This window comes from Candidatus Polarisedimenticolia bacterium (assembly GCA_036001465.1).
Lineage (GTDB): Bacteria > Acidobacteriota > Polarisedimenticolia > Gp22-AA2 > Gp22-AA2 > Gp22-AA3.
On the sequence record DASYUH010000032.1, the window covers coordinates 57,442 to 172,784 of the forward strand.

The window sequence follows — 115,343 nt, forward strand, 5'->3', positions numbered from 1 at the left end:
GCCGCCCGCTCGGAGTTCCGATCGCCGTCCTGGCGTGGATCTTGGCCGGCGCCGCGGCCGCCGACGCGGGGGAGTCCGCCCGCCTCTTCGATCCCCGGCGGCCGCCCGAGCGCGAGCTTCTGACCGACATCGCGGACGGATTCACCCTGGCCGCGGTCGGCGACTGCATCATCTCCCGCCCGGTCTCGCCGATGATGGAGAGTGACCGCGGGCTGGCCGCCGTCGTCCGGATCCTGCGCGACGCCTCCGCGACCTTCGGCAATTTCGAGGGCTCGGCCATCGACATCCGGGGGTTCAAGGGATACCCGTACGGGGCGGTCGACGACTGGGCCCTGGTCTCGACGCCGGAGGTGGCCTCGGACCTCAAGAAGCTGGGGTTCGATCTCCTGTCGCGCGCCAACAATCACGCGCTCGACTGGGGCATCGAGGGGATGCGGGAGACCACCCGGCACCTCGACGAGGCCGGCCTGGTGCACGCGGGGACCGGCGAGAGCCGCGCCCTGGCGCGCGCCCCGCGCTACCTCGAGACGGGGCAGGGGCGGATTGGTCTCGTGTCGATGGCCTCGAGCTACACGCCGATGAGCGATGCGCTGCCGCCCGGCGGCCAGGCGCCGGGCCGGCCGGGGGTCAACGCGCTCCGGACCACGCGGCTCAACGTCGTGACGGCCGGGATGATGCAGGCCCTGGCGGCGATCAAGGAGGGGATGGAGTCGCCGCGCCGCGAGTGCGGGCCGCCGCGCGGCGAACGCGCGGCGGGGGGAGCGGAGGGGGCGGCGAACCCGGCCGCGCCGCCCCGCGAGCTCGATCTCTTCGATGCTCGCTTCGTCGTCGGGGAGCGCCCCGGCGTGCGCCACCAGGTGGATCCGATCGACCGCGAGGAGAATCTCAAGAGCATCCGGCAGGGGAAGCAGCATTCCGACTTCCTCATCGCAACGATCCACGCCCACGAGGAGGGGGCCGGGTGCGCCGAGCCCGGCGATTTCCTGCCGGACCTCGCCCACGCCGCCATCGACGCCGGGGCCGATGCCTTCATCGGCCACGGCGTGCACGCGCTCGGACCGATCGAGATCTACAAGCGCAGGCCGATCTTCTACGGCCTCGCCAACTTCTTCTGGAGCGACATGCAGGAGCCGATGCCGGCGAACCTCTATGAGCGGAGCCGCGTTCTCCTGACGACCGCGTTCGGCGATCCGGCCCGGGCGACCGATGCCGACCTCACCGCCCTTCTGAATGCCGCGGGATTCGATGACGAGCTGGTCTTCCAGACCGTGATCGCCGTCAGCCGCTTCGAGAAGGGGGAGCTGGCCGAAGTGCGGCTCCACCCGGTCGATCTGGGGTACGGCATGCGTCTCACGAAGAGCGGCGTCCCGCGCCTCGCTTCCCCCGCGGCCGGCCGCGCCATCCTCGAGCGCCTGCAGCGTCTCTCCCGCCCGTACGGCACCACCATCGTCATCGAGCACGACGTCGGGATCATCCGCCCGCGCTGAGCGTCGGGCGCCGGGGCCCCCGCGGCCGGCCCGCGGCGCGGCGGATTGACCCTGCGGGGATTGCCCCCCTAAGATGGGCGGCGCCGTGGACGCCTCTCCCCAGGCCCCTCAACAGCTTGAAGCCACTCCCGCGCCTTCATACTGGCTGACGCGCTTCGTCCTCCTGCGCCTCCTGGGGCTCGTCTACTTCTTCGCCTTCCTGTCCCTGGCCACCCAGGTGCTGCCGCTCCTCGGGAGTCACGGGCTCCTCCCGGTCCCGCTCTTTCTCGATCGCGCCGGGAAGCATTTCGGCTCCCCCATGGAGGGCTTCCTGCAGCTTCCCAGCCTGTTCTGGATCGACGGGTCGGACGCGACCCTGGCGGCCGCGGCGTGGGCGGGGGTCGTCCTGTCGCTCCTGCTCCTCCTTGGCTTCGCCAACTCGATCCTGCTGCTGGTGCTGTGGGCGATTTACATGTCGTTCGTGCACATCGGGCAGGACTGGTACGGCTACGGTTGGGAGATCCAGCTCCTCGAGACCGGGTTTTTGGCGGCCTTCCTGGTCCCCCTGGTCGACCCGCGGCCGTTTCCGCGCCGGCCGACGCCGACGCCGATCATCTGGCTGTTCCGCTGGCTGGCCTTCCGGATCATGCTCGGAGCCGGGCTCATCAAGATCCGCGGCGATGCCTGCTGGCGTGACCTGACCTGCCTGATCTACCACTACGAGACCCAGCCGATCCCGAACCCGCTGAGCCCCTACCTGCATTTCATGCCGCGGTGGTTCCACAAGGGGGGCGCCCTCTTCAATCACTTCTGCGAGCTCGTCCTCCCCTGGTTCTCGTTCGCCCCGCGCTCGGCGCGCCACCTCGCGGGGACGCTGATGATCGCCTTCCAGGTGATCCTGATCCTGAGCGGCAACCTGTCGTTCCTCAACTACCTGACCATCGTGCCGATGATCGCCTGCCTGGACGACTCGCTCCTCGGGCGGGTCCTGCCGCGCCGCTTGGTCGCCCGCGCCCGGGCCGCCTCCGAGGGGGCCGAGGAGTCCCGGGCGCAGCGAATCGCCGCGTGGGTGATGGTCGCCCTGGTGGCGCTCCTGAGCTACTACCCCGTCCGCAACCTGATGTCCAGCCGGCAGGCGATGAACACCTCCTTCAACCGCCTCCAGCTGGTGAACACCTACGGCGCCTTCGGCAGCGTCGGCAAGCAGCGCCACGAGATCGTCTTCGAGGGGACCACCGATTCGGCGCCGGGGGACGGCACCGTGTGGCGGGAGTACGAATTCTGGTGCAAGCCGGGGGACACATTGCGGCGGCCGTGCGTCATCGCCCCCTACCAGCCGCGCCTCGACTGGCAGATCTGGTTTGCCGCGATGTCCAGCCCGGAGCGCTATCCCTGGACGCTCCACCTGATCTGGAAGCTCCTGCACAACGACCGGGGAACCCTGAGCCTCCTGGCGAACGATCCTTTCCCCGATGCGCCGCCACGCTATATCCGCGCCCAGTACTACCGCTACGAGTTCGCGCCCCTCGGCGACCCCGGCGGGGCCTGGTGGAAGCGCACTCTCGTCGGCACCTGGATCCCCCCGCTGTCCGCCGACGACCCGCGGCTCCTGCGCTTCCTCGCCGCCTACGGCTGGCTCCCAGCGGACCAGCCCCGGTAGAAGCTCCGCCCCGCGGCCACGCTCCGTCGCTCGATCGACACGGATCGTGCCCGGACGGACACGCCCAGCCTTCCGGTCCTCCGCGGCAACCGGAGTCTTCCGGGCATTTCCCCGCTGGCACCGGGATTGCCTTCCTTCCGGTGTCCACCGAGGAGGAGACGCGCATGCTCAAGACGCTTCTGAAGACCCTGATTCTCCTGGCGCTCATCTGGAACGTGCTGGTCCCGGCGCTGGCGCAGGAGACCGACCGCCCCGGGACCGGCGAGTTGCTCTGGAAGAGCCCAGGCGGGCTCGTCAGCCTGCCGGTGCTCGACATCGCCGTCGATCTGGAGGTGACCGGCATCCTGGTCCACGGGACCGTGACGCAGTCGTTCAGGAACCCCACCTCGGAAGTCATCGAGTGCCTGTACGTCTTCCCGCTCCCGGAGCGGGCGGCGGTGAGCCACATGGAGATGCGCATCGGGCCGCGGCGCATCGTGTCGGTCATCAAGGAGCGGGAGGAGGCCAGGAAGACCTACGACAAGGCTCGCCAGGAAGGGCGGAAGGCGGCCCTGCTCGACCAGGAGCGGCCGAACCTGTTCACCACGTCGGCAGCAGGCATCAACCCGGGAGAGACGGTCGAGGTCAGGCTCGAATACCTGGAGGAGGCTTCCTACGACGATGGGACATTCGGCCTGTCGTTCCCGCTGACGTTCACGCCCCGGTTCTCGACCGGGGGGGCGGCGGACGGCGCCCGCGTGACCTCCCCGTGCGTCCGCCGGGGCTCTGCGAGCCTTCCGCGGGCCCGGATCGTCGTCCGCCTGGACGCCGGCGTCCAGCTCCGGAAGGTCGAAAGCGAATCGCACGCTCTCGAGACCTGGTGGGACGGCGGCGTCCTGGTGGCGAAGCCGTCGGGAGAGACGGTCGCGGCCGACCGTGACTTTCTCCTGAGCTGGAGGCCGTTTCTCGGCCCGGCGCCGCTCGCGGCCCTGTTCACGGAGGACCGGGAGGACGGGAAATACATGCTGATGATGCTCCTGCCTCCCGTCGAGGGCATGGGCGCCGGGCGCGGGCTGCCGACCGAGACCCTGTTCGTGCTCGACGTGTCCGGGTCGATGGACGGCCCCTCCATCCAGCAGGCGCGGACCGCCCTCCTGGCGGCGCTCGATCGACTGCGTCCCGGCGACACGTTCGACATCCTGACGTTCAACCAGGACGTGCGCGAGTTCCGTCCGGCGTTCGTGCCCGCGGGCGGGCCCGATCTCGAGGAGGCGCGGCGCTTCGTGCGGGACCTGAGGGCGGACGGCGGCACCCGGATCGACGTCGCCCTGGATCGTGCCCTGGCGAAGCTCGGGACGCCCCTCGACGACCGGGTGCAACGTCTGATCTTCCTGACCGACGGCGCGGTGGACAACGAGGACGCCATCCTGCGCGACGTGCGCGCCCGCCTCGGCCAGGCCCGCCTGCACGCGCTCGGGATCGGCTCGGCCCCGAACCGCTACCTGATGCGCAAGATGGCGGCCGAGGGGCGCGGGACGTGCGAGTTCATCTCCAGCTCCGCCTCCGCGGAAAACCGGGTCGAGGCGTTCCTGGCGCGCCTCGACCGGCCGGTGATGACCGGCCTCACGCTCGAGTGGGACGGGGTCGAGTCTCCCGACGCCTACCCCTCCCCCCTGCCCGACCTGCATGCCGGCGAGCCGCTCTATGTCTCGGCCCGGATCGGCGGCGGTGGGTCGGTGCGCCGGGTGACCCTCCACGGGCGGACTCTCGAGGGTCCCGTGTCCTTCGATCTGCGGGCGGAAGATGCCGGCACGGGGGATGGCGTGGCCACCCGCTGGGCCCGCGCCCGGGTCGAGTCGCTCATGGACACTCTCCACGAGAACGCCGATCCGGAGTCGGTGCGCCGGGCAGTCATCGGCGTGTCAATTCCGTTCGGCATCGTGACGCGCTACACCAGCCTGGTGGCGGTGGAGGAGTTTCCCACCGTGACCGGAGACACGGTTCCGGTCCGGGTCGCGTCGGCCCTCCCTTTCGGCTCGACCCCCGCGGGTGAGCTGCCGCAGGGAGGGACGGATGAACCGTTCCTGCTTATGGCCGGCCTGCTGCTGGTCCTTTTCGGAAGTCTCTTTTTCATCGGCGCCCGGAGGCCGGCGTGATCGCGCCGGACGGGCGTCCGGACGGGCGGTGACATGACGCGCCGCGCGGGGCTCGTTCTGACGGCGCTGCTGCTTCTCGTTCCCGGGGGGCTGCTTCTCGGACGGCGCGGCTATCTCGAAGCCAAGGCGGCCATCGCCTCGTGCCTGATCGATCGGGCCCTCGAGGCTCATCTCCGGGACGGCCGGCCGCACCGGCCGTGGCCCTGGGCCGACATGCACCCGATCGCCGTAATGGAGGTGGAGCGTCTGGGCGTGCGGCGCGCCGTTCTCCGGGGAGCGACCGGGGAATCCCTGGCGTTCGGGGCCGGCCACGTGGACGGCACGGCATCACCGAACGCCCACGGTCATTCGGTCCTCGCAGGCCATCGCGATCGGGGGTTTGCTTTTCTCAGGGACCTGCGGCCGGGGGACGGGCTCCGCCTGCGCACGTCGGACGGTGTCCGGGACTACCTCGTCGACGGCATCCGGGTCGTCACCGCGACCGACGTCACGGTGATGGCGGAAACGCCCGAGGACCGGCTGACGCTTGTGACCTGCTACCCGTTCGGGGGCCTCCTGCGGTCACGCCTGCGCTACGTCGTGACCGCCGCGGCCGCTCACGGTCCGACGGCGATGGTCGTGAACGCGTCCGGCACCGGCTCTGCGCTGTCCAGGTAGCCCCGGATGCGATAGGTGGCCGGAGCCGGGACCTGCTGGCCGGAATTGCTGGTCTGGTGCCACTCGAAACTGTAGGTCACCGTCTCCGCCGGCCGCACGGTTCTCTGGGTCAGGACGAAGAAGCAGATGGCATGCTGGAGGTCGTCGTATACCACGGCACCCGACGCGTCCATCACGGCGAAGAACGCCTCGCAGCTCGACGGAAAGTTCAGGGTCACGGGACTGGCACTCTGGTTCGTGAGCCGGAGCGTGATCAACACTCGTTCCCCGGGAACGTAGTCCGGCTTGTTCGTTTGAGCCACGGTGACCAGCGCGGGAGCCTGCTGGGTGAGCGAGATCGTCGTGAAGGCGTCCGGCACCGGCTCCTGGCTGACCAGGAAACCCCGGATCAGGTAGTTCGCCGGGGCCGGGACCGCCGCCCCTGAATCGTCGACCTGGTTCCAGCCGAAACGATAGATGACTGTCTCGTTCGGCTGGATGGTTCTCTGGGTGATGATGCCCGGGCATCCGACGTGCTGTCGGAAGTCGTAGACGATGGCCCCGGCGTCGTCTGCCACGGTGAAGAAGGCTTCGCATCCCGACGAAAAGTGAAGGGTCAACGGGTCGGCTCCCCGGTTCGTCAGGGAGAGGACGATCTGGACCTGCTCACCCCTTCCATACGTCGCCTTGTCGGTCTGAATTGCGGTCTCCAGGGGCAGATTCTGGTAGCTGACGGTGACCGAGTCGACCGGCGAGATATTCCCCGCGTGGTCGAATGACCGGGCCTCGATCAGGTTGGGACCGAGGTCCAGCCCGACCGACAGGCTCCATGGAGACGTCCCGGTGGCCACGACCCACGGCCCGCCGTTGACGCGAACTTCCGCCCGCCGGACGCCGCTCCCCGTGTCGTAAGCGGCGCCCCGGACAATGATCGGCACCGTCGTGAACACGGCACCGTGCGGCGGCGAGGTGATCACGACGGTCGGCGGAACCGTGTCGAACTCGGAGCCGGGGAGGATCATCAAGGGATATCGATCGGAGTTGTTGTCGGGACCGATCACGTACGGCGTGTCCCCGAAGCCGTCCGGCGCGGAGCACTGGTCCTGATTCGGACCGCCGCACTGGTCGACGCCCTGGTAGTTCGTCCAGTAGTTCCCGCCGTCCGGGTAACCGTGATCCCAGGCGTTCGGTCCGCCCCGCTGATCGATCGCCTGCAGGGAGTTGTTCAGGATGTTGTTGTGATGGACCAGGGTCGAAGAGGAGCCGTCGAGGTTGATCCCGACCAGGTTCCCCGCCAGGGTGTTGCCTCTCACGAGGACCCTCGCGGCCCCGAGCACGTCGAGCCCCGATCCCTGCGCGTTGAAGGACGAGACGCTGTCCTCGACCGCGATGTCGCTGCCCGAAAAGATCCGGATGCCGTGCGTGTTGTTCGTCGCCGTGGTCCCCTCGATCCGGCCATTCGACACGAATTGGAGGTGGACGCCGTAGTGGCCGCCATGGACCTTGACGCCGCGGATGACAAAGTGGGCGCTCGTGCCGGTGATCGAGATCCCGGCCCCTGACGGGGGACCCGCGATGTCCCAGTACGCGATGAGGTACGGATTCTCCGGGGTCCCCGTGCCCCGAATCACGCCGTTCGCCACGGTGAAGTCTCCATTCCCGTTGATGACGATCGGAAGGTGGGGACGAAGCGCCGGCGGGCAGGCGAAGGGCGAGGCTTCGATCTCGGCGTCCCGCAAGCCGACCTGTCCCGGGCCGTCCAGATCGTAAGTGCCGACCTGCGAGGGGGTGACCCAGCGCACCAGGAACCATGAAGCCTGGCCGCGGGAGGGGACGGCCGTATAGAGGAGCGCGGTGGGCGCATAGTCGTTCGCCAGGCATTGGGCGGTCGCGGCGCTGAAATCCCCGCGCGTCCCGAGGAGCGTGCCGAGATCTCCGCGCACGACGTCGTACCCGGTCGCGTTGGCGACAGGGGTCCATTCCAGTCCAAGCTCCTCCACCATGACCTCCAGGGGCGCCAAGGGGGAGGGGGACCCGACGGACATCCGCGTCACGAACACATCCGAACCGCCGGCGTTGCCGGCCTGCACCGGGACGACGGCCGGGAAATCCAGCGACGTGGTCATCCCCGTCACGAACGCGTCGCCGGAATCGTTCACGGCGATGTCGGCGCAGCAGTTTTCGTCCCCGCTTCCGCCCAGGTACGTGGAGAAGAGGAACGCGGATCCGGCGGGGTTCAGGACGGTGACGAAGGCGTCCGAAGCTCCCGCATTCGTCGCTTGCAGGGCATTGGCGACCGGGAAGTCGGTCGCGATCGTGTCGCCCGTCACGAGGATATTGCCGGCTGCATCGAGCGCCACTCCCTGCGCGCGGTCGACGCCGGTCCCGCCGAGAAACGTGGAGAACAGAAGCCCCGATCCGGCGGAGTTGAACCGGGCGACGAAGCCTTCGTTGGCGGAGCCGCGGATTGGATCGACCGGAGTCACGACTGGAAAGTCGTCGGAGCCGGTCTCCCCCACCACGACGGCGCTGCCACCCTGGTCGACGGCGATCCCGTTCCCGGAATCCCAGCTTCCTCCTCCGAGGTAGGTGGAATACACGAGGCTGCTTCCCGTCGAAGCGAGCTTCGTCAGAAAGGCGTCCTCGAACCCTCCGAGGCTCGACCGGAAGGCGCCGGCGAGCGGGAAGTTGGATGAAGTCGTGCTCCCCGTGACGTAGACGTTCCCGGACGGATCGAGGGCCACCCCGTTCGCCACATCATCCCCGGCCCCCCCGAGGTAGGTCGAATAGAGCAGGGCGGTGCCGGAGGTATTCAATCGCGTGACGAAGGCATCGTGAGATCCACCGCCGTAATTCACCTGGTAGGGGCTGACCCTTGGAAAGTCGGCCGAGTTCGTCAATCCGGCAACCACGGCGTTCCCCTGGCCGTCGAGGACGATGTCCCGGCCGTCCTCGTCGGTGCCGGTCCCGCCCAGAAACGTGGAGAAGGCCAGGGCCGACCCATCGGGTGTGATCCGCGCCACGAAGGCGTCACCGCCCCGGAAGGGCTGGAGCGTATTGACAACCGGGAAATTCGCGGAATAGGTCGCCCCGGTCACCCAGGCGCCTCCGCCCGCGTCCACCTCGATGGCCCTGCCTCGATCGAGGCTGCTCCCCCCGAGGTACGTGGAATAGGCCAGGGCGCCTGTGGGATCGAGCTTCACGATGAAGACGTCGTTCGTCCCACCTCCATACACTGGCTGGCGCGCATTCGCCACGGGGAAATTGGTCGAGTTCGTCTGGCCGGTGACGTAGGCGCTGCCCTCGGAATCGACGGCGATCCCGAAGGCGGTGTCGTAGCCGCTTCCGCCCAGATACGTCGAATAGATCATCGCCGGGTCGATGACCAGCGGACGGCCCCGGTCGTACTCTCCGACCTCGAAGCCCACCCGCCCGCGGCGCCCCAGGACGTAACGCCCGGCCACCGTGCGACGCCCGCCGTCCGCGTCCTGATACAGGACGGGAGCCCGCAGCACGACCTCGCCGGCAGCCGTCGCCAGGACGAGGCTTCCCGTCTGGTCCAGGTGGAGGCGATCCATTCCCTTGAAGGCCATGCGAATCGCCCCCGGATCGGTCCCCGGAGCAATCTCGAAGTCGAATTCCAGCTCGTCTCGCTCGCCGTGGAAGACCAGGTCGACGCCGGGATACACTTCGCGGTAGCGCACGCGGCCGTAGCCGGGAACATGTGTCGTCCAGGTCCGCGGATCGTTGCCGATCAGGTAGTGGCTCTCGCCGGGCAGACGATCGAGGCCGGTGACGGCGCGAGCCTGGCTGGCCCCGAGGAGCCGCATCCGGACGGCGGCCTCCGGCCTGCCCGCCGGCGCCAGGACGAGCTCATCCCCCGCCAGAAACAGGGTGTGGCGGCGGCCGCGCGACAGGAAACGGACCTCCCGGTCCGTCTGCCCCCGGTTGGCCTCGAACCTCAGAGGCAGGCGGCCGAACTCTTCTCCCCGGAGGGGAGCGATTGCGACCATCGTCATGGAAAGGGCGAGAACCAGTCGGCGGGCACAGTTGGTCATCTTGACCCCCCTGCGGCGAGATTGTCGAATCCGGAAGGCGATTGAGCGTCGGGCGAAAATTACTCCGATCCGATTCGCCAGGCAACCCCGGAATACGTTTTCGTCATCGCCCGGCGCACGCCGCCCGCCGAGGTTGCAAAGACCCCCCTCCAACCTATATTCCCCAAGGGATTTGACCCTCGACGGGCGGAGCATGCACAGGCTCAGGCACGAGTCCCGGGGTATTCGACCCTTTCGCCGGCTGTCCCGCATCGGGGCGGCCGCGGCCGTTCTTCTACTGTCCTTCGCCCCGGCGCGCGCCGAAGAGCCGGTGCGGAACGCGGACCGGCCCTCCGGCCGCGGTGGCAGCCTGTCGGGATCCGTCGAGGTCGGGCCCGAGCTGTCCTCCAGGAAGATGCGCTTCAATCTCTACACGGACTTCGTGCAGCCCGCGGTGGCGGCCGGTCAGCCGACCCGCGAAGAAGAGCTTCAGAACGTCGTGATCTATCTCGAGTCGACCCCTGCCGGCGTGGCGGTGCCGTCCCCTCCCGCTTCGCCGCTCAGGATGCGACAGGAGAACTCGACGTTCCTGCCGCACGTCCTGGCCGTGCAGCGGGGCTCGATTGTGGAGTTTCCCAACTCCGACCCGATCTTCCACAACGTCTTCTCCCTGTCGAAGGCGGCCTCGTTCGACCTGGGACGCTATCCCCGGGGGGAGGCGAAGGGGGTCCGCTTCGACAAGCCGGGCCTGGTCAAGGTGTTCTGCCACATTCACTCCGACATGAGCGCCGTCATCATGGTGCTGGACCATCCGTTCTTCGCCACGCCCGATTCTCACGGCCGCTTCCAGATCGACGGCATCCCGTCCGGCACGTACCGGGCGGTCGGCTGGCACGAGCGGGCCCGGCCGCAGGTCCACGACGTCCGGATTGAATCGGGGCAGCCGGCGGTGGTCCACTTCAGGATTCCGCTCACGGGGCCGCTTTCCGGTGAGTGAGGATTTCCGCGTGACGTCGAGGTGGCGGGCCGCCAGCCTGGGAACCAAGCTCGTCCTGTTTACCACCGCGCTGACGGCCGTTTCGGTGCTTGCCGCCTTCCTGACGCTCAGCGTCCAGATTCGCAGGAACACCCGGGAGCTCCTGGCGGCGACGCTGGCCCACCACCAGCGGATGCTCCTGAGCCTGGAGGAGAAGGACCTCGAGCAGCTGGTCCGGACCTCCACGCTGATGACCGACAACCCCACGCTGCGGGCGGCCATGGAGACCTATCGCCTGGAGGCCGCCCCCGGGACACACACGCGTCCCGATCTGCTGGGAACCGTGGAGACCGAGGCGGCCAAGATCGCAGCGGGGCTGGCGCGCGATCTGCTCATCGTCACCGACCATGAGGGCCGCGTGCTCGCCAGCGGCGGCCGGCGCGGCTTCGGGCTCCATGCCGGGACGTCGCTCGGATCCTGGCCGGTCGTGCGCCGGGCCTTGGCCCAGGACGCCCCCGTCGGACCGCAGAATTTCGCGGTCATGCGCTTCGACGACCGGTACTTCCAGGTCGGCTGCGTGCCGATCGTCCTGCAGGGTTACATCATCGGAACCCTGTCGGTGGGGGACCTGCTCGACCGGGACTACGTCGCGCGACTGCACCGCGCCTTCGACAGCCAGATCGTCGTGATCGCCGCCGGCCGCATCCTGGGATCGACGTTCGACGCCGCGCTCCCGGCCGGCTCCAGGCTCGAGCTGCCTGCACCCGCCGGGACGGACGCGCCGGGCCCGCCCCCGGTCGTCCCGATCGGAGGTGAGGACTTCGTCGCGGCGCCGCTGTCGCTTGGGTCGGATCAGGGCGGGCGGCCGGTCTCGGTCGTCCTGCTGCACTCCTTGACCGGCGCCCTGGCACCGGCGAACCGGGCCCTCCTCTGGACGCTCCTCTCCTGCGGTTCGATCGCCGTCCTCCTGGCGGGGGTGGCCGCGTCGGCGACGTCGCGCTCGGTCCTCCGGCCGCTCCAGGGTTTCGTGGCGTTCATGCGCACCGTCGCCGAGACGGGCGACCACGGCCATCGCTTCGAGAGCGCGCAGGCCGGCGTCGAGGTGCGCGTTCTGAGCGACACCTACAATCACCTCATGGAATCGCTGCAGCAGCACGAACAGAAGATCCTGCAGCGCGCCAAGGAGGACCTCGAGCGCGTCGAGAGGCTGAAAGAGACCGAAAAGCTGGCGGCGCTCGGACGGATGCTCAGCGGCGCGGCGCACGAGATCAACAACCCGCTCACCGGCGTCGTCGGCAACATCGAGATGCTCATGGAGGTCGAGACGATCAGCGACTCCGTGCGCAAGCGCCTGGCGACGGTGCGCGCCGAGGGGCGGCGCATCGTCGCCCTGGTGAGGAACCTGCTCCAGGTGGCGCACCGCGACACCGGCGAGCGCCTGACCGTGGACGTCAACCAGATCGTGCGCGACACGGTGGCGCTGCGGCAGAGGGACTTCGAGAAGTCGCGCATCGGGCTCACGCTCGACCTCGCCCCGGAGCCGGTGAACCTGTGCGCCAGCGACCTCGAGCTGCAGCAGGTCTTCCTGAACATCGTGAGCAACGCCTACGACGCGCTTCTGGGCCTGACGCCGGCGAGGACGCTGACGATCAGCACCCGCAACTCCCCCGGGGGGGCGACCATCGTGTTCTCGGACGACGGCCCGGGGCTGCAGGATCCGGCGCGGGTCTTCGAGCATTTCTACACGACCAAGCCGGTCGGCAAGGGGACCGGCCTGGGCCTGAGCATCTCGCACGCCATCGTGCAGAGCCACGGCGGAACCATCGCGGCCGACAACCAGCCCCGGGGGGGCGCCCGCTTCACCATCGTTCTGCCGCGGACGGCCGGAAAGAACGTCGAGGCCGCGCCGCAGGTCCGTCCGGTCACGGTCGCGTCCGCCGGGCGCTCCCTGCCGGCGGCCATTCTGGTCGTGGATGACGAGCCCGCCGTCCTGGAGCTGCAGATGGCGATTCTCGATTCGGTGGGGGCCCGCGCGGTGGGGGCGCGGACCGGGACCGAAGCGGTCGATCATCTCAAGCGACAGGATTTCGACCTGATCGTGTCCGATCTCAACATCCCGGGGGAGATCGGCGGCAAGGAGCTGTATCGCTGGGCGGCGAGCCACCGGAAGTCCGGCACGCACGGGTTCCTGTTCGTCACCGGCGACACGGTGGGCGAGGCGGGATTTCTCGAGGAGATCCGCTCCCGTTGCCTCCTGAAGCCGTTTTCGATGGAAGAGTACCTCACCACATTGCGGGAGGCCTGGCATGAGCTTCAGACAGCCGCATGATGGCCCGCGGGTGAGTCCGCGGTCGTGCCGCGCCGCGTCCCGGCGCCGGGCGCTGCGCGGCCTCCTCGCCGCCGTCTTCTTCCTGATCCCTGCAGGGCCGATCTGCGCCGAGGACAAGGTTCTGGTCCAGGGCCTGTTCGAGGCCGAGGTCTGGAAGACCGACGACGCGTCATTCCTGTTGAGCAAGAACGAAGGAGAGACCGCTCCCGCCGGACGCCTGCGGCTGTGGACCATCGGGGAGTTCCGCCCCCGGCTCCAGGGATTCGCGCTCGGCAGGCTGGAGGAGGGACGTGGGAGCTACGAGGAGGACGGCGAATCGGTCCTCGATCTGGCGGTGGTGCGCTACACGTTCGAGGCCCCGCGGCGGCTCATCATCGAGGGGGGGAAGATCCTGACGCCGATCGGCAACTTCGCGCGGCGGTACCTGTCATCCACCAATCCGCTCATCGGCTATCCGGACAGCTACGACGTGGCCTACCCCTACGGGATCCAGGTGAGCGGCCAGGTGTCGCGCCTGGACTACCGGGTGGCGGCGATCGACCGCCCGATGGTGAACGACGCGTACACTCCGAAGCCGGGCTCCGCCGTGCGCCCCGCCCTGGCCCTGGGGGTGACGCCCGTGACCGGCCTGCGGATCGGCGTCTACTCCACCCGGGGGCCCTACCTGGGCCCCGACATCGAGGAGGACCTGCCGGCCGGAACGACGTGGAAGGACTTCGGGCAGATGATCACGGGCGCCGACCTGCAGTTCAGCCGCGGGCACTTCGAGCTGAACGCCGACTACGCCGCCTCAACTTACGAGGCGCCGACGAGCGCGTTCAAGTCCCGCGGGCGGGCCTACTTCGTGGAGCCGAAGTTCACCTTCTCGCCCCGCTTCTTCACCGCGATGCGCGTCGAGAAGAACGACTACCCATACATCATGCCGCTCTTCGGCGGACTCTGGATCGTGAACAACTCGGAGCTGTTCGACGTGGAAGCCGGCGCCGGCTATCGCATCGGCCCCGGCGCCATCCTGAAGGTCGCCTACCGCCGGGACTACTGGAACGTCCCCGAAGCGAGCAAGTCCTTCTTCTCGAACGGCTACTCCGTGTCGGCGCAGCTGACCTACAGCTTCAGCGTCAATTCCTGGCTGGAGCGCCCCCGCTGAGCTCTGGACTCGATACCCTGGCAGGCCCCTAGCGCGTTTACTTTCCATAGTGGCGCTCAGAGTGTGGAAACGACCATCACCAGCTCGACGGCTGCCCGGGCCGTGTGGTCCAGTTATCAAGCCTCAAGCCAGCCCCAAACTCACACTGCAGCCGGGTTTGGTAGGCGACATCCCCCCGCGCCGCGTTCGCGGATGAACAATTGACCGTGACCAACTCCTGCCCGTGAACGGGTCTCTTCTCCACACTCTCGGCGCCACTATGTATACTCTCCCTGTCGGGAGGGTCCCGCGCATGAAACCCGAAGAGTCGGCCGGCGGCGCCCGCATCGCCATGCCGTGCCCCGCCTGCGGCGGCCCGACCGAGTTCCGCAAGTGCAAGGAGGTCTGCACGAAGTGCGGCGCCCTCGTGCAGAATTGCAGCGGCGACTGAAGGCCGCGACGTGACGGGAGGTCCATGGGCCGCTTTCTGACGCACTGGCTGAGCACCGCGCTGGCCCTGTTCGTGTGCTCGAGAATCCTGCCGGGTGTGCACGTCGATTCGATGTCCACCCTGGCGGTGGCGGCCCTCGTCCTGGGGTTCATCAACGCCGTCGTCCGACCGATTCTCCTGTTCCTGACCCTGCCGATCACCATCCTCTCGCTCGGCCTGTTCTACTTCGTGATCAACGGCTTCGCCTTCGCCCTGGCGGCCTACATCGTTCCGGGGTTCGGGGTCGATTCGATCGGCTGGGCGATCCTGGGTTCCCTCGTGGTGAGCCTGATCTCGTGGTTCGTGGGGGCGTTCGGGCCCAAGCGGGATCTCCAGCGCCACCCGGGGGTCTAGGACCTTGGCCACGAGGCTCGAGGCGCTCCTGGCGCGCCCGGGGCCGGTCCTCCTCGACGGCGCGGTCGGCACCGAGCTGTCGCGGCGCGGCCTCGACACCACCCTCCCCCTCTGGTCGGCCCGCGCCCTCCTGTCCGACCGCGGGCTCGAGACCCTGGCGCTGATTCACCGGGAGTACGCGCGCGCCGGCGCCGAGATCCTGGTGACGAACACCTTCCGCACGACGCTCCGCGCCCTGGATCGGGCCGGTGCTCCCGGCGAGTGGCAGGCCGCCAACCGGCGCGCGGTCGAGTGCGCCCGGGCCGGGGCGGCCGCCGGGTCGGGGCGCGCCTGCCTGGTGGCCGGCGGTCTCGCGCCGCTCGAGGACTGCTACCGGCCCGACCTGGTGCCGCCGCAGGCGGAGTGCCTGGCCGAGCACCGCCGGCAGGCCGAATGCCTCGCGGGGCTCGGCGTCGACCTCCTCTTCATCGAGACGATGAACTGCGGCCGGGAGGCCGAGGCCGCGCTCCAGGCGGCCCGTGGCACCGGCCTCGATATGCTGCTCAGTCTCTGCCCGCGCGCGCCGATGCAACTGCTCTCCGGCGAGCCCCTGGCCGACGCGGTGCCGCGCCTCGTCGAACTCGGCGGGTCGCAGCTGCGCGGCATTCTGATCAACTGCGCCACGCCCGAGGCGATGGACGCAATCTACCCGGCGTTCGCCCGGATGGCGCCTGCCCTACCTCATGGGCTCTATGCCCACCTCGGCGAGCCGGACGACGTCACGGGCTGGCGGCTGCCGGATCATCACGAGCCCGAGGCGTACGCTTCCTGGATGGAGCGCCGTCTGGCGGAAGGGGCCCGCCTGGCCGGCGGATGCTGCGGCACGGGCCCCGGCCACATCGAGGCGCTGGCGGCGATGATCGCGGGACGGGGCTAGGGGCCTGAGCGGGCATCCGGCCGGGCTTCCGGATCCTCGTCTTTAGATCGCCCGCCGCAGGAGACGGGTCGCCAGGAGACCGGATCCCAGGGCGAACATCCCGAGTATGCCGCAGGGCACGAGGACGTCGCGCAGCCCCCCGCCCCAGGAGATCAGCTCGTGCAGGCCGCGCATGGCCCAGGCGGTCGGGAAGGCGAACCCCGCCAGGCGCAGCCAGTCGGGGACGACCTCGGCGGGCCACCAGCAGCCGCCGAGCGCCGACATGATAAGGACCAGCACGATCCCCATGCCGGAGGCCGCCTCGGACGACTTGAACCAGGACCCGGACAGGAGCCCCATCGCCGCGGCGGTCAGGACGAACAGGCCGAGGATCGCCGCGAGCCCCGCCGGGGAACGACCCCAGTCGATCTTGAACAGGGCGAAACCGATGAGGAGGAACACCCCCACCTGGACCGAGGCGACCGCCGCGCGCCCGAGCGCCTTCCCGGCGATGATCTCGCCGCGCGTCAAGGGGGAGGTGGCGAGCCGGCGGAGGATCCCCTTCTTCCTTTCGGTGACGAGCAGCCCCGCGCCGTAGGTCATGGTCGAGATCAGGACGAACATCACGAGGTTCCCAGGCAGGGATTGGTAGTAGCCGGTGGGGATGGCGCGCTCGACGGCCCACGACGACCGCACGCGCACCTTGTCCTCGGCGGGCGGCATCGGGCCGAGCGCCTCCCCCGCCAGCAGCCGGACGATGGCGCGGTGCAGGGCGACCTCCGCCGCGATCGTCCCTTCGGCGTTGGCCCTCTCCCCTTCCTTCAGGTCGAGAGTGACCTTCTGCCGCGCCGCGATCGAGCCCGCGAATCCCGCGGGAATGGTGACCGAGCGAGCCGGGGCGTCTTTCCCGGTGGGAACCGGGCCGCCCGACGGGACGACGGTCACCTCGAAGTTCTCGGCGCGCAGGAGCTCGACCAGGCGATCGGCGAGGGCCGAAGACTCCTCCTCGACCACCTGGAGCCCGATGCGCGTGGGGGTCGAGCGGGAGATCGACCCGAACATGTACACCCACAGGACCGGCGCGATGAAGATCCAGAAGATCGAGCTGCGATCCCTAAGAGTCAGGCGCAGGTCCTGCCGGGCGAGCGTCAGGGCCCTCACAGGGCGCCTCGCAGGTGGCGGCGCCTGAGGGCGATGACGCCGGCCAGGGTCAGGGCCAGCCCGATGATCAGGAGAATCGAGAGCTCACCCCGAATCTTGTCCCACCCGCCACCGGCCGCCAGATCGCGCAGAACCCCGTGCGACCAGTACGTGAGCGTGAGACGGGAGATCCCCTGCATCCAGGACGGGACGACCTGCGGCGGGAAGAACGTCCCTCCGAGGAGCGACATCAGCATGACCAGGACGCCGCCGAAGGCGTCCCCCTGCCGCTCGGTGCGCACCAGCGAGAACACCAGCGCCGCGAAGCCGGTCGCCGCCAGCACGATGACCGCCGTGGCGGCGGCGAGCGGGGCCACGGGACCCCAGCGCACGCCGAAGGCCCAGCGCCCCACCAGAAGCAGGAGGACCGTGGCGATTGCGACCACCGCGGCCACCGAGACGATTTTGGCGACGAGGACCTTGACCGCGCCGAGGGGTGCTACGAGCTGGCGCCGCAGCGTCCCGATCTCCCCTTCCCTCAGCAGGTCCCGCATCTGGGTGTTGGCGGTGAACAGCAGGCCCATGATCATCACGCCGGGGAACATCCAGATCATGAAGTTCGGCCGGCCCTTGCCGGCCTCCTTCGCGGTCTCCCGCTCGCCGGCCTTGACCTCGATGAGCGGCGGGATCAGAAAGGCGTCGATCCCCCGGACGCGCCCGTAGAGCTCCGTGACCAGGGCGGCGATCGCCTGCGGGTCGTTCCAGCCACGGCCTTCGAACAACTCCGCGATCTGCGCCCCGCGGCCGTCCAGGAGCCGGGCGCCGATCGAGATGTAGAGGGCCGCGACCTCGATCCCCTGCTGGGCGATCACCGGCATGATCGACGCGGCCGGGTTCTTCACCACTTCCAGCTCGACGTCCCTCCCGTCGAGCAGGTCGGCGCTGAAATTCTTCGGGATCAGGATCAGCGCCGCCATCTCTTCTTCGCGCAGGAGCCTCAAGCCCTCCCCGCGATCCTTGGCCTGCCGGATCTCCATGCGCCCCGCCGCCTCCGGGTTCTGCTGCGCGTTCCCCAGGGCGCGTCCGATCGGCCCCTCGTCCTGATTCACCACCACGAGGTGCAGCACGGGGGTCCGCTGGCTGTCACCGCGGCCGCCGAAGGCGAGCGCCATCATCCCCGCTATGACGAGCGGAATGGCCAGGTTCAGGAGCAGCTTGGACGGGTCGACGAGCCGCCGCCTCAGGTCCTTCCGGACGAGCGTGGCCAGGGTGCCCATGCGGAGAACCCCCGTCTCTAGTCGCGCAGCTCGCGGCCGGTCAGCTTGAGGAAGACCGATTGCAGATTAGGCTCCTGGACGCGCAGGTCGTCCAGCTTCAGCCCGCTGCCGAACAGCTCGCGCACCAGCACGGAGCAGGCGTCCGGGTCGCGCGCGGCGAACGAGGCGCTGTCGCCGTCGGCGCTCAGGAAGGAAACCCCCGGACAGCGGGCCGCCAGCGCCCTCAGCCCGTCGCCGTCGATCGATCCCCGGACGCGCACCACCGGGCCCTCACCCACCAGGCGCCGCAGCTCGGCGACCGTCCCGGCGGCCAGGACTCGGCCGTGGTCGATGATCGCCAGCCGCTCGCAGATCTGCTCCGCCTCCTCGAGGTAATGGGAGGTGTACAGCACGGCCCGCCCGCTTTGGGCCTGGTCGCGCACCACGTCCAGGATGCGCAGCCGCGCCTGCGGATCGATCCCGACCGTCGGCTCGTCGAGGAGCAGGAGGTCGGGCGAGTGCACCAGGCCGGCGGCGAGATTCAGCCGGCGCTTCAGCCCGCCGGAATAGGTCTTGACGCGCGCCTTCGCCCGGTCGGCGAGACCGACCTGGTCGAGGGACCGGCCCACCGCATCCTCGAGCCCGGCGCCCGACAGTCCGTACAGCCGGCCCCAGAAGCGCAGGTTCTCGGCCGCTGTCAGCTCCTCGTAGAGCGCGATGTCCTGGGGCACCACCCCCATCCGGGCGCGGGCCCTGCCGGAGCCGCCCGAGGCATCCTGCCCGAAGATGAGCGCCTGGCCCGAGGCCGGCGGGAGGATCCCCGAGACGATCGAGATCGTCGTGGTCTTGCCGGCGCCGTTCGGCCCGAGCAGCCCGAAGATCTCCCCCGGTCGCACGTCGAACGACACGCCGTCGACGGCCACGGTTTTCCCGTAGGCGTAGCGGATGTCGGCGACCCGCAGCGCCACCCCGCGCGACTCCTGAGGCGTCGTCATCGTCCCGTCCTTGTCCTTGGTCGTGTCCGCAGTCCGGCTGAGGGGGCGGACGTTACCACGCGCCCTCGGGAGCGTCAACGTGGCGCGGCCCCAAAGGTTCCATGCCGGCTCACCCGGTCCAGGCGAAGCGGAGCTTGAGCGCCACCTGGTCGTTCACCGGACCGATGTCGAGGCGCCCCTCGCCGGGCGGGTGGGTCCAGTTGCGGTTCCACACGAAGAACAGGTCGCTGCCGGGGCGCAGCGTGTAGCGCAGGCGGGCATTCATCCCGAGCTGGCGCGATTCGGAATCGTACTGGAAGAAGCCGAAGAGGACGAGGCGCGGCGAGAAGGCGTAGATGTTTTCCATCTGCAGCAGCCGCTGGACGAAGTCGCCCTGGGGCAGGCGGCCGAAGTCGTTCTGTAGATCGAGTTTCTGGTACAGGCGCCCCCGGAAGACGTCCCAGTTCACGAACGTCTCGATCTGCGTGAGGCGCCCGGCGTAGAAGCCGCCGAGCCAGACGGTGCTTCCGAGGCGCCATCTGCGGTTCTGCGCCGATTGCGCCTCGAAGCGGTAACGCGTGAAATGGTAGTCCCCCGGCGGGATGACGATCCCCCCGGCGACATCGAACGGAGCGGTCAGGGACTCGAAGGTGGGGACCCAGTTGGCCTCCAGGTGCTCGCCGGACTCCGTCTCGATGTTGAACGGGGCCGTGAACAGCCGCCGGCTCTCGGTGCGGCCGCCCAGGTCGTCCACCTGGGTGTACCGGGTCTCGAAGAACGCCTGCCGGATGAAGGCGAGCGGGCCGTCGCGTTTCGGGCGTGGCTGGACAGCGCTCCAGAAGTCGTACCAGCGCGTCCCCGGCCGGGGCAGGAACCCGAGGGCGGGGTCGAGCGCCTCGCCGAACTCCGAGAACCGGGCGTAGGCGTTCCACAGGTCGTTCGGGAAGTCGACCTTCACCCCCCAGCCGTCGCGGCGCCCGGCCGCGAGATCGCCGCTCGAGCGCGCCGCCCAGGCGCCGACGGTCATCTTCTTGTCCCCCCGGATGCGCGCGGTGTGCCAGGTGACGTCGGCCCCCGCCAGGGTGTTGCTCCGGAGCCCTTCGGGATCGCCGTGGGTGACGATCGTCCCGATCCGGAGGCTGTCGCCGACGTCGTACGTGACGCGGGCCGCCGCCAGGTTCGTCCGGGGCGCCTGGTTGGAGCTGCCGGTCTCGATGTCGAGCGCCGCGACCCCCAGGCGGCCGGCGTGTCCGAGGATCTTGGCTCCCCAGTCGATCGGCACCGTCTCCCTATCGATCAGGCCGATGCGCCGCGAGTAGAACGGCAGGAACTCCTCGCTCAGGCCGAGCCCGAAGTTGAACAGGCTCGACCCCTCCAGGAAGAAGGAGCGCTTCTCCGGGAAGAACAGGTCAAAGCGCGTCAGGTTGATCTGGCGCGTGTCGACCTCGGTCTCCGCGAAGTCGGTGTTGGCCGTGAGCACGCCCGTGAGCTGCGGGGTCAGGCTGTAGGACAGGTCGAGCCCGCCCCGGCCCACACGGTTCAGGGTGTCCTCGTCCGGCGCCCGTTCGTAGCGGGCGAGCCCGTACGGCGTGATCGTCAGGCCGTGCCCCTGGTCCAGGTCGGCGACGCCGGACAATCGGCCGGCGCTCGTCAGGTCGAGGAAATCGCTGTCGCGGCTCAGCCCCGACCAGTGATAGAGGATCCGATCGCGCGCCACGCCGCGCAGGAGGTTCATGCCCCATTCGGGGAGGCCCTTCTTGAAATGCAGAGTCCGGGAGGGGATGCGGACCTCCGCCGTCCAGCCGTCCGCGTCCACCCGCGTCCGGGCCTCCCAGATGCCGTCCCAGTCGATCGACCACAGCCCGGGCCCCGGGATCAGGCCGTCGCTGATCCCCCCCGAGGCGCGCACGTCGAAGAAGTACGCGGTGCGGCGGTCGCCGTAGGTGTCGAAGGCGATGGAGACGAAGTCCTCGCCTAACGGGTCGTCCACGTCGCGGCGCATCGAGTGCAGGGCGATCAGCGCCGGCTCCGGATCGAAGCACCGGAACCCCAGATAGAGATCCTCGGCGTCCCGAAGCAGGAGAATTTCGGTCCGGTAGCGGGTCGGCTCGCCGGGGTGCGGCGAGTGCTGGGTCAGGTCGGCGATGACGCCGGCGCGCGTCCAGTCCGGCTCGTCGAGCCGGCCGTCGATCCGGATCGGGCCCTCCGTCCGCACCGCCTCGACCCGCGGGCGCTCGACGTCCGGGGCGCCCAGGACCACGCCGCGAGGGCAGAGCGCCAGGAGGAGGAGAGCCCGGATCGTTCTCGTCAGCGGGATCGGCGCCTCCGGACTCGCGGGGCCAGGATCGCCTTCTCCCCCTTGGTCAGGAGGCGCGAGGCGCCGGTTGTGCGGTCATGGGACACCAGGACCGCCTCCGCCTCGGCCGCCAGGCCGCCGCTTCGCGTGACGAGGGTCTCCTTCGTCCGGATGCTCGACCGGCCGACGCGCTCGACCCGGCAGCTGGCGACGACCTCGCCGTCCTCCTGGCGCAGCGGCCGCCGGAAGTCGATCGCCACGCGCGCCACCACATAGTCGAACTCCCCGTCCCGCCGCGCGAAGAGCCGCCGGACCATCTCGTCGCGCGCCTCCTCGAGGTAGTTGAGGAACACGGCGTTGTTGACGTGGCCGTAGGCGTCCATGTCGCGCCAGCGGATCGGGATGCGCTTCCGGTGGACCCGGCTCACTCGGTCTCCAGCCTCGCCGTCCCGGGAGCCTCCGTCGACAGGCCGCGTGCCGCCTCCTCGGCTCGCGCGAAGAAGCGCAGGAAGTTCTCCCCCAGGACGCCGCGGACGACCTCCTCCGAATGGCCGCGCCGCAGGAGCTCGGCGGTGAGGGCCGGCAGCTTCGAGACGTCGTCCAGCCCCTCGGGAGGGTCCTCGATGCCGTCGAAGTCGCTGCCCAGGCCGACGGCCTGCGGGCCGGCCACCTCGATGACGTGCTCGATGTGATCGACGGCCCGCGTCCACGACGTCCGGTGCTTCGGGAGGGCGTCGAACAGCTTGCTGATCGCCTCGTCGCGCGCCTTCGGGTCGGCCTGCAGGTCCTTCTTGATCTTCAGGTAGGAGTCCATGACCGCCGCGCGATCGGCCTTCGACTGGTCGACCACCTTCTGGTCGAGGAAGTACGACCCGATGTTGATCATCACGACGCCCCCGCCTTTGGCGATCCTCCTGATCTGGTCGTCGGTCAGGTTGCGCGGGATGTCGCTCAGGACCCGGCACGAGGAGTGGGAGGCGAACACCGGGGCGCGCGAGGTCTCGAGCACGTCGTCGATCGTCTCGTCCGACACGTGGGAGACGTCCACCAGCATCCCGATCCGGTTCATCTCGCGCACCACCTGCCGCCCGAACTCGCTGAGTCCGTGGTGGACCTGATACTCGGCCGGGTTGAAGTCGGGCAGGTAGAACCTCCCGGAGGAGTCGGCCCAGTGGTTCGTGTTGGTGTGCGTCAGAGTCATGTAGCGCACGCCCAGCCCCTGGAACTGGCGCAGCGCTCCGAGCGAGTCCTCGATGGCGTGCCCCCCTTCGATGCCCATCAGGACGGCGATGCGGCCGGCCTTCTTGGCCGCGCGGATGTCGGCGACCGAAGCGGCCAGGACCATCTCCCGCGGGTGCGCTGAGACCACGCGCCGCGTCAGGTCGATGAGCTCGAGCGCCTCGCGCGCCGCCCCGCCCGTCTCGGCGAAGCGCGCCGGGACGTAGATGGCGAAGAACGGGGCCGTGAGCCCCCCTTCCAGGGCCCGCGGGATGTCGAAATGCGGCGTCGCCCCGCGCTCGCCCACATCGGCCCACTTCTTCTCGAGCGTGTACGGCGCGTCCACGTGGGTGTCCACCACGATGGCGCGGGCGTGCAGGCGCCGGGCAGCGGCTTCCCTGTTGCCGGCCGCCGCGGCCCCTTCCGCGCCTCGAGCCGCGGCGCCCCGCACGCCGCCGACCGCGGTGTCGATTGCCAGGACAGCGAACAGGGTTCCCACGCCTGCGAGCCAGCGTCTCATTTTTCCTCCTCCGGGATCGGGGGATTCTCGCACACCTGCGTGCTACCATCCCTCCCATCCCGCGATCCGGCGTGGTTTCACCCGCTGCTCCCGGAGGGGGACGGCCATGGACTTCGACCTGACGCCCGAGCTTTTGGCCCTGCAGGAGAGGGCCCGCCGCTTCACCGAGGACGAGCTGGTCCCGCACGAGATGACCGTCGAGGAGACCGAGGCGCTCCCCGACGACGTGTCGGAGCGCCTGCGGCGCCTGTCGATCGAGCTCGGGCTGTGGGCCATGAACGTGCCGAAGGAGATGGGCGGCCTCGGGTCGTCGGTCCTGGAGCAGGTGATCGTCCAGGAGCAGGCGGGGCGCGCCACCAACGATCTCTGGGGGTACGTGGGCGGGCCGTACAACGCGCTCCTGCGCTGCAACGAGCCGCAGCGCAGGAAGTACCTCGACCCGGCGGTCCGCGGCACGGCCGCCGCGGTGGCCTACGCCATCACCGAGCCGGGGGGCGGTTCCGACACCTCCGGCCTCCGGACCACCGCCGTCAGGAACGGCGGGCGGTGGGTGATCAACGGCGAGAAGTGGTTCGTCACCAGCGGCGAGCGGGCGCCGGCGGTGATCGTCCACTGCGTCACCGGTCCGGACGAGCAGACGCTGTTCCTGGTGGATCGCGGCACGCCCGGGATGCGCATCCAGCGCATCCCGCACTTCATGACGCGCACCGAGGACAAGCACCCGGAGATGGTCTTCGAGAACTGCGAGGTGGACGAGGCGCAGATGCTCGGCGGCGCCGGCGAGGCGAACACGATCACCCGGGCCTGGTTCCGCGAGGAGCGGCTGCACATCGGCGCGCGCTGCCTGGGCGCGGCCCAGCGCCTCCTGGAGGAGGCGAAAGCCTGGTGCGCCACGCGCGAGACGTTCGGACGGAAGCTGTACCGGCACCAGGCGATCGGCGCGATGCTGGCCGATTCGGCCACCGAGCTGTTCGCGGCCCGCATGATGACCTACAAGGTCGCGTGGGAGGAGGACACCGGCCGAGCCGACCTGAAGACCCTGCACGCCAAGGCTTCGATGGTGAAGCTCTACTGCTCCGAGATGGCCAACCGGGTCGCCGATCGCGTGGTGCAGATCTTCGGCGGGCGCGGCTACTGCCGGGACTTCGCCGCCGAGCGCCACTTCCGCCACCTGCGCGTCGACCGGATCTGGGAAGGGACCTCCGAGATCATGCGGGAGATCATCGTCAACGGCGTGATGAAGCGCGATCTCGACCGCCTGGTCCGCTAGGACCGTTTCACGGCGTGGTTCGGCGCATTGACCGTTCCGGCGCGGCTTTGCTAGCATCGGCTCATGCGCACGCTGCGCGTCGATCCGGAAGATCTCTGATCGTCATCCCCCGATCCTGAACGGCCGCCCTCGCATTCATTGTTCTCACCATTCCGGTCATCCGACAGGAGTCCGCCATGAATATCGACAGGAGCGCGCCCCCCCGGCCGCCGGTGACGCCGCCACCCGGCGCCGTCCCCTTCCCCGCGCCCGATCCGCTCGCCGCCGAGCTGGCGCGGTTCAAGTCCCGGTCGGCCGGCTCGATCGACGAGCTGGAGCGCGCCCGGCGGTTCCTGCCCGCGGGCGTCTGCAGCAACTTCCGGGTGATGGATCCCCACACGCTGTTCCTGCGCGCGGCGCGCGGCGCGCACGTCTGGGACGTGGACGGCCACGAGTACGTCGACTGGAGCCTGGCGCAGTCGACGCTCCTGACCGGGCACGCCCACCCGGCCGTCCTCGACGCGGTGCGCCGGCAGATGGGGAACGGCACGATGACCTGCTATCCGAACCCGCGCACGGCCGACCTGGCGCGGATCGTCTGCGAGCGCTTCCGGCTCGACCTGGTGCGCTTCGTCAACACCGGGTCCGAGGCGACCCAGTACGCGGTGCGCGTGGCGCGAGGCGCGACCGCCCGGGACACGGTCCTGAAGTTCGACGCCTGCTACCACGGCGGGGCGCCGGAGTTCTGGCTGGGCCGGCCCGAGACGGACCTGCCTCCCGGCGCCCCGGAGTGGATGGGCCAGGAGATCTACAGCGCCGGGATCCCGCGCGCCCTCGTCAGCAAGACGCTGCTCGCCGCGTACAACGATCTCGAGAGCGCGCGCGCGGCGTTCCGCGCCCACCCGCAGGAGATCGCCGCGGTGATCCTCGAGCCGATCGTCTTCAATCTGGGCGTCCTCCTGCCGCGCGAGGGATTCCTCCAGGGGCTGCGCGATCTCTGCGACCGGGAGGGGGCGGTCCTCATCTATGATGAGGTCAAGATGGGATGCAAGCTCGGCCTCAAGGGGGCGGGCGAGTATTTCGGCGTGGCGGCGGACCTCGTGGCGATGGCCAAGTCGATCGGCGGCGGCTTTCCGATCGGCCTGTTCGGCGGACGTCGCGACCTGATGGAGGGGATCGAGACGCGCAACGTCAAGCACGTCGGCACCTACGCCGCCAACGCGATCGGCCTGGCGGCCGCTCACGCCACTCTGACCGAGGTCCTGACTCCAACGGCCTACGACCGGATGTTCGCCGTCAACCAGGCCCTGGCGGACGGCTACCGGGAGATCATCACCCGCACCGGAATCGAGGCGCACGTGGTCACCGCGGGGGCCGCCGGCTCCCTGTTCTACGGCCGGGCGCCGGTGCAGGGCCTGGATGACTTCAAGCGCACCCGGATGGACCGGTTCCTGAGGCTCTGGGTCGGCATGGCGAACCGCGGCATCCTGCCGCAGGCCTACGGCCCGGAGGACATCTGGACCGTCTCGGTGCAGCACAGCGACGAGGACGTCGAGGCCACCCTGCGCGCCTTCCGCGAGGTGGCGCCGATGCTCGGCTGAAATGGAGGGCGACGCACACGCCCTGGCGCGCCTGTTCGACCCGCGCGGTGTCGCCATCCTTGGCGCGTCGCAGGCCCCCGGCAAGTACGGAACCATCCTGCTCCAGACGCTCATCGAGGAGGGGTTTGCGGGGGCGATCCATCCGGTCAACCCGAAGGGGGGCGCGCTCTTGGGCCGCCCCTTCCTGAAATCGCTCGACGACGCTCACGGGCCTGTCGACGTCGCCCTCGTCGTGAGGCCCGCCCCCGAAGTCCCGGCGGCGATCCAGGACGTCGCCCGCCGGCGCATCCCGTTCGCGATCGTCTACGCCGCCGGATTCTCCGAGCACGGCGAGGAGGGGCTCCGCCTCGAGCGCGACATGGTCGCGACGGCGGCCGCCGGCGGCACGCGCATCGTCGGCCCCAACTGCATGAACATCTTCAGCGCCCCGGCCCGATTGAACCTGAGCGCCATCGTGCCGTTTCCCGAGGGGGGCCTCGGCTTCCTGTCGGCGAGCGGCAACCTGGGATACGCCCTGGCGCGCGAGGCCATGAGGCGGCCGGGCGTCGGGTTCTCGCGCTTCGTCTCCGCCGGCAACCAGGCCGACCTCGCACTCGACGACTACCTCGACTACCTGCGCGCCGATCCGCACACGCGCGCCGTCCTGGTCTTCGTGGAGGGGTTCGCGCGTGGCCGCGGGCGCGCCTTTCTCGAAGCGGTCGAGGGAACCGCGGCCGAGAAGCCGGTCCTGGTCCTGCGAGGCGGGCGCACGCGCGCGGGCCGGCGCTCCGCCCGATCGCACACCGGCGCCCTGGCCGGCGAGGCGGAGGCGCTGGCCCAGGCGCTGGAGCAGGCGGGGGCCGTCCTCGTCGATCGCGCCGACGAGGCGCTGTCGATCGCTCAGGCGTTCCTGACCTCGCCGCTGCCCGCGGGCCCCGCCGTGGCGCTCGTCGGAGAGGGTGGAGGCCATGCGACCCTGACCTCGGACGCCGCCTCGGAGGCGGGGCTCCGGATCGATCCGCTTCCGGAAGGCGTCGTGGCCGCGCTGCGGGCGCACCTGCCGCCCTTCGCGGCGATCGTGAGCAACCCTGTCGAGCTCGCCGGCCGGTCGGAATACGATGTGCGGGCGTACGAGAACGTCCTCGATCCGATCCTGGACTGGCCGGGCTGCGACCAGGTGATTCTGTTCGGCGGGTACGCGCTGTACGACGAGGCGCTTGCGGGCTTCCTCGACCGCCGGCGCCGCGAGACGCGCAAGCCGATCCTGATCCATGACCTGTACGCCGACGAGGAGCGTGCGGCCTTCGCCCCGCTGCGCCGCCTCGGCCTGCCCCTCTATGCCTCCTCGGAGATCGCGGCGCGCGCCGGGGCGGCCCTGGCCCGCGGCGGGCGCGCCCGCGAGCGGGCGATCCGGACGCTGCAGTGGCGCCGCGCGGGGCGGCCGGCCGGTGACGTCGCGCCTCTTCCGCCCGACCTGCGGGCCGCGATCGACGACGGGCGCCGCCGGCCGGAGCGCGCGCTGTCCGAGGACGAGGCCGCGCGACTCCTGGCGCATTTCGGCGTTCCCGTGCTCCCCGCCCGCCTCGCCGGCGACGAGGAGTCCGCGGTCGATGCCGCCGCGTCGCTCGGGTTCCCCGTCGTCCTCAAGGTGCACGACCCGGCCGTCGTCCACAAGAGCGACGCGGGCGGGGTCCACCTCGACCTGAGAACGCCCGAGGAGGTCAGGCAGGCCTACAGGGAGACGGGCCGATCGCAGGGGGCCGCTCGGCCATCGACATCGGGCCGGGCGGCGGTCCGCCTCACTCCGTTCCGCCGCGGGGGCGTCGAGACGATCGCCGGGGCGCGGCGCGACGAGCACCTGGGGCCGGTGCTCCTCTTCGGGACGGGCGGCACCGACGCCGAGTCGGTGCGCGACGTCGCGCTCCGCACGATCCCCTGCCCCCGGGGCACGATCGACGGGATGATCGGATCCACCGGCGCCGGCCGCCGGCTCGCGGGAGGGCGCGGCCGCCCCGCGGCCGATCGCTCCGCGGTGGCCGCGACGCTCGAGGCCCTGGCCCGGCTCCTGCTGTCCGTGGCGGAGGTCGCAGACGCCGAAGTGAACCCCCTGCTCTGTTCAGCCGACGGCGCGGTGGCGCTCGATGCGCGGGTCATTCTCCACGAACCCTGAACGGACGAGACTTACCTGGCGGCCCGGCGGCGGGGCGTAGTCCCTGCGGCGATCTTGTGACCGGCCGTCTGCTTCTCGAGCAGCGCCTTGAACTGATCGGCCGGCAGCGGCTTGCTGAAGAGATAGCCCTGCATGAGCCTGCAGCGGCGCTCCAGGAGGCAGTCGCGCTGCTCATCGGTCTCCACCCCTTCGGCGATCACCGCCATCTTCAGCCCCTCCGCCATGGCGATGATGGCCGCCGTGATGGCGGCGTCGCCGGGGTCGGTGCCGATGTCGCGGGTGAACGACTGGTCGATCTTCAGCGTGTCAATGGGGAAGCGCTTCAGGTAGGTCAGGGACGAATAGCCGGTCCCGAAGTCGTCGACCGAGATGCGCGGGCCCATCTTCCTGAGGCGCTTCAGCGAGTTGATCGTCTCCTCGACGCTCTGCACCAGGATGCTCTCGGTGATCTCGAGCTCGAGGCACTTCGGATCGAAGCCCGTCGCCTTCAGGGCGTCCTCCACGGTGTGGACCAGCTGCTGCTGGCGGAACTGGCGGCCCGAGAGGTTGACCGCGATGATCAGCCGCCCGTGGCCGGCGTCCCGCCAGGCCTTTCCCTGGGCGGCCGCCGTGCGCACCACCCACTCCCCGATCGACAGGATGAGCCCGGTCTCCTCGGCCAGGGGGATGAAGTCGGCCGGCGACACCATGCCGAGGTCGGGGTGCTTCCAGCGGATCAGGGCCTCGGCGCCGAAAATCGTCCCCGTGTCCACGTCCACCTGGGGCTGGTAGTACAGCATGAACTCCCCGCGCTCGAGCGCCTTGCGCATGGCGTTCTCCATCGCCAGGCGCTGGAAGGCGGAGGCGTTCATCGACGTGTTGTAGAACTGGTAGTTCCCCCGCCCGGCGTCCTTGGCGTGGTACATGGCGGAGTCGGCGTTCTTGAGCAGGGTCTCGACGTCGGCGCCGTCGTGCGGGAACAGGCTGATGCCGATGCTTCCCGTGACGAACACCTCGTGCTCCTCGAGCTTGAACGGCTCGGCCATCGAGTCGATGATGCGGTGCGCGATCCGGGCCGCGTCCTCGCCGCGCGCGATGTCGGAGATGGTCACGATGAACTCGTCTCCCCCGAGGCGGGCGACGCTGTCGCTCGAAGCCAGAGGATCGCCGCGGGCGATGGTGTCGGTGCTGCGCAGGCATTTCTTGAGCCGCTCCGAAACCGCCTGCAGCAGGCGGTCGCCCACGGTGTGCCCCAGCGTGTCGTTGATCCGCTTGAAGCGGTCCAGGTCCAGGAAGAGCATCGCCAGCGTCCGCCCCTGCCGCTGGGCGTTGGCCAGCGACTGGTTGAGCCGCTCCATGAACAGCGCCCGGTTCGGCAGCCGCGTGAGCCCGTCGTAATAGGCCAGGAAGCGGATCTGATCCTCGATCTTCTTGCGTTCCGTGATGTCCTGGGTCGTGCCCTCGAGACGCAGCGCCGTGCCGTCCTCGTCGAACACGACCTGGGCCTGCTCATGCACGTGACGCACCTCGCCGTCGGGCCCGGTGGTGCGCGCGTCGAAGCTGTAGGGCCCCTCCCGGCGCACCGCGTCACCCGTGGCGCGCGCCACCAGCTCCCGATCCTGGGGATGCAGAAGCTCGAGGTAGGACTTCAGGTCCGGCTTGAACGACTTCGGGTCCACGCCGAAGATGCGGAACATCTCGTCCGACCACTGCATCCGCCCGGACTTGATCTGCCGTTCCCAGTTCCCGAGTCGGGCGATGCGCTGGGCGCTCGCGAGACGCGCCTCGCTGCCCCGCAGATCGTCGAGGGCGTGCTTGGCCCGCAGCATGTAGCGCACGCGGTGCCCCAGGACGAAGAGGTTGATCGGCTTGCTGGCGAAGTCGGTCGCGCCGGCCTCGTAGGCCTGGCGGATCGAGTCGGTGTCGTCGAGGCCGGTGAGGATCAGGATCGGCGTGGTGGCGGCGGCGGGGAGCAGGCGCAGCGCGGCCGTCGCCGCGAAGCCGTCCATCACCGGCATGCGGACGTCCATCAGGACCATCTCCGGTTTGTGGACCGTGAACGCCTCCACGCCTTCCGCGCCGTTCCGGGCCTCCACCACGGCGAACTGGAAGTGCTCGAGGGCTTCCTTGACGAGCTCGCGGATCGCGGTGTCGTCGTCCACCACCAGAATCACGGGTTTTCGGTCCTGCGCTTCCGCGTCGTTCACGATGAGCTGCTCCACGACAGGGCCTCGAGCGCCCGGACCACCCGGGCGAACTCCGAGTCGATTTCCGCCAGGGCTTCGGCCGGGAGCCCCTCGGCCCCCTCGCGTGCCCGGGCCTCCAGCCGGCTGAACAGGGCCGACAGGCGGAGGGCGCCCACCATGGCGCTGCTCGACTTCAGGTTGTGGGCGGTCCGGTGGAGAATCTCCGCCTCGCCGCGATCGGCCGCCTGGTGCAGGTCCTTCATCAGGTTGGCAGAGGTCTTCAGATAGAGACCCACGGCGCGGCCGATAAGATCGGGCCGTCCCTCGCGCTGGACGAGGCGCATGCTCTCGAGCGTCTTCATGTCGATGGGATCGTCGCCGTCCGGTGGACCCGCCACCGCGGCGGCCGGCGGGCCGGCGGCGGGCTGCGCGGCGGGACCGTTCCCGGCGACCGGCGCCGGATCCGCTTTCGCCCGATCGGCCGCCAGCCACTTCCCGAGGGCCGTCTCCAGGACCTCCCGCCGCAGGGGCTTGCTCAGATAGTCGTCCATCCCGGCGGCCAGGCAGCGCTCCCGATCCCCATCCATGGCGTTGGCCGTGAGAGCGACCACCGGAATGCGCCCCGGGCCGGCCGCCTGCTCGCGCCTCCGCAGCTCCGCCGTGGCTTCCAGGCCGTCCTTCCTCGGCATCTGGCAGTCCATGAGCACCAGGTCGTAGGCGCCGGCGCCGAGCTTCTGCAGCACCTCCTCGCCGTCGCCGGCGATATCGACCGTCAGCCCGAACGACTCGAGCATGGCCAGGATGACCTCCTGGTTCACGGGGTTGTCCTCGCCGAGCAGGATGTGGCCCTGCAGGAGCGGGCGTTTCTCGGACAGGGTGTGTCGGGTGACCAGGACGCTGGGATCCGCCGACTGTCCCATGACCGTGGCGAGACAGTTGTAGAGGTCCGACTGCCTCACCGGCTTGCTCAGGTACGCCTCGATCCTCGCGCGTCGCGCCTCCGCCGCGTCCCCCCGCAGGCCGACCGAGGTGAGCAGCACCAGCCGCACCCCGGCGATCGAGCCTTCGGACTTGATCCGCCGGGCCAGTTCCAGCCCGTTCATGCCCGGCATCATCATGTCGAGGATGGCGATGTCGTAAGGCTTTCCGGCGGCCGCCGCCTCGCGCAGCATCTCGAGCGCCTGTCGCCCCCCCTCGGCGCAGCCGTTCCGCATGCCCCAGGAGGAGACCTGGTGGTGGAGCAGGTCGCGGTTCGTGTCGTTGTCGTCCACGATCAGAACCAGGAGACCCTGCAGGTTCTTGCGCGGGCCCGTCCTGATGCGGGCCCTCTGCGTCTGCCTCCCGAGCCTGGCGGTGAACCAGAAGGTCGAGCCCTTCCCCGGCTCGCTCTCGACGCCGATCGCCCCCCCCATCATCTCCGCGAACTGCTTGGCGATCGCCAGCCCGAGCCCGGTGCCTCCGTACCGGCGCGTCGTCGAGCCGTCCCCCTGGGTGAAGGAGTCGAAGATCCGGCTGCACGACTCCTTGTCGATGCCGATTCCGGTGTCCGTGACCTCGAAGCGCAGGAGGGCCGCATCGCGCGCCTGCTCTTCGGACGTGACCCGCACCACGACCTCTCCCCGTTCGGTGAACTTGATCGCGTTGCCGACCAGGTTGATGAGCACCTGCCGCAACCGCCCGGGATCGCCGCGCAGGTGGGTCGCCACGCCGTCGTGGATCACGCACGCCATCTCCAGCCCCTTGACCTGCGCGCGCGGCGCCAGGATGTCGCAGACGTCCTCGACCACCTGGCGCAGCTCGAATTCGACGCATTCGAACTCGAGCTTCCCGGCCTCGATCTTGGAGAAATCGAGGATGTCGTTGATCACGCCGAGGAGCGCCTCGGCGGAGGTCCGCACGGTCTCGGCGAATTTCCGCTGCGGCGGCGTGAGGTCGGTCTCCATCAGCAGGTCGGTCATGCCGATGACGCCATTCATGGGCGTGCGGATCTCGTGGCTCATGTTGGCGAGGAACTGCGACTTGGCCCGGTTGGCCGCGTCGGCCTGGTGGGCCAGCTCGTACGCCCTCTTGGTGGCCATCTCGAGCTCGCGCGTCCGCTGCTCGACCTTGTTCTCCAGATCCCGCTGCGAGCTCTCGACCTGCGCGCGGGACTCCCGCAGGCGATCGAGCATGGCGGCGAATGAGGTCCGGAGATCCTGGAGCTCGTCGCGCGACGTGACCTCGCCGATGCTGTGATCGAGCCTCCCCATCGCGACGGCGCGCGCGGCCTCCGCGAGCGACCGGATCGGCGAGGTGATCTTGCGCGTCAGGAACAGCGTGGCCCCGACGAAGAACAGGACGCAGACCGCGGCCGAGGCGCACGCGTGCATGGCGAAGGCGCGCATCCTCTGGCGCATGCCCTCCTGGCTGAGCCCGAGCTGCACATAGCCGATGGGGTCCTGAGCGGGGGATCCGGGGCCCTGTCCGGGGAAGAGAGCCGAATCCGCCTGCCCGCCGGAGCCCGCGACCGGAACCACCAGGTCGATGAAACCGCGGCCGTCGAGCCGGTCGGCCCGATCGGCCCACGTCGCCTGCGTCCCCTCCACCCGCCGTCCGTGGTGGATGAGCGCGGGCAACGCCCCGGAGCTGAAGGCCCGCTCGACGAGGCTTCGATCCGCGCGATCCACCAGGCGCACGTACGCGACCGATGGATGGTCGGCCAGCGCCTCGACGACTTGCTGCAGGGCCTCGCGATTCTCCGTATAGATGGCGTACTCGCTGTTCCTGGCCACCATCGCGGCCACGGCGGCGCCGTCCGACAGGAGCTGCCGGTAGCTGGCCGTGATCTGCTCGCGCACGGCGAGCGCCCCGGCGCTCAGGATGGTCGCCAGGATCGACGCCACGACGAGGGCGTTGAACTTGGCGGCCAGCCCGATTCTCCTGATCGCGGGAATGTTCATGGCCGAGCGGAATTCCTCCTCAATCGACCACCGCCAGCGCCCCCTGCAGGAGGCCGGACTGGATGTCGAGCTTCAGGATCCGGGCGGTCTTCATGTTGACCGAGTAGACGACCTTGCGGGGTGGCGCGGGCACGATCGACCGGGGCGCCGTCCCCTGCAGGATCTTCACCGCCATCTCCGCGCATTGCCTGCCGATGTCGCCGTAATCCCGGTCGAGCGCATAGAGGGCTCCCGCCTTGACCCAGGTGGCCGAGAGGCCGACGAAGGGGATCCGGTTGTGCAGGGAGAAGAGCAGGATGGGCCTGACCGTCTGGGGATTCAGGACCACCTGGTCCGCGACTCCCCAAAGGACATCGGCGCGATTGCCGAGGCTGTCGAGAGCTCCGGGAAGATCCCTGGGCGTGGTGACCTTGCGGGGATGCAGGGTCAGCCCCATGTCCCTCGCCGCGCGGGTGGCCTCGTCGATCCGATCCTGGTTCTCCGCAGGATTGAACAGGACGCCGATGTTCCGCAGCCCGGGCAGCATCCGCTGCAGCCAGCGCAATTCGAGCTCGACGGGAAATTCCAGGACCACGCCGGTGGCGTTGGCCGCCTCCTCCAGGTCGTCCGCCTTCAGCACCAGGCCGGCGACGATCGGGGTGTCCTTCACTTGCCGCACCGCCTCCTGGGTGGCGAGGGAGCCGAGCGTGAGAAGGACCTGCGCCCGATCCCGGCGCGCGCTCTGCAGGGCCGCGTCGGAGCCCGCCGGGTCGCCGTGCAGCGGATAGACGTCGATCTGCACCGCCACGCCCTGTCGCTCCAAATGGCTCCTGAATCCCGAAAGCGCCTCTTCGTAGGGCACCGCGTCCTGGCTGACGATCGCGGCGACCCGCATCCCCGCCGGCAGGACGGCGGCCCCGCCCGCGCCGGCCTGAGCGATGAGCAGGACGAGCACCGTGGCGGCGATCCGGCTCGCCGTCAGGAAGGGTCCGCGCGTCGGCTCGCGTCTCATGGAAGGCCTTAGAACTCGTACTTCACTTGGGCTCGAACGCTCCGGCCGTCCTGCGGGATGGCCACCTGCAGGTGCTCGGCGCCCCCCGGATCGGCGTATTTCTTGTCGAGAACGTTGAACAGGCTCAGCGAGAGGCTGGGGCCCTTCCTCCAGGCCCGGCTGAGAAGCGTGACGTTGGCCACGCCGAACCCGCCCGCCCGGCCGCCCTGGAGCGTTTCCCGGCTGCTCGTGTATTGCATCTCGAGCGCGGCCACGAGCTTCTCGGCCAGGAAGGGGACGGTGAGGTTGACCTTGGCGAGGTGCCGCGGCGAGTTGGTGAGCGTGGCGCCGGTCGAGGCGTCCTGGCTGCGCTGCAGAGCGTAGCTCACGCGCCCCTCCAGGAAGCGGTTGAAGGCGCCCTCGATTTCGAGCTCGACTCCTTCGGCCCGGGCGCGCTCGACGTTGTCGAACACGTCGAGCCCGTCCAGCGGGTCCGTTCCGAGCGTGATCAGGTCGTTGATCCCGTACCGGTAGACCGAGGCGGAGCCGCGCACGCGGGCGCCGAAGGTGTGGTCGGCGGCGACCTCGAGCGTCCGGATCGTCTCGGGACGCAGGTCTGGATTGGCCTTCTGCGACACGCCGCCGTCCTGATAGTACAGCTCGTAGACGTTGGGCGCCCGGAAGGCCCGTCCGTAAAGAAGCTTGAGGGTCGTGGCGTCCCCGACCGCGTAGATGACGCCGACCCGCGGGTTCGTCGTGCCGCCAAAGGTGTCGTAATCGTCGTGGCGCAGGCCGACGTTCACGATCAGGTTGTCCCGGACGCGGATCTCATCTTGAAGATAGAGCGCCCAGATGGACGACCGCCGTCTGTCCTGGAAGTAGAGGTAGTACGGCTCGGCGTCGTAGAAGCCCTGGTCCTGCCTCGAGCTGGTGCGGATCTCCGTCCCTCCGATCAGCTTCTGCCGATCGAAGCGCATGGTGATCGCCTGCACCTCTCCCGTCCACCACTCGCCGTAGCCGTAGTCCTTCGAATAGCTGGCCGCGTACGGATAGTCCCCCCGGTACCAGTAGCCGTCGTACGAGCCGGTCCCGACCAGCCGCGACGACAACCCGAATTCCCGCTCGAAACGCAGGTCCACGAAGGCGCGCTCGTCGGAGGTCCGCTCGCGCGCGTCGTTGAAGACGGTCCCGTACGACGCGGTGGGAACGTGCTTGGCGCGGCTGGAGTAGCCGGCCACGATCCGGGCGTTTGCCCATTCGAACTTGGTGAAGGCGCGGCGGAACCGATCGCCGTCGGCGCCCCTGGCCCAGCCACCGTTCGTCGCCGGGCTGTCGTACTCGGGGTAGAACAGATCCTGGCCGCCGCTGTCGCTGAAGGTGCCGCTCAGATACATCTCGAGGCCGTTCTCCAGGCGGGCGCCGTAGGCCGCCCGGGCCTGTCCGGTCGAGAAGCTGCCACCGGAGCCGGAGACCTCCCGCCCCTTCAGGTCCCGCCCCGATTTGGTGATGACGTTGATGACCGCCAGGAAGGCGTTCGTCCCATACAGCGACGAGCTCGGGCCCCGGATGATCTCGACGCGCTCGATCGTCTCCACGTCCACGACCGCCTCCGTGCCGATCGCCGCCTGGTCGTACACGTTGTCGTTCAGCCGGTGGCCGTCCAGGAGGAGCAGGATGCGGGTGTCGTAGTCACCGGGGCGATTGAAACCCCGCACGCCGATATAGCTGTAGTTCCGGTCGTACGTGGTGAAGATGCCGCGCACGCTGCGCAGGATCTCGGAGAGGGTCCGGTAGCCGTATCTCTGGATCTCCTCGGCCGTCACGATGCTGATCGCGGCGGGCGCTTCGCTCGGCTTCTGCTCGTACTTGGACGCCCCGAACACCGAGGGCAGCTCCTGGAAGAGGATCATCTCCTCCCCGGCGGATCCCGCCGCGGGGGGGCCCCCGGTCGGCCTCGCCCCCGCGTCGCCGGAACCGGCACGGACGTCGCGAGGCCCCGACAGGAGGAGGATGCAACCGAGGCACGCCACGACGACGATTCTGTAACCGCCCATCCCCGCCTCCACGGGGAGCCGACGCGAACGCGCGCGCACACTCCCCCCCGGAGGCAGAAACCTAAGTTCCGTCTGGAGATGGATCAAGCCGAATCGGGGCGGGGCGCGCCGATTCGAGGCCCCCGGGAAGGCGCCGGGATCAGCCGGACTCGAAGTGGAAATGCACCTCGACCGACGGACGCGGATACCCCTTCGGCAAGGGATCGAAGGGGGCCGCTTTCCGGACCGCGTCGAGCGCCGCCGCATCCCAGGTGCCGGAGCCGCTCTTGTAGTGCAGCACCGGCTCGGGGATGCTGCCGTCTTTCTGGATGACGGCGATCACCACCGCCTTGTTGCCGGGCTTGGGCGTGTCGGCCGGCCGTTTCCAGGACGACGCCACTTTCTTGTAGGTCTTCTGCTGGTAGAGGGTGTCCTTGAATTCGGCCGCGAAGAAGACCTTGAGCTGCGGCGCCGAGGCTGTGGCGGAGACCACGCCCGCCCGCTGGAACGCGAGCGCCATGACCGCCGCGGCGACGATCGGAAAGGCTCGGTTCACTGCCTTGCCCCGCTGCCCTGGGGGTTTTCCAGGGCCGCCTCATGGTACCAGATGAAACGGCCGGCGGCCGGGCCGGGATCCTGTCCGAGCGCCCGGACCTGTTCCTAGGCTTCGGGCGGACGTCCGGCCAGGACCCTCAGGAGGTCGTCGCCATAGGTCTCGAGCTTCGTGTGGCCGACTCCCTTGACCGCCTTGAGCCCGCCGCGATCGCTCGGCTTGAGTGCCGCCAGCGCCTCGAGCGTCGAGTCGTGGAAGACGACGTAGGCGGGGACGCGCCGGCGCTTCGCCTCCGCCGCGCGCCATGCCTTCAGGCGGCCGAGCAGCGCGGCGTCGGGTCTCGCCCCGGCGCCAGGCACCGCTTCGATCGCGGGCTTCCGCCGGCTGCGGGGCTCCTTCGGGGCCTCGCCACGGGGAAGCGCCAGCAGCGGGCGGTGGTCGGCGCGCATGACGGCCACCCCCTCGGCGCTGAGCGCAAGGACGAACGCGCCCGGGCGGCTCCCCTCGATGCCCCGGCGCTCCAGAAGGCCCGCCTCCACCAGCACCTCGAGCAGTCCCTTCACCTCATCCAGTTTCAAGTCGGCGAGCCGTCCAAACGTGGGAAGACGGTCGAGACCGCGATCGAGGACCGCCTGGCTCCGACTGCCCGTGAGGACCTGTGCGATCCGCTCCACGCCGAAGCGGGCGGGCAGGCGGGCCACGGCCGACAGGGCGATGCGGACGCGCTCGAACTCCCCATCGTCGAGCGGCCGCCCTTCCGCCCGCCGCCAGCCGAGGCAGACGTCGCAGGTTCCGCAGCGGACGACTGCCGCGCCTCGCCCGGCGCCGGCGAAGTAGTCGTAGATGAAGCGCGTGCGGCAGCCGCGTCCAAAGGCGTAGCGGATCATGGTGTCGAGGCGCCCCCGGTCGCGCCGCGCCTTGTCCGCCTGGGCCGCGAAATCCATGGGGGGCCCGCCGCTGCCGGGGCTCCGCCCGAGGCGCTCCGCGGCCCTCCGCAGCAGGCGCGCCGCGGTCGCCGCCGCCATGGCGCCGGCGGCGTCCCCGGAGCCGGCGGATTCGATCGTCGCGTCGTCCGCCCCGGTCCCCAGGAGCGCCCAGACCCGCCGGAACACGGCCGGCGACGGGTTCGACCCCGCCAGGAAGAATTCCTGCGTGCGCACGTCGGCCGGCCCGAACAGCAGGACTCCACGCGCCGGCAGGCCGTCCCGTCCGGCGCGCCCCACCTCCTGGTAGTACGCCTCGAGGCTTCCAGGCACTTCGGCGTGCGCCACGAAACGCAGGTCGCGCTTGTCCACGCCCATGCCGAACGCGTTCGTGGCGGCGATCGCGTCGAGCCGGCCGGCAAGGAAGTCGTCCTGCACCCGCACGCGCTCCGCATCGCCGAGCCCCGCGTGGTAGCGGCCGGATCGCAGCCCACGCGCCTCGAGGACCCCCGCCCAGAGGTCGACGCTCTTCCGGGTCGCCGCGTAGACGATGCCGGGGGTCCCGACCTCGCGCAGCAGGCGGTCGAGGGCGCGGGCCTTGTCGGCGCGGGATCGGCATGGCTCGACGGCCAGCGTGAGGTTCGGGCGGTCGAATCCGGTCACGAGCTCGAGCGGATCCGACAGGTGCAGCTGCCGGGCGATGTCGGCACGGACCTCCGGCGTCGCCGTGGCCGTGAACGCGGCGGCCGGGACGGCGAGCCTGAGGCGCAGCTCCCCCAGGCGGCCGTAGTCCGGCCGGAAATCGTGGCCCCACTGGCTGATGCAGTGGGCCTCGTCCACGATCAGCCGCGCGATGGGCACCGCGGCCAGGGCGGCGTTGAACCGCGCGCTCGCGAGCCGCTCCGGCGCGACGTAGACGAGCCGCAGCCGCCGGGCCGCGAGCTCACGCTCCACAGAGGCGCGTTCCGCGGCGCCGAGCCCCGAGTGCAGCGCCGCGGCCGCGACGCCCCGGGATCTCAGGTTGTCGACCTGGTCCTTCATGAGCGCGATGAGCGGCGACACGACCACCGACGTCCCTTCGAGCAGGAGGGCAGGCAGCTGGAAGCAGAGCGACTTCCCCGACCCGGTCGGCATGACCGCCACGAGGTCGCGTCCGTCGAGGACCGCTCCGGCGGCCTCCTCCTGTCCCGGCCGGAAGCCGTCGAAGCCGAACGTCTCGCGCAGCGCCAGCCGCAAGCGGTCCGGGGTGTCTAGGAGCCTGTCTTGAGGGGACATCGGAGGAAGCCTACTACACCTCCCGTGCTAGGCTCCCCCGGTGAACACGGTCGTCCTGCCGGCCGGGTGGGAGCATCAAGCGGCCCCGGCTGCCACGATGTTCGATCGGCTCGGCCCACCTCTCGCCTGGTGGAGTGCGGCCTTTCTCCTTCTCGCCCTCGCCGTCCTCCTCGTCGAGCGACGTCCCGGCCTCTCCCTGGTCCTGGCGCTCCTGTCCACTCCGATCCTGGCAATCGCCGCAAACGGCTTGGTGGACGATGCCTATATCCAGTTCCGCTACGCGACCAACGTCGTGGCGGGCCACGGCCCCGTCTTCAACCCAGGGGAGCGCGTGGAGGGCGCGAGCGGCGGCATCTGGATCGGCGTCCTGGCGCTGGCCGGCGCCACGAGCGGTTTGGATACCGCCCGCTGCGGCCGGATCCTGTCTCTCGTCGCGGCTTGCTTCGCCTCGTGGTGCGCCGCCGCCTTCGGTCGCACGACCGGCGGCCCCCGGGGCGCTGCCCGGGCGGCGATCGTCTGGGCCGCGGTCCCCACGAGCGTGCTGTACGCCGCGACCGGCCTCGAGACCTCCGCGTTCGCCCTGGGACTCTGGGGGCTGGCCGCGGCCGTCGCCCGCGATCGCCGCGGTCCGGCGGCCCTTGCGGGCGTTCTCGTCGCGACGCTGCGCCCGGAAGGGGCGATCCTGGCACTCGGGGCGACGCCATTCTGGAGCCGTCTCGGCCGCGCGGGCCGCGCGGCTCTCCTCGGGACCGCCCTGGGCGCGGCGGCCATCGCCTGTGGAAGGCTCCTGTTCTACGGTCTTCCCGTGCCGCGGTCGGCGCTGGTCAAGGGAGTGCTTGCGCCCGCGGGTCCCGACCAGGGGCTTCTCTACCTTGGAGCGGTCGCCCTCGAGTGGTGGCCACTTCTCCCGGCGCTGGCGTGGCTCGGCGCGCGCTACAAGGCGCTCCTCCCGATCCTCGCGCCGGCGGCGCTTCTCACCATCCTGGTTGTCCTGCGCGGCGGTGACTGGATGCCCGGCGGTCGCTATCTTCTGCCCCTTCTGGTCGTCCTCGCCGCGGGCGCCGCCATCCTCCCCGCGGCGCGCACGTCGCGCTGGCTGGTGGCGGGCTCGGCGGCTTGGGGCCTCCTGCTGCTTTCGCCTCTCACACCGCCGCCCACCCTGCCGGCGGTCGTGCCGCTGGGGCGCGCGTGGCGCGCGATGGCCGAGGGCCGGGCCCAGTCTCGCTGGTGGGAGTCGCTGGGTACGTGGGCCGGGAGGAGCCTGCCGCCCGGCACCCGCCTGGCCGCGGGACCCTCCGGAGCGCTGCCGTACGCTTCGCGGCTCGCGACGTTCGATCTGTACGGCCTGTGCTCCCCGGTAACGCACCAGCGCGGGGGCGAGGCCGGCCACAGGCTGTGGGGATTGAGCGAGGCGCTGGCCGCCGGCGTCGACGTGGTCTATCCCGGGCGCAGCCTGGCCATGGTCGAGGACCTGGGCGCCCTGCTCCCGGCCGCGCAGAGGCAGGTCGGAAGCGAGCCGAACCTCATGGTGGACTACCGGCCGCTGACCATCGTCCACGCGCCCGAGTACCGATTCGATTACCTGCGCGATGAAATCTGGATTCGCAGGGAAGTTCTTCCCGCCATCCCGCATCCTGGCGCGGGTCCGCTGGGAAGGTAGAGAGGCTCCTAGCCGATGGACAAGCTGCGGACCTCGATCGGCCCCGTGGCCTCCGTGTTCGGGCTCGCTCTGGGGCTGCGCCTTCTGGCGATGGCGCGGGCGTTCGATCCCGCCGCCGCCTTCGAGAAGTTCCCCCTGCTGGCGCACAGGCTGATGGCCGACGGGTGGGTGGCGCGCGAGCCGTTCGGCTACTCCCCGGCCTACATCTACTGGCTGGCCCTGCTCATGCGGGCCGGCGCGACACCGGCGGCGCTGTGCGTCGCGCAGGCGGTCCTGGGGGCCCTCGCCTGCGTCTTCATCCTGGATCTGGCGAAGCGGCTGTTCGGGCCGGCCGAGGCGGTCGTGGCGGGAGTCATGGCGGCGGCCTTCGGTCCGTTCCTCCTCTTCTCCATCGAGCTCGAATCGGACGGGCTGGGGCTCGTCCTTTATTGCGCCGCCGCTACGGCCTTTGTGGCGGCGCTGGACCGGCCGGTGTTCTGGCGATTCGCCGTGGCGGGGCTGCTCCTCGGCCTGCGGGCGGCGCAACGGCCCGACGCGATGCTCCTCGCCGGATTTCTGGCGGTCGTGCTCTGGCATGACGCGCGTCCTGCGCGCCCGGGGCTCGCGGCGCTGGCGGCCCCGGCCTGCCTCCTGGCCGGGTGCCTCCTTCCGATCCTGCCGGTCGCCTGGCAGAACGTCCGGGCCTCGGGGGAGATCATCCCGGTGACGTCGTCGAGCGGGTGGGTGTTCTACACCAGCCAGAATCACGCCGCCTCCGGCCTCGGCTACGCTCCGCCCCCCCTCGCCTACGCCTGGATGCATGCGCCTTACCGCGAGGGGGAGGACCCGCTCGATCGACTCGATGACCGCGTCTCCCGCCGGCTCGCGGCGCTCGCCGCCGGGCGCGACCTGGCGCCGGGCGAGGCGTCCCGTTTCTGGCGCGCGGAGGGGTGGCGGAGCATCGAGCGGCGGGGCCTTGTCCGCCAGCTCGGCCTGCAGGCGCGGAAGCTCGGATACCTCCTGCGCCCCTACGAGGGGCACGACAGCCTGCCGCTTCTCCTCAAAGATCACCGCCTTTCGGCCTGGACCTCCTTCGGGATGGGGATCGTGGCCCCTCTGGCCCTGCTCGGCCTGGCGCTCTGCTGGAACAGGGCGGCGCCCGGAGGGACGCGCCGCCTCGCCCTGCCGGGCTTTCTCCTGCTTCCGGCGGTGACGATGAGCCTGTTCTACGTCGGAGCGCGCTTCCGGCTGGAGCTCGAGGCGATGCTCCTGCCGTTCGCGGCGGCGGCCCTCGTGTGGCTGGGCCGGCGGGTCCGGGCGCGGGAGGGACGCAAGCCGGCCGTGTCCGTCGTGGTGCTCGTGGTGCTGGCGGCGCTCCTGCACGCTCCCGATCGGGAGATCGCCCGGCAGCGGCGCCTGCTCTTCATCCAGCTCCACACGTTCCTCGGAGATCGAGCCGGCGGCTCCGAAGCGGCGGAATCCGAATTCCATCGGGCGGCGGACGCGGCCCGCTACCCCGCGGAGGCGGAAGGCGCATGGCGCGGCCTCGCCCTCGTCAGCCGCGGGCGCGGCGATGCGGCCGCGGCGGTGCGGTACGAGGCGCTGGCCTCGGGCCTGCTCGACGACGGGGAGCTGCGTCGCCTGGAGATGCTGCGCGACGACCCGGATGCCGTGTGGGCGATCGGACGGCACTGGATGCTGCGCCGCGACATGTCCCGGGCCGCGGACACGCTGGCGAGGGCCGCCGCCCTGGCGCCCGACGATCCCGACATTCTGCTGTCGAGGGCCCTGGCGGCCTTCGAGTCCGGAAAGGCCGAGCCCGGCGTCGTCGCGGCCTGGACGGACGAGGCGCTTCGCGGAGGCCTGCGCTTCTCTCCGAACGCGGCCACCGGCTACCGTCTGATCGCACGCTGCGACGAGCGCCTCGGACGGCGGGACGAGGCCGAGGTCTCGCTCCGCCTGGCGGCCCGCTTCGATGCGGCGCTGCGCTAGGAGCCTGGAGCCTGGCCGGTCGAACTCTTCGGGTGCGGGGAGGTGTCCCCCTGGGGCGCGTCGAGCGTCTGGCGGACCTTGACGGCGAGGGCCTTCAGCGTGAACGGCTTCTGGAGAAACGCCAGCCCGCGCTCCAGGACCCCCTGCTGCACGACGGAGTTGTCGGTGTAACCCGACATATAGAGGACCTTGATATCGGCGCGATGGGCCTGGACCCGCTGCGACAGGATCCAGCCGCTCATCTTGGGCATCACCATGTCGGTCACCAGAAGCTGGATCGGGCCCGCGTGCGTCTCCGACAGACGCAGCCCCTCCTCCGCGTCCCCGGATTCGAGGACGGTGTACCCGAACTGGCGCAGGGCCTCGCGGATGACGTGGCGGACCGCATCCTCGTCCTCCACGACCAGGACCGTCTCCGTGCCGCGCGGAGGCCGCGCCGGCTCGCGCGCCTGCGCCGCCTCGGGGTTCTCGTAGACGCGAGGCAGATAGATGTGGAAGGCGGCTCCCTTCCCCGGCTCGCTGGAAAGCCAGATGTAGCCGAGGTTCTGCTTGACGATGCCGTAGACGGTGGCCAGGCCGAGGCCGGTCCCCTTGCCCGTCTCTTTGGTGGTGAAGAACGGCTCGAAGATGTGACTCTGGATTTCCGCGTCCATTCCCACGCCGTTGTCGGTGACGCCCAGCCTCACGTACGAGCCGGCACGGGCGCCGGGATGCTGCCGGACGTACGCCGGGTCCAGCTCGGCGTTCGCCGTTTCGATCCTGAGACGCCCTCCCTGCGGCATGGCGTCGCGGGCATTGATGACCAGATTCATGATGATCTGCTCGATCTGCCCCGGATCGGCCTTGATCCGCCCGAGGTCCTGTCCCTGGATAGTGATCAGCTCGACGTCCTCCCCAATCACGCGGCGCAGCATGTTGTCCGTCTCGGCCAGCAGGGCATTGAGGTCGATCACGCGCGGCTCGATCACCTGCTTGCGGCTGAAGACCAGGAGCTGGCGGGTGAGCCCCGCGGCCCGCTGGGCCGCCTTCTTGATCTGGTCCACGCGGGCGACCATCGGATCGCCGGCCGCGAAGTGATCCGAGAGCATCTCGCCGTAGCCCGTGATCACATTCAACAGATTGTTGAAATCGTGGGCGATCCCCCCCGCCAGCCGGCCCACCGCTTCCATCTTCTGCGCCTGCCGGAGCTGTCCCTCGAGCTGCTTCCGCTCGGTGATGTCCTGGATCGCGATGACCGCACCGAGCTTCCGGCCCTGCGCATCGACGATCGGCCGGCCGCTCATCAGGATCGAGCGCGACGGCGCATCCTGAAGCACGATCGTGCCCTCGGCGTTACGGACCCGCTCGCCGCGCAGGGCACGCACGAGAGGCAGCTCGTTCGCGTCTATCCGGGCCTTGCCGTCGGCCCGGAAGAGGCAGTCCCGGATCAGGTTCATCCGCGGCAGCCCGCCCAGATCGGGCAGGCCGTGGAACTCCCGCGCGGCGCGGTTGAAGTGCGTCAGCACCCCGTCGGCGTCGCAGGCGGCGACTCCGACCTCCAGGCTCTCGAGAAGGGCACGGAGGAACTGCCGGTCGTGGTGCAGAGTCTCCTCGACCTGCCGCCGCTTCCGGCGCTCGGCCGCCTCCTCGATCGCCCGTCGCACCGCGGGGCCGAGCCGGGACAGCCGGTGCTTGAGGACGTAGTCGGTCGCCCCGCTGCGGAGACTCTCGATGGCCGCCTCCTCGCCGAGCGTTCCCGAGACGATGATGAAGGGGAGCTCGGGGGTCCTCTCGCGGACGATCCGCAGGGCGGCGGGGCCGTCGAACCCCGGCAGGGCGAAGTCGGACAGGACCAGCTCCGGCTCCCCGCGGTCGAGCGCGGCCAGGAACTCCTCGCGCCGGGTCGCCACCTCGAGCTCGCAGATGAGACCGTCCCTCGCGAGCGTCTGCCGGATCAGCTCCGCGTCGTTCGGCTCGTCCTCGAGATGCAGGATGCGCAGGGGCATCAGGCCTTCTCCCTCATCTGCGGACGCGAGAAATAGAACGCGGCCCCTCTGTCCACCTCGGCTTCGGCCCAGGTCCGGCCGCCATGACGGTGGATGATGCGCCGGACGTTGGGGCCGATGCCGGTCCCCTCGAAATCCTCCTGCCTGTGCAGCCTCTGGAATGTCCGGGGTCGTCCGCGACGAGGGAACGGAGTGTCTCGAGCCGGTTCCGGGCCCCGATCAGGAGCGCCGCGCCGAGGCGGGGCCACCTCGGAATCAACCGGGATCTCCATCCGTCTTTCTCAACTCCGAACGGCCCCCCGCGCGAGGCCCGGTTCTCAAAGAGCCCCACGGGGCCCGCAGTCCTCTGACGGCAATCTAGTGTGATCCGGAGCGGAGTCAAGAATGCCCGGAGCCGAGGGGATCTGGAATCCGTAATCCGGCGCTCCGAGGAAGAGGTGATCGCCTGCGGCGATACGGGGTAGAATCAGCCCATGAAGGACGGAACGGACCCCCAGGGGACGAAGAAGGCCGACCGGGACAGGTTCATCCGCTGCTACCCGGTGCTCAAGGAACTTCCTCCGGACCTGCTCCGCAAGGTCGACGCGAGGGCCAGGCTCGTCCAGGCCCCCGCCGGCCGGCGGCTGTTCGACGAAGGCAGCCCCTGCACCGATTACCCGCTGCTCGTCGAGGGGATCATCCGGGCCTCGAAATTCGGCCCCGACGGCCACGAAATCCTGCTGTACCGGCTCAACCCGGGAGAGAGCTGCGTCATCACCGTTGTCGCGCTTCTGGGCGCGACCCCCTATCCGGCGGTCGGGACGGCCGAGACCAGGCTGACCCTGCTCGGCATCCCGCGCAATCTGTTCGTGGAGCTGGTGCTGAAATCAGCGGCGTTCAGGACCTTCGTTTTTCAATCTCTCTCCCAGAGGATGGCGCGCCTGATGGCCCTGATCGACGACGTGGCGTTTCGGCGAGTGGATCAGCGGCTCGCCTCCCGCCTCCTCCGCCACCGGGAGCCGATCACCGCCACGCACCAGATGCTGGCCGACGAGCTGGGGACCACCCGCGAGGTGGTGAGCCGGACGCTCGAGTCGTTCCAGGAGTCGGGCATGCTCCGGCTGGGACGCAAGCGGATCGAGATCCTGGACCGACCCGGTCTGGACCGGGTTCACCGCCCCGAAACCCAGTAAGTCGTCACCATCCCCCGCCGCGCATGGCCGGGATCGAATCGCTCCCAGGGGGTGTCCGCCCTCCGGTCCCGGAGCGACGGTCAGCTCGTCCGCGTCGTCGCCAGGACCGGAGGGGGACAATCCCTCCTGTGGGTCGAAGGGGAGAGGTTCAGGTTGCCGCGAACTTAGCCTCGTCCGGATTTCGCTATCTGTAACTTCTGGCACACCGGGAGGCTGTTGTCCCGGCCCTCCGTGCCCCGTCTGCCCGCCCCCGCGGCGGGCCCGTCCATCATAGCCCCGCCCGGTTGACAGGCCCGCGGCCCCGGTTCTAGCATCGCGCCGCGCCATCTCAGTCCAACCCTCAACCGACGTCTTGCGGAGACTGTCGATGATCAGGTGTCTGTCGAAGTGCGCGGTCGGTCTTCTTCTGATGCTCGCTTTCACGGTCCCCCCGGTCCTCGGAGCGGCGATGTCCACCCCGGACCGGCTTTCCGAGATGGATGTCTTCGACCTCGAGCTGGCGACCGATCCCCAGATGTCGCCGGACGGCCGGAGCGTCCTCTACGTCCGGAGCTTCTCGGACGTCTTCACCGACCAGCGTTACTCAAATCTCTGGATCATCAACACCGACGGCAGCCAGAACCGGCCGCTGACGACGGGGCACCGCGGCGACGCCTCACCACGCTTCTCGCCCGACGGGAGGCGTGTGGCTTACATATCCGATCAGGACGGCGCGCCGCAGATTTACGTTCGCTGGCTCGACGGCGGCCAGACGGCGCGCCTGACCAACCTGGGGTTCCCGCCGTCCGGCCCCGTCTGGTCCCCCGACGGCCGGCAGATCGCCTTCACCAGCTTCGTGCCGCAGGAGGCCCCGAAGATCGCCACTCTCCCGGCTCCTCCCGAGGGGGCGAAGTGGGCCGAGCCCGCGACCACCATCGACAAGCTGGTCTACCGCTACAACGGCGAGGGATATCTCAAGTCCGGGTACACGCACCTGTTCGTGGTGCCGGCGGAGGGGGGGACGCCGCGGCAGATCTCGAGCGGCGACTTCCAGCACGGGGGGACCGCCTTCACCGCCAGCGAGCCGGTCTGGACACCCGACGGCAGGTACCTGATCCTGTCGGCCATCCGCCGCCCCGATTACGAGCTGGAGCCGCTCGACACCGAGGTGTACGAGTTCGCGGTGGCGGACGGCGCCGTCCGGCAGCTCACGCATCGCAAGGGACCGGACGACTCACCGGCCCTGTCGCCCGACGGGACGCAGATCGCCTATGTGGGGTTCGACGACCGGTACCAGGGTTACCAGGTCACGCGGCTCTACGTCATGAAGCGCGACGGGAGCGGATCGCGCCTGCTCTCGGCGAAGCTCGATCGGGACGTGACGCACCCGCTGTGGGCCCGGGACGGGAGCGGCATCTTCTTCATGTACGACGACCAGGGGAACACCAAGCTCGGATTCATGACACTCGACGGCGCGCTCAAGACCGTCGCCGCCGACATCGGCGGGCCCGGCGGGACTTACGGAGACGGCACGTATTCCACCGGCGGCCGGCGCGGCTACGCGATCACCTGCACCCGCCCCCATGTCCCCTGTGACGTGGGGGTCGGGACGCTCGACGGCCCGCCGGTCAAGATCATCACCGCCGTGAACGACGACCTCCTGGCCCACAAGACCCTGGGGGACGTGGAGGAGATCCGCTACGAATCATCGTTCGACAAGCGCCCCATCCAGGGCTGGGTGGTCAAGCCTCCCCACCTCGACCCCAAGAGGAAATACCCGCTGATCCTCGAGATCCACGGAGGCCCGTTCGCCAACTACGGCGATCGGTTCGACTTCATGAAACAGCTCTGGGCCGCCCGCGGCTACGTCGTGCTCTACGTCAATCCGCGCGGCAGCACGAGCTACGGGGAGGAGTTCGGCAACCTGATCCATCACAGTTATCCGGGGGACGATTATTACGACCTGAACTCGGGCGTGGACGCGGCGATCGCCAGAGGGTACGTCGACCCGGATAATCTCTTCGTCACCGGCGGCAGCGGCGGAGGGGTCCTGACCTGCTGGATGATCGGCCGGACGAACCGGTTCCGCGCCGCCGCCTCGGCCTATCCGGTGATCAACTGGTACAGCTTCGTCCTCACGGCCGACATCTCGTCCTTCGTGGAGAAATACTGGTTCCCTGGATTTCCCTGGGACAACGTCGAGCACTACGAGAAGCGCTCCCTCCTGTCGGTCGTGAAGAACGTCCGGACGCCGACGATGGTCATCACCGGCGAAGAAGACTATCGGACGCCGATGTCGGAGTCGGAGCAGTACTTCCAGGCCCTCAAGCTCCTGAACATCGAGGCCGTCCTGGTGCGGGTCCCCGGCGAGCCGCATGGCATCAGCCGACGACCCAGCCACTGGATGGCGAAGATGCTGAACATCGTCGGATGGTTCGACCGGCACCGGAAGAAGGGGGACTGAGGCTCGCGATGGAGCGACGCAGGTAAAACGAGAGCGGGGTGCGGTCGCGGTATCCGGCACCCGCGGCGGGACCGGGCGGCCCGGACCTCGAATGCGGTTGACGCCTCCTCCTTGAGACGGTACATGGGGGGCACGAATCGAACGATCCACCCGCCATAGGAGGACTGGACACCCACATGACCTCGATTCGGATGAGCGCCGTGTCCTGCCTGGCGGCGGTCCTGCTCTCGGGGGCCGCCGCCCGGGCCGGGGGCCCCGGGCAGCCAGCGCGCCCCGCCCCTCCCGGCAGCAAGGTCGCGGCGGCTGCCGGAGCCCCTGCGGCGGCCGGTGTCGAGCGCCACTCCCCGCCCGAGGGATACCCGTCCCTGGGCCCGGCCGGCGCCCCGAACACGCTCGTTTTCTTTACCGACTACCAGTGTCCTGTCTGTCCGCGCGCGGCCCGCGAGATGGAAAACCTGGTGGCGAGCTTCAAGGGGGAGCTGCGCGTCGAGCTGCACCACAACCCGCTGGTGATGCACCGGAACGCCTACGACGCGGCGGCCGCCGCCAAGGCGGCGCAGAGGCAGGGGAAGTTCTGGGAGTATCACGCCGCCCTGCTCGAAACCCGGACGTTCGATCGCAGCGCCCTCGTCGAGCTGGCGGGACGCCTCGGCCTGAATCGCGCCAGCTTCGAGCGCGACTTCGACGACCCGAAGTTGCGCGAGCGGGTGACTGCCGAGGCGAAGGAGGCCCTGGACGCCAACGCCCTCGGCACGCCGGGCTTCCTGATCAACGGCCATGTCGAGGTCGGCTGGGCGTCTCTCCCCTGGCTCGAGCAGGTCGTCCGGACCCACTCGCGCTAGGAGTGCTCGCGAGCAAAAAGAGGGGGCGCCGGGAATCGATCGACCCCGGCACCCCCATCAGAACGAGCGCGAAACGACGGGTCGCGCTAGGATTTGTTGGTCGGGGCGGGCCTGATCGCGATCACCCCTTCGATGGTCCCAGTCTCGGTGTCACGGCAGGTCAGGACGACCTTGTCCCCCGCCTTGACGTTCTTGAGGCTCTCGACGGCCTTGTCGAGAACGGCGGCCGTGCTCGTCGCACCCGCATCATCCTGGAAGGTGATCTTCTTGCCCTGCGTGTCGACGGAGACGATCGTCGCCGACACGTCGTGCGTCTTGCCCGCCGCCACCACAGGATTCAGCTGGGCGGCGATCAGGCTGACCATGAGAACTGCGCCTAGGATCAAGAGTGGGTGTTTCATCGGTCCTCCTCGGTGAACGTGATGGTTGGTCTTCGACCTTGCCCAGGAGAGCCCTCCTGCGCCTCGCTCTCAGACCTCTCCATCTAAGGTGTTCAGACAACATCAAAAGCAATTACGATGCCACGCACCGCTTCAGTGCCGTAGGTGTCCGCCTGTCAACAACTTTGCGAACCAATCACAGGGAAATGGACGTGCTACTCACGTCGAACAGTCTGTCCTTCCCGGAGTGCAGGTTGCTGCAGTCCGCGTCCTGCCGGTCGTTGCGGTCGCCGCCTGGCCGGTCTGGAAGATCAGGCATGGGAGCTTCTCGTCCCCGTCGACCGACTCCGGGCGGGACAGGAAGAGGCAACAGGACCCCGCACCGGGCCTGGGGAGCGTCACCTCGAACAAGCCGCCGCCCATCGGCCTGGCCCAGCACTGCCCCTGCCAGCCGTCGCCGGGATGGAACGCCAGGGCCCGCAGGGGCCCAAGGTCTCCGGACTGCCGCCTGACGCCGGCGCCGAACAGCTTGAACTGCAGGCGGATCTCCCTGCCGGCGAACTCTGGACTCTCGGTCTGCAGCGGGACGCTGTTGCGTGTCATGGTTTGCCTCCGGCTCATCACGCGCTCAGGTGACTCGAAAGGTTCGAGTCCGGAGGTCAGCAAGCACGATGCCAATCGGCAGAATCGCTCGCACAATCACCGACCGGCGCGGACTATCCTGGAGACATGGCGACGAGGAGGTTTGTCCGGAGCGATGGACAGGATGTCCACCCGGGGGAGCATCGCCCGGGTCTACCCAGGCTTCAGCGGTGGGGGCGCTTCAAGACGGGCGGCGCGCCCGGAACGCGAAGCGGGACAGGCGGCGGTCGGCCGCCAGGAGGGCCGCGACCTCGAGGAACCGCTGCTGTCCCTCGAACGTCGCCTCCCCTTCGATCGGCTTCAGGTCGGCGGATCTCCTTCCGCGGGCCGCCCGCCGCCGTGCCGCGAGTCGCGCCATGTTCTCGGTGCGGTCGAGGACCTCGATCCCTTCAAAGCCGGCATCGGCCAGGACCCGTTCGTCGGTCCCCGGCGGCACGAACAGGAAGAATCCGATCGAGCTTCGGATGGCGATCTCCTCGTGGGTGAGGGGGCCGGTCACCACGATCGGGTCGGTGAAGACCAGGCGCCCGCCGGGGCGCAGGAGGCGGAGCCATTCCCGGAAGACCCGGTCGCGAGCGGGGAGGTGATTGACGGCATCGATGCAGACGATCCCGTCGAACGAGGCGTCCGGAAAGGGAAGAGGGCGGCTCGCGTCCAGCCGATCGAACGTGACCCTGGAGGCGAGGCCGGCGCGCGCGGCGCCGGCCCGGGCCTCGGCGATCGCCTGATCGTGCGCGTCGACTCCCTGCACCGTGCATCCGGTGCGGGAGGCGATCCGGAGCGCCGGGCCTCCGGAACCGCAGGCGACGTCGAGGAGGCGGGCATCCGGAGACAGGGCGAGCCAGTCCAGGAAGAGATCCTGCTCGTCCGCGGTCAGCCAGCTGTTCTGGCCGATGTCCTCCCCGAAGGCCTCGGCCCTGATCTCCCTGTTCAGCGGAGAATCGAGGTGCCCGTACTGGGCGTCGTAGAGGCCGACGGTCGGGGGGCCCGCCGCGTTCCCCTTCCTGGCCCTGGCGTAGTCCTCCGCGCCCATGAAGTGCAGCGAGACGTACGGTGTGTCCCCGACCACCCAGCTGTCGTGCGGCACGGCGGGAACGTGGAACAGCGATCCCTCCCGGAGCTCGACGACCCGGCCGTCGTCGAACGCCACGGTCGCGACGCCCTGGAGGACCATCCCGACGTGCTCGACCTCGCAGCGCGACGCCCCTGCACCCGGGCCGACGTGCTGCGACCATCTCCAGCCCGGCTCGTAGCGCGCGCGGCCCAGGACGAGCGATCCGATGCGCACCAGCTCGAGGCGTCCCTTCTCGAAGGTGCGGACCTCGTCCGGATCGTCGAAGAGCCTCAGTGTGACCGTGTGGGCGTCGGAACCCATGACTCGGAGAGTAGCACCGTTCAGTCCGTAGTACCCGGCAGGCGGATGAAATCCTGTTCTCCCCCCTCGAGGTACAGGACGAGCAGCAGGTAGTCCCGGAGCTGCCTCGTCAGGAGGAAGTGCTGCCGCACGCTCTCCCGGCCATTGGCCCCCAGCCAGTTGGCGTACGCCGGCTCCTTTAACAAGTGTTTGATCCAGTACGCCGTCCCTTCGATGCTGTGCGTCAGGATCCCGGAGTGCTTGTGGCCGATCTGGTTCGGCAGGCCGCCGACCGACCCGGCGATGACCGGCTTCCCCTTCCAGAGCGCCTCCGAGACGGTCAGCCCGAAGCCTTCCCGAAGGGACTTCTGAACAATGATCGTGGAGGCCCTCTGGATGGCGTTGATCTCCAGGTGGCTCGTGGGGGGAAGGCAGAGGACCCGCACGCTGTCGTCCCCCTGCGCCCGCTCCCGGACCTCCGCGAGCACCTGCGCCCCCTCCGGGTCGTCGTCCGCCGGCCCGCCGACCAGGACCAGCCGCGCCATGGCGGACGCCTTCGACAATCGGAAGGCCTCGATCACCCCCAGGGGATCCTTGAGACGATCGAAGCGGGAGACCTGCGTCACGAGCGCCCGGTCGGTCGGCAGTTCGAGACGCTGCAGGATGGCGTCGACCTCGCTCCCCTCGAGCTCCCGGTTCTTGTCGGACAGCGGATCGATGGAGGGGGAGATCAGCGCCTGCGGGATCGGCAGGCTGCGGGCGAACGCCGGAGCGGAGAAGACGCAGGCGTCGTATCTCTCGACGTAAGGACGGAAGAACTCCCAGACGTCCGGATCGGGCCGCGAGAGGTCGATGTGGCAGCGCCAGATCCAGCGGTGCCCCGATCCGTTCCGCATCTGGACGAGGCCCGCGGGCTGGGGATCGTGGATGAACACGATGTCGGCGTCCAGGTTCAGCGAGGGGAGGTTCTCCCGGAGCGTCCGGTCATACGCCTCGTAGTCCCCCGCCGTCACCGTCTCGGCGGCCCCGTGGAGCGCATTGTGGAATCGCTTGGTGGCCGCGTGGAAGGCCTCCCCTCCCCTGATGACCTCCCAGCGGGCGTCCAGCCCCAGCTCCCGCATGAGGGGAACCATCCGGCTCAGGATCTCGGCCACCCCTCCGCCGACCGCCGTCGAGTTCACGTTCAGGAGCGAACGGCCCGTGAGGCGCCCCGCGAGCAGGTGGAGCTCGTCGAGCGTGTCCGCCCCGACGATGTCGCGATAGTCGTCAAGCCCCGGCACGGGAGTGCTCCTCCAGCCGCCGGTCCACCATCGTGATGAGCATCGATCGCAGCCCTTCCAGGGTGTGGGTGTAGGGATCGAGGTTCGAGACCTTCCTGGCCAGGGCGGGCTCGTCCAGCTCCCCCTCGAGCCAGGTCGCGAAATCATTGTGCCCCAGGGGAGGGCGCAGCAGGGACTCGAAGAGGTGCAGGTAGAGGCTCGACGGGCTGACCCTCCTCAGGCAGCGCGCGAAGCCGGCGAGATCGCGGGCCTCGTGCGCGGTCGGGACCGAGAACCGGATGGCCTGCATGAAGTGAAACTCCTTCCCCTCGGGGACCTCCCCGCCGTTCCCCCGGTCCGCGCCGCCTCGCCTGATCGCCTCGACCAGAGCGCGCTTCAGATCGTCGAGTGAATCGAACGTCAGGGTGTCGACCGACGCCAGCTGCTCTCCCAGCCTCTCGTCTCCCAGGACGTTCGTGACCCAGTACGCGAAGTCGTTCGGAGGCTCGGGCACGAGGTACTGGTGCTGCCGCAGGAAGCGATACGTGTGCTGGTAGATGACCGGGTCGGGGGCGGCCTCGAGATGGCCGAGCAGCTCCCCGAGGTTCCTGGCCTTGAGCCCGGTCAGGCGGGTGAGGCAGAGCCGCGTGAAGAAACGGAACGGCCGGCGCGCCCGCGCGAGCTTCATCCTCTCCCCTCCAGGGCGGCACGGGTCTCGCGGAGGAACCGCGCCACCTGCCCCTGGTCGATCAGGTAGTAATCCGCCCGGGAGGACTTCAGGCGGCCGACCCGGATGCTGAGCCCTCTTCCCTTCAGGGCTGAGAAGATGTCCTCGTCGGTCGTGTCGTCACCCAGCGCGATCGGAAACGGATTTCCCAGGTGCCGCATCAGGTAGAGGGACGCGGCTCCCTTGTGCCACTTCACTCGAGGGAGGAGCTCCCAGACCTTCCTCCCGGCCCCCCACCTCACCGGAAGCCCGGACGCATCCACCCGGATGCGGGAGCGCAGCCATGCCAGGGAACGCCGGGAGCGCCGCGCCACCCGCCGGTAGTGCACGCTCAGGGTCAGCCCCTTGTTCTCGAGGGACGCGCCCGGGACGCGCCCGAGATCGCTCTCGATCCGGGCGGCCAGATCCTGGACGATCGACCGCCGCGCGACCGCCCCGGCATGCCGGAACGAGATTCCCGGACCCGCGATCTCCAGTCCGTGGTTTCCGCCGTAGTAGAGGGCGGGCATATCGACGCGCGCTTGCAGATCCTTCAGCGATCGCCCGCTCAGGACCGCCACCCCGACCCCCGGCCGGGCCTGGAGCGAGCCGAGGAGCCCGCGGATCTCCTCCGAGAGCCGCGCCGCGTCGTTCCTCCCGGACAGCGGGGCCAGGGTGCCGTCGAAATCGAACAGCAGGAGGACGCGCTTCTGCATCGCGATCCGGCCCCTGACTCGCGGCCAATCCGGCCACAGGCTCCGCACGCTCCTACTCGCTCCTCGCCACGACCTGATCGAGGCGCACCTGCGACAGCGCTTCGATCAGGTTGCCTGCCCAGCGATAGATATTGTGCTCCCGGACCGTCTCCCTCATCCGGGCCATGCGAGTGGCCTGATCCTCCCGGCTCATCTGCAGCGCGCTGTCAATCGCACCCGCCATCTCCTCGATGTCGTAGGGGTTGACGATGAGGGCGTCCCGCAGCTCTCGCGACGCGCCGGTGAAGCGACTCAGGATCAGGACCCCTGCGCCGTCGTCGCGCGAGGCGACGAACTCCTTGGCGACCAGGTTCATCCCGTCGTGCAGGGACGTGACCATGCAGAAGTCGGCGTGCCGGTAGAACGGCAGGATCTCCCGGTGGCTGTGGTGTCTCTTCAGGAAGACGATCGGCTTCCAGTCCCTCGCCTGGAATTTCCAGTTGATGCGCTCCGCCTCGGACTCCACTTCCGCCAGGAAGTCGTGGTAGCGCTTGATGTGCGTGCGGCTCGGCGCCCCGAGCTGGACGAAGGTCAACTCCCCCCGGAACGTGGGATGGATCTCCAGGAAGCGCTCGATCGATCGGAAGCGCTCGAGGACCCCCTTGGTGTAGTCCATCCGATCCACTCCGATGCCCAGATACCTTCCGGTGATTCCCATTTCCTTCAGGAAGGTCTCGCGATCGGTTTCCGACGCGCGATCGGGCGCCACGTCCTGAAAGGTTTCGGGAAACGCCACGCTGATCGGGTAGGGATGGACGGCCGTGGCGTGGCCCGAGCGCCTGACCTCGAACCGCTCCCAGTCGACACGCGATTCCAGCGTGCGATCGACGGTGTCGAGAAAGTTGTTGCAGTGAACCTGGGTATGGAATCCGATGAGGTCCGCCCCCAGCATTCCCTGCAGGAGCTCCCTCCTCCAGGGGCAGACCCCGAAGGCCTCCGGGTTCGGCCAGGGAATGTGCCAGAAGATCGCGATCCGCGCGTCCGGCCGCCGCTGCTTGAGAAGCTCGGGCAGGAGCGCGAGATGGTAGTCCTGGATCAGGATGCACGGCTCCTGCAAGCCCTCCATTTCTTTCGCGGCGGCGTCCGCGAACTTCTGATTGGCCTTCTCGTAGTGGGCCCAGTCCTCCGGCCTGAAGACGGGCCGCGTGTGGGCGATGTGGCAGAGAGGCCAGAGCCCTTCGTTGGCCAGCCCGTAGTAATAGCCGTCCTCCTCCTCCTTCGTCAGGGCCACTCTCCTGAGGGTGTAGAGCGGGTCGTCGGCCGGCACCCTGATGCGGTTCTCGCGATCGACGACCTGCCAGTCGGCATCGCCGGCTCCATGGGCGATCCAGGTGCCGCCGCTCGCCCGCATGATCGGATCGAGGGCGGTGACCAGCCCCCCGGCCGGCACGATGCACTCGACGCTTCGCCCCCGGCGGACGTGCATGTACGGCTCCCGGTTTGAGACGACGAGGAGCGGCCTTCCCTGCAGCCTGTGACGCACGTGCTCGGCGAGCCTGTCCGGCGTCCACCGCGCCTCGCCGGCCTGCCTGAGCCTCGCCTCCTCTTCGACTGCGGCCCGGGCGCGGGCCAGCTGCCGGGAGAACGTCTCGACTTCCCGCGTCAGGGGGGAGAACAAGTGAACGTTCGGCGGCGCCGGCCGCAGGGCCGGCTCTCCCGTGCGCAGCTGCTTCATCCAGAGCGCCATCTGGGCGATGGGGCCTGCGATGCTGAAACGCAGGACGAGAATCGTCACGAGCACGATGAGGGCCGTCTGCGCCAGGGCCATCAGGAAGGCGCGGCGCCAGGCCGATCCGAGGCGCGGCGGGGCCGGGGTCGGCCCGTGCACAACCGCCAGAGCGCCCAGCGGCTCGCCGTGGATCGTGAGCGGCAGGGCGTCGACCTGGATCGACCGGTCCTTCAGGCCGGCACTCCCTCTCGCCGGTGACCCGTTCCTGAGCGCCTGGCGCACCGGATCGGGCGGGGAGGAAGGGGCCGCCTGGAGCCGGGACGAGCGGGAGATGAGTTCCCCCTTCGGGCCATAGACTGCCAGACCGGCGACTCCTCCCCCGTCCCCGACGGCCTCCGCTAGACGGTCGAGGCCCTTCCGGTCGCCCCGTTCCACGAGCTCCAGCACCACCCCCTCGAGACCGTCGGCCAGGAGCCTCGCCCGGCGCGCGAAGGCCTCCTCCTGCGCGCGGCCGTCACGGCTTACCTGGAAGAACGCCCCCAGGGAAGCCAGCGCGATGGCGACGATGGCCAGCGAGACGACGATTCTGCGGGTGATGCGCATGGATGAGGCTGGCCCCCCCAGTGGTCACGGACGGGCCGGGGGATTGCGGGGGGCTGGCCCGCCCGTGACGCACGCGCGCTCGATCGCCGAAGCGCGACCGGGCGCGACTCTCGGATCAGAACCGGACGCCGACTCCCAGGACCGCCGCGGAGTCGTCCGCGACGATGACCTTCATCTGGCCGTACGGCCGGGCCTCGCCCTTCATCGCGCCGACGCCGAGGACCAGGTTGACGCCGGGATCGGTGGAGTCGCTGTTGCCGGGACCGCTGTCGTCGCGGAAGAGGACGGTCGGTCCCGCCCCCGCCCACACAGTGTACTCCTGGGTCTGGTGGAAGTCGTAGTGGAAGTCGAAGCTGACGGTGGTGAGGTCGCCGCGATCGGCGAACGCGTGCTCGACGTTGGGGTTCCCGTACCAGTGCTTCGTGGAACCAACCTGGAACAGCGCCTCGGCGCCCAGGAACGGATCGCTCTCGTCGCTGTAGGCGCCGCCTCGCACGCCGAAATCGGTCTTCGCGTGGGCGGGCACGAGCGACAGGGACACCGCGAGAGCTGCGGCGCAGGCGTACGACAGGACACGAACGACAGGGTGCTTGCGATTCAGCTTCATGGTGCGGACCTCCTTCCGGCGGACGGTTGCTCCGCCTTTCGACTGCGAAGTTCCTCCCGCCGGATGCGGCGGGAGGGTCGTATCAGCCGCGTATCTGAATCTGGCTGACCACGTGCTTGACGCCTTCCGTGTCGCGGGCGACGCGCGCGGCGAGCTGGCGCTCGGCGTCGGAGCCGGCCTCGCCCGTGAGGATCACCGTGCCTCGGTCGGTGCGAACGCTGATCCTCGATCCCCTGACCCCGGGCTCGAACGCCAGCGCCATTTTCACGGAGGCGGTGACCGAGGCGTCGTGAACGGCCTCGCCGAATGTCCTGTCGGACTCCTCGAGGCCGTCGCCGCCGCTCTCGGCCAGCACGAGATCGTTCCGGACCTCCCGGACGCCGTCCGCGTTGCCGGCGATCGCCGCGGCGAGATCACGATGGATGTCGCTGGGGACCGTTCCGCGCAGGGTCACCACGCCGTCGTGGGTTCCGACCTGGATTCGGCACGCATCGAGGTGTCCGTTGAACAGATAGGTCGTCTTGATGCGCATGGTGATCGATGCGTCGTGAATCGCATCCCCGGCTTCGGGCTTCACGTCCGCCCGCGGAGCGGACTCCGAGCAGCCGAGAACCAGGGCCGCGATGCCCAGAAGCACGATGTCCACGAAGCCGCCAGGGCGATGCATGATCGTCTCCTTCCTGGCCGCGACCGCTCCCCGGTGCACTGGACGCGGGAGCGATTCGCAACCGATTGCGCGTGATGAACAGGTCCGGTGCGCGATTGTGATCAGCAAGGTCGATGCCACCCGGCAGCTCGAGGACGCCGCCGCGGAGCAAATCGCTGTGATTCAGTGAGATGCAGAGATCCGGAGCCGAGGCCCGCGCGTCCTTCCCGGTGAGCATGATGTCCTCCAGGAGAGATAGAGGCGAGGGGGCATTTCCCGATTGACGGCCCGATTACCTCAAGGTATATTCCGGCCACTGCGCTTCGAGATCCTTACGAGAGCAGGAGGTTGCCATGCGAACCCGGCTGTTGCTCCCTCTCATGCTGGCCTCGGGCGTCCTGTATCCCGGCTCGTTTCTTCGGGCCCAGCTCGTCTTCTTCGATCCGGTGACCCTGGCCGTCGGCTCGGGTCCCCGAGGCATGGCGACGGCCGACCTCAACGGCGACGGCCGTGCCGACGTCGTGGTCGCCAACTTTGACTCGATGAACCTGACCGTCTATCTCGGGATGGGGCCCGCCGGCTTCGCCACGCCGCGGACCATCCCGGTCGGCGGTGGGAACCCGACATACGTGACCATCGGAGATTTCAACCGGGACGGAAGGCTCGATCTCATCACCTCCCTGAGTTTCCAGAGGCTCATTTCCTTCAAGCCTGGAGACGGGGCAGGTGGGTTCGGCCCCGATCGGTTCATCGATCCGGGACTGCTCCCGCTCCTCACCGTGGCGGCCGATTTCAATGGCGACGGGCGTCTGGATCTGGCGGCCGCGTCGACGGCGTACGCCAACCTGCAAATCCTGCTCGGGGACGGCACTGGCGGCTTCACACCGGGTGCGAGTTTCGGTCCGTACCAGAACTTCGGCCTCGCCGTTGCCGATTTCAACGAAGACGGACAGCCCGATCTGGCGGTGCCTGACACCCGCAACAATCGGGTGAACATCCTGCTTGGGGACGGCACCGGGAGCTTCACCTCCAGCTCGATGCCAAGCGGAGCTGTCGCACCGAGGGCCGCCCTGGTCGCGGACTTCGACCAGGATGGAAACGTCGATCTCGCGGTCATGCACAACATCTCGCCCATCATTTCCGTGTTTCCGGGGAACGGATCGGGAGGGTTCGGGAGTCCAACAAGCGCCACCGCTCCAAACGCGGTGGCGTCGTTCGCCGTCCTCGACGTCGATGGCGACGCGAACCTCGATTTGGCCACGACGTTGGGCCCGACGACCGGCATCCTCCTCGGAAACGGTGCCCTGGGCTTCGGCCCGCCGCAGTCGATGCCGGGTGGCGGAACGTCCCTGATCGTCGGAGACTTCAATGCCGACGGGAGCCCCGACCTTTCGGCGATCGTCGGCAACCCCCCCGATAGCATCGTCGTTCTTCTCAACCTCACCTATGACACGGACGGAGACGCCGTCCTGGACTCGTTCGATAACTGTCTTACGGTGCCGAACCCCGAGCAGGTCGACGTCGACCACGACGGGCCAGGTGACGCGTGCGACAACTGCATCCCACTCTTCAATGATGACCAGGTGGACCGGGACGGCAACGGCACCGGGGACGCGTGCGACGCGCTGGTCGCCTTTCTGTCGACCGTGCCGGAAATCGCCTCCCTGCAGGCGGATCTTGAGGCCCTGACCACCCGGATCGGGCTTCTCGAGTCCCAGCTCCTGTCGAGCCAGGAGCGATTCGTGCCGCTCGAGATTTCGGATCGGACACAGGCCGGCGACATCGCCATTCTGAAGAGCCAGGTGGCGGATCTGCAGCAGAAGGTCCTGTTTCTAATCAACACGCTGTCGATCGTAAGGCCGCGGCCCACGCTCGTGCCCTAGGCTCAGTGGGTGAGATAGGCGTACAGGTTCACGCTGGCTGTCTTGTCCGTGGTGTTGTAGAGGAACACGCGATACCGCGGGAAGGCGATGGTGAAACGCTCGGGCGCTGAGGCGAAATGAAGCGACGCGCCGGTGACCGCCGGCGCGGCGATCTCGATCGGAAACTGCGCCATCCCCTCGTCCTCGAACGCCTGCAGGATCGCCTCGTCGTCCGGGATCAGGAGCGCGCCGACCGCGCCCGGCCGCGCCGCCCTGGCCCGCGTCTGGCCGGCCAGGCTCAGGACCACCGACGTGAAGCCGTCCGTCGCGAGCGTGCCGGCCTGGATCAGGCGCGTGGTCTCGCGGGGCCCGACCGGCGAGACCAGGATCTCCTTCAGGCGTTGCGTCGCCGAATGCCGGATCACGCCCTCGACGGAGATCGACCCCGCCACCTGCTGTGTGGCGGGGAAATTGGTCACGCGGACCGCCTGCACCTCCTCCTGGGATTGGAGAGGCCCGGCCGGAGCCAGGGAGGCCAGGAATGTGGCGGCGAGGGCGGTCAGGACGACCGGTGTGCCAGGACGCGTCATGAGAGTCTCCTTCGGGGACGGCCTGGTGTAAGTGGCCCGCAGGGGTCACGGAGGCCATCGAGTGGAATACGGACCGGGGCCCGCGTGCGTTTAGGTCTGGATTCGTTTCGACCGTCCCCCGGGCCCGCCAGACTCGCCGCGGCGGTTTCCTTGTGCTAGCATCCGGTGTCGCTGAGTCATCCTGACTCAGAGCAAAAAGGAGGGGTGCGATGAAGAAATCGTTACAGCTGTTCAGCCTGCTCGTCATCCTGGCGCTGGTGGCCGCGCCGATGTCGACGGCGTGGGCCGGCGCCAGCGCCGTCAAGAAGCACGACATGACGGTCACCGTTGTCTCCGTCAACTCCGAGGCGAAGACGATGACCTTCAAGACCGACACCGGAGAGGAAAAGACCGCGCCGGTGATGGGTCAGGCGATCGGCAAGATCAAGAACGTCAAGGCGGGTGAAACGATCACGATCACCTGCACGGACAAGGAAACCGGCGAGCACGAAGGCATCAGCGACATCAAGGTGCCGAAGGAGTCGAAGGCCTCCGACAAGGGCAAGAGCTAGAACGCCGCTTTCCGTCCTCGATTCACGCGGGATGTCCGGCTCGGCCGGGCACCCCGCGTTCGCTTTTTTGGCCTTCGCGAGGCGGCCCGGAGCGGGCTCAGGCGCAGTTCAGCTCCCCCTCGTCGGTTCCGCCCGCCGGCCTGACGCGCAGGTCGCCCATCCGCTCCGCCTGATACAGCAGGAGGGCGGCGAGCCGGCGGGCCTCCTGCCGGGTCAGCTGTACGATTTGGTAATCGTCCGGGTTCAGGCCCCTGATGTGCACCGCCACGCACGAGCGGAACGGATCGCGCACGACGAGGATCTCTCCCGCGCTTTCGTCCATGATGTCCATTGCTCCTCTCCGGAGGGGATGGGCCCCCTCGGACCGGGGACCGGACCGCCCGATCCCCGCGGGTCAAGGTAGGCCAGGTTGGTGGAGGTCCTGTGACCCTTCGGTTGCAGGACGGTGAAGCCCCTGGCCGAACGCAGCCCATCATTCTTGACTTGGCCCTCCCGGACATTAGATTGAAGCGCCGACGGGTCTCCCCTGGAGACTCTCGGGCGCCGCGCGCCCTCCGGGAATTTGAAGCGAAACCTGGCTCCTAGAGGGTGATCCAATGTCCCAACAAATGACCCATCGCAAGACTCCCCTCCGGTTTCATCCTGGCCGCCTGATCGGGATGGCGCTTCTGGCCGCGTTCGGGGACGGCGGTCGGGCCCTGTGCCAGGACACCCCTCCCGACCTCACGACCCTCGGGATCGAGGCGGTCATGAACATGGAGGTGACCTCGGTCTCCAAGAAGCCGGAGAGGCTCATGGACGCCGCGGCGGCGGTGCAGGTCATCACCTCCGAGGACATCCGGCGGTCCGCGGCCACCACCCTTCCCGACCTCCTCCGCCTGGTGCCGGGCGTGCAGGTCGCCCGCGTCAACTCGAGCACCTGGGCCGTCGGCGTGCGCGGCTTCACGAGCACCCTCTCCCGGTCGCTCCTCGTCCTCATCGACGGGCGGAGTGTCTATTCCCCGTTGTTCGCCGGCGTCTACTGGGACGTGTTGGACGTCCCCCTGAACGACATCGAGCGGATCGAGGTGATCCGCGGACCCGGGGCGACCCTCTGGGGGACGAACGCCGTCAACGGCGTCATCAATATCATCACCCGGAGCGCGCAGGCGACGCAGGGCACCTACGCCTCGCTCCGCGGCGGGAACGAGGACCGCGCGGTCGCGACGGGGCGCTTCGGGGGGAAGACCGCGGGCGGTCTGGCCTTCCGGGCCTACGGCAAGTTCTCCGACCGGGACGCGGAGTTCCATCAGGGCACGAACGACTACGACGGCTGGAACATGGGGCTCGCCGGGTTCCGTGCGGACGCGGACCCGCGCGACAAGGACCACGTCATGCTCCAGGGAGACTTCTACAGCGGCAACACGGGGCAGCGCGTGGTGAACTCCACCTACACCGCCCCCTATTTCGACGTCGTGGAGGAGGACGGCGACCTGTCGGGCGGGCACCTGCTGGGTCAGTGGAAGCACGAGGCGCACGAGGACTCGGATACGACGCTTCAGGCCTACATCGACCGCACGCATCGCGCCCAGCCGAATTTCCGGGAGAATCGCAACACCCTGGACTTCGATTTCCGGCACCGCCGGAACTTCGCATCACGTCACGAGTTCGTCTGGGGGGCCGGCTATCGACTGACCATGGACGACACCGAGTCCGTGCCGACCATCGAGTTCGACCCGGCGAGCCGGACCGACGATGTCTTCAGCGCGTTCGTGCAGGACGAGATCCGGATCGTCCCGTCGAGATGGACCCTGACCCTCGGATCGAAGTTCGAGCACAACGATTACAGCGGATTCAACTCCCAGCCCAACGTGCGCCTGCTCTTCGTACCGGCGTCGAGGCACGTCCTCTGGTCGGCGGTCTCGCGCGCCTTGCGCGTCCCGTCGCGACTCGAAAGCGATCTGTCCCTGACGGCGCTCCTCAGCCCGGCCACGCCGACCTTCGTCCGCCTGACCGGGACGAAGGACTTCCAGCCGGAGCGGCTCACCGCGTACGAGATCGGCTACCGGGTGCAGCCGACCGATCGCCTGTTCGTCGACCTCGCCCTGTTCCACAATGACTATGCCCGATTGCTGAGCCTGGAACCGGGAACCCTGTTCACCGAGACGACCCCTCCACCGTCCCATGACGTGATCCCCTACTTTCTGCTCAACCGGATGAGGGGGGACGCCCGGGGCGCGGAGGTCGCCGCTGAATGGCACCCGGCGGCATCCATACGCCTGACCGGCTCCTACTCGTATCTCGACATCAACCTCCAGCCTGCCACCAACAGCGTGGACACCACGACGGAGCCATCGACCGAGGGAGGGACCCCGCAGCACCTGGCGAACGTCCGCTCCTGGTTCGACCTTCCGTGGCAGCTGGGGCTGGACGTGACCCTCCGCTACGCCGGCAGGCTGGAGAGCACGAGTGTCGATGCCTACACGGAGATGGACCTGGTCATCAGACGGGACCTGCCTCTCGGGTTCGAGGTCTCCCTCGCAGGACAAAACCTGCTCTCGCGCCATCACCGCGAATTCGGTGGGGCCAGTACGGCGATCGAGGTCGAGCGCAGCCTCTACGGACGGCTCGTCCGGCGATGGTAGCCGGCGCCCGCCTGCGGCTTGCCGGCCTCGTGCTCTGTGTTGGCTCCTTGGTCCTCCCGGCCGCGAGGGGCCAGGCGCGCGGCGTGGAGTCTTCCCCCGGGGCGCTCTCCGATTACCAGGTCAAGGCCGCGTACCTTTATTACTTCTCGACCTTCGTGGACTGGCCTCCCGAGGCCTTCGCGCAGACCGGCAACGAGATGGTCATCGGCGTTCTCGGGGACGACCCCTTCGGGGGAATCCTCGACGACACGCTGCGCGGCAAGAGCGTCAACAACCGCAGGCTCGTCGTCAGGCGCTTCGCGAACATCAAGGACGCCCGCGACAGCCACATCCTGTTCATCAGCGCCTCCGAGCGGGACCGCATTCCCTCCATCCTCAAGGCCCTGGACGGCACCGCGGTCCTGACCGTCGGCGACCTCGAGAGCTTCGCCACCCGCGGAGGGCAGATCGCGTTTCACACGATTGACAAGAAAGTCCGCTTCGACATCAACGTCGCCGCCGTGGAGCGCGCCCGGATCAAGATCAGCGCCCAGCTCATGAAGCTCGGCCGGATCGTGCGGGGATCGGGACGCGAGGGGGTCTAGGTCGCATGAGACTGCCCAGCGCCTCGACGGTCAGGGGCAAGCTGATCCTGGCCAGCATCCTGAGCAAGGCTGCCGCCTTCCTCGTCGCAGGCGCCGTCATCACCGGGTACGACCTGATGGCGCTGCGGGCGAAGCTGGAGCGGCGGCTGTCGATCCAGACCGACATCGTGGGGGCGAACTGTCTTTCCGCGCTCCTCTTCAGCGATCCGAAATCCGCCGAGACCACGCTCGCGGCCTTGAGAGCCGATCCGCGGGTCCGAGCCGTCGGGCTGTACTCCGCCGACCGGCGCCTGTTCGCGACCTATGTCCGCGACCGGTCCTCCGAAGGGATCCTCCCTTCCGAGAGCCCGGGCGAGACCGGCCCCGTCTACCGCGGGGGGGACGACCAGTTGCGTCTGTCCAGGAACATCCTGTTCGACGGGAAACCGATCGGGAGCGTCGTCATCGTCTCCGACCTCAGCGAGATCACCGACACGATCACCCGCGACGTCGCGATCTTCGCCGGCGTCCTGTTCGTCGCGCTCCTGATCGCCCTCGCCATCTCCATCCGGCTGCAGCGGAGCATCTCGGGGCCGATCCTCAGCCTGGCCGGGACGGCCAGAAAGATCTCACAGGACAAGGACTATTCGGTCCGGGCCTCCGGGACGAGCGGCGACGAGATCGGATCGCTCATCGTGGCCTTCAACGAGATGCTCGAGGAGATCCAGCTGCAGCAAGCGGAGCTCCGGACGGCGCACGACCGGCTGGAGCAGCGGGTCGCCGAGCGCACGGCGCAGCTCGAGACGGCGAACAAGGAGCTCGAGGCCTTCTCCTACTCGGTGTCGCACGACCTGCGCGCTCCGCTGCGCAGCATCGAGGGGTTCAGCCGGGCCCTGATGGAGGATTGCGCCGATCGGCTCGACGACGCCGGCACGGATTCGCTCAAGCGCATCGTCGCGTCGACCGTCCGGATGGGCCAGCTGATCGACGGGCTCCTGAACCTGTCCCGGGTGACGCGGGCCGAGATCCGGGGCCGGCGCGTCGATCTGAGCTCGCTCGCGCGCGAGATCGTGGACGAGCTGCGCCAGGGCGAGGACGGGCGGCGGGTGGAGTGCGACGTGGCCGGAGGCGCGGTCGTCGAGGGGGATCCGGCCCTCCTGCGCGCGGTCCTGCAGAACCTCCTCGGAAATGCCTGGAAGTTCACGCGCAAGCGGGACGAGGCCCGCATCGAGTTCGGCGTCGCGAAGGAATCGGGCGAAACGGCGTACTTCGTCCGGGACAACGGCGCCGGGTTCGACATGACCTATTCGGACAAGCTCTTCGGCGCATTTCAGCGCCTGCATGGCCAGAACGAGTTCCCGGGGATCGGAATCGGCCTCGCCACCGTCCAGCGCATCGTGAGCCGGCACGGCGGCCGCGCATGGGCCACCGGCGCCCCCGACAAGGGGGCGACCATCTATTTCACGCTCGGCAAGGGAGGCAGCAATGGCGGACAAGCGAATCGTGTTGCTGGTGGAAGACAATCCGGATGACGAGGCCCTGACGCTGCGGGCGCTGAAGAAGAACAACATCCTCAACGAGGTGGTCGTGGCGCGCGACGGCGCCGAGGCTCTCGACCTTCTTCTCGGCACGAACGGAAAGTCCGGGCAACTGCGGCTCGACCAGCTGGCGGTGGTCCTCTTGGACCTGAAGCTGCCCAAGGTGAACGGACTGGAGGTCCTCCGCCGCCTCCGGGCGGATCCGCGCACCAAGCTGCTGCCGGTGGTGGTCCTGACCTCGTCCAAGGAGGAGCAGGATCTGGTCGGGGCCTATAATTCCGGCGCCAACAGCTACGTCCAGAAACCGGTGGAATTCGCGGAGTTCGTCCAGGCCGCGGGCCACCTCGGGCTGTACTGGCTCGTGACCAACGCGCCGCCGCCGATGTCGAGATAGGGTCCGCGCGCCGGTCGCCACGGCCCGATCAGTCTTCCGATGACCTCGGGGGAGCTCCCGCGTCCCGCTCCGCAATCGCGTCGGCGAGATCCGGTGACGGGTTCGAGAGGATGTCGAAGGAGTGTGCCGGGTCGCGTTCCGGACGCCGTGGGGCCGGATGCGAGGCGCCGCGACGACGTCCGATGCCTGCGCATCGTCGAGGCGCGGCAACGAAGCAGACGACCCCACGCCGCCGGAACCCGAAGGGCGCATGGGGATTGCGGCCGCATACCGCGTCGCTCGTCGTCGGCGATCGACCGACATTGATGCCTTCGCTCCTTGTCTGCAATCCGCAAGCCCCATGCGCGCGACCCGGCCGAATACTCGGACAGGCTCCTAGCGCAGGGCCCGGTAGAGGAACCCGCGCGCCTTGCGCCAGTCGCGCTTCACGGTGCTCTCCGAGATCTCCAGCAGGCGCGCCGTCTCCTCCTCCGACAACCCGGCGAAATAGCGCATCTCGACCAGCCGCCCGAGCCGCTCGTCGAGTTTTTCGAGCTGCTCCAGCGCCTCGTGCACCGCCAGGACCTCGGTCGCGCTTTGCGCCGCGGGCGCGTCGGACTCATTCATCGCGGTGTGCGCCACCCCGCCTCCCCTGCGGGCGGCGGCCTTGCGCCGGGCATGGTCCACGACGATTTGCCGCATCGCGCGCGCCGCGGTGGCGAAGAAGTGGACCCGATCGGTCGGCGTGATTCGGTTGTGCCCGACCAGCTTGAGGTAGGCCTCGTGAACCAGCGCCGTCGTATCGAGCGTCCGGTTTTTCCAGTCGCGACGAGCCTGGCGCCGGGCCAGCCTCCGCAGCTCCTCGTACACGATGGCGAAGAGCCGATCGAACGCGGACTCGTCGCCGGCCCGCCAGGAGTTCAAGAGCCCGGTGATCTCGCCAGGGCTGGGATCGCGAGGTTCGCTCAACGGCTCTCCGGCCTGAAGAAGTCGGGGAATCTCCGATGAGCCGCGATCCTACCCCCATCCTGAGATCCGCAGCAAGATTCATGCGCTCTCCCCTCGCTTCCTCTTACGTGAAAACTTACGTGAAAACGGCGATCCGGGGGCCAGCCGTCCATGCGGTCACCCACAGTCCACTCGGGATGACATTCCCGACCGTCCGCAAGGTCCCGTTCCGCTCCTGACCTGACCCCTGATCCGTTTCCTAAGAGCCTGAATGGCGGGGCCTTGAGTGCCGGAGCAGGACATTCGATGCTCCGTGGCACCACCCTTGCACACGGCAGCGGATCAGTTTGCAACGACATCGTCAAGGAGGGGCCGCAGATGAACAGCCTGCCGCGCAGGATTGCCGCGCGGGCGCTCTCACTGACGTGCATGTCCGTCACCGTCCCGGCGCGTGACGACTCAACCTGACCTCACAGGGAGGAACGATGGCAACCAACATGCACCTTGCCCCCGAAGTCGAGAGGCGCCCGGCGGGGACTGCCGGGCCTGTCGATGACATCTGGCTCGCCGCCTACACGCGCGGCGGGCCGATCGCACGCGGACTCCCCGCCCCCGACACGGAGGCGCCGGGGGTCGAGATCGGCTCGATCTCGCTGCCGGCCCAGGCGGGGGCGTGCGATGTTCACGACGTGTTCCGGCTCTCCGAGGACACGCTCGCCCTGGTCATCGCCGACACGTGGTGCGTCGGCGCGCCCCGGGGGGCCCTGAGCACCTTCACCCGATCGATGGTCCGCGACCTGTGTTCGATCAGCAGGTCGCCGGAGGAGGTGTTGACACGGCTCAGCCGGATGCTGCTCGATGCCCGGCTGGAAGCCCTCATCGTGACCCTGTTCCTGGGGTGGCTGGACCTGCGCGCCGGCCGCCTGCACCACGCCAACGCCGGCCACCCGCACCCCCTCCGCGTGACCCTCGGGGGGGAGGTCCGATCGTTCGGCGAGGTGACGGGACCGAGCCTCGGGATCCAGGGCGTTCCCGTCCACACGGGCGGAATCGTCACCTTCGAGCCCGGCGAGACCGCCGTTCTGTACACGGACGGGGTGGTCGAATCCCGGGGCGCCGCGCGGCGCTTCCTGGGGAACAAGGGGCTGGCGGACATTCTCATGGGCCACGCTGCCCGGCCGGCCGCGGCGATCTGCGATGCCGTCGCCCGGGAGATCACGCACGACTCATCCGGCCAGCGCGACGAGGATGCGACGCTCGTGGCCGTCCGCTGGGAGGGACCCGCGACCGCGTGCTAGAAATCTGACCTGGGCGGGAGCGATGTCAGTGGTCGGTCTGCCGCGTCGGTGGAGCGCCTTCGGACGCCGCGGCGTCGAGGGCCTCGCTGAAGGCCTGCCGCGCCGCCCGGGCGGCGCGCGTGTAGGCGTCGTTCAGTCTGGGCGTCGCGCGGCTGACGCCGCGGACCGCATCCCGGGCCAGGCCCTTGAGCCTGCTACGGGTCTCGCGCCCCGACTGGGGAGCCGTCAGGAGGGCTACGGCGGCTCCGGTCACCGCGCCGGCCAGGAAGGCCAGGAGCACGGTCGCGGGATCGGTCCTGTGGACTTCATTCATGGCCGACTCGAGGGGCGTGATCCGCGCGAGTCGCCTGATCTCCGGCCGCCACGTCGGCGGCCCGCGCGTCGACGCTCGCGCTCTCGTCCTCCCGGCCGGGCGGGGATGCCGCCTCGACCTCGCCATCGCGTGCGAAAAGGGAGCGCAGCCCTGCCGCGATGGCGGGCCCGAGCGCTGCGCCCACCGTGGTCATGATGCGCAGCGAGGCCTGCGCCTGCTTGAGGGAACGCCCGAGCCCGGCCGCCGCATCGGTGAAGACCTGCAGCCCCTCGGCGTCCCGCTCGAGGCTCTTGCCGAGGCGATTGATCCGCGCCGCCGCCTCGCTGACTTCCTCGAGCGTGCGATCGAGCTTCGGCGCGGTCGACTCCAGGACATTCTCGGCGCTCCTGAGCGTGCGGCGCAGCTGCATGAGCACCGGGACTGCCGCGCCCACGAGGACGGCAAGCAGGACCACCGTGACGAGCTGCCAGGTCGCGATCATGGATGGCACCCCCTTCAGGCCGGCCGGCCCTGACGACCCCGGCTGCCTCGGAAGACGCGACGAATGAGCGTAGGCGCTCATTTTAGCATGGGAGCCAGACCGGGCCGCCGGACCGCGGCGGCCTGGTCTCCAGGATGCCCGGGCTCCCCGGCCCGCTCTTTTTCAGGAGAGGAGCTCGGCCGGATCCCCGACCCGAAGCCGGCCGCCCTGCGCGATCCCGCAGTCGAGCGCGATGCGTCCGCCGAACTCCTCGACGATCCGCCTCAAGATGCCCGGATCCTGGTCCTGCGTGTCGGGGTCGTAGCACGTCGAAGCGCTCGACGGCGTCGAACCTCTTCAGGCGAGCGTCCGGCCCCGCCGCCCGCCGTACCTTCGCGGCGACCTCCTCCGAGGCCCGGGGCCGACCGTCGACGAGCGGCTCGCCGGCCGCGGCATCCCAGGTGCCGTGCAGGGCGAGCAGCCGCGGCGACGTGCGCGACGTCACCACGCGATCGGGGCCCTGATGGGCGCCGGAGATCGACTGTCCCGACTGCAATGATTTCAACTGCCGCGCCCTGCTTGACTAAGCAGGCCCCGGCCGGCCTAGAATCGGCGCGAGATCCACCGATGCACACCATGCAGCCTGGCAGGCCCGAATTGTCGTCGGACTGGCGATCGGACCGCTCCGCGGCCGCTGGCAGCCTGCGCTCCGCGGGGGGCGGCCCGATCCGCCGCACCGCGTCCCGGTCCTGGCGCTCACGGACGGCCCCGCTGTGGATGGTTCTGGGACTGGGCCTGCCCGGGGGCGCACCTGCGTTCGCCGACGTCGAGGGCGTCGTGGCGACCGCCGGCGGGCAGCCGATCGCGGGAGCCGTGGTCGTCGACGCGGCCTCGGGCGCGCAGGCGGTGACCGATGCTCGCGGGCATTTCCGGCTGCGGGGCGTCGACCCGCCGGTCTCGGTGCACATCGTCGACCCGCGGTTCGAGACGCTCGTGGCGACGATCTCCGACGGGGCCGGGACCCCGCCGGTGCTCACCCTCACGCCCAAGCAGCAGGTCTACGAGAAAGTCATCGTGACGGCACGACCGGGGACCGAGGTCGTCGCGCCCCTGAGCAGCTCCGCCACGGCCGTGGAACGCGACGAGCTCGCGGCGCCGGCCGGCACGGTCGTCGACATGGCGACCTCGGCCGCCGGGGTGGCCGAGGCCGGCCAGGGGGGCCGCTTCCAGGCCTACTCGGTGCGCGGGGTGGCGGGGCAGCGTGTCTTCACGACCGTCTCGGGAATGCGCATCGTCACGGAGCGGCGCGCCGGGTCCACGGCGTCGTTCGTCGATCCGTCGCTCCTCGAATCGATCGAGGTGGTCCGCGGTCCCGGCTCCACACTGTACGGCTCCGGGGCGCTCGGCGGCGTCGTCCAGGCGCTGCCGCGCAGGCTCGACGGGCTCGAGGCCGAGGCCGGCTACGGGACGCAGGGGGACGAGAAGAGCCTCTTCACCGGACGGGGCGGAGAGGGCTGGACGACCGCGATCGCAGGGCGCGATGCCGGCGACGGCGAGGACGGCGACGGGAATTTTCTGTTCAACCACTCCACGCAGTGGTCGGGCCTGCTGCGCAAGGAGTGGGAGCGGCCGTCGGGAACCTCGTTCGAGGTCGTGGCGATCCCCGCCCGGGCGCGCGACATCGCCAAGCCGAACACGCGTTATCCGGGTCGCATCACCCGGTACCCGGCGGAGGATCACCTTTTGCTCCGGTTCAACGCGCGACTGGCGGGCGGCTGGCGGCTGGGCACCTTCATCCATCCCAACGATCTGGAGACGGACAACCTCACGGCGACGAGCCGGAGCCTCGTGCGAAACGAAGCGTTCGACTGGGGCCTCGATGCGCAGCGCGATGTCGCGCTCGGCGGCGCCTGGACGGCGCTCGCCGGATTCGACTACTTCGGTCGCGACGCGGTCACGGCGACCGAGGACGTGGAGGATCTCTCGACCGGTGCCGTCACGCACACCCGCACGCTCGACGGGCGCGAGGGCCAGGCGTCCCTGTTCGGGACGGTCCGGAGCCCCATCGGGCGCCTGACCTTCGAAGCGGGCGCGCGCTTCACACGGATCGAACAGACGAACGAGGGGTCGTCCAGCGACGACGGCGCGGGCGCAGGCTTTCTCGGCGTGACCGTCCCGCTCGGGGCCGGATTCGAGCTGGCGGCGAATGCCGGCGGCGGCCTCCGTTTTCCGTCGCTCTCCGAGCGCTTCTTCACCGGCTCGACCGGCGCCGGTGGCATCGTCGCGAACGACGACCTCGAACCGGAGCGCTCGCTCTCGGGCGATCTCGGCCTGCGGTACTTCGGCACGCGGCTGTTCGTCGAGGTGTTCGGGTTCCGCAATGAGATCGAGAAGTACATCGAGCAGATCGAGGTCCTGCCGGGAGTCGACACCTTCGTGAACCTGACGCGGGGCACGATCGACGGCTTCGATCTCGACGGGTGGTACGCCATCGGCAAGGGCTTCAAGCTGACCTGGTCCGCCTCCCGCATCAAGGGCGAGAGCGACTCGGGCGCACCGCTCGCCGACATACCGTCCGACCGCGTGGCCCTGGGAGCGCACGTCCTCCGCGGCCGCTGGCGTGCCGGGGGCCGGATCGAGCATCGTTTCGACAAGACGGACCCGGGCCCGGGAGAGGTGGAGACCGACGGCACGCAGCTCGTGTCGGCCTCGTTCTCCTGCGACCTGCCGCAGGGACTGAGGCTACGAATCCACGCCACCAACCTGCTCGACCGGGCCTATCTCCCCTCGGCCGACGACCTGGCGGCCCCCGGCCCCGGGAGATCCATGGGACTGTCGGTCGCCTGGGCCCATCGCTGATCCGGCGCGGCTCCGGTTCATGATTCGGGGCGCCGGCACGGCTCAGTAATCGTAGATGTGCTCGACCTCGAACCCCCGTGCGGCGAGGTCCAGCACGATCGTGTGCAGCGATCGGACCGGCGCCCCGACCGCGATCCGCTTGTGCTGCGGGTCGGTGAGCACGGGCTTCTCGAACAGCAGGGTGCCCGCGGCCAGGTCGTAGCTCCATGACGCCGGAACCACGCTGGTCAGCAGGATCTCGTCGTTGCCGGCGATCTCCTTGAAGGTGGCCCCCTTCCCGACCAGCCCTTCCACCGTGTCCCGGAACTCCTCGTAGCGCGGGAGCGACAGGAGCACTGAGCCGTCTTCGAATCTCTCGAGCGCCTTGACCCTGGCTTCCCCCTCGAGCGCCACGGGCGTCACGTTGCCTGCGAGCGCCAGCACCTCGGTCTCGGCGTTTCCGTAGGCGGCCTTGCTGGCCACCTTGATCAGCGTGGCGTACTGCGCCTTGGCCAGGTACTCGGCGCTCAGGATGAGCTTGCGCTCCCATTTCCGGGCGATGTGGGGTCCGAAGAAGTCGGTTTCGGCCCACAGCTGTTTCAGAGGACGGACGAACGAGAACTCGTACCAGGGCTGGATCCGGATGAAATCGACGTAGTCCTGCGCCACGTCAGCCGCGAGGGAGTCTTCCTGGGTCATCGCATCGCCCGCGATCCGCTCCGTCAATCGTCCCAAGGTGTTCTCGTAGGCCCCCTTGATGCCGTTCTCGACCGTGTAGCTCGATCCGATGACCATCACCATGACGTGGTAACCCCAGTTGAACGGATACTTTCCCCGGGTGATCCCGTAGATGTCCCGGTAACAGCCCCAGAACTGCCTGATCGAGCCGAAGTACGGGAAACGGCTCGCGGAGTTGTGCCTGAGGAACTGGGCGTATTCGCCGGGATAGTAGACGAGGAGCCATTCCGGAAAAGTCAGGTAGGTCTGCGCCTCATCGCGCTGGTACCCCGCGACGCGCTGCGTGGCGGCGGCGATGCGTTTCTCGACCTCCGGATCCGACGGCGCAACGGGTGGTGCCGGCCGGACCCCGGCCTTCGCGACGGGCTGCACGGGCCCGGGGTCGGCCCCGCGCCTGTAGTACGCGTCCCACAGCTTGTTGCGAAACTTGTTGGTCGGATCGAGCTTCGCCTTGAGCGCGAAGAACTGGTCGGCATGGGGATAGGCCGCGCGGAACTGCCGGTCGGTCGCGTGGATCTGGTATGGGAGGTAGTACGCGCCCCCGAGCGACGTGGCCGCGTCGATCAGCTCGCGGGTCCAGACGCCCACCGCCTGGCGTTCGGCGTCGCTCGTGCCCTGCTTGTAATAGAGCACAAAGGCGAACACCTCGGTCTTCGCCCAGGCGAGGAGGGTGCCGGGGTCCTGCGCGGCGTGGCGAATCGAGACGTTGATCGTGTTGACATGGCGGCCGTTCAGAATCGCCGCCATGTCCCGGACGAACTCGTCGAGCCTGTCGACCGGCACGAAGTACTCCTGCAGCACGTAGGTCGAGGCCCTGCGCGAGACCGGCTCGAGCTCCCGGACGTTGTAGCTCGCTTCGTAGTTGCGCCATTCGACCCGCTCACCACGGAACACGATCGGATCGATCACGTGCTGCCGGAGCGCTCGTCCGCCGGGCCATTCCGAGATCACGCGAAACGCCATGCGATCGACCCAGTAGCTGCGGTCCGCGGGCATCAGCCGGTCCGCGATCGTGACGGGCTTGTCGGTCTTCAGATACGAGGTGACGCGGACCGTGTCGAACGCCGGCGGATAGATGTCGGCGTTGTGGAAGATCACGTCGCCGTTGTCGCGGACCTTCTCGCGGAAAAAGGCGCGGTAGGCGCCGAGCGGCATGACCACGCTCTGGCGCTCGACCCGCACGTTGTCGGTGAGCGCGAGCGTGGCCTCCACGATCACGCCCAGCGCGCCGTAGCCGCCGATGGCGCCATAGAAGATTTCGGGGTTTTTCGCGGGGCTGGCCTCGACCAGCGTGCCGTCGGCGAGCACGATGCGGATGGACCGGACCGACAGCACCAGCGGCCCCTGACCGATGTACCGCCCGTGCACGTTGACGCTCAGGGACCCGCCGACGGTGAAGTTGGCGTAGCTCTGCATGATCCGCAGCGAGAGATCGTAGGGATCGATGTGCTCCTGGATCTTGCGCCAGGTGATGCCCGCCTGGACCGTGATCTCTTTCCGGTCCTTCGAGAACGCCATGACGTCGTCGAGCTGCCGCATGTCGATCTGCAGGGCGCGCTCGGTCGCCGTCTGTCCGCCCTGGCTGAAGCGCCCTCCGCCGATCGACACCGGCCCGGGGTGCGACCGCACGGCGTCGACGATCTCGCCGATGGTTGTCGGCACGAGGACCCGGTCGACGACGATCGGGTTGATCCGGGTGACGTCGTTGACGATCGCGGTGTTGTGCGCGAACGCGGGGAACTGGACGGCGCACGCCGCGACCAGCAGGGCGAGCCACGGGTTACGCAAACAGCGACCCCACGCGATACGCCATCATGATCCCGGCGAACACCAGGATCGACAACGCCAGGGCCCTGAGACCGCCGGCCCAACCGCGCGATCGGAGGAGGTACCAGGGCAGCGCCACGACCGGGAGAACCAGCATGGCGATGCGAAGGACGATCGACGCCCTGTACGCGCGGTCGCGCGCGTCGATCCAGAACCAGGCGAACACCAGCGCCAGCGACACGATGGCGTGGAGGGTCAGGAGCACGGAGCCGGCCTCCGGCCCGCGGGCCGGACCGTACTCCAGGCAGCCGAACGCCAGCGAGAGAACGGGGAGAAGGGCCAGGAGCTTCGTCTGTGTTCTCGCCATCGATCAGGCTTTGTCGAATCGCATCAGGGTGTTGCGGGTGGGATCTCCATCCTGCAGGAGCCGCCTGCCGTGGGGCCTGAATCCCGTCGCCTCCAGGATCTCCTGAAGCTGCTGCAGCGAGGTGAAGTTCCTGACCTCGGCGGCGTTCGTGCTCCAGGGCAGCTCCAGGCCACAGTTGAACACGTCGTGCGCCAGGGCGACGAAATGGACCATCGACGGATCGGCCGCGTCGTGGTCTCTCACGATCAGCGAGCCCCCGACCTTCAGGGCCTTGTGACAGGATTGGATGAAGCCGTCCCGCCGTTTCGGCGGGGCGTGGTGGAATCCGATGTAGACGGTCAGGACGTCGATGCCCCCTTCGGGAAGCCCCAGCGGCTCATAGGCCCCTAGTGGAAGGAAGCTCCCGACCTTGCTCAGGCGGCCGCGCTCCACGATGTCCCGCGGCTGGTACGACGGCTTGTCGGTGTGAACGAAGACCGGCGCCTCGGCGAACTCGAGCCGGTCGCTCAGGCGATCGTAGTAGCGGCCGGTCGATCCGACCTCGGCGTAGCGGCCGAATCGCGTGCGCCCCTCGAGCAGGGCGACCGTCTGGTCGCACATGATCTCTTTCTGCCTGCGCAGCGCGGGAAGGGAGTAGCGGACCTCCCTCAGGAACGGCTTGATCGACGGGAGCTCGGCGAGGACCGCCTCGTAGATCTCCCGATCGGTGAGCTTCTCCCGGGTAATTCTCGCGATCAGCTCGTGAAAATCCTGCTCCGGATAGAGATGGAAGACGTTCTCCAGGAACAGGAAGAACTGCTCGCGGAGCCGCGGATCGAGATAGATGGCCCGGAAGTTGCCGTCCCCGGCGGCGAAGCCGAAGCGGGGGTAACCGGCGGAGAAAGCCGCCATCGCCCCGGCGACAAGAAAGTGAAGCATCTCGCGCCGCGTCACGGGGGTCGCCCGCATGATTGGAATCTCCCCCTGGGCCGCTTCCCCTTACAATTGGCGAGAGATTACGCCTGTCCCGGCGGAGTTACAAGTCTCCGTCCCCAGGATTCCCGGCGGCGCAATCCTCCATTCCCCCCCGATCAAGATTTCGCGGTTGACCCGGCAAGGGATGAGGGTACATTTCCCGCAACAAGCACGCGCCGAAACGACGACAACCCGCAGCCGGACCGGGCGCGCCCGGCACATGAGGTGGAACGATGGACCTCCCGACCAGAATGCCACTGCGCGCGAGCCTCGCAGCGGCCATCGGAGCCGCCCTGGCGCTCGTTGCCATGCCGGGCCACGCCGAGCCGCTCTTCCCCAATCCCCTGTCCCTCGCGGGGATCCGCGGAACGGACATCGTCGCCGCTGATTTCAACGGCGATGGCCGGATGGACCTGGCCGTGACCCAGGAGAACACTCTGGCGATCGCGGTGCTCCTGGGCAGCGGCCACGGAACGTTCGCCCGCCAGGTGCAGTACGAGGCCTACCCTCTCGATTCGATCACGGCGGGTGACCTCGACGAGGACGGCCACCTCGATCTCGTGAGCGGCGGGCCGAGCAGACTGATCGTTCTGCCAGGCCGGGGGGACGGTACCTTCGAAGAGGACCTGGATTACTTTGCCGGCATCCCGGTCGTCGATGTCCTGGTGGCGGACTTCAATGGCGATGGCCACCCCGACGTGGCGGGTGCCGCCCGGGGTGGAGTGTTCTGCCCCTCCTGCCCCGACGTCCCGGGCGATGTGGAGATCTTCCTGGGGCGCGGCGATGGAACGCTCGGCCCCCGGACCATCATCAAAGCGGGAGACCATCCGGCCGCGATCGGGGCGGCCGACCTGAACGGCGACGGCCGCGTCGACCTGGTCGCCGGCAACTCCTCCTCGAACGACGTTTCGGTCTTTCTCGGGCGCGGCGACGGGACCTTCGCCCCCGAGACGCGGGTTCCCGCCGGGCCGCGGCCGATCGCCCTGGCGGTGCGCGACCTGGACGGCGACGGGCGGTCCGACCTGGCGGTCGGCGACCAGGGTACCTATCCGGACAATCCGGGGGAAGTCACTCTGCTGCGCGGGTCGGGCGACGGGACGTTCGCCCCGATGGGCCACATCGAGGTCGAGGGATACGTTCTCGATGTCGCGATCGGTGATTTCGACGCCGACACGCGCGGCGACCTGGCGCTGGTCATCGTCGGTCTCCCGTCCCTGTCGTATTCCAGCAGGAGCGAAATCGCGCTGTTCAACGGACTGGGGGACGGGCGCTTCGGCCCGCAGAGGAGCTTCGTCACCGCGAGCGGCACGGTCAGGCTCGCAGCGGCCGATTTCAACGGCAGCGGACGGGACGACGTCGCCATGACCGGGACGCCCAATCAGGACCTGTTCGGCCCGAACACAGGGCTCCTCCTCGATCCAGGTAGCGGGCCGTTCGGCGCCCCGGTCGCGTTCGCCGCGGGCCGCGCCCGCTCCGCCATGTCCGGCGATTTCAACAGCGACGGTCGCGCCGACATGGCGGTCGCCAACGGCGGCGGCTTCACCTGCCAGCCGACCTGCGGCAATGCCCACGGCGACGTGTCCATCCTTCTGGGCGTGGGTGACGGGTCCCTATCCCCCGGGTCCGCCTACCCGGTGGGGATCGACCCGTCCTCGATCGTGCGAGCCGATCTGGACGGCGACGGTCGCGCCGACCTGGCGATGGCCAACGAGGGCTCGGACGACCTGTCCATCCTGTTCGGGAGAGGTGACGGGACGTTCAGGCCCGAATCACGCCTGCCGGCCGGGACCGGGCCCGCGTCTCTGGCCGCCGCCGATCTCAATGGCGACGGCGCCGTCGACCTCGCCGTGGCCAACCGGGGCCGTGGGGCCGCTGCGGGCGGCGTGTCGCTCCTGCTCGGAGGCGGAGCGGGCTCGTTCACGGCCGCGCCGCCTCTCTTCGCGGGCCCGTCCCCCTCCGCGATCGCGGCGGGCGATTTCGATGCGGACGGCCTGACGGACCTCCTCGTGGGAGAGAGCCAGGATCAGGAGTACTGGATGTTCCTCGGCGCCCGGGACGGCACGTTCCGACCGCCGGTGCGCTCCCCCGGCCCCGTAGGCTCCGCCAACGTGGCGGTGGCGGACTTCAACACCGATCGGAAGGGGGACCTGGCCGTCTTCAGCCCATTGGGAGACGTGTACATCTTGTACGGGCGGGCGAACGGCGCCCTGTCGCCGCCGACGGTCCTGCACTCGTACGAGGGAGCTTTCGTCACTCCTCCACCGGGCGGCGCGTCCGCGACGGCCCCTGCCCTCGCAGTGAGCGGCGAGGCCGGCCTCCCGGGTGTCGCCGCCGACTTGAACGGGGACGGCCGGGACGACGTGGCCTGCGTGTTCCCAAACGGCGGCCGAATCCATGTGTTCCTCAATCAGGGCGCCGACCATTTCCTGTCCCGCGGCCCGTTCTTCACAGGGGACGGACCCACGGCGGTTGCAGAAGCCGATTTCAATTCCGACGGGCTCGCGGATCTCGCCGTGGCGACCGCCTCGGGGAGCGGCTCGGTCCTGCTCAACAGCGGCTCGATGGACGCCGACGGCGACTCCGTCCCCGATCTCGAGGACAGCTGCCCGGACCTGCCGAACACCGAGCAAAGGGATGCGGACCGCGACGGGCTGGGCGACGCCTGCGACGACTGTCCGGCCGTGGCCGACCCGATCCAGCCCGACTTCGACCACGACGGCCTGGGGGACGCATGCGACAACTGTCAAATCCGGGTGAACCAGGAGCAGGAGGACTCGGACGCGGACGGGCTCGGCGACGAGTGCGACAACTGCATCGGCCGGCCGAACCCGGGGCAGGAGGACTGCGACCACGACGGCATCGGTGATGCGTGCGACCCGTTTTCGTTCTGCAATGGATTGCCGGGCGAGGAGGCCGTCGTGGACCTCTTCATCAGCTTCTCGAACGAACTCGGCAAGGGGTCCGGGACTCTCACATGGGGGACCTCGATCGAGACCGACCTCGCCGGTTTCAACGTGATCGTCTATGACTCGCAGGGGAACAGAATCCAGCTGAACACCGTGACCATCCCTTGCGAGCAGTGCATCACGGGCGGCACCGCCTCGTACCTCTTCGTGCTCCCGAAGCACAAGAGCGGACGCAACGTGTACGTCGAGATGCTCCGCACGGGATTCCCTCCCCGGGTCTTCGGTCCGGCGGTGAAACGCTAGGCGCCGTGCCGCCGGACGTCACCTCGTCATCGTGCACGCGTTCAACGCCGCTCTCAGGTGCTGGGACGCGCCTGCCGTGCGCACGCGGTTCAGCCCCGGGTCCTTGATCCGGCCCAGATGAGACCTGGGACCGGGGCGATCGACTCCATCAGAGGAACGCATCGGCGGCCCTCCGACCCGCAGCATGAAAAGAACAGGACAAAATGACCCGCGGAAGCGCGATCCGGGCATCGCTCTTGCATCTCAAGGCACTGTCTGCGCCGTGGACCTCGAAAGGGCCCCTGAAACGTGGACGTCCGCGGCGAAGGACGGACGGTGAAACAGACTCGTGTACTGGATCAAGGACAGGAGGTGACAGATGGCCAAAGCGACTGCAAAACAACAGAATGTCGGGTTGATCGAGACGGTGAAGGACGGGATCGTGCACGGCATCGAGGGGACCGGGGACGTGACGGGCGCGATGGTCGACGTCGTCAGCAAGACCGTGGCGAAGACGATTCAGGGCATCGGTGGCATCGCGACGTCCGTTGTGCGCGCGACGGCCGAAGTGGTCCAGGGCACCCTCCAGGCCGTCCTCGACGTGGGCGGCGATCTGGGATCGGCCGCGAAGGGGATCGTGCTGGGCGTGCTGCGGGGCTCCAGGGAGGCGGGCGCCGCGAACCTCCAGACGATCGGTCAGACCGCCGAGTCCGTGATCCGGACGACCGCGCGCATGTCCGGCGACCTGGCCGCGGCCGCGAAAGGGCTCGTCGCGGGCGCCATTCAGGGTGCCAAGGAGATCGGCCTGGACGTCACGCAAGCGGCCTCCGCCGCGGCGACAGGAGCCCTCAAGGCCGCCGGCGAAGTGGGCGCCGAGGCCGGCGAGACGGTGCGCAACGCCCTGACCGGCTCGATCTCCGGCGTCAAGACGGTACTGAAGGAGCCGTTCAAGTCGGACCCATCGGACAAGGAACGAGCCTAGCAGGGCCCGGCGTCGGAGCAACCTGGCCGGCCCGGCACCATGATTCCGAGGTCAGTGAATGGAGCCTCGGGCTCCACAAGGTCTGGAAGGTGAACACGGCGCGGCCGTTCCTCGGAGGGGGCTTGACCTTCGTCGAGGCGCAGGCGGACGTCGAATCAGTCCTCGGCGACGCCGATGACAGCGACGACACGACCGGCGCCTACCTCGAGGGCGGGATCTTCTGGCGCCTGGGCACGATGTTCAATCTCGGCATCCACAGCCGGATCGTCGAGGCGACCGACGTCACCCTGTTCAACGTCGACGGCGACGCCGATTACTACCAGATCGGCGCCTTGATCGGCTTCGGGAAGAAGTAGGTCCGTCCGTCCGTTCCCGCCCACGCGCTCAGTCGCTTCCGAGCATTTCGGCGACGGGTGACAGCGCGTCATCGTGCGCGCAGTAGATCTTCAGCATCGCCAGCACCGGCACGGCGATGAGCAGGCCCACCGCCCCCCAGATCCAGGCGCCCGCCATCAGCGCGATCACGATGGCCGGAGGACTCAGGGACATCTTTCGGCCCACGATGATCGGAGTGACGAACTGCCCCTCCAGCGTGGCCAGGGACAGGAACACGACGGGGACGAGCAGCGCCCCGGACAGCGTGTCGAAGGTCAGGATGGCGACGAGGGTCAGCACGATCAGGGTGACCGCGCTCCCCAGGTAGGGCACGAAATTCAGCACGGCGGCCACGACCCCCCACAGCACCGGATTGGGCATGCCGAGGAGCGACATCGCGACCGCCGTCGCGGCCCCCAATCCTGCGTTGATGCAGGCGACTGTGAAAAGGTAGCTGGAGATCTCCTGCTCGATCTCCGTGGCGAGCTTGACGACCTGGATCTTGACACGCAGGCGGGGCGAGATCCTCACCAGCTTGCGCAGGGACGCGTCGCCGAAAGCGAGAATGAAGTAGAGCAGGATGATCACCTCCACCGCGTGCAGCAGGGCCGCCCGCGTCGTTGCGACCACGCGCGCCGCGAGGGAGGGCTCCTTGACGGTCACCTCCGTCGGCGGCGTGTCGCCATCCACGCGGGTCATCTCCTCCACCGTGTCGGCCGCCAGCCGGGCCTCGATCATCGAGGCCTTCACGGTCCGCAGCCTTCTCTCGATCTCGCGCATCGTCTCCGGAGCGCGTTCGATCCAGCTGGTGGCGGGGTCGGCCAGCGCGTACACTCCGAAACCCGTCGCGCCCGTGAAGGCGGCGACCACGATCGCGGCGGCCAGGGGGTAGGGCAGGTGCAGCGTGCGCAGCCGCCGCACCATGGGGGCCAGCACGATGGCGAGCAGGCATGAAATCACCAGAGGCAGGAGCAGCGGGCGCGCGATCCGCAGCGCCTCGCCGATGGCGAACAGCAGCAGCACGCCCAGCGCCGCGCGCCCCGTCCGGCTGTGCCACCAGGGAACGGACGCGTAGACCTCCAGCGGGGATTCGACGCCCGTCGACCCGTTCTGTTCCGCTGCGGCCGAATCGCGCATGCGACCTCACCAGGGAGAGGATGACGACTGCGTCGGAGGATCGGATCAGAACCTGATGCCGGCCCCCAGCACCGCCTGGGTGTCCTCGGAGACGACGACCTTCATCTGGCCGTACGGACGGACGTCCCCCTTCGTCGCACCGACACCGAACACCAGGTTCATGCCCGCGTCGGTCTGGTCGGCATTCCCCGCCACGTTCTGGTCCCTGAAGAGCATCGTCGGGCCGGCGCCGGCCCAGATCGTGTACGGCTGGCCGGTCGGGAAGTCGTAGCGAAAGTCGAGACTGAAGGCGGTCAGGCCTCCCTCCTCGACGAAGGCGTGCTCGATGTTGGGATTGCCGGACCAGTGTTTCGTGCCGCCGAGCCCGAACAGCGCCTCGGCTCCGAGGAACGGCTCCTCGGCGTCGGTGTAGGCGCCACCCCGGATCCCGAAATCGGGCCTCGCCAGGCTCGGGGAGATCGACAGGCACCCGGCGAGCGCGCACGCGCTGACGAACAGAAGGACTCGAACGACCCTATCCTCGCGAATCGGTTTCACCCTTCCCTCCTTGCGGTGCACGGACCATCCGCCGCTCGATGGACTGACGGGTTGCCCTCGGATCGAATGGATCGGCTGGATCAGCCGTGAACCGTCAACTCGTTCACGACTTCCCTGACGCTCTCGATGTCCTCGGCGACCATCACGGCGAGCTGGCGCTCCGCCTCGGTGCGGACCTCGCCTCGCAGCGTCACGATGCCCCGGTTCGTGTCGACGTTGATGTCCGTCGCCGCGACGCCCGGCTTGAGGGCCAGCGCGATCTTGACCGATGCCGTGATCGAGGCGTCATGAATCGCGTCACCGGCCGTGCGAGACTGCTCCGCCGGCTGGTCCGTTCCTGCGCAACCCCAGGCCAGCACTCCGGCCAGTGCGAACGCCCCGAGCCAATAACCCAGACGGCGATTCATCGATACCTCCTTTCGATGCATCTCAGTCGAACTCGTGGGATGGTGAGAGCAAGCACGATGCCAGGCGGCTCCTTGCAGACTTAAGCTCTGTGTTCGGAGCACTTGTCGGAGAGCCGGAGCTGTCAGGCCTGCCCTGAATGGATGCGAAACGCGTCCCCTCGGGGGGACAGAGGAGCGAGCCCGGCCCGGCGGGTCACGCCGACGAATCGCGCCTCGAGGTTCCTCTCCCCCAGAGCACGGCGACGTTCCCCGCGACGCAGAGCAGAATCCCGAGCGCCAGGGACATGTGCCAGCGCAGCCCCTCGAAGAAGGCGGACAACAGCAGGGCCACGATCGGGATGGCCACCGTGATGTAGCCCGCGCGATCGGCCCCGATGCGTCCGAGCAGCACGAGGAAGGCTCCGAACGCCAGAATGGAACCGAACACGGCAAGGTAGGCCAGGGAGAGAAGGTAGCGCGGCGACCAGTCGAACAGGAACGGCTGGCGGGTGACGAGCGCGAACGCGGCCACGAACAGGGCGCCGTAGAGCATCCCGAAGGTGTTCATCTGAACCACCGGCAACCCGCGGCCATGGTTCCGGGACGCCACGATGTTCCCCAGCGAGGCGGTGACCGCTCCCCCCAGCGCGAACAGGACGCCGAGCGTCGGATCCCCCTTGCCGGTGCCGCGGCCTATCTCCGGCAGGAACACCAGCACGATCCCGCCGATCCCCAGAACGGCGCCCAGCATGGTGGGTCGTTTCAGGGGGGTGCCGAAGACGATCCGTGTCCCGACGATGTTCAAGACGACCAGGAGGGAGAAGACGACCGCAACGAGCCCCGACGTGACCTCCGCCTCGGCGAGGTAGACGCACATGTAGTTGATGCCGAACAGCAGGAGGCCTTGCAAGGCCATCCAGAGATGCTCGCCCGCCGAAAACCGGAGTCGGAGGCCCTTGATGCGGGCCCAGGCGAGGAGGATCAGGCCCGCCAGGGCGAAACGGTAGGCCACCGACACGACCGGAGGCACCGTCCCGAACTGGAAGGTGATCGCCAGCCAGGTGGAGCCCCAGATGAGGACCGATGTCAGGTAGAGACCGAGAGTGCTCACACGCCGTCCGAGCGGACCGCGTTCTGCGCGCCCTGGAGCTTCACATACCCGCCCTCGCGCAGCCCATCCAGGACGAATTGCACCGCCATCGTGGCGAGCACCAGCCCCATGAGCCGACTGAGGACGTGGATGCCGGTCTTGCCGAGCACGCGCTGGAGAAGCGCCGAGTAGGTCAAGAGGACGTACGTGGCGATCCCCGTGAGAACGATGGCGACGTAGATCGGGACTGCGGAATCCCAGGAGGAGGTCGGCCGCATCAGCACCATGACGGTCGAGATGGCGCCGGGGCCTGCGAGCAGGGGGATCGCCAGCGGAGTGATCGAGATGTCCGTTTTCTCGATCCCCTCGCGGATTTCCTCGCTCCTCTCGCGGCTCGGCCTTTCGGCTCTCAGCATCTCCAGCGCGGTGAGGCCCAGCACGATGCCGCCGGCGATCCGGAACGCCGGAAGCGTCACGCCGAAGAGCCTCAGGATGAGCCCGCCGGCCGTCGCGAAGATGACCAGGATGATGGTCGAGGCGACCGACGCCTTGAGCGCCATCGCGCGCCTTTTCCCGGGCGAATCGTCCGCCGTCATCGTGAGAAACGCGGGGATGGCCGCGAGCGGATCCACGATGAAGAAGATCGAGACGATGGGAATGAGCCAGCTGTCGACGAAGCTCGGCATGCAGGCGCGACTCTACCCGAAAGACCGCGGGCCGGCAACGGAAGCCCGGTTCCGCAGCCCGTTCGGACCGATCAGGACGCTGGTGTGAAGACGGCGCGTGCGGCGGCGAGGGCCTGCTCCACCTGCGCGCCGCTGACGTCGAGGTGGGTGACGGCCCGGATCGTGCGCGGACCCATGGCTCCCATCAGGATGCCCTGCGCGGCCAGCCGCTCCACCGCGGTGGGCGCGTCGAGCGCCCCCGTGACGTCGAAGTACACCAGGTTGGTCTCGACCGCGGCCGGATCGATGACGATCCCGGGAAGCGCGGACAGGCCCTCCGCGAGACGTCTGGCGTGCGCGTGATCCTCGGCCAGGCGATTCACGTGATGGCGCAGCGCATAGATGCCGCCGGCCGCGATGATGCCGGCCTGGCGCATGGCTCCGCCCATCTGCTGCTTCAGCCGCCAAGCCTCCGCGATGAACTCGCGCGAGCCGGCGAGAGCGGCGCCCACCGGCGCCCCCAGTCCCTTCGTGAAGTCGATCCAAGCAGAATCGAAGGGTTTTGCGAAGTCGCGTGCGGGGACCCCGCTCGCCACCACCGCGTTCATGAGGCGGGCGCCATCGAGGTGGGTGCGGAGACCATGCTCCCGCGCCACGGCCGTCACCGCGCGCAGCCGCTCGAGCGGCCACACCGAGCCGCCCCCGAGGTTCGTGGTCTGCTCGACCCAGAGCAGCCGACTCCGAGGCATGTACCGGTTCTCGGGCCGGATGGCCGCTTTCACGGTGGCTTCGTCGAACTGGCCGCGCGGTCCCTCCAGGGCGCGAGCGTTGACGCCGGCCAGAGCCGCGGGCCCCCCCGCCTCGAAATGGAGGGGATGGGCGGTGGCGTGCGCGAGCATCTCATCGCCCGGGCGGCAGTGCACGCGCAGAGAAATCTCGTTGCACATGGTCCCCGAGGGCAGGAACACCGCCGCCTCCTTGCCCAGCAGCTCGGCCACCATCTCGACCAGAAGATTGACGGTGGGATCCTCGAGCTTCTGCTCGTCCCCGACCGCCGCCTCGCACATGAAGCGGCGCATCTCGGGCGTGGGACGCGTGACCGTATCGCTGTAGAGGTCGACCGCGATCGTGGAGGTCGTCATGGCGCCCCATGCTAGCCGACGCCCCACGGCGCCCGCAACCCGGGCCGCTCCCCGTTCGGGGCCGATCCAGCGAGCCGCCCTCGGCCGGGGTTCGCCCTCCCGTCCGCGCGCGCTCCGGTCTCAGCCGCTCGTCCGGGGGCGCACCAGATGCAGCACCGTGACGAACAATGCGGCGCCGATGATCGACCAGACGATCGGGAACATCCTGTCGCCGACGTGAAGCGGGAGAACTTCGCCGAGCCCGAGTGAGCGCGCCAGCCACGAACCGAACAGCGCGCCGACGAAGCCGAGCGCGATTGAAGTCAGGAAGCCCCGGTGCGAGTACCCGGCGATCGACTGGGCCAGGCTGCCGCAGATCCCCGCCACCAGGAGGAGAAGGAGAAAATCGAGCAGCGACATCCGCCTACCCTCTACTGATGACCAGGTTGGGCTTGACGTCCCGGACGTGCTCCGTGGCGCGGGCGACCTCGACCGCGCGGTCCATCTGCTCCTGGCTGCCGACGCTTCCGGTCAGGAATACGACCCCCTCGCGAGTGTCGACGTCGATTTTCAGGCCCTTCACCTGCGGGTCCTCGAGGAGGCGGCTCTTGACCGCCGCGGTGATCACCGCATCGTCGATGTGCTCGCCTACGGTGCGGCCCGGTTCGGGCGCGTCTCCCGATGCGGCGCCGGTCTTCACGGCGAGCATGTCGACGACATTGTCGACGCCGCTCGTCGACCGGGCGATCTCGAGAGCTCGATCTTTCTCGGCCTGAGTGTCGAGATTGCCCGTCAGTGTCACGACCTTGTTCTGAGTGGACACTTCGATCTGCGAAGACTTCACGGTGGAGTCGACGGCCATGCTGGCCTTGATCTTCGCCGTGAGGACCGCATCGGGCTGCGCGCAGGAGAAGGTCAGGACCGCCAGAGCGAGGACCGGCCACATGAATCTACGAAGCGTCATCGTCTTCATTTATGCTCCTTTCTGAAATCTGTCGCCTCCGTGTGACACGCGATCCATTCGGAACCGCCCGCCACGACGATTTCGACTGACATTCGACCTCGCGGCATAGACATTGCAACATCCATGCCCTCGAGCATGAAACAACCGCAGCAGATTCGGAATGGAGGTGAATGCCATGTCGCGAAAATCAAGTCGTCGAAAATATCCGCCCGAAGCCGCGCGCAAGGTCCAACGTGCGATGCACGAAATGAAGCGCGGCGGGTTGCGGTCAGGCAGATCTGGACGGACCGTCAGGCGGCGGGAACAGGCGATCGCGATCGGACTCTCGGAAGCGCGCCGCGCGGGAGCGAAGATCCCTGCCCCGCGTGCTCCGAACCGATCCCCCCGCGCCAGGAGAAGTTGACGCGCCCCGGGCATTCCTGATTAACTCAGCGGACCTTACCAAAGGAGGTCCACCATGCGCAACACGCCGCTTCACCCACTGGGCTTCATCGTCATCGCCTGCCTGTTCGTCCCGTCCCTCCAGGCCGCGCCGCGCCCCAAACCGGGATTCGAGGCCTTCATCGTCGGAAATCCCGCGGATGCTCCGGAGCCGTCGGGATTGAGCTCCGGGCTCGTTCTGATGGGGGGCGGCCTCGACGTGGACGAAGCGTACCAGTGGATGTGCCAGCGCGCCACGGGCGGCGATTTCGTGGTGATCCGCACCAGCGGGACGGACGCCTACAACCCGTACCTCCAGCAACTCTGTCCGCAGATGGATTCGATCGAAACCATCATCATCACCACCACGACCGGCGCCAACTCCACCTACGTCAGGGATCACATCCACAACGCGGAGATCCTCTGGATCGCGGGCGGAGACCAGTCGACCTACACCGCCCTGTGGCGAGGCACGGCCGTGCAGACCGAGGTGAACTACCTCCTGAACACCAAGCAGGTTCCCGTGGGCGGGACGAGCGCGGGCCTCGCGGTGCTCAGCCAGTTCATCTACACGGGGGCCCTCGGCTCGGTGACCTCGAGCCAGGCGCTGGCGAATCCGTTCCATCGCTACGTCACGCTCGACCGCGACCTGTTCGATGTGGCGCTGGGGGCCGACAAGCTGTTCGATTCGCACTTCGTGACGCGAGATCGGATGGGGCGGACCATCGTCTTTTTGGCGCGCATCGTCGACAACGGCTGGTCGGCGCAGCCTCGGGACATCGGCATCGACGAGCACACGGCGGTGCTCGTGATTCCGACCGGCATGGGCCCTACGGTCGGCACGGGCACCATGGTCGGCACGGGCGCGGCGTACTTTCTGCAGGCGCCGGGCCCGGCGGAGGTCCTCGCGCCGAAGACCCCGCTGACCTATCACAACATCTCGGTCTACAAGGTCCCGCAGGGCGGCACGTTCAACCTGGTGGACTGGACCGGCACAGGCGGCGTCGCTTACACGCTCAACGTGGATGCAGGTGTACTGACATCGACCCAGGCCGGCGGCAACATCTATTGAAAACAGCTCGAAAGGCATAGACCCGCCTCGACCTCTCTTCAGTTCAGGTTGGATGACGCGGGTGACCGGGCCGGGTATTCACGCCCGCCACCGCTGCGGCATAATCGTTCCATGCCGTCGCATTCACCCTGGCGCGCTCCCAGGAGGCGTCCGCGAAGAAGGCGCGCGCCCTGGGTCCGGAGAACGACCGTCCGTCGCCTCGCGCGGTGGAGCCGGCGCCTGGTCCGGTCGGTACATCGCTCGATCGTGGCGCTGCAGTTCGCACCGCCTCTGGTCCGCGTCGTCGCGGGCGTGGTCGTCTTTCTGGCGGCGTGGGCGGTGGCCAATGCCGCGTACCAGGCGATCCTCAAGCCGACCGAGCTGTTCTTTCCGGTGAGCGGTGCGCTCGCCAAGACCCCCGCCGAGACCTGGCGGAGCTACGGGCCGCTCTTCTATGAGCACTCCACCGCCGTCATCACGCCTGCCTTCCTGGCCGCGCTCGCCCAGGTCGAAGGGTCGGGCAACCCCGTGGCGCGGACGTACTGGCGCTGGCGTCTGGCGCGGAATCCGTTCAAGGTGTACCAGCCGGCGTCGAGCGCGGTCGGCATGTACCAGATCACCGATGCGACCTTCAGCGAAGCGAAGCGTTACTGCATCCACGACCACGTGGTGGTCGAGGATGGCCCCTGGCTCGACCTGTCGTCCTGCTGGTTCAATGCCCTTTACACCCGCGTCGTGCCGAGCCACGCCATCGAGATGACGTCCGCCCTTCTGGATCGCAGCGTCGCGAGCGCCATCGGGCGTCATCGGGTCGCCGCCGCCACGCCCGAGCGCCAGCAGGACCTGGCCGCCGTGATCCACCTGTGCGGGCCGGGGGTCGGCGATGCCTATGCGGCGCGCGGCTTCCGTCCAGCCGCCCACCAGCGATGCGGCGACCACGACGTCGGCGCTTACCTCGGGCGGGTCAACGCGATGAAGCGGCGGTTCGCCCGCATGGGAGCGGCCGGCTAGAGCGGAACGATCCGGCGGGGGGCCGGCGGGCGCTGCATGGCTTTTGCGTGCCCGGCTCCGGGGCCGCCTGCAGCAGGCGCGACGCAGACCGCGCCTGGCGCAACCTCCTCGCCCTGTACAAAGCGGCCTTGTGATCGGCGGCTCGGAGCCTATAATTCCCGGACTCTGGGGGCCCAACGTGATGCGACGGATTCGAGGCGTGCTCGTAGCTCTTGCGCTCGCGCTTGCCGCGCAGTCTGCCGGCACAACCGTTGCGCAGCCGATTCCCGAGACGATGTATCAGGGATTGCGCTGGCGCATGATCGGCCCGTTCCGCGGCGGGCGCAACCGCGCGGTCGCCGGCGTCCCGAGCCGGCCCGGCGTCTTCTACACGGGCGCGGTGAACGGCGGGGTCTGGAAGACCGACGACTACGGCCACACCTGGCGGCCGATCTTCGACGCCCAGCCGACCCAGTCGATCGGCGACATCGCGGTCGCTCCATCCGACCCGAGCATCGTCTACGTCGCCTCGGGGGAAGGGCTGCGCCGCCCGGACCTGTCGGTCGGAAACGGCATTTATCGATCGACCGACGCCGGCCTGACCTGGACCTATCTCAACGCCTTGCGCGACGGCCAGCAGATTCCCCAGCTGGCGATCCATCCGGACGATCCCGATCGGCTCTTCGCGGCCGTCCTGGGACATCCTTACGGGCCCAACGAGGAGCGCGGCATCTTCCGCTCGACCGACGGCGGCCGGAGCTGGACGAAGGTGCTGTACGTCGACGCGAACACCGGCGGGTACGACGTCGCCATCGATCCCTCGCGCCCCGGCATCGTGTATGCCACCCTCTTTGAATCGCGCCTGGCGCCGTGGGAAGACGGCAACCTGTACGGCGCCAAGGGGGGCGTCTTCAAGTCGACCGACGGCGGGGACACCTGGCGCCGGCTGACCAACGGACTCCCGGACAACCTCCTGCAGGCCAACATCGCGATCGCCCGCAGCCAGCCGAAGCGCCTCTATCTCACGTTCTCGACGACCGTGCCGAGCGAGTACGGCACCAACAAGGGGATGGGGTTCTACCGGTCGGACGACCGCGGCGAGAGCTGGACCAAGGCGACCGACGACCCCCGTTCCGCGATGAAGATCGGCGGCGGCGATCTGCCCATCGCCGAGGTCGATCCGGCCGACCCGGACGTCGTGTACAGCTGCGGCATCGTCCTGGGAAAATCCAGCGACGGCGGCACGACCTGGTCGAGCTTCAAGGGAGCGCCGGGCGGCGACGACTACCAGAACCTGTGGATCAACCCGGGCAACCACGACATCATGCTGCTCGCCTCCGATCAAGGCACGGTGGTCACGGTCAACGGGGGCAGGACGTGGAGCTCGTGGTACAACCAGCCCACCGCGCAGCTGTACCACGCGATCACCACCAGCGAGTGGCCGTACAAGGTGTGCGGCGGCCAGCAGGAGAGCGGCTCCGTCTGCATCACCAGCCGGGGCAACGACGGATTCATCTCGAATCGCGACTGGCACCCGGTGAACGTGATCGAGTACGGATACGTCGCGCCCGATCCGCTGAATCCCGACATCATCTTCGGCGCCGGCCGCACCACCGTCACCCGGTACGACTGGAAGACCGGGCAGACCCGGAACATCACGCCGCTGCCGGTCAAGGGGGACTACCGCGCCGAGCGCACCGAGCCGCTGGTCTTCTCTCCGATCGACAAGCGCACGCTCTATTACGCGACCAACGTCCTGTTCCGGACGACCGACTACGGAGAAACCTGGAAGATCATCTCCCCCGACCTGTCGCATCCGAGCCCGGGCATCCCTCCCGGAGTCGGCGGCATGGCCGACGGCGACAAGGCCGCCGCCAGGAAGCGCGGCGCCATCTACTCCGTCGCGCCGTCGTTCAAGGCCATCAACACCATCTGGGCGGGGAGCGACGACGGCCGAATCTGGATCACGCGAAACGGCGGCGGGAGCTGGAAGGACATCACCCCTCCCGGGGTGAAGCCGTGGAACAAGGTCACCCAGATCGAGGCCTCGCACTTCGACGACCACACCGCGTACGCCTCGGTCAGCGGCTTCCGCGTCGACGACCTCGCGCCGCGCATCTACCGCACCCGCGACGGCGGGCGCACCTGGCAGCTCATCGTCGAGGGCCTCGACCCCTCGCCGGTGAACACCGTTCGGGAGGATCCCGTCCGGAAGGGGCTGCTCTTTGCCGGCACCGAAACCGGCGTCTGGGTCTCGTTCGACGACGGCGGCCGGTGGCAGCCGCTGCAGCTCAACCTGCCGCACAGCTCGATGCGCGATCTCTGGATCCACGACAGCGACCTGATCGTCGCAACCCACGGCCGTTCGTTCTGGATCCTCGACGACATCTCGCCGCTGCGCCAGGCCACGGCCGCCGCGGCGGGCAGTGACCTGCTGTTCGCTCCGGCGGCCGCAATCCGCGCCCCGCAGTCGACCTACGCCGAGACGCCGATCCCACCCGACGAGCCGCTGGCGCAGAATCCGCCCAGCGGCGCGGTGATCGACTATTACCTCGCCCGGCCGGCGTCCGGTGCCGTGATGATCGACATTCTCGACGACACCGGGAAAATCCTTCGCACCTTCGCGGGCGATGATCCGCCGGAGCTGTCGCCCGAGGAGCTCAGGAAGCAGCTGATCCCTCCGTCCTGGGCGCGCGGGCCCGGGAACCCGGAGACCTCGGCCGGCATGCACCGCTTCGTGTGGGACCTGCATTACGAAAAGCCCGTGTCGGTGACGCACGAGTACCCGATCACGGCGGTGCCGGGCGACACCCCGCGCCATCCCCTCGGCCCGGTGGCGGTCCCGGGCCGGTACACCGTGCGGCTCACGGCCGGCGGCCGGTCGCACAGGGCGCCGCTCATCGTGAAGCTCGATCCACGCGTGAAGACCTCACAAGCCGGACTCCAACGGATGTTCGCGCTGCAGAAGAGGCTGGCAAGTCTCGTGGATCGCAGCTCGCGGGCGATCCTGCAGGCGAGGTCGCTGCAGGAGCAGGCGGCCAGGCTCGAGCCGAAGGGCGTCCTCGCCGAGGCGCTCAAGGCGTTCACTTCGCAGGCGTCGACGGCGCTCGAGGGACCGGAGAATCCGCCGGCGGGCGTACCGAAGCCGATCGGCCTGAACAGCGTGAACGACGACGCGTACTCGGTCTACGGCATCGTCAGTCAGGTCGACGCGGCGCCGACCGCAGCCCAGCTTGCCGCGACGGCAAGGATCGAGCGTGACCTCCCGGCGGCCCTCGGTGTCTGGGAGAGGATCCTGAAGACCGACCTCCCGGCGCTCAACTCCGATTTGAGGCAGGCGGGGCTGCGCGAGCTCGATCCGGCGCAGGGTCCCCGGGACGGCGAAAACCAGCGGAACGAGGAGTAGCTCATCCCCTGTCCCCGGGCGTCAGCCGCGCACCCCGAGCAGGTTCAGCAGGAAGGCGTACTCCTCGGCGGTCTCCTTGAGGCTCTCGAATCGCCCCGAACGGCCTCCGTGCCCGGCCGACATGTTGATCTTGAACAGCAGCGGATTCCCGTCGGTCTTCGTGGCGCGCAGCTTCGCGACCCATTTGGCCGGCTCGAAATACTGCACCTGCGAATCGTTCAGCCCGGTGGTCACGTAGAGCGCCGGGTACCGCTTCGCGCGGACATTGTCGTACGGCGAGTACGACCGGATGTAGTCGTAGTACTTCTTCTCCTTCGGGTTCCCCCACTCGTCGAATTCGTTCGACGTGAGCGGGATCGTCTCGTCGAGCATGGTCGTCACGGCGTCGACGAACGGGACGTGCGCGACGATGGCGCGGTACTTCTCTCCGCCCATGTTGGCCACGGCGCCCATCAGGAGGCCGCCCGCGCTGCCGCCCATGGCGAAGACCTTGTCGGGGGCGGCGTACTTCTCGCGCACCAGGAAATCGGTCACGTCGATGAAGTCGGTGAAGCTGTTCATCTTGTGCAGCAGGCGGCCGTCGTCGTACCAGGCGCGCCCCATCTCCTGGCCGCCGCGGATGTGGGCGAGGGCGTAGACGAAGCCGCGGTCGAGAAGCGAGACCGCCGCGATCTCGAACGCAGGGTCGGACGAGGCCCCGTACGCCCCGTACGCGGTCTGGTACATCGGCGACCGGCCGTCACGCTTGAACCCTTTGCGGTAGGCGAGCGACACGGGAACCTTCGTGCCGTCACGCGCCGTGGCCCAGACCCGCTCGGTGGCGTAGTTCGCCGGATCGTATCCGCCCAGGACCGGCTGCCGCTTCAGGAGTCGCCGCTCACCCGTGCGCATGTTCATCTCGAACGTGCTGTCCGGCGTGATGAGCGAGGAATGGGCGTAGCGCAGCATGTCGGTCCCCTGCTCGGGGTTGATCGACAGATCGTCGGCGCTTGCCGCCTCGTCGGAGGGGATGACGGTCGACTTGTCGAGGCTCGTCCACTGGCGCACGCGCAGTCGCAGCAGCCCTTCGCTGCGCTCGTTGATCACCAGGTAGTCGCGGAACAGCGCGAAATTCTCGATGAAGACCCCCCGGTCGTACGGCAGCAGCTGGCGCCATTCACCCGCCACGCCGGTCTCGAGGTCGGCGGCGGTCATCATCCGGTAGTCGGGGGCGTCGAGGTTGGTGCGGATGATCCAGCGGCCGGCGATGTGGTCCGCCTGGTACAGGTGGTCGGTCCGGCGTTTCGCCAGCGGGCGGGGGGCCGACCCCGGGTCGTCGGCGTCGATCACCTGCGTTTCGGTCGCGACGGTGCTCCGGAGCCGGATCAGGATGTAGCGCTCGTCGCCCGACTTGTCGATGGCCAGGTAGAAGCTGTGATCCGCCTCTTCGTAGACCACCGGATCGTCCTTCGGATCGCTTCCGAGGACGTGCCGCCTGACCCGCGTCGAGAGCAGCGTCACCGGATCGTTCTCGACGTAGAACACGGTCCGATTGTCGTTCGCCCAGGCGACTCCGTTGCCCAGCCCGGAAATCCGTTCCGGCCTGTCCTGCCCGCTGGCGATCTCCCGGATGCGCAGCGTGTACTGCCGCCGGCCGGCGACGTCCTCGAGAAACGCCAGCAGGTCCTGCTTCGGGCTGACCACCCGGCGTCCCAGCTGGTAGAACGACTTCCCCCCGGCCTCGCGGTTGGCGTCGACGAGGAGCTGCTCGCGATCCGAGTCGATCGGCCGGCGCGCCTGGATCGGATACTCCTTCCCGGTCTCGAAACGGGTGTAGTAGACATAGTCCTTGTACTTGTACGGGACGCTGCTGTCGTCCTGCTTCAGCCGGCCGATGATCTCCTTCGACAGTGTCTCGGTGAGCGAGCGGTAGGGAGCGGTCCCGGCCTCGTAGTAGGCGTTCTCGGCCTTGAGGTAGTCGAGCACCTCAGGCTTCGAGCGGGTGTCGTCGCGCAGCCAGTAGTACGGGTCGTCACGCGTGCCGTTGGGCGACGCGATCGCGTGCGGCCTCCTGTCGGCGACCGGCGGCCGGACCTCCGCCGCCGGGTGCGTGTCGCGCGCCAGGGCCGGCGCCGCCAGGGCGAGCGCGGCGATGAGGGGGATCGACAGTCTCAGTTTCACGAGTCCTCTCCTTTCCGAACGCTCCAGGGTCGGGGAGCGCGATCCTAGATCGGCCCGAACCCGTCGTGCAATGCGTCGGCCGACGCGGGTGTCCTGCGGCGGGTCCCGGCGCCGGGGTCTCACCCAGCCTGGTCCCCCCGGGTGACCGGTCACTGCGACGCCGAGAGCGCCGAGGCCTGCATGCGGGGGAATCGAGCCGGGCGGGCTCGCGCGCGATTGACCGGCAGCACCGCTTCGACGAATAATCCTCGCACGACACGGCCCATGTCCAACATCGACCTGGAGCAATGGCGACGTCTGTCGCCGATCCTCGATGCCGCGCTCGAGCTGCCACCCGAGCGCAGGAGCGCCTATCTCGACGCGGCCTGCGCCGGGGACACCCGCCTCCGCGCCGCGGTGGAGGCGTTGCTGCATACCGCGGATCGCACGACGGGCTTCCTCGACCGGCCGGCCAACGTGCCCACCTCGCTCCTCCCCGGGCGATCCCCCGAGGGAGGGAGGTTGGAGCATGCCGACGGTCGGGGCACGGTCGCGCTGCCGCCGCTTCGTGACGTCGAACGGTTCCTCCCGGGCTCGATCGTCGGCGGGCGCTACCGCATCGTTTCGCTGCTCGGACGCGGCGGCATGGGTGAGGTCTACCGGGCCGATGACCTGAAGCTCGGACAGCCTGTCGCCCTCAAGTTTCTTCCTCCTTCTCTGGAGCGGGACACGAACCGTGTGGAGCGGTTGCTGCGCGAGGTGCGCACGGCGCGCCAGATCGCGCATCCGAACGTCTGCCACGTGTGGGATGTCGGCGAGCACGACGGGGCCCACTTCCTGTCCATGGAGTATGTGGACGGCGAGGCGCTGGCGTCGCTCTTGATACGCATCGGGCGACTGCCACGCGAAAAGGCCCTCGATGTCGCGCGGCAGATCTGCGCGGGCCTCGCGGCGGCGCACGACCTGGGCGTCGTCCATCGCGACCTGAAGCCGGCGAACGTGATGATCGACGGCCGTGGACGGGTGCGCATCGCCGACTTCGGTCTTGCCGGCCTGGCAGACGAGATTCACGGGCTCGAGATCCGCGCCGGAACGCCTGGTTACATGGCGCCCGAGCAGCTGGACGGTCACGAGGTCACCGTCCGCAGCGACGTCTATGTTCTCGGGCTGGTGTTGTACGAATTGTTCACGGGGAGGCGCGCTTTCCAGGCCCGGACGATCGCGGAGCTGCGCCGCCTCCAGGAGGAATCGTCTCCAGCCAGCCCAGGACAGCTCGTCGATGGGCTCGACCCGGTGGTCGAGCGCGCCATCCTGAGATGCCTGGAGCGGGATCCGAACCGGCGACCCGCATCGGCGCGCGCCGTTGCCACGGCCCTCCCGGGAGGCGATCCGCTCGAGGCCGCGCTCGCTGCCGGGGAGACCCCCTCACCGGAGCTGGTCGCGGCCTCGGGGCCGCGCGGGGCGCTGTCATCCCGCTCGGTTCTCGCTCTCGGCACGGCGTGGCTTGCCGCCCTCGCCCTGGTCCTCGGTGCGGCTGGCAAGACCTCAATCCTTGGTCGCATGCCCTTCCCCCAATCTGCCGAGGCACTCAGCGCGCATGCCCGCGAGACTCTCGAGTCGCTGGGCTACCCTGGGCGTCCTGCCGATTCGGCCCGGGGCATCGTGACGAACTTCACATACCTCCACTGGCTTCAGACGCGCGGCGCCCAGCCCGATCGGTGGGCGGCGCTCGCGGCTCCGGGGAGCCTCGGAATGTTCTTCTGGTATCGCGAGTCGGCCGGATACCTCGTTCCGCAGAACCCGGACGGGATCCCCGACCCTCTCGGTGATCCCCCGTTCCAGCCGGGGGACATCCGGCTGTGGACCGATCTGCGCGGACGGCTCCGCTTCCTCGAGGCGTTCCCCCCGGAGGCCGAATTTTCCAGGAACGGGGGCTCCGAACCGAACTGGATCCCGCTGCTCTCGGCGGCCGGACTGGCGGAGGCGGACCTGACGCCCGTGCCTCCCACCCGCATCCCCAGGGTCGGATTCGACGTCCGCGCGGCGTGGTCGGGCACCTTGCACGACGCGGGCGACGTCCCCGTCCGCTTCGAAGCGGCTGCCTGGCGGGGGAAACCGGTTTACTTCGAATGCATCTTTCCCTTCGATCCCTACTGGTCGGCCACCGGTCCGGAACGGCCCCAGGTCGGCAATCGCCTGTTCACGGCGCTGTGGACGGCGTGGATCCTCATCGTTCTCGCCTTCGGTGGCTTTCTCGTCCTGCGCAACCTGCGTCTCGGCCGGGCCGATCGACGCGGCGCGTTTCACCTCGCCGCCTTCGTCTTCCTGGCGCATGGCCTCTGGTGGGTTCTCGGCGCCCACCACGTCCCCGTTTTGTACTCGGAGCTGACTCTTGTCGCGATCGCGGTCGGCCGAAGTCTCTGCGCCGCCGCGGTCATCTGGTGTCTCTACGTTGCCCTCGAGCCCGCCGTCCGCCGCCTGTGGCCGCGGGGCCACGTTGGATGGAGCCGCCTCCTCGCGGGGCGCTTCCGGGATCCCCTCGTCGGGCACGATCTCCTGATCGGGTCGCTGTCGGGCCTCATCTGCACGATCCTCTGGAGCCAGCTCCCCATGCTCCTCCCCGGATGGCTCGGGGTGGATTCGACGACGCTCCCCCTGTCGTTTCCCGGCCCCGGATTCTACGGACCGCCCTCCGAAACGCTTCTGGGCGGCCGCTTCGTCGTGGCGGGACTGCTGCCGGCCGTCCTGACCGCGATCTACGCCACCCTCGCCGTGTGGGTCCTGGTCCTGGCGTTCCGGGTCGTCCTGCGGAAAAACGCCTTGGTGGTCATCGCCTTCGTTGCCTTCTGGACCGTGCTGGGATGGCCCGCGGAGTTCAGTGGCTATGCGTGGACCGGCCTGGCCTGCGGGTTCGCCGGCGCGGCGCTGGTGACCGCGACCTACCTGCGCTTTGGACTGCTCGCGACCGCGGCAGGTTGCATGACCACGATGCTCTATCATTTCTTCCCGATGACCACGGACGCTTCAGCTCCCTATTTCGGCACCGGGCTCGTCGGCATTCTCGTGACCGCCGGCCTCGCGGTCTACGGCGCCGTCACTTCACTCGGCGGACGGCGACTCTTCGTTGCGTGAGTCCTCCGCTGACCGTCGAGACATCCGGCCCCCGCCCGCGCAGCGCCTTTTCGACAACTGCCACGCGATGTCGTGCGGTGCCGTGCTCTATTCTGCCCGCAATGCTTCGGTGGGGTTGATTCGCGAGGCGTGCCTCGCGGGGAGGTAGCAGGCGACCTGGGCGATGGCGATGAGCAGGACGGTGGCGCCAATCAGGACGGACACGCTGCTCGTCTGCATGCCGGGGAAGGCCGCCGCGATCAGCCTGGATGTGCCGAAGGCGCCCAGCAGGCCGATGGCGGAGCCGATGATCGCGAGCTTCGCCCCGGAAGTGAGCACGAGACGGGTGATGTCTCCGGCTTGCGCCCCCAGAGCGAGGCGGATGCCGAATTCCCCGGTGCGCTGCGCCACGGTGCGCGCGATGACGCCGTAGACGCCCAGGGAGGCCAGGCCGAGCCCGAGCACGGCCAGCGCGGACAGCAGGCTCCCGAGGACCCCCAGCTGGTAGTTGGCCCGGACGATCGTGGCTTCGGCGGGCTGGACCTTGCGCACCGGCAGGTCCGCGTCGAGCGCCATCATCGTGGTGCGGATACCGGCGACGAGGGTGGCCGGCGCGATTCCGGCGGTGCGGACGGCGACCTCGTTGAGGGGCCTGGGTTCCTGGGCCATGGGTTGGTAGAGCTGGTAGGTGGTCACGGTGTTTCGATCGGGATAGACCGATTGGACGTCGCCGACGACGCCGACGATCTCCCCCCATTCGATGGTTGTGCCGCCGGCCTGGGCGATGCGTCGACCGAGGGGATTCTCGTCACCAAAGAGCCCGCGGGCCATGGCCTGGTTGATGATGAAGACTCTCGGGGAGGCGAGCACGTCGCCGGCGTTGAAGGCGCGCCCGTCGAGCAGGCGGGTGCCGACGGTTTCGAAATAGTGGGGACTGACGCCGTTGATGAGCGCGGCGGGCTCACGGCCCGGCTCGGGAGTCTCGCGACCTGCGACCAGGTACCTGCGGGGCTCGGACAGACCGAAGAAGGGCATCGAGTAGGAGAAGCTGGCGGATGCGACGCCGGGCAACGCTTCGAGACGCTCCAGGGCGATGCGCTGGAAGTCCGTGATGTCCTTGTCGCCCGGGTAGGTCGTGGCCGGGAGGACCATGGTGCCGGTGACGAGGTGGTCGCATTCCCAACCGTATCGACGGTTGTTCAACTCGTGGAGTCCGCGCACGAAGAGCGAGGCCCCCGCGAGCAGGACCATGGCGAGGGCGAACTGGCCGACGATGAGGACGTTGCGGAAGCGTCGGTGGCCGCGATCTCCCGTGGTGCCGCGCGATCCGCTCTTGAGAGTGCTGTTGAGATCGAGCCGGAGGGCGAAGAGCGCGGGGGCCACGCCGAAGCCCAGGGCCGTCAACAGACAGGCGACGAACGCCCAGCCGAGGACGTGCCAGTCGAACGTGAGAATCACGCCGACGCCATTGTCCCCTGCGCTGGCGACCGAGATCCAGTCGAAGGTCCACATGGCCATGAGGATGGCGCACAGGCCGCCCGCGAAGGCCAGGAGGAGGGACTCGACGACCAGGGGGCGCACCATCTGAGAGCGCGAGGCGCCGAGGGCGGAGCGCACGGCGAACTCGCGAGCGCGGGCCATGGTACGGGCGAGAAGCAGGTTCGCCAGATTGGAGCAGGCGATGAGCAGCACGAAACCCGAGAGGCCGATCAGCATGACGACGATGTCCTGGCCATACTTGGGCAGAAACGTCTCGTCGATCGGGACGGCGCGCCAGGTGCCTTCGGCGTTCGCGGCCGGGAAGTCGGCGGCAAGGCGGCGGCCGAAGCTCTCGATGAAGACTTCGGCCTGCGCCCGGCTGAGGGCGGCGGAGCGAAGCCCGACGAGGCGGAGCCACGTGGCGTTGCGGTCGCGGGCTTCCTTTTCGTCGAGACCCAGCGGCCGGAAGACATCGACCCAATTCAGATGGCGCCAGTCGCTGAAGTTGGCGGGGAGCACGCCGACGATCTCGTGGGGCTCGCCGTCGATGCGGACCGTGCGGCCGAGGATCTGACTGTCACGCCCGAATCGATCCTGCCAGTAGCGGTGGCTGATGACGAGGACGCGGTGATTGCCCAGGATTTCTTCGTCGGGACGGAAGCCCCGGCCGAGTTGAGGCTTGGTGCCAAGGGTGGAGAAAAGATTGGCGGTGATGCGCAGGCCTTCGGCCGTCTCGGGCGGTTTGCCGGGTTCGGAGAGGCTCATGTCCCAAGCGGCGTAGGCGGCGATGTCCCCGTAGCCGTTCACCTGGGACTTCAGCTCGAGGTAGTCGGCCGGCGAGATACCGCCGCGGGGATTCTGGGGAGTGGCGCGATAGATGCGGTCCAGTCGCTCTCTGTCGGGATAGGGCGCCGGGCGCAGCAGGTATCCATTGAGTATGCTGAACATCGACGTGTTCGCACCGATGCCGAGTCCGAGCGTGATGATGGCGATGAGGGTGAAGCCGGGAGAGCGACGCAGCGACTTGATCGCGAAGCGGATATCACGAAGAATGGCGAGTCCGGCGCTCACGATACGTCCTCCGTGTGGTGCCCTGTCCACCAGCCTGTAGGATGGTTCCTGCCAGTCAGCTTCGCTTTTGTGTAAGCAGGTATCGTGCCAGGGTCTGGCGCCGGCTCCATCGCCCTAGGTGTCAAGGCGTTGTGCCCGGGCCCGGCGCCCATGACGGCAGACGCCTGTCCGCTCCCGACACCCCGCGATCCCAGAATCGGGACTCGGCGTCAGGCCGGGAGATACGTGTCTCAGGGTGCGGCCATCGCAGGTCACAACGACGCGTCAGCGTCGGGTGAGATTGGGGCGGAGGAATCCGGCTCGACGCCCGCCGGTGCCCCCGCCTGCGGTCGCTCGATCTCCGCAAGGTGGCGCAGGCCTAGAGTGATCGCTTCCTGATAGGAGTCACACAACGCCAGCCGGCCGGGTCGGTTCTCCCGGCCGGCGCGCTCGATCACTTCGCGCGGCTGGCGCAGGAGACCGCCGAGGACCACGAAAATGCCGGCCTCACGCAGACGCTCGACGGCCGATTCGAGATTCACCCGGCCGGTGGCGTCCATGACCGGCACGGCGCGCACGTCGAGCACCACGACCTTGACGTTCTTGCGCAACGTTCAACGCCATCTGCTTCGTCGTGCAGTCGTTCATCGACGAGCTGGCGGGCGCCGCGGGCGTGGACCCTTTCCGCTTCCGGCTGGCGATGCTCGACGCGCCGTCGGCGCGTCCCCCGGACGTGGAGGACCCGCTGGACAAGTTCGACCCGAGGCGCATGCGGCGTCTACGAAGCCGTCGCCGCCAAGTCGGGGTGGGGCTCCCGCGCGCCGGCGAAGGCGACCGCTCCGGGGAAACGAACCGCGCTCGGGATCGGCGGGCACTTCTGCCATTACGGCTACTCGGCCGTGGTGGCGGAGGTCGGCGTGGACGCCAAGAACATGGTGCGGGTGAGCAAGGTCTGGTCGGTCAACGACATCGGGCGTCCGATCATCAACCCGAGCGGCGCCGTCCAGCAGGTCCAGGGCTCGGTGATCGACGGCCTGAGTCACCTGATGAACTACGAGATCACCTTCGAGCGCGGCCGCGCCGTGCAGAGCAACCTGCACGAGTACACGCCGCTGCGCATGGCCGAGACGCCGGCCGCGATCGACGTTCAGTTCCTCGAGACCGACCACGCGCCGAGGGGCCTCGGCGAGCCGGCCCTGCCACCGGTCCTGCCCGCGGTCGCCAACGCCATCTTCACGGCGACCGGCCAGCGCGTGCGCGCCCTGCCGCTCTCGAAAGTCTCTCCTGGGCGGCGGGAGCGTAGCCGGCCGCCAGTCCCTCAGATGCAGGCGGCTCGGAACATTGAGCTTGAGCGATCGTGATGGGAGACATGGTCCTGCTGGAAGACCAGGTCAACGCGGTGATGAGCACGGCGCTCGACAACGGCCTCGAGGTCACGGCACTTCACAATCACGAATCCGCGATCCGCGGCAATACGCCGCCGGGGCGGCCGAAATGCAGGACGGAATCGGCCGCCTCGCGCGGGTCCACGAAATTGCGCCGCGAGGCGCTGTAGTAGAGGCAGCCGATCTCCTCGGGGGGGCGCGATGCGACGAAACCCTCCACGGAGTCGAGCGCCTCGAGCCACTCCTGCTTCAGCGACCGGAGGTCGATCGGCGTCGCCAGATCGAGGCGCGCCAGGTCCTCCTCGCGAACCCGCCCGCGCCTCCGCAGCAGGTCCAGGAGGGACAGCGGCGTGAAGCCGGGGTCCTTGCCGCACGCCGCCCAGCACAGGGCGCCCAGCGCCAGCACCCTGCGGTGCAGATGAACTGCGTCCAGAACGTCGCGGGCTTCGTCCCGACCGGCCAGCGCGAGGACCTTGTTGACGGCGAGATCGACGGGGTGGAGCACGAAACCGACCCGCTCGTCGCGTTGGGTCGGCATGAACCGCCAGGCTGAGTCGCGAGCCCACTCGACCTTGGTGGCGTTCCCGCCCTGGCTTACGACGGCGCGGACGTAGCCGGCCTGATTGAGATCGACGTCGACAGTGAACTTGTGACGCTCGAGCAGAGCGCGATCGGCGGCGAACGCCTCCGCGACGCGCGCCTCCGTGTCGTGAAAGTAGTCGAGATCGCGGCTGAAGCGCGTCGTGTTCGGCTCGATCAGAATCGCTGCCCCGCCTGCCAGGTACGAATCGAACGTCCGATTCCCGGACAGCAACCGGGCCACGACTGCCTGATAATCGGTCAGCGGCACAGTCGGCTCGCCACTTCCCAGGCGTCACGGCCGCCGTGCCGGCGGAGCTGGTCGGCCACCCAGGCGACGTCGGACGGTCGGATCTCGTAGTCGGGATCGAACGACCAGAAGCACCTGGCGTGGAATCGCCGGTAGGCTCGGCGCGCTTCACGCACGCGGACCATTTGCCGGGCCATGCCGGGATCCAGAACCCGGCGGCTCTTTCGGCCGCCCCGCCGTCCGATCTCCGAGAGATAGTCCCTTACCTTGCGTTCCATGGCTATGTAATCATAGTCGGCTTACGATGTAAGTGCAATATCCAAAAATGAATTCGGCGACATAATGCCTCCAGCATTGGGAGGGTCCTAACGTGGTACGGGCGAGCCGCAGTCCTGCACGCGTTGACCACCAGCGCCTCTCGGCGCCGCGGCCGCGGGCTCAGCGCTTCCCTTTGCTCAGACGCAGGAGGGTCACGGCGATCCGCTAAGCCTGGCTCGGAAGCGTCCTGAGGTCGGCGGTCTCGTTCGGGTGTGACCGCCGTCCCCCATCAGGCCGATGCCGTCGAGCGCCATGTCCACGAGCCCCTCGGTGAACGAGACGTCCGCCCGCTCGGTGGCGTCGATGAGATCCCGCCGGGCGAGAGTCAGGGGCGCGCCCGAGTCCTCCTCGTCTCCAATCAGAATCGCCACGAGCGACAGCCGGTCGAGGGCCCCCGCCCCGCGCAGGGTCTGGAGGGCCAGGAGCATCACCACGTCCCCCTTCATGTCGATGATGCCCGCCCGAGCAGTCGCGGCAGCCCGTCCAGTATGCCGAGCGGGTGTGGCGGGCAGCCGGGGACGAACAGATCGACCGGAACGACCCCCGCGGCACCGTCGAGCTGCTCCGGATGGCCGGCGTACGGCCCGCCGGAGATGGCGCAGGCCCCGACGGCGATCACCAGGCGCGGCCCAGGGACGGCCTCCCAGGTCTTGCGCAGGGCGTGCTCCATGTTGCGGGTGACCGGGCCGGTGATGAGCAGGCCGTCGGCGTGGCGCGGCGAGGCGACGAACTGGATGCCGAAGCGGCCGAGATCGAAGACGATCGTGTTCAGGACGTTGACCTCGACCTCGCACCCGTTGCAGCCGCCGGCGCTGACCACGCGCAGACGGAGGGACCTGCCGAAGAGCCGCCGCGACTCGTCGCCGAGCGCCGCCGCCAGCCGCGGGCCGTCGCCGCCGAGGACGAGATCGTCGCGGCGGCGCGCCGCCATCCGGGGATCGTTGGTGAAGCGCACCGCGCCGTCCGGGCAGGCAGCCTCGCACTCGCCGCAGAACAGGCAGCGGCCGAGATCCAGCCGCAGCCCCTCGGGGCCGCTGGAGAGCGCCCCCGTGGGGCACGCGGCGACGCACTCCGCGCATCCCGAACGGCATTTCTCCGGCTGCAGGACCGGCAGCCCGCGCAGCCGCTCGGGGAGCGCCGGAAGCGGGCCCGGATACGGGACCGTGCGGTGCCCCTGGCGCGCGCGCACCAGCCACGATTTCAGCATGCCGGGCCGCCGGCGCCGCGGCTCACAGGTCGTGACCGCAGCAGGAGAGATTGAAGCTCTTGTTGCACAGCGGAAAATCGGAGATCGGCTGATCGCGCATCGCCGCGGCGAGACCGCTCCAGTTGTGGAACGAGGGATCGACGACCTTGTAGAGGCGGAACCGGCCGGTGTCGTCCGTGAGGGCGGTGTGGCAGATCTCCCCGCGCCATCCCTCGACGAGCGACACCGCGAGACTCCCGGGGGCGAGGCCGGCGGCCGCGGTGCGGATCGGGCCCGGCGGAAGAGCCGCCAGGCGCGCGCACAGCCAGGCGATGGAGCGCTGGACTTCGAGCCATCGCACCCAGGCCCGCGCCCGGACGTCGCCGGAGGCGGCCGCGGCGATCTCGATCGGATGCTCGCGCCAGATTCCGGACGGGAACGAGGTCCGCGCGTCTCGTCCGATCCCGCAGGCGCGCGCCGCCGGGCCGACCAGCCCGAGCGCCTCGCAGGTCCCGGGGCCGACGGCGCCGGTCTCCTCGAAGCGCGCCCGCACGGTCGCGGTGCCCCACAGAAGCGACGTGGCGTCGGCGGCCTCGTCGAGAGCCGTGAGGGCCAAGGGTATCAGTGCCGCCGCCTGCTCCGCGCCCAGGTCGAAGGCCACCCCGCCGGGCCGCACCAGCCCGCGGCCGAGCCGGCTGCCGCACAGTTCCGCCGTCAGGTTCAGGAAATCCCCGCGCAGCCGTCCGCAGAACGCCGCCGCCGGCAGGTAGCCCACGTCCCCCGCCAGCGCCCCGAGGTCTCCCACGTGGTTGGTCGCGCGCTCGAGCTCGAGCGCCACGCCGCGCAGCGCCTCGGCGCGCGGCGGCGGAGAGGAACCCGACAGCGCCTCGACGACAAGGGAGTAGGCCCAGGCGTGACCGATGGACGTGTCCCCGGCCAGCGTCTCGATGAGGTGGATCGTGCGCGCGTCGGGCCCGCCGGCGAGCGCCCGCTCGACGCCGCGATGCTGGTAGCCGAGGGCGATCTCGAGGAACAGCACGCGCTCTCCGTGGCACTGGAAACGAAAGTGTCCCGGCTCGATGATCCCGGCGTGCACCGGGCCGACCGCGACTTCGTGGACCTCGTCGCCGTCCACCCTGAAGAAGTCCGGCGTGCCCGGAGCCGCCCCTGCCCCGAGGAACCGGACCGGCTTGAGCCAGGGGTGCCCCTCCGGGACGACGGCAAAACGCTCGGCGATCTCCCGCTCGAAGAGGTGCGCCTGCGGGCACTCGGGGGTGAGCGCCCGGTAGCCGCCGCGGATCGGCTCCGAGCGGGCCGCCGAGAGACGATGGTCGCGATCGCTCCCGAGGATCGCCAGGAGACCGGTCCCGTCGCCGTCGGGGAAGCCCGGCAGGGACAGAATCCTCTGGCCCGATCCGACGGCGTCGAGGACGACGCGCCGGAACCGATCGACGGGCAGCGGGGGCACATCGGCCAGCGGCAGCGTCCCCGAGGGCGGGATCGCGGTCACGGACATCGCGCGCCTCCCATCAGGCCCCTCCGACCAGAAGCGCCGCCTCGCGCAGCAGGGCGTCCCGACCATCTACCGGGACGATCTGCAGGCGCGCTGAGATAGGGATGGTGGAGTCTCGCGCCCGGGGAATGATTCGAGCGTCTGGAACTTCATCGCGATGGCCGGTTCCTATATCGGGGTGAGGCCGGACTGAGCCCGAATGCACCTCCCGGTATCCCCGCCTCCCGAGTCCGTCTCGGGCGTTTTCCGCCCCGGAACCGAGGAATCGACCTGATACCTGGGCGACCCCGTCACGGCGCATCCTTCACGCCGAGGAGGACGCCCCGTGATGAGAATGCGCAAGGGTTCAGGAAAACGAGTACTGGCATGGCTCGGCGCTCATGCACTTCTGTCGCTGATCTCGCTGTCGTGGGTGTCGGCGCAGGTGCCGCCGTTCAGCGCCGTCCCTTCGAGCGGGATGCGCGTCGAGGAGAACGATCTTTCGGTCGTCTATACGGGGGTGTGGCTGCCGCAGCGCCGCTCCGACTTGAGCGGCGGCTCGATCGTGGAGTCCGCGTATCCGATGAGCACCGCCAGTCTCACCTTCAATGGCACGGGAATCCGCTGGATCGGCTACACGGCGGTCTGGGGCGGGATCGCGGAGGTCTATATGGACGGCGCGCTGAGGGCGACGGTCGATACGTACGCTCCGTCGGAACAGGCCCAGGCCGTGATCTACACGGCCACCGGCCTCGCCGCAGGCGCTCACACGATCACCATCAGGGTCACGGGCACATGGAACCCTGACGGTACCAGCGCCTGGGTCGTCGTGGACGCCTTCGACGTGATGTAGACAGCCGCCTCGACACTCCGTCAGAGCGAATCGGCCGTGGCGAGCTCGCGCGAGATCAGGCCGTCGGCGCCTTCTCGCCCGCCCCGATCAGCTCCGCGAACTTGCCCAGGTCGATGTTGCCGCCGGAGACGATGGCGACGATCGGCCCCTGCCCGGCCTTCCCGGTCAGCGCGGCCGCGAGCGGCAGGGCGCCGGCTCCCTCGGAGATGACGCGCGTCTTTTCGGCCAAAAGGCGCATGGCGCGGCGGGTCGCGTCGAGGCTGACCACGATGGAGCCGTCGACGAGCGATGACATCCGCCGCCACATGCGCGGGAACATGCTCTTGCCGCCGGCGCCGTCGACGAACGAGGGCTCCCAGGCCTTGAACACCTGGGGGGAGCCGGCCGCGAACGACGCGGCCGCGGGGGCGGCGGTTTCCGGCTCGGCGCCCCAGATCCGCACCTCCGGCTTGAGCGCCTTGACGGCGCTGGCGACGCCGGTGATGAGCCCGCCGCCGCCGATGGCGGCGATCACCGCCGCCGTGTCGGGGGCGTCCTCCAGGATCTCGAGGCCCATGGTCGCGTGCCCGGCAATGAAATCGTGGTCGTCGAAGGGATGCACGAAGGTCCCCTCGACTCCGGGGTAAGCCCGCTCGTCGAGCGCCTGCCACGCGACCTCGTACGGCACCAGCACGAGGCGCGCGCCGAGCGCTCTCATCCGCTCGATCTTCGCGGCGGGGGCGGTCTCGATGGCGACGACCGTGCACGGTACGCCGGCCTGCCGCGCCGCGTAGGCGACCCCCTGTCCGGCGTTGCCGGCGCTGATGGTCCAGACGCCCTTCCTCCGCTCGGACTCCGGGAGCATCGCCACGGCATTGGCCGCCCCGCGCAGCTTGTAGGCATTGATCGGCTGGAGGTTCTCGAGCTTCAGCCGGATGTCGGGCTGCCCCGGCCCCAGCTCCAGACGTAGAAGTGGAGTGCGGACGATCGTCCTGGCGATGCGCTCGCGCGCCTGGCGGATCTCGTCGAGCGCGATGGGACGGACTTCAGGAATCAGCATGTGTGGCTCCCGGGTTCGCTCGTGCGTCCCTTATCCTACCTTGTGCGTCACCGCCAAGCGAGGCTGTCTTACACTGTCAGTCTCCGCCGCCGGGCGGTCAGCGGAGCGGCGCGCCCGGCGCCGGGCCGGTCGAAGGCCCCCGGCGCGCGCTGGCCAGGAGCGCGGCGAACGCCGGATCACTCCGATAGCGGTCGAAGTCCTCGACCTCTCCGATCCAATCCCTGGTCTTCTCGTCCTTCGCCAGCGAGGCCTCCAGCAGGGCGAACGCCTCGGCCCTCCGGCCGGAGCGCGCCTCGACGCGGGCGAGGCAGAAATCAAACCACGCAAGGCCGGGGAACTCCTTTCGGGCGGCGAGTGCCGCCTGCCGCGCCGCGTCGAGATCGCCCCCCCGGATCAACGACACGACATGGGGGGAACGCACCTCGAACCTGTCGGGGAGGATCGCGGCCAGCCTGCCGAACTCCCGTGCCGCCTCGAGATACTTCTCCTGCCGGAACATCGACTCGGCGAGGTCGATGCGCGCCTCGTTCAGATCGGGAGCGATCCGCACCGCCTCGCGCGCCTCCCGCTCGGCCTCCTCCGGCCGTCCGAGGCGCAGCAGAATGCTGGCGGCGTTGACCCGCGGCTTGACGAACTGGGGGTCAGACTGGAAAGCCTTGCGGTAGTGGGACAGCGCCTCCTCGAGCGCCTCCCTGTCGTCCCGGACCAGCATCAGCGCCGCCGCGGTGTAGGCCTGCAACTGGGGGCTGCGGTCGTCGATGGCGAGAGCGCGTCGCAGGCTCTTCAAGGCGGTCGCCGCGTCGCCGAGGTCGAGCCGGGTGAGCCCGAGATTGAAATGCGCCAGAGCATAGTTCGGGAAGCGCCGGGTCCAGGCCCTGAACAGAGGCTCTTCGGCCCGCCAGATCAACGCCTCCCGGGCGGCGGCGAGGCCGAGAACGACGACGACCGCGCCGGCGACCCATCCGCGTATCGGGATCCTCGCCGCACGGCCGTGTGCCGACGGCTCCGATCCGGCTCGTGCCCGGCTCACGGTCCGCTCGGCGATCTCGCCAGTGACCAAGCACAGGCCGATGAGCGGTAGGTACAGGAAGTTCTGGGCGTAGAGCGAGTTGATCGGCCGGAGCAGGTTGGAGGCGGGCAGGAAGCTCCCGAGGGCGAACGCCGCCGGCAGCGCCAGCCGATCGCGCCGCCACCAGAGGACGAGCACCGCGGCGACCCAGACGAGCAAGGCCGTGGCCGCCAGCACCACTCCCGCCGTCACCTGCGGCGGGGAGGCGCTCGGGGCGTAGTCGTGCGGATCGGCGAACCGGAGCGGGAACACCAAATAGAGCACGTAGCGCCCGCTCAGCGCGAGCGCCGCGATCACGCGCGACGACCAGGGCATCCCGGCGAGCGGGTTGACCAGCTGCTCGATCGACGGCAGGCCGATGCCGTTGATCCGGCGCGCCACAAGGTAAATGCCGAGAGCGCCGACCGAGGCGGCAAGGCCGAGACAGCGGACCGACCGCGGCGGCGGCGCCCGGCCCTCGATCCGCGACACGGGAGGCCGCAGCACCGCCATGACCACGATCCCAAGGAAGGCGGCCGCCGATTCCTTGCAGAGCAGCGCTCCGAGGAAGCACGCTCCGGTCAGCAGCATCCCTCCCCGCTGCCAGCCGCCATCCCGCGTCGTCCAGGCGATCCAGGCGAGGAGGATGAAGATCGCCGGGAGCAGGTCGACCCGCGCCACCACCGAGCCGACCGGCCAGGCGCCGACCGGGTGGACCGCGAACAGGGCGGCGGAGAGACCCGCGGCGAAGCCCGAAAGAGGCAGCCGCCGTGCCAGCAGGAGCACGAGAGCGGCGTTGCCGGCGTGCAGCAGGACGTTGAAGGCGTGGAATCCCGCCGGCCCCCATCCGAAGAGGCGGCCGTTGAGGGCCAGGGAGGCGACGACGATCGGACGATAGAAGCCGGCGCCGAACGGCGTGCCGTACCAGAAATGATGCGTGAAGGCGGTCAGGGCGCTCCAAGGTTCCAGAAGGAACCGGTTCTGGACCACGAGCCACTGGTCGTCGAAGACGAAGCCGAAGGAGAGGGTGTGAACGTACACCGCCGCCGCCAGTAGCGCTACGGCGGCGTAGGGAACCCAGCGGGGCTCGCGCATAGCGCGCTGGAGTATATATGGCGCCGGCGGCTGAGGTATCGGACTTCAATACCTGCACGGAACCGTAAGCATGCCCTCTGAAAATGCCGAAAGCCTGACGATCGATCTCCAGGACGGCCGGACCGTCTCCGGGCTTCTGCTGATGCCGCGCCAGCCGCTCGCCTGCCTGGCGCTCTCCCATGGAGCGGGCGCCGGCATGACTCACCCCTTCCTCTCGGCCTTCGCCGCCGGGCTAGCCGAGCGAAGGATCGCCACGCTGCGCTATCAGTTCCCCTACATGGAGCGAGGCTCGAGGCGGCCGGATCCGCCCAAGCTCGCCCAGGCGACCGTCCGCGCCGCCCTCGTCCTGGCGCGGCGCCTTGTCCCGCGGATCCCGCTCTTTGCGGGAGGCAAGTCGTTCGGTGGCCGCATGACCTCCCAGGCGCAGGCCGAATCGCCGCTGCCCGGCGTCCGCGGTCTCGTCTTCCTGGGGTTTCCCTTGCATCCACCCGGACGTCCATCGGACGAGCGTGGCCGGCATCTCTTCGACGTGCAGGTCCCGATGCTCTTCCTGCAGGGAACGCGTGACGATTTCGGGAGCCTGCCTCTGCTGCGGCCCCTGATCGAGCGGCTCGGCGCGCGCGCGACGCTCGAGGCCGTCGCAGACGCGGATCACTCCTTCCACGTTCCCGCCCGAACCGGACGCAGCAACGAAGAGGTCTTCACCGGGATGCTGGAGAGGCTGGTCGCCTGGATGGAGACCGTCGATAAGAGCACGCAACCATGAAAGCCAGCTCGTCGCGGTAGACCTCGGCCGTCCGGCGCCGCGCCTGGCGTGGCCCACGCCAAGTGGCACTTCGTTGGGCACCGCGGCGACTCGCCTCGAATCGGGGGACCACGCGAACGCATCGTCCACCGAGGAATCTCTGACCTCGGTGAGGCGGACCGCGGCGGGCAGGGTGGTTTCTCCCGGCCGGGGGACCGGGATGATCCAGAGGCTCGCCGAGGTGGATCGGTCGTTCCCCACGATGTGGAACTCGGGAGTCTCGGGCAGGAGCTCCCGGCGCTCCACCATCTCCCCCGCGGCAAAGGCGATCCGTGTTCCGTCGGGCGCCCACTTGAAGCCATCGACGCCGTTCGGCGCACTGGTGAGGCGGGTCACCGCTCCGCCGGCCGTGGAGACCATGTGCGCCGGGTTGGCACGTCTGCAACCATGTGGATTGGGAGAACAACTTCGGCGCGGTGCAACCGAGCTCCGTTGCTCCCGCACGAGAATCCCGACGGGCCCGCGGACGACGTTCCGGCCACATGGCTGAGCACCGCGTGGCAGGGAACCCCCGTCGGCCAGAGCGATTACCTGTTCTTGGAGATACAGCCGATAGGGACTCCACCCGTTCGGTACTGTTTTTCTGGAGCTGGCTCGATTGTGTCCAACTACCTCGAGTACTCGCAGACAGGCGGATCCTTCTTCGATGGCAGCTCCCAGAAATGGTCGAGGAGTGCGGGAAGTGCCTGGAGTGACTGCCCGTTTGCGCTTACGCACAGATATGGATTCATGTGCTCGAATGCCGGTTCCTGGTGCATCAACGTCGAGGTCAACATCACCTTCTTGGGCATTGCGCCCGCCATGGACGGCTCGGGAGAGATCATTTTTGCCTCCTCCCCCACCACCCTCCGGTTGCGCGTCGCTCCGGCCCACCTGAGCGCCTGCGGTTTCTGAATTCGTCGCAGCCTATTCCCACCCGATCGTGTCGGGCCGATTGGTCACGTGCGCAGCCACCTCGGCTGCTCTCGCCGGCCGCCACGCGATCTCAAGGCTGATAAGGCGCGCTGACCACCGTCGTCGATAGGGCCGACGTCGCGGCCAACATGACCGACAACCTGTCCGGGGTGGACACCGTCGTGTTCGACGGAGTCCATGGACACCTTCGGGCTGAAGACACTCAAGAAGCACTGACACCGAACGTCCCGCGCAACGAGGAAGGACGGCTCGCCTGAGCCGGTTCTTTTCGCACAGGAGAAAACTGCTTGACGATGCTGCGCGCGCCGCGTATTTTGTCGCCACCCGGCGTTGTCCGCGTGGGAATCGATCCCATCGGTTGTCGGACAACGGGTCTGACTCAAAGCACCTTCACGAAACGCGCGGCGCCTTTCGATCAAGAGGCGGCACACCCGGGCATCGTCTTTTGCCCCTCCCCATCGCCAGGCGGGCTGGTCGCTCGTCCACGGGTGGACCATGCCCACGTGTGCCGATCCGTCAAGAGACAACCTCATCCAAACCGGCCTGAAGCGCGGCGATCCCGCTGCCGTCCGAGTCGTCCTGAGGTGGATTCGCTCGATTCTCGCTTTGCCCCGGTATACCCGTCTCCGCTCGGAAAAAGAAGACATGGAACAGGAGGTGATGCTGCGGATTCTCGATTCCCTTCGCCGCGAGCATTTCGATCCTTCGCGCGATCTGCGCGTTTACATCCAGGCCATCACCATGTACACGGCCCGGCAGACACTGTCGCGCAAGTCGTCGCTGCAGGGCCGCCCTCAAGACGCGGGGGCTCTCCTCGATCGGGCTGTCGGTGAGCCCACCGTGACCTTGCAAACGGTGAGGCTCGCGCTCCAGGGGATGTCCCCCGCGTGCAGGGACCTGATCCGATATTTCTATTTTGAGGAGCATAGTTACGGCGAGATCGCCCGCATTCTCGACATCCCGATTGGCACGGTGAAATCTCGCCTGTCGCGATGCCGTCTCGAGATGCGGCGGGCGATCACGGCCGCATCGTACGGTCTCCGCACGCAGGACCGGCGCGCGACTCCAAAGCGCACGGCGGTCACGCTCGGGACGCGCCACGTTCCGCTGCGACGGCATTGACCGAATGACAAGGGAACCTTTTCCGACTGCTCGACAATTGTTCTATTAGAAACACAGGATTCGTTCTCGCCCTCCCCGCATCTTCGGGCGCCCTGAAGGTGTGTCTCGGAGTGAAGACGGACCGTGAAATTGCCGGCGCAAGCCATTTATGAAGTCCAGACAGGCGCAATCGACCGCCTCTCCTGCGAGGCGGAGCGGGGACCGGACGGCTGCCGGCTCGCCGAATGTCCCGGGCCGGCGCGATCCCCTCCGTCGAGGTCGGCGACCTCCCGATGACGCTCTTTTTTTCTCCTAACACCTGCTCCGAGGAGGATAAACGATGAGGAAGGCCCCAATCGTGTTAAGCCTGTTAGTTGCAGCCATCGGGGTTTTGGTCATGGTCAACGTGGCGACGGATACCACCGCCATTACCGCCAACGCCAACCGTGACGCCTCGGATCCCTTCGTGACTCTTTCCGAGTTCGATACCTCGTTCAACCAGGCAGCCTGTACCAGGTGTAAGGCCACGATCCCGTGCGGGGAGACGTGTGAGAACCAGCCTCCGTGCAAGTGTAAGACGTGCAACGGCTCCTTCGACTGCTGGCGTCCTAACTGAAGGCGATTTTCGCACTTCGACGAACCTGGGGACGGCCTTCCGGCCGTCCCCAGGTTCTCGGGAGGCTTTCACGTTTAGCTTGGCGCTGTCCCAACTCGGGCGCGGAACGATCCTCGTCGGGCTGACAACCCTCAGCATGTGCGCCCCGGGCTGCGTGGACCGCGAAGTCGGCCAGTACCGCTTTCACCGCGCTGTCGTGAATCTCGAATACGCCGCGGTCGGCATGAAGCCCGTCGAGCACGCCGTCCTGCACGATCGTGTCGGCCAGGACGGTGAGCTCTGGTCTGGCACGATCATGCGACGCCTCTCCGGCGATAGTCGCACCGACAGCCGCCATTACCTCCCGTTCCTGGCGCGATACACGCAAGGCCTGGCGCAGCAGGCGTGGTGGGATTCGGATCTCGACGGCAGCCTGGAGGATGAACACCCGGTCAACCTGACGGCCTACCGCTCCCCCGCCGGCGCCCGGTCGTTTCTCGCCGAATTCCATTGGCGTACCGGTCCCACCGGCGATGAACATGACATCCATCAGATGGTGCGCGTCGTCCTCGAGCCGCGCATCGCGATCGACACCAATCCCGTCTATCGCGTCCAGACGGTCTATGGAATGGTCGGTCGGGTCTACCTCGACGGTCGCCGCTGCCGGGCGGTTCTCTTCGACGGCAATGGCGACGGTTTGTACACGCACGATCCCCTCGACGGCATGTTCGTCGATCTGGATGGTGATCGGCATTTGAGCATCGATCCATTCTCCCCGGAGTTCGGCTCATTCTCGTCCCAGTTTTCGATGGGCCACTATGTCTACGAAGCGACCGCCATCGATCCCGAGGGACGCGCCCTGACGCTCAGGCGTCTCGATCTGGCACACGCAGTGCGACCGCCGATCGTAGGCGAGCTGGCGCCGGACGCGCCGTTCGAGGATGAGACCGGGCGCCGGACATTCCTCGACGACTATCGTGGCCGCCCCGTCGTGATCTATTTCTTCGCCATGTGGTGCGGCCAGGCGACGTCCAAAATAGGCGCCCTCAAGAGCCTGTACGCCCAGTACCGATCATCCGGTCTCGAGATCCTGATGGTTTCGTTCGACGCGGATCGCGCCGCCCTCGACACATTCCTGGCCGAGCATGCGATCACGTGGCCGACATCGTTCTCGGGCAAAGTACTCTGGAACGATCCGCTGGGACGCGCCTATAAGGTCCGGTATCCAGGCATCTTTTTCTTGATCGATACGAAGGGACGGCTGCACGGACAATACGAGGACACTCCGAAACTGGCAGACGCGGTCGCCGACGTCATCGAGCACAGGCCGGATGACGCTGTTCGCACCTTGACCCGCGCGTCGCCTCCGGATGGAGTCGACTGAGTCCCTTCGCCGTCTACATTCCTGCGGACGAGTTGATGAGCCTCCCGATCCAACAGCATCCGCTACAGGCGGCCCCGCCTGCGCCGACTCGCCTCGTTTCGATCTGCCTCTTCTTGTCGGGAGCGAGCGGGCTGATTTATGAGGTGTCATGGGCGCGCGCTCTCGAGCTGCTGTTCGGCTCGACGACATACGCGGTGGCAACGGTCCTCGCCGCTTTCATGGGGGGACTCGCGCTCGGCTCCTGGTGGATGGGAGCGCGCGCACACACATTCGTCCGGCTCGGACCCCTGGGACTCTACGCGGCGCTCGAAACGGCGCTTGCCGTCGTCGCGTCGTGCGTGCCCGTTCTCTTGAAGGCGCAGGGGGCGCTCGTGCGGACGCTTCCGCAATGGATTGGCGATTCGTTCGTCGCGACGAGCGCCGTGCGTCTCGTGCTCTGCTTTCTGCTGCTCCTTCTGCCCACGGCCCTGATGGGGGCCACGCTTCCAGCGATCAGCAACCTCGTCGCACGCCGAGGAGAGGCGACCGGTCGCAGTGTCGGCGTGCTCTATGCCATCAATACGCTCGGCGGGGTGATGGGATGCGCGGCGGCCGGTCTGCTGCTACTGCCCCGATTCGGCCTCCTGCGCACGCAGCTCGTGGCGGTGGGCATCAATCTCGGTGTCGGGTGTGTCGCCTTCTTGATGATGCGCCGGGGCCGGCGCTCAGCGAGCCTGCCCATGGGCCAGGCAGAGATGCGTGTCGACGATGTCGGAGCCGCGGCCACTTCGGTCGCCGACGGCCGGGGCGTGCGTGCGATCACGGGGCTGTCGATCGCCGCGTATGCGCTCTCTGGCCTCACCGCCATAGTGTACGAGGTGGCGTGGAACAGGCTGCTCGTCCTCGTGCTCGGATCTTCGACCTATGCGTACACCATCATGCTCGCCACCTTTCTCCTCGGACTGGGCGTGGGCGGCTGGATCGGGGCCCGCGTGCTGCAACCGGGCGTCACGCCGCTGGTCGCCATCGGCCTCTGCCAGACCGTGGTGGCGATCTCCACGTGGGCAAGCCTGTTTCTGGTGGATGAGCTCCCCTTTTTCTATGTCGTGGCGCTCGGCCACCTGCCCCCCTCCCCGCACGGCGTACTGGGAGTCCAATGGGGACTCGCCGCCGTGCTGATGGTGCTGCCGACGATGGGCCTGGGCGCCATGTTCCCGGCCATCGTCGGCGCTCTCGATCCCGAAGGCCTGCGCGCCTCTCGCACGGTCGGCCGGGCCATCGCCTGGAATACCTTGGGAGCCATCCTCGGGTCGATCGCCGCCGGCTTCTGGCTGGTCCCCAGGCTCGGCACCGGCCCGACACTCCGTTCCGGAATTCTCGTCAAC

At 68.8% G+C, this 115,343-nt stretch carries 90 protein-coding genes and 1 pseudogene (2 of these 91 only partly in view); 41 read left to right on the forward strand and 50 right to left on the reverse strand.

Going from position 1 to position 115,343, the window contains the following annotated elements; translation table 11 throughout:
- The 4 genes from VGV60_06115 to VGV60_06130 all read left to right on the forward strand — a co-directional run.
- A protein-coding gene (locus tag VGV60_06115; protein HEV8700829.1) for a CapA family protein crosses the window boundary here: on the forward strand, positions 1–1,487 show its 3' portion. 4 nt of this gene lie to the left of the window's left edge; the window shows 1,487 of its 1,491 coding nt (coding positions 5–1,491); the start codon falls outside the window, past its left edge; its stop codon occupies positions 1,485–1,487.
- Positions 1,488–1,560: 73 nt separating this feature from the next.
- Entirely contained in the window at positions 1,561–3,126 is a 1,566-nt protein-coding gene (locus tag VGV60_06120) for a lipase maturation factor family protein (GenBank protein ID HEV8700830.1), read from the forward strand.
- A 164-nt stretch (positions 3,127–3,290) separates the two neighbouring features.
- Positions 3,291–5,261: a marine proteobacterial sortase target protein gene (locus VGV60_06125; GenBank protein ID HEV8700831.1), complete on the forward strand. Its 1,971-nt coding sequence runs from the start codon at positions 3,291–3,293 to the stop codon at positions 5,259–5,261.
- Positions 5,262–5,294: 33 nt separating this feature from the next.
- Positions 5,295–5,918, forward strand: coding sequence for a class GN sortase (locus VGV60_06130; GenBank protein ID HEV8700832.1), 624 nt, complete (start codon positions 5,295–5,297; stop codon positions 5,916–5,918).
- Here the strand turns inward: VGV60_06130 and VGV60_06135 are convergent.
- Entirely contained in the window at positions 5,858–9,955 is a 4,098-nt protein-coding gene (locus tag VGV60_06135) for an SBBP repeat-containing protein (protein HEV8700833.1), read from the reverse strand. The genes VGV60_06130 and VGV60_06135 overlap by 61 nt on opposite strands.
- 193 nt (positions 9,956–10,148) lie before the next feature.
- On the opposite strand from VGV60_06135, the gene VGV60_06140 reads away from it, so the two are divergent.
- The 6 genes from VGV60_06140 (at position 10,149) to VGV60_06165 (ending at position 16,125) form a co-directional block, all read left to right on the forward strand.
- Entirely contained in the window at positions 10,149–10,931 is a 783-nt protein-coding gene (locus VGV60_06140) for a carboxypeptidase regulatory-like domain-containing protein (GenBank protein HEV8700834.1), read from the forward strand.
- Positions 10,932–10,941: 10 nt separating this feature from the next.
- Positions 10,942–13,239 (forward strand): hybrid sensor histidine kinase/response regulator, encoded by a 2,298-nt coding sequence (locus tag VGV60_06145; GenBank protein ID HEV8700835.1) that lies wholly within the window; start codon positions 10,942–10,944, stop codon positions 13,237–13,239.
- Positions 13,217–14,386: a hypothetical protein gene (locus tag VGV60_06150; GenBank protein HEV8700836.1), complete on the forward strand. Its 1,170-nt coding sequence runs from the start codon at positions 13,217–13,219 to the stop codon at positions 14,384–14,386. The genes VGV60_06145 and VGV60_06150 overlap by 23 nt, the downstream gene beginning before the upstream one ends.
- 292 nt (positions 14,387–14,678) lie before the next feature.
- Entirely contained in the window at positions 14,679–14,816 is a 138-nt protein-coding gene (locus tag VGV60_06155) for a hypothetical protein (GenBank protein ID HEV8700837.1), read from the forward strand.
- 24 nt (positions 14,817–14,840) lie between these two features.
- Positions 14,841–15,209: a phage holin family protein gene (locus tag VGV60_06160; protein ID HEV8700838.1), complete on the forward strand. Its 369-nt coding sequence runs from the start codon at positions 14,841–14,843 to the stop codon at positions 15,207–15,209.
- Positions 15,210–15,213: 4 nt separating this feature from the next.
- On the forward strand, positions 15,214–16,125 hold the full coding sequence (locus tag VGV60_06165) for a homocysteine S-methyltransferase family protein (protein ID HEV8700839.1): 912 nt from the start codon (positions 15,214–15,216) through the stop codon (positions 16,123–16,125).
- A gap of 42 nt (positions 16,126–16,167) precedes the next feature.
- Here VGV60_06165 and VGV60_06170 read toward each other — a convergent pair whose 3' ends face one another.
- The 6 genes from VGV60_06170 to VGV60_06195 all read right to left on the reverse strand — a co-directional run bounded on the left by VGV60_06170 (position 16,168) and on the right by VGV60_06195 (position 23,508).
- Entirely contained in the window at positions 16,168–17,265 is a 1,098-nt protein-coding gene (locus tag VGV60_06170; protein HEV8700840.1) for an ABC transporter permease, read from the reverse strand.
- On the reverse strand, positions 17,262–18,521 hold the full coding sequence (locus tag VGV60_06175) for an ABC transporter permease (GenBank protein HEV8700841.1): 1,260 nt from the start codon (positions 18,519–18,521) through the stop codon (positions 17,262–17,264). Before VGV60_06175 ends, VGV60_06170 begins: the two co-directional genes overlap by 4 nt.
- 17 nt (positions 18,522–18,538) lie before the next feature.
- Positions 18,539–19,495 (reverse strand): ABC transporter ATP-binding protein, encoded by a 957-nt coding sequence (locus tag VGV60_06180; protein HEV8700842.1) that lies wholly within the window; start codon positions 19,493–19,495, stop codon positions 18,539–18,541.
- 109 nt (positions 19,496–19,604) lie between these two features.
- A complete protein-coding gene (locus VGV60_06185; GenBank protein ID HEV8700843.1) occupies positions 19,605–21,734 on the reverse strand; it encodes a DUF5916 domain-containing protein in 2,130 nt (709 codons plus the stop codon).
- Positions 21,735–21,781: 47 nt separating this feature from the next.
- Positions 21,782–22,198, reverse strand: a complete 417-nt coding sequence (locus tag VGV60_06190; GenBank protein ID HEV8700844.1) for a thioesterase family protein — start codon at positions 22,196–22,198, stop codon at positions 21,782–21,784.
- Positions 22,195–23,508, reverse strand: a complete 1,314-nt coding sequence (locus VGV60_06195; protein HEV8700845.1) for a dipeptidase — start codon at positions 23,506–23,508, stop codon at positions 22,195–22,197. The genes VGV60_06190 and VGV60_06195 overlap by 4 nt, the downstream gene beginning before the upstream one ends.
- 106 nt (positions 23,509–23,614) lie before the next feature.
- Between VGV60_06195 and VGV60_06200 the strand changes: the two genes are divergently transcribed.
- From VGV60_06200 to VGV60_06210, 3 genes are all read left to right on the forward strand, one after another.
- On the forward strand, positions 23,615–24,778 hold the full coding sequence (locus tag VGV60_06200; protein HEV8700846.1) for an acyl-CoA dehydrogenase family protein: 1,164 nt from the start codon (positions 23,615–23,617) through the stop codon (positions 24,776–24,778).
- A 176-nt stretch (positions 24,779–24,954) separates the two neighbouring features.
- A complete protein-coding gene (locus tag VGV60_06205; GenBank protein ID HEV8700847.1) occupies positions 24,955–26,358 on the forward strand; it encodes an aminotransferase class III-fold pyridoxal phosphate-dependent enzyme in 1,404 nt (467 codons plus the stop codon).
- A 1-nt stretch (position 26,359) separates the two neighbouring features.
- Positions 26,360–28,507, forward strand: a complete 2,148-nt coding sequence (locus VGV60_06210; GenBank protein HEV8700848.1) for an acetate--CoA ligase family protein — start codon at positions 26,360–26,362, stop codon at positions 28,505–28,507.
- 11 nt (positions 28,508–28,518) lie between these two features.
- Here the strand turns inward: VGV60_06210 and VGV60_06215 are convergent, their stop codons facing one another.
- From VGV60_06215 to VGV60_06240, 6 genes are all read right to left on the reverse strand, one after another.
- Positions 28,519–30,708 carry an EAL domain-containing protein gene (locus VGV60_06215; protein ID HEV8700849.1) on the reverse strand — a complete coding sequence of 730 codons (2,190 nt, stop codon included), beginning with the start codon at positions 30,706–30,708 and terminating at the stop codon, positions 28,519–28,521.
- On the reverse strand, positions 30,690–33,611 hold the full coding sequence (locus VGV60_06220) for a response regulator (GenBank protein HEV8700850.1): 2,922 nt from the start codon (positions 33,609–33,611) through the stop codon (positions 30,690–30,692). The genes VGV60_06215 and VGV60_06220 overlap by 19 nt, the downstream gene beginning before the upstream one ends.
- 19 nt (positions 33,612–33,630) lie before the next feature.
- Positions 33,631–34,602, reverse strand: coding sequence for an ABC transporter substrate-binding protein (locus VGV60_06225; GenBank protein HEV8700851.1), 972 nt, complete (start codon positions 34,600–34,602; stop codon positions 33,631–33,633).
- 8 nt (positions 34,603–34,610) lie between these two features.
- On the reverse strand, positions 34,611–36,635 hold the full coding sequence (locus VGV60_06230) for a TonB-dependent receptor (GenBank protein ID HEV8700852.1): 2,025 nt from the start codon (positions 36,633–36,635) through the stop codon (positions 34,611–34,613).
- Positions 36,636–36,774: 139 nt separating this feature from the next.
- Positions 36,775–37,170 carry a TonB C-terminal domain-containing protein gene (locus VGV60_06235; protein ID HEV8700853.1) on the reverse strand — a complete coding sequence of 132 codons (396 nt, stop codon included), beginning with the start codon at positions 37,168–37,170 and terminating at the stop codon, positions 36,775–36,777.
- Between the two features lie 104 nt (positions 37,171–37,274).
- The gene (locus VGV60_06240; GenBank protein ID HEV8700854.1) at positions 37,275–39,365 is read right to left on the reverse strand and encodes a RecQ family ATP-dependent DNA helicase; all 2,091 of its coding nucleotides are present in this window, start codon (positions 39,363–39,365) and stop codon (positions 37,275–37,277) included.
- Between the two features lie 40 nt (positions 39,366–39,405).
- Here VGV60_06240 and VGV60_06245 point away from each other — a divergent pair, with 40 nt between their 5' ends.
- The gene (locus VGV60_06245; protein ID HEV8700855.1) at positions 39,406–41,025 is read left to right on the forward strand and encodes a hypothetical protein; all 1,620 of its coding nucleotides are present in this window, start codon (positions 39,406–39,408) and stop codon (positions 41,023–41,025) included.
- Between the two features lie 15 nt (positions 41,026–41,040).
- Positions 41,041–42,996: a glycosyltransferase family 39 protein gene (locus VGV60_06250; GenBank protein HEV8700856.1), complete on the forward strand. Its 1,956-nt coding sequence runs from the start codon at positions 41,041–41,043 to the stop codon at positions 42,994–42,996.
- Here the strand turns inward: VGV60_06250 and VGV60_06255 are convergent.
- Together VGV60_06255 and VGV60_06260 are read right to left on the reverse strand one after the other, a co-directional pair.
- Positions 42,993–44,981 carry a response regulator gene (locus tag VGV60_06255; protein ID HEV8700857.1) on the reverse strand — a complete coding sequence of 663 codons (1,989 nt, stop codon included), beginning with the start codon at positions 44,979–44,981 and terminating at the stop codon, positions 42,993–42,995. The two genes, VGV60_06250 and VGV60_06255, sit on opposite strands and share 4 nt — an antisense overlap.
- Positions 44,981–45,142, reverse strand: a pseudogene (locus tag VGV60_06260) (ATPase). Before VGV60_06260 ends, VGV60_06255 begins: the two are co-directional and overlap by 1 nt.
- Before the next feature lie 312 nt (positions 45,143–45,454).
- Here VGV60_06260 and VGV60_06265 point away from each other — a divergent pair.
- The 3 genes from VGV60_06265 (at position 45,455) to VGV60_06275 (ending at position 49,438) form a co-directional block, all read left to right on the forward strand.
- Positions 45,455–46,153, forward strand: coding sequence for a Crp/Fnr family transcriptional regulator (locus VGV60_06265; protein ID HEV8700858.1), 699 nt, complete (start codon positions 45,455–45,457; stop codon positions 46,151–46,153).
- A 367-nt stretch (positions 46,154–46,520) separates the two neighbouring features.
- Entirely contained in the window at positions 46,521–48,596 is a 2,076-nt protein-coding gene (locus tag VGV60_06270; protein ID HEV8700859.1) for a S9 family peptidase, read from the forward strand.
- Positions 48,597–48,772: 176 nt separating this feature from the next.
- The gene (locus tag VGV60_06275) at positions 48,773–49,438 is read left to right on the forward strand and encodes a thioredoxin domain-containing protein (protein ID HEV8700860.1); all 666 of its coding nucleotides are present in this window, start codon (positions 48,773–48,775) and stop codon (positions 49,436–49,438) included.
- Between the two features lie 86 nt (positions 49,439–49,524).
- Here VGV60_06275 and VGV60_06280 read toward each other — a convergent pair whose 3' ends face one another.
- From VGV60_06280 to VGV60_06320, 9 genes are all read right to left on the reverse strand, one after another.
- A complete protein-coding gene (locus VGV60_06280; protein ID HEV8700861.1) occupies positions 49,525–49,839 on the reverse strand; it encodes a hypothetical protein in 315 nt (104 codons plus the stop codon).
- A gap of 198 nt (positions 49,840–50,037) precedes the next feature.
- Positions 50,038–50,421: a hypothetical protein gene (locus VGV60_06285; protein HEV8700862.1), complete on the reverse strand. Its 384-nt coding sequence runs from the start codon at positions 50,419–50,421 to the stop codon at positions 50,038–50,040.
- A 220-nt stretch (positions 50,422–50,641) separates the two neighbouring features.
- Positions 50,642–51,835, reverse strand: a complete 1,194-nt coding sequence (locus VGV60_06290) for a methyltransferase domain-containing protein (protein ID HEV8700863.1) — start codon at positions 51,833–51,835, stop codon at positions 50,642–50,644.
- A 20-nt stretch (positions 51,836–51,855) separates the two neighbouring features.
- The gene (locus VGV60_06295) at positions 51,856–53,094 is read right to left on the reverse strand and encodes a glycosyltransferase (protein HEV8700864.1); all 1,239 of its coding nucleotides are present in this window, start codon (positions 53,092–53,094) and stop codon (positions 51,856–51,858) included.
- Entirely contained in the window at positions 53,081–53,761 is a 681-nt protein-coding gene (locus VGV60_06300; GenBank protein HEV8700865.1) for a DUF5752 family protein, read from the reverse strand. The genes VGV60_06295 and VGV60_06300 overlap by 14 nt, the downstream gene beginning before the upstream one ends.
- Positions 53,758–54,495, reverse strand: coding sequence for a trehalose-phosphatase (gene otsB, locus VGV60_06305; GenBank protein HEV8700866.1), 738 nt, complete (start codon positions 54,493–54,495; stop codon positions 53,758–53,760). The genes VGV60_06300 and otsB overlap by 4 nt, the downstream gene beginning before the upstream one ends.
- Before the next feature lie 52 nt (positions 54,496–54,547).
- Positions 54,548–56,806 (reverse strand): trehalose-6-phosphate synthase, encoded by a 2,259-nt coding sequence (locus VGV60_06310; GenBank protein HEV8700867.1) that lies wholly within the window; start codon positions 56,804–56,806, stop codon positions 54,548–54,550.
- Between the two features lie 115 nt (positions 56,807–56,921).
- Positions 56,922–57,413, reverse strand: coding sequence for a hypothetical protein (locus tag VGV60_06315; protein ID HEV8700868.1), 492 nt, complete (start codon positions 57,411–57,413; stop codon positions 56,922–56,924).
- Positions 57,414–57,495: 82 nt separating this feature from the next.
- On the reverse strand, positions 57,496–58,080 hold the full coding sequence (locus VGV60_06320; protein HEV8700869.1) for a BON domain-containing protein: 585 nt from the start codon (positions 58,078–58,080) through the stop codon (positions 57,496–57,498).
- A gap of 332 nt (positions 58,081–58,412) precedes the next feature.
- Between VGV60_06320 and VGV60_06325 the strand changes: the two genes are divergently transcribed.
- Positions 58,413–59,942, forward strand: a complete 1,530-nt coding sequence (locus tag VGV60_06325) for a VCBS repeat-containing protein (protein HEV8700870.1) — start codon at positions 58,413–58,415, stop codon at positions 59,940–59,942.
- 2 nt (positions 59,943–59,944) lie between these two features.
- Here the strand turns inward: VGV60_06325 and VGV60_06330 are convergent, their stop codons facing one another.
- Positions 59,945–60,511, reverse strand: a complete 567-nt coding sequence (locus VGV60_06330; protein HEV8700871.1) for a hypothetical protein — start codon at positions 60,509–60,511, stop codon at positions 59,945–59,947.
- Positions 60,512–60,720: 209 nt separating this feature from the next.
- Here VGV60_06330 and VGV60_06335 point away from each other — a divergent pair, with 209 nt between their 5' ends.
- Entirely contained in the window at positions 60,721–61,062 is a 342-nt protein-coding gene (locus VGV60_06335; GenBank protein HEV8700872.1) for a hypothetical protein, read from the forward strand.
- Between the two features lie 97 nt (positions 61,063–61,159).
- Here the strand turns inward: VGV60_06335 and VGV60_06340 are convergent, their stop codons facing one another.
- Positions 61,160–61,384 (reverse strand): hypothetical protein, encoded by a 225-nt coding sequence (locus VGV60_06340; protein ID HEV8700873.1) that lies wholly within the window; start codon positions 61,382–61,384, stop codon positions 61,160–61,162.
- 286 nt (positions 61,385–61,670) lie between these two features.
- Here VGV60_06340 and VGV60_06345 point away from each other — a divergent pair, with 286 nt between their 5' ends.
- Genes VGV60_06345 through VGV60_06360 form a run of 4 tightly spaced genes read left to right on the forward strand, consistent with a single transcriptional unit; the run spans position 61,671 to position 66,181 of the window.
- On the forward strand, positions 61,671–63,686 hold the full coding sequence (locus VGV60_06345) for a TonB-dependent receptor (GenBank protein HEV8700874.1): 2,016 nt from the start codon (positions 61,671–61,673) through the stop codon (positions 63,684–63,686).
- Positions 63,680–64,270 carry a YfiR family protein gene (locus tag VGV60_06350; GenBank protein HEV8700875.1) on the forward strand — a complete coding sequence of 197 codons (591 nt, stop codon included), beginning with the start codon at positions 63,680–63,682 and terminating at the stop codon, positions 64,268–64,270. Before VGV60_06345 ends, VGV60_06350 begins: the two co-directional genes overlap by 7 nt.
- A gap of 5 nt (positions 64,271–64,275) precedes the next feature.
- Positions 64,276–65,781 (forward strand): ATP-binding protein, encoded by a 1,506-nt coding sequence (locus VGV60_06355; GenBank protein ID HEV8700876.1) that lies wholly within the window; start codon positions 64,276–64,278, stop codon positions 65,779–65,781.
- Complete coding sequence (locus tag VGV60_06360; GenBank protein HEV8700877.1) at positions 65,735–66,181, forward strand: response regulator; 447 nt, start codon at positions 65,735–65,737, stop codon at positions 66,179–66,181. The genes VGV60_06355 and VGV60_06360 overlap by 47 nt, the downstream gene beginning before the upstream one ends.
- Before the next feature lie 375 nt (positions 66,182–66,556).
- On the opposite strand, the gene VGV60_06365 is transcribed toward VGV60_06360, so the two are convergent.
- Positions 66,557–67,129 (reverse strand): ECF-type sigma factor, encoded by a 573-nt coding sequence (locus VGV60_06365; protein HEV8700878.1) that lies wholly within the window; start codon positions 67,127–67,129, stop codon positions 66,557–66,559.
- Positions 67,130–67,593: 464 nt separating this feature from the next.
- Between VGV60_06365 and VGV60_06370 the strand changes: the two genes are divergently transcribed.
- Positions 67,594–68,406, forward strand: coding sequence for a PP2C family protein-serine/threonine phosphatase (locus VGV60_06370; protein ID HEV8700879.1), 813 nt, complete (start codon positions 67,594–67,596; stop codon positions 68,404–68,406).
- 25 nt (positions 68,407–68,431) lie between these two features.
- On the opposite strand, the gene VGV60_06375 is transcribed toward VGV60_06370, so the two are convergent.
- Both VGV60_06375 and VGV60_06380 read right to left on the reverse strand, forming a co-directional pair.
- Positions 68,432–68,719, reverse strand: a complete 288-nt coding sequence (locus VGV60_06375; GenBank protein HEV8700880.1) for a YtxH domain-containing protein — start codon at positions 68,717–68,719, stop codon at positions 68,432–68,434.
- Complete coding sequence (locus VGV60_06380; protein HEV8700881.1) at positions 68,712–69,200, reverse strand: DUF948 domain-containing protein; 489 nt, start codon at positions 69,198–69,200, stop codon at positions 68,712–68,714. The genes VGV60_06375 and VGV60_06380 overlap by 8 nt, the downstream gene beginning before the upstream one ends.
- Positions 69,201–69,956: 756 nt before the next feature.
- On the opposite strand from VGV60_06380, the gene VGV60_06385 reads away from it, so the two are divergent.
- Positions 69,957–72,038, forward strand: a complete 2,082-nt coding sequence (locus VGV60_06385) for a TonB-dependent receptor (GenBank protein ID HEV8700882.1) — start codon at positions 69,957–69,959, stop codon at positions 72,036–72,038.
- 42 nt (positions 72,039–72,080) lie between these two features.
- Here VGV60_06385 and VGV60_06390 read toward each other — a convergent pair whose 3' ends face one another.
- Genes VGV60_06390 through VGV60_06400 form a run of 3 tightly spaced genes read right to left on the reverse strand, consistent with a single transcriptional unit; the run spans position 72,081 to position 75,837 of the window.
- A complete protein-coding gene (locus VGV60_06390; protein HEV8700883.1) occupies positions 72,081–74,522 on the reverse strand; it encodes an FAD-binding oxidoreductase in 2,442 nt (813 codons plus the stop codon).
- A 13-nt stretch (positions 74,523–74,535) separates the two neighbouring features.
- The gene (locus VGV60_06395; protein ID HEV8700884.1) at positions 74,536–74,889 is read right to left on the reverse strand and encodes a hypothetical protein; all 354 of its coding nucleotides are present in this window, start codon (positions 74,887–74,889) and stop codon (positions 74,536–74,538) included.
- Positions 74,890–74,892: 3 nt separating this feature from the next.
- Positions 74,893–75,837 carry a dehydrogenase gene (locus VGV60_06400; GenBank protein HEV8700885.1) on the reverse strand — a complete coding sequence of 315 codons (945 nt, stop codon included), beginning with the start codon at positions 75,835–75,837 and terminating at the stop codon, positions 74,893–74,895.
- Positions 75,838–76,076: 239 nt separating this feature from the next.
- Here VGV60_06400 and VGV60_06405 point away from each other — a divergent pair, with 239 nt between their 5' ends.
- From VGV60_06405 to VGV60_06415, 3 genes are all read left to right on the forward strand, one after another.
- The gene (locus VGV60_06405; protein HEV8700886.1) at positions 76,077–79,052 is read left to right on the forward strand and encodes an FG-GAP-like repeat-containing protein; all 2,976 of its coding nucleotides are present in this window, start codon (positions 76,077–76,079) and stop codon (positions 79,050–79,052) included.
- A gap of 358 nt (positions 79,053–79,410) precedes the next feature.
- On the forward strand, positions 79,411–80,013 hold the full coding sequence (locus tag VGV60_06410; protein HEV8700887.1) for a hypothetical protein: 603 nt from the start codon (positions 79,411–79,413) through the stop codon (positions 80,011–80,013).
- An 89-nt stretch (positions 80,014–80,102) separates the two neighbouring features.
- Entirely contained in the window at positions 80,103–80,369 is a 267-nt protein-coding gene (locus VGV60_06415) for a hypothetical protein (protein ID HEV8700888.1), read from the forward strand.
- Between the two features lie 28 nt (positions 80,370–80,397).
- Here the strand turns inward: VGV60_06415 and VGV60_06420 are convergent, their stop codons facing one another.
- From VGV60_06420 to VGV60_06455, 8 genes are all read right to left on the reverse strand, one after another.
- A complete protein-coding gene (locus VGV60_06420) occupies positions 80,398–81,525 on the reverse strand; it encodes an AI-2E family transporter (protein HEV8700889.1) in 1,128 nt (375 codons plus the stop codon).
- Positions 81,526–81,570: 45 nt separating this feature from the next.
- Positions 81,571–82,062 (reverse strand): hypothetical protein, encoded by a 492-nt coding sequence (locus VGV60_06425; protein ID HEV8700890.1) that lies wholly within the window; start codon positions 82,060–82,062, stop codon positions 81,571–81,573.
- An 80-nt stretch (positions 82,063–82,142) separates the two neighbouring features.
- Positions 82,143–82,469: a BON domain-containing protein gene (locus tag VGV60_06430; GenBank protein ID HEV8700891.1), complete on the reverse strand. Its 327-nt coding sequence runs from the start codon at positions 82,467–82,469 to the stop codon at positions 82,143–82,145.
- A 193-nt stretch (positions 82,470–82,662) separates the two neighbouring features.
- Entirely contained in the window at positions 82,663–83,559 is an 897-nt protein-coding gene (locus VGV60_06435; GenBank protein ID HEV8700892.1) for an EamA family transporter, read from the reverse strand.
- Complete coding sequence (locus VGV60_06440; GenBank protein HEV8700893.1) at positions 83,556–84,224, reverse strand: MarC family protein; 669 nt, start codon at positions 84,222–84,224, stop codon at positions 83,556–83,558. Before VGV60_06440 ends, VGV60_06435 begins: the two co-directional genes overlap by 4 nt.
- Before the next feature lie 71 nt (positions 84,225–84,295).
- On the reverse strand, positions 84,296–85,345 hold the full coding sequence (locus VGV60_06445; protein HEV8700894.1) for a GntG family PLP-dependent aldolase: 1,050 nt from the start codon (positions 85,343–85,345) through the stop codon (positions 84,296–84,298).
- A gap of 120 nt (positions 85,346–85,465) precedes the next feature.
- On the reverse strand, positions 85,466–85,744 hold the full coding sequence (locus tag VGV60_06450) for a GlsB/YeaQ/YmgE family stress response membrane protein (GenBank protein HEV8700895.1): 279 nt from the start codon (positions 85,742–85,744) through the stop codon (positions 85,466–85,468).
- 4 nt (positions 85,745–85,748) lie between these two features.
- Positions 85,749–86,288, reverse strand: a complete 540-nt coding sequence (locus tag VGV60_06455) for a BON domain-containing protein (GenBank protein ID HEV8700896.1) — start codon at positions 86,286–86,288, stop codon at positions 85,749–85,751.
- A gap of 175 nt (positions 86,289–86,463) precedes the next feature.
- Here VGV60_06455 and VGV60_06460 point away from each other — a divergent pair, with 175 nt between their 5' ends.
- From VGV60_06460 to VGV60_06475, 4 genes are all read left to right on the forward strand, one after another.
- On the forward strand, positions 86,464–86,691 hold the full coding sequence (locus VGV60_06460; protein HEV8700897.1) for a DUF6496 domain-containing protein: 228 nt from the start codon (positions 86,464–86,466) through the stop codon (positions 86,689–86,691).
- A 54-nt stretch (positions 86,692–86,745) separates the two neighbouring features.
- Positions 86,746–87,780, forward strand: a complete 1,035-nt coding sequence (locus VGV60_06465; protein HEV8700898.1) for a cyanophycinase — start codon at positions 86,746–86,748, stop codon at positions 87,778–87,780.
- Positions 87,781–88,026: 246 nt separating this feature from the next.
- Entirely contained in the window at positions 88,027–88,770 is a 744-nt protein-coding gene (locus VGV60_06470; GenBank protein HEV8700899.1) for a lytic transglycosylase domain-containing protein, read from the forward strand.
- 199 nt (positions 88,771–88,969) lie between these two features.
- Positions 88,970–92,155, forward strand: a complete 3,186-nt coding sequence (locus VGV60_06475) for a glycoside hydrolase (GenBank protein HEV8700900.1) — start codon at positions 88,970–88,972, stop codon at positions 92,153–92,155.
- Between the two features lie 21 nt (positions 92,156–92,176).
- Here VGV60_06475 and VGV60_06480 read toward each other — a convergent pair whose 3' ends face one another.
- On the reverse strand, positions 92,177–94,309 hold the full coding sequence (locus VGV60_06480) for a S9 family peptidase (GenBank protein HEV8700901.1): 2,133 nt from the start codon (positions 94,307–94,309) through the stop codon (positions 92,177–92,179).
- A gap of 270 nt (positions 94,310–94,579) precedes the next feature.
- Here VGV60_06480 and VGV60_06485 point away from each other — a divergent pair, with 270 nt between their 5' ends.
- The gene (locus tag VGV60_06485) at positions 94,580–97,426 is read left to right on the forward strand and encodes a serine/threonine-protein kinase (GenBank protein HEV8700902.1); all 2,847 of its coding nucleotides are present in this window, start codon (positions 94,580–94,582) and stop codon (positions 97,424–97,426) included.
- An 87-nt stretch (positions 97,427–97,513) separates the two neighbouring features.
- Here VGV60_06485 and VGV60_06490 read toward each other — a convergent pair whose 3' ends face one another.
- Together VGV60_06490 and VGV60_06495 are read right to left on the reverse strand one after the other, a co-directional pair.
- Entirely contained in the window at positions 97,514–99,955 is a 2,442-nt protein-coding gene (locus tag VGV60_06490; GenBank protein HEV8700903.1) for an ABC transporter permease, read from the reverse strand.
- 251 nt (positions 99,956–100,206) lie between these two features.
- Entirely contained in the window at positions 100,207–100,545 is a 339-nt protein-coding gene (locus VGV60_06495) for a sodium-independent anion transporter (GenBank protein ID HEV8700904.1), read from the reverse strand.
- Between VGV60_06495 and VGV60_06500 the strand changes: the two genes are divergently transcribed.
- Positions 100,471–101,295: a molybdopterin cofactor-binding domain-containing protein gene (locus VGV60_06500; protein HEV8700905.1), complete on the forward strand. Its 825-nt coding sequence runs from the start codon at positions 100,471–100,473 to the stop codon at positions 101,293–101,295. The two genes, VGV60_06495 and VGV60_06500, sit on opposite strands and share 75 nt — an antisense overlap.
- An 88-nt stretch (positions 101,296–101,383) precedes the next feature.
- Here the strand turns inward: VGV60_06500 and VGV60_06505 are convergent, their stop codons facing one another.
- From VGV60_06505 to VGV60_06525, 5 genes are all read right to left on the reverse strand, one after another.
- A complete protein-coding gene (locus VGV60_06505; protein ID HEV8700906.1) occupies positions 101,384–102,169 on the reverse strand; it encodes a hypothetical protein in 786 nt (261 codons plus the stop codon).
- The gene (locus VGV60_06510) at positions 102,160–102,426 is read right to left on the reverse strand and encodes a hypothetical protein (protein HEV8700907.1); all 267 of its coding nucleotides are present in this window, start codon (positions 102,424–102,426) and stop codon (positions 102,160–102,162) included. The genes VGV60_06505 and VGV60_06510 overlap by 10 nt, the downstream gene beginning before the upstream one ends.
- 192 nt (positions 102,427–102,618) lie before the next feature.
- Entirely contained in the window at positions 102,619–102,912 is a 294-nt protein-coding gene (locus tag VGV60_06515) for a hypothetical protein (protein HEV8700908.1), read from the reverse strand.
- The gene (locus VGV60_06520; GenBank protein ID HEV8700909.1) at positions 102,909–103,673 is read right to left on the reverse strand and encodes a 4Fe-4S dicluster domain-containing protein; all 765 of its coding nucleotides are present in this window, start codon (positions 103,671–103,673) and stop codon (positions 102,909–102,911) included. The genes VGV60_06515 and VGV60_06520 overlap by 4 nt, the downstream gene beginning before the upstream one ends.
- Before the next feature lie 22 nt (positions 103,674–103,695).
- On the reverse strand, positions 103,696–105,168 hold the full coding sequence (locus VGV60_06525) for a hydrogenase (protein ID HEV8700910.1): 1,473 nt from the start codon (positions 105,166–105,168) through the stop codon (positions 103,696–103,698).
- Positions 105,169–105,493: 325 nt separating this feature from the next.
- Between VGV60_06525 and VGV60_06530 the strand changes: the two genes are divergently transcribed.
- On the forward strand, positions 105,494–105,997 hold the full coding sequence (locus tag VGV60_06530; GenBank protein HEV8700911.1) for a hypothetical protein: 504 nt from the start codon (positions 105,494–105,496) through the stop codon (positions 105,995–105,997).
- Positions 105,998–106,052: 55 nt separating this feature from the next.
- On the opposite strand, the gene VGV60_06535 is transcribed toward VGV60_06530, so the two are convergent.
- Both VGV60_06535 and VGV60_06540 read right to left on the reverse strand, forming a co-directional pair.
- Positions 106,053–107,036: a pyridoxal-phosphate dependent enzyme gene (locus VGV60_06535; GenBank protein ID HEV8700912.1), complete on the reverse strand. Its 984-nt coding sequence runs from the start codon at positions 107,034–107,036 to the stop codon at positions 106,053–106,055.
- A 97-nt stretch (positions 107,037–107,133) separates the two neighbouring features.
- Positions 107,134–109,179, reverse strand: a complete 2,046-nt coding sequence (locus tag VGV60_06540) for a tetratricopeptide repeat protein (GenBank protein HEV8700913.1) — start codon at positions 109,177–109,179, stop codon at positions 107,134–107,136.
- Between the two features lie 70 nt (positions 109,180–109,249).
- On the opposite strand from VGV60_06540, the gene VGV60_06545 reads away from it, so the two are divergent.
- The 5 genes from VGV60_06545 to VGV60_06565 form a co-directional block, all read left to right on the forward strand.
- Complete coding sequence (locus tag VGV60_06545; protein ID HEV8700914.1) at positions 109,250–109,945, forward strand: alpha/beta family hydrolase; 696 nt, start codon at positions 109,250–109,252, stop codon at positions 109,943–109,945.
- Positions 109,946–110,713: 768 nt separating this feature from the next.
- Positions 110,714–110,878, forward strand: coding sequence for a hypothetical protein (locus VGV60_06550; protein ID HEV8700915.1), 165 nt, complete (start codon positions 110,714–110,716; stop codon positions 110,876–110,878).
- A gap of 516 nt (positions 110,879–111,394) precedes the next feature.
- A complete protein-coding gene (locus tag VGV60_06555) occupies positions 111,395–112,021 on the forward strand; it encodes a sigma-70 family RNA polymerase sigma factor (protein ID HEV8700916.1) in 627 nt (208 codons plus the stop codon).
- A 674-nt stretch (positions 112,022–112,695) separates the two neighbouring features.
- A complete protein-coding gene (locus tag VGV60_06560) occupies positions 112,696–113,979 on the forward strand; it encodes a TlpA disulfide reductase family protein (protein ID HEV8700917.1) in 1,284 nt (427 codons plus the stop codon).
- A 35-nt stretch (positions 113,980–114,014) separates the two neighbouring features.
- On the forward strand, positions 114,015–115,343 hold the beginning of the coding sequence (locus VGV60_06565; GenBank protein HEV8700918.1) for a fused MFS/spermidine synthase. It continues 2,280 nt past the right edge of the window; only the first 1,329 of its 3,609 coding nucleotides appear in the window; the start codon lies at positions 114,015–114,017; its stop codon lies beyond the right edge, outside the window.

Excerpts from the sequence above, each read along its gene's own strand:
- VGV60_06220 (HEV8700850.1), bottom strand. The coding sequence starts at position 33,611 with ATGAACATTCCCGCGATCAGGAGAATCGGGCTGGCCGCCAAGTTCAAC.
- VGV60_06315 (HEV8700868.1), bottom strand. The coding sequence starts at position 57,413 with ATGAAGCTGAATCGCAAGCACCCTGTCGTTCGTGTCCTGTCGTACGCC.
- VGV60_06335 (HEV8700872.1), top strand. The coding sequence starts at position 60,721 with ATGAAGAAATCGTTACAGCTGTTCAGCCTGCTCGTCATCCTGGCGCTG.
- VGV60_06395 (HEV8700884.1), bottom strand. The coding sequence starts at position 74,889 with ATGGCGAGAACACAGACGAAGCTCCTGGCCCTTCTCCCCGTTCTCTCG.
- VGV60_06465 (HEV8700898.1), top strand. The coding sequence starts at position 86,746 with ATGCGCAACACGCCGCTTCACCCACTGGGCTTCATCGTCATCGCCTGC.
- VGV60_06290 (HEV8700863.1), bottom strand. The coding sequence starts at position 51,835 with ATGGGTTCCGACGCCCACACGGTCACACTGAGGCTCTTCGACGATCCG.
- VGV60_06350 (HEV8700875.1), top strand. The coding sequence starts at position 63,680 with ATGGTAGCCGGCGCCCGCCTGCGGCTTGCCGGCCTCGTGCTCTGTGTT.
- VGV60_06340 (HEV8700873.1), bottom strand. The coding sequence starts at position 61,384 with ATGGACGAAAGCGCGGGAGAGATCCTCGTCGTGCGCGATCCGTTCCGC.
- VGV60_06530 (HEV8700911.1), top strand. The coding sequence starts at position 105,494 with ATGAGAATGCGCAAGGGTTCAGGAAAACGAGTACTGGCATGGCTCGGC.
- VGV60_06440 (HEV8700893.1), bottom strand. The coding sequence starts at position 84,224 with ATGCCGAGCTTCGTCGACAGCTGGCTCATTCCCATCGTCTCGATCTTC.
- VGV60_06510 (HEV8700907.1), bottom strand. The coding sequence starts at position 102,426 with ATGGAACGCAAGGTAAGGGACTATCTCTCGGAGATCGGACGGCGGGGC.
- VGV60_06445 (HEV8700894.1), bottom strand. The coding sequence starts at position 85,345 with ATGACGACCTCCACGATCGCGGTCGACCTCTACAGCGATACGGTCACG.
- VGV60_06320 (HEV8700869.1), bottom strand. The coding sequence starts at position 58,080 with ATGCATCGCCCTGGCGGCTTCGTGGACATCGTGCTTCTGGGCATCGCG.
- VGV60_06455 (HEV8700896.1), bottom strand. The coding sequence starts at position 86,288 with ATGACGCTTCGTAGATTCATGTGGCCGGTCCTCGCTCTGGCGGTCCTG.
- VGV60_06275 (HEV8700860.1), top strand. The coding sequence starts at position 48,773 with ATGACCTCGATTCGGATGAGCGCCGTGTCCTGCCTGGCGGCGGTCCTG.
- VGV60_06385 (HEV8700882.1), top strand. The coding sequence starts at position 69,957 with ATGGTTCTGGGACTGGGCCTGCCCGGGGGCGCACCTGCGTTCGCCGAC.
- VGV60_06205 (HEV8700847.1), top strand. The coding sequence starts at position 24,955 with ATGAATATCGACAGGAGCGCGCCCCCCCGGCCGCCGGTGACGCCGCCA.
- VGV60_06240 (HEV8700854.1), bottom strand. The coding sequence starts at position 39,365 with ATGTCCCCTCAAGACAGGCTCCTAGACACCCCGGACCGCTTGCGGCTG.
- VGV60_06285 (HEV8700862.1), bottom strand. The coding sequence starts at position 50,421 with ATGACACGCAACAGCGTCCCGCTGCAGACCGAGAGTCCAGAGTTCGCC.
- VGV60_06225 (HEV8700851.1), bottom strand. The coding sequence starts at position 34,602 with ATGAGACGCGAGCCGACGCGCGGACCCTTCCTGACGGCGAGCCGGATC.
- VGV60_06180 (HEV8700842.1), bottom strand. The coding sequence starts at position 19,495 with ATGACGACGCCTCAGGAGTCGCGCGGGGTGGCGCTGCGGGTCGCCGAC.
- VGV60_06540 (HEV8700913.1), bottom strand. The coding sequence starts at position 109,179 with ATGCGCGAGCCCCGCTGGGTTCCCTACGCCGCCGTAGCGCTACTGGCG.
- VGV60_06330 (HEV8700871.1), bottom strand. The coding sequence starts at position 60,511 with ATGACGCGTCCTGGCACACCGGTCGTCCTGACCGCCCTCGCCGCCACA.
- VGV60_06520 (HEV8700909.1), bottom strand. The coding sequence starts at position 103,673 with ATGCTGAAATCGTGGCTGGTGCGCGCGCGCCAGGGGCACCGCACGGTC.
- VGV60_06410 (HEV8700887.1), top strand. The coding sequence starts at position 79,411 with ATGGCCAAAGCGACTGCAAAACAACAGAATGTCGGGTTGATCGAGACG.
- VGV60_06255 (HEV8700857.1), bottom strand. The coding sequence starts at position 44,981 with ATGCCCCTGCGCATCCTGCATCTCGAGGACGAGCCGAACGACGCGGAG.
- VGV60_06535 (HEV8700912.1), bottom strand. The coding sequence starts at position 107,036 with ATGCTGATTCCTGAAGTCCGTCCCATCGCGCTCGACGAGATCCGCCAG.
- VGV60_06150 (HEV8700836.1), top strand. The coding sequence starts at position 13,217 with ATGAGCTTCAGACAGCCGCATGATGGCCCGCGGGTGAGTCCGCGGTCG.
- VGV60_06555 (HEV8700916.1), top strand. The coding sequence starts at position 111,395 with ATGCCCACGTGTGCCGATCCGTCAAGAGACAACCTCATCCAAACCGGC.
- VGV60_06420 (HEV8700889.1), bottom strand. The coding sequence starts at position 81,525 with ATGCGCGATTCGGCCGCAGCGGAACAGAACGGGTCGACGGGCGTCGAA.
- VGV60_06550 (HEV8700915.1), top strand. The coding sequence starts at position 110,714 with ATGTGCTCGAATGCCGGTTCCTGGTGCATCAACGTCGAGGTCAACATC.
- VGV60_06155 (HEV8700837.1), top strand. The coding sequence starts at position 14,679 with ATGAAACCCGAAGAGTCGGCCGGCGGCGCCCGCATCGCCATGCCGTGC.
- VGV60_06515 (HEV8700908.1), bottom strand. The coding sequence starts at position 102,912 with ATGAAGGGGGACGTGGTGATGCTCCTGGCCCTCCAGACCCTGCGCGGG.
- VGV60_06280 (HEV8700861.1), bottom strand. The coding sequence starts at position 49,839 with ATGAAACACCCACTCTTGATCCTAGGCGCAGTTCTCATGGTCAGCCTG.
- VGV60_06345 (HEV8700874.1), top strand. The coding sequence starts at position 61,671 with ATGACCCATCGCAAGACTCCCCTCCGGTTTCATCCTGGCCGCCTGATC.
- VGV60_06405 (HEV8700886.1), top strand. The coding sequence starts at position 76,077 with ATGGACCTCCCGACCAGAATGCCACTGCGCGCGAGCCTCGCAGCGGCC.
- VGV60_06210 (HEV8700848.1), top strand. The coding sequence starts at position 26,360 with ATGGAGGGCGACGCACACGCCCTGGCGCGCCTGTTCGACCCGCGCGGT.
- VGV60_06355 (HEV8700876.1), top strand. The coding sequence starts at position 64,276 with ATGAGACTGCCCAGCGCCTCGACGGTCAGGGGCAAGCTGATCCTGGCC.
- VGV60_06460 (HEV8700897.1), top strand. The coding sequence starts at position 86,464 with ATGTCGCGAAAATCAAGTCGTCGAAAATATCCGCCCGAAGCCGCGCGC.
- VGV60_06375 (HEV8700880.1), bottom strand. The coding sequence starts at position 68,719 with ATGAATGAAGTCCACAGGACCGATCCCGCGACCGTGCTCCTGGCCTTC.
- VGV60_06450 (HEV8700895.1), bottom strand. The coding sequence starts at position 85,744 with ATGTCGCTGCTCGATTTTCTCCTTCTCCTCCTGGTGGCGGGGATCTGC.
- VGV60_06545 (HEV8700914.1), top strand. The coding sequence starts at position 109,250 with ATGCCCTCTGAAAATGCCGAAAGCCTGACGATCGATCTCCAGGACGGC.
- VGV60_06160 (HEV8700838.1), top strand. The coding sequence starts at position 14,841 with ATGGGCCGCTTTCTGACGCACTGGCTGAGCACCGCGCTGGCCCTGTTC.
- VGV60_06230 (HEV8700852.1), bottom strand. The coding sequence starts at position 36,635 with ATGGGCGGTTACAGAATCGTCGTCGTGGCGTGCCTCGGTTGCATCCTC.
- VGV60_06400 (HEV8700885.1), bottom strand. The coding sequence starts at position 75,837 with ATGCGGGCGACCCCCGTGACGCGGCGCGAGATGCTTCACTTTCTTGTC.
- otsB (HEV8700866.1), bottom strand. The coding sequence starts at position 54,495 with ATGCAGAAGCGCGTCCTCCTGCTGTTCGATTTCGACGGCACCCTGGCC.
- VGV60_06525 (HEV8700910.1), bottom strand. The coding sequence starts at position 105,168 with ATGTCCGTGACCGCGATCCCGCCCTCGGGGACGCTGCCGCTGGCCGAT.
- VGV60_06265 (HEV8700858.1), top strand. The coding sequence starts at position 45,455 with ATGAAGGACGGAACGGACCCCCAGGGGACGAAGAAGGCCGACCGGGAC.
- VGV60_06430 (HEV8700891.1), bottom strand. The coding sequence starts at position 82,469 with ATGAATCGCCGTCTGGGTTATTGGCTCGGGGCGTTCGCACTGGCCGGA.
- VGV60_06125 (HEV8700831.1), top strand. The coding sequence starts at position 3,291 with ATGCTCAAGACGCTTCTGAAGACCCTGATTCTCCTGGCGCTCATCTGG.
- VGV60_06200 (HEV8700846.1), top strand. The coding sequence starts at position 23,615 with ATGGACTTCGACCTGACGCCCGAGCTTTTGGCCCTGCAGGAGAGGGCC.
- VGV60_06195 (HEV8700845.1), bottom strand. The coding sequence starts at position 23,508 with ATGAGACGCTGGCTCGCAGGCGTGGGAACCCTGTTCGCTGTCCTGGCA.
- VGV60_06300 (HEV8700865.1), bottom strand. The coding sequence starts at position 53,761 with ATGAAGCTCGCGCGGGCGCGCCGGCCGTTCCGTTTCTTCACGCGGCTC.
- VGV60_06250 (HEV8700856.1), top strand. The coding sequence starts at position 41,041 with ATGGACAAGCTGCGGACCTCGATCGGCCCCGTGGCCTCCGTGTTCGGG.
- VGV60_06380 (HEV8700881.1), bottom strand. The coding sequence starts at position 69,200 with ATGATCGCGACCTGGCAGCTCGTCACGGTGGTCCTGCTTGCCGTCCTC.
- VGV60_06120 (HEV8700830.1), top strand. The coding sequence starts at position 1,561 with ATGGGCGGCGCCGTGGACGCCTCTCCCCAGGCCCCTCAACAGCTTGAA.
- VGV60_06485 (HEV8700902.1), top strand. The coding sequence starts at position 94,580 with ATGTCCAACATCGACCTGGAGCAATGGCGACGTCTGTCGCCGATCCTC.
- VGV60_06360 (HEV8700877.1), top strand. The coding sequence starts at position 65,735 with ATGGCGGACAAGCGAATCGTGTTGCTGGTGGAAGACAATCCGGATGAC.
- VGV60_06135 (HEV8700833.1), bottom strand. The coding sequence starts at position 9,955 with ATGACCAACTGTGCCCGCCGACTGGTTCTCGCCCTTTCCATGACGATG.
- VGV60_06140 (HEV8700834.1), top strand. The coding sequence starts at position 10,149 with ATGCACAGGCTCAGGCACGAGTCCCGGGGTATTCGACCCTTTCGCCGG.
- VGV60_06175 (HEV8700841.1), bottom strand. The coding sequence starts at position 18,521 with ATGGGCACCCTGGCCACGCTCGTCCGGAAGGACCTGAGGCGGCGGCTC.
- VGV60_06325 (HEV8700870.1), top strand. The coding sequence starts at position 58,413 with ATGCGAACCCGGCTGTTGCTCCCTCTCATGCTGGCCTCGGGCGTCCTG.
- VGV60_06130 (HEV8700832.1), top strand. The coding sequence starts at position 5,295 with ATGACGCGCCGCGCGGGGCTCGTTCTGACGGCGCTGCTGCTTCTCGTT.
- VGV60_06310 (HEV8700867.1), bottom strand. The coding sequence starts at position 56,806 with ATGCGCATCACCCGCAGAATCGTCGTCTCGCTGGCCATCGTCGCCATC.
- VGV60_06270 (HEV8700859.1), top strand. The coding sequence starts at position 46,521 with ATGATCAGGTGTCTGTCGAAGTGCGCGGTCGGTCTTCTTCTGATGCTC.
- VGV60_06370 (HEV8700879.1), top strand. The coding sequence starts at position 67,594 with ATGGCAACCAACATGCACCTTGCCCCCGAAGTCGAGAGGCGCCCGGCG.